Origin of the sequence: Rhodococcus sp. DK176, from assembly GCF_038447315.2 — a bacterium.
Lineage (GTDB): Bacteria > Actinomycetota > Actinomycetes > Mycobacteriales > Mycobacteriaceae > Rhodococcus_F > Rhodococcus_F jostii_A.
Genome location: NZ_CP118321.2, coordinates 2227198 through 2342540, shown reverse-complemented (window position 1 = coordinate 2342540; position 115343 = coordinate 2227198). Strand labels below are relative to the sequence as shown.

Annotated in this window: 109 protein-coding genes, 1 pseudogene and 2 riboswitches (2 of these 112 only partly in view); of the genes and pseudogenes, 53 read left to right on the top strand and 57 right to left on the bottom strand. The window is 67.7% G+C overall.

Annotated features, from left to right (window positions below; all coding sequences use genetic code 11):
- Positions 1-4306 carry the final stretch of an amino acid adenylation domain-containing protein gene (locus PSR88_RS11135; RefSeq protein WP_342338134.1) on the top strand. It extends 7232 nt beyond the left edge of the window, so 4306 of the gene's 11538 nt are visible here — the last part of the coding sequence; its start codon lies off the left edge, out of view; it ends in the stop codon at positions 4304-4306.
- Here the strand turns inward: PSR88_RS11135 and PSR88_RS11130 are convergent.
- Positions 4262-5221 carry an alpha/beta hydrolase gene (locus tag PSR88_RS11130; protein WP_009474870.1) on the bottom strand — a complete coding sequence of 320 codons (960 nt, stop codon included), beginning with the start codon at positions 5219-5221 and terminating at the stop codon, positions 4262-4264. The genes PSR88_RS11135 and PSR88_RS11130 overlap by 45 nt on opposite strands.
- A 92-nt stretch (positions 5222-5313) precedes the next feature.
- Between PSR88_RS11130 and PSR88_RS11125 the strand changes: the two genes are divergently transcribed.
- Both PSR88_RS11125 and fgd read left to right on the top strand, forming a co-directional pair.
- Positions 5314-5655 (top strand): YidH family protein, encoded by a 342-nt coding sequence (locus tag PSR88_RS11125; RefSeq protein WP_005264833.1) that lies wholly within the window; start codon positions 5314-5316, stop codon positions 5653-5655.
- A gap of 55 nt (positions 5656-5710) precedes the next feature.
- Positions 5711-6718, top strand: a complete 1008-nt coding sequence (gene fgd, locus PSR88_RS11120) for a glucose-6-phosphate dehydrogenase (coenzyme-F420) (protein WP_011595003.1) — start codon at positions 5711-5713, stop codon at positions 6716-6718.
- A gap of 69 nt (positions 6719-6787) precedes the next feature.
- Here fgd and PSR88_RS11115 read toward each other — a convergent pair whose 3' ends face one another.
- Positions 6788-7702 carry an AurF N-oxygenase family protein gene (locus PSR88_RS11115; protein WP_011595002.1) on the bottom strand — a complete coding sequence of 305 codons (915 nt, stop codon included), beginning with the start codon at positions 7700-7702 and terminating at the stop codon, positions 6788-6790.
- 253 nt (positions 7703-7955) lie between these two features.
- Here PSR88_RS11115 and PSR88_RS11110 point away from each other — a divergent pair, with 253 nt between their 5' ends.
- The gene (locus PSR88_RS11110) at positions 7956-8222 is read left to right on the top strand and encodes a hypothetical protein (protein WP_011595001.1); all 267 of its coding nucleotides are present in this window, start codon (positions 7956-7958) and stop codon (positions 8220-8222) included.
- A 1-nt stretch (position 8223) separates the two neighbouring features.
- On the opposite strand, the gene PSR88_RS11105 is transcribed toward PSR88_RS11110, so the two are convergent.
- Positions 8224-8844 carry a CatB-related O-acetyltransferase gene (locus tag PSR88_RS11105; protein ID WP_411755676.1) on the bottom strand — a complete coding sequence of 207 codons (621 nt, stop codon included), beginning with the start codon at positions 8842-8844 and terminating at the stop codon, positions 8224-8226.
- A gap of 184 nt (positions 8845-9028) precedes the next feature.
- Between PSR88_RS11105 and PSR88_RS11100 the strand changes: the two are divergent.
- The 3 genes and pseudogenes from PSR88_RS11100 (at position 9029) to PSR88_RS11090 (ending at position 13562) form a co-directional block, all read left to right on the top strand.
- Positions 9029-10180: pseudogene (locus PSR88_RS11100) on the top strand (HNH endonuclease).
- Between the two features lie 71 nt (positions 10181-10251).
- The gene (gene pta, locus PSR88_RS11095; protein WP_016882703.1) at positions 10252-12372 is read left to right on the top strand and encodes a phosphate acetyltransferase; all 2121 of its coding nucleotides are present in this window, start codon (positions 10252-10254) and stop codon (positions 12370-12372) included.
- Positions 12369-13562: an acetate kinase gene (locus PSR88_RS11090; protein WP_011594995.1), complete on the top strand. Its 1194-nt coding sequence runs from the start codon at positions 12369-12371 to the stop codon at positions 13560-13562. The genes pta and PSR88_RS11090 overlap by 4 nt, the downstream gene beginning before the upstream one ends.
- 3 nt (positions 13563-13565) lie before the next feature.
- Here the strand turns inward: PSR88_RS11090 and PSR88_RS11085 are convergent, their stop codons facing one another.
- Genes PSR88_RS11085 through PSR88_RS11075 form a run of 3 tightly spaced genes read right to left on the bottom strand, consistent with a single transcriptional unit; the run spans position 13566 to position 18255 of the window.
- Complete coding sequence (locus tag PSR88_RS11085) at positions 13566-15887, bottom strand: serine/threonine-protein kinase (protein WP_011594994.1); 2322 nt, start codon at positions 15885-15887, stop codon at positions 13566-13568.
- An 8-nt stretch (positions 15888-15895) separates the two neighbouring features.
- Complete coding sequence (locus PSR88_RS11080; protein WP_011594993.1) at positions 15896-16876, bottom strand: glutamate ABC transporter substrate-binding protein; 981 nt, start codon at positions 16874-16876, stop codon at positions 15896-15898.
- Positions 16873-18255, bottom strand: coding sequence for a hypothetical protein (locus PSR88_RS11075; RefSeq protein ID WP_011594992.1), 1383 nt, complete (start codon positions 18253-18255; stop codon positions 16873-16875). The genes PSR88_RS11080 and PSR88_RS11075 overlap by 4 nt, the downstream gene beginning before the upstream one ends.
- Positions 18256-18379: 124 nt before the next feature.
- Between PSR88_RS11075 and PSR88_RS11070 the strand changes: the two genes are divergently transcribed.
- The gene (locus tag PSR88_RS11070; protein WP_011594991.1) at positions 18380-19138 is read left to right on the top strand and encodes an NUDIX hydrolase; all 759 of its coding nucleotides are present in this window, start codon (positions 18380-18382) and stop codon (positions 19136-19138) included.
- Here the strand turns inward: PSR88_RS11070 and thiE are convergent, their stop codons facing one another.
- A complete protein-coding gene (gene thiE, locus PSR88_RS11065) occupies positions 19139-19837 on the bottom strand; it encodes a thiamine phosphate synthase (protein ID WP_005264846.1) in 699 nt (232 codons plus the stop codon). It abuts the gene before it with no gap.
- A gap of 24 nt (positions 19838-19861) precedes the next feature.
- Positions 19862-19976: riboswitch (TPP riboswitch) on the top strand.
- Here thiE and thiO point away from each other — a divergent pair.
- The 7 genes from thiO (at position 19973) to PSR88_RS11030 (ending at position 26383) form a co-directional block, all read left to right on the top strand.
- Positions 19973-21040: a glycine oxidase ThiO gene (gene thiO / locus PSR88_RS11060; RefSeq protein WP_029539287.1), complete on the top strand. Its 1068-nt coding sequence runs from the start codon at positions 19973-19975 to the stop codon at positions 21038-21040. It overlaps the preceding riboswitch by 4 nt.
- Before the next feature lie 2 nt (positions 21041-21042).
- Positions 21043-21267: a sulfur carrier protein ThiS gene (thiS, locus tag PSR88_RS11055; RefSeq protein WP_005251712.1), complete on the top strand. Its 225-nt coding sequence runs from the start codon at positions 21043-21045 to the stop codon at positions 21265-21267.
- On the top strand, positions 21260-22027 hold the full coding sequence (locus PSR88_RS11050) for a thiazole synthase (protein WP_011594988.1): 768 nt from the start codon (positions 21260-21262) through the stop codon (positions 22025-22027). The genes thiS and PSR88_RS11050 overlap by 8 nt, the downstream gene beginning before the upstream one ends.
- A 113-nt stretch (positions 22028-22140) precedes the next feature.
- Positions 22141-23082 (top strand): ABC transporter ATP-binding protein, encoded by a 942-nt coding sequence (locus PSR88_RS11045; RefSeq protein WP_011594987.1) that lies wholly within the window; start codon positions 22141-22143, stop codon positions 23080-23082.
- Positions 23082-23876 (top strand): ABC transporter permease, encoded by a 795-nt coding sequence (locus PSR88_RS11040; protein ID WP_009474852.1) that lies wholly within the window; start codon positions 23082-23084, stop codon positions 23874-23876. Before PSR88_RS11045 ends, PSR88_RS11040 begins: the two co-directional genes overlap by 1 nt.
- Before the next feature lie 145 nt (positions 23877-24021).
- Positions 24022-25476: a M20/M25/M40 family metallo-hydrolase gene (locus PSR88_RS11035; protein WP_037197055.1), complete on the top strand. Its 1455-nt coding sequence runs from the start codon at positions 24022-24024 to the stop codon at positions 25474-25476.
- Between the two features lie 52 nt (positions 25477-25528).
- Positions 25529-26383 (top strand): adenylate/guanylate cyclase domain-containing protein, encoded by an 855-nt coding sequence (locus PSR88_RS11030; protein ID WP_011594985.1) that lies wholly within the window; start codon positions 25529-25531, stop codon positions 26381-26383.
- Between the two features lie 34 nt (positions 26384-26417).
- Here PSR88_RS11030 and thiD read toward each other — a convergent pair whose 3' ends face one another.
- Together thiD and thiC are read right to left on the bottom strand one after the other, a co-directional pair.
- Positions 26418-27263, bottom strand: coding sequence for a bifunctional hydroxymethylpyrimidine kinase/phosphomethylpyrimidine kinase (gene thiD / locus PSR88_RS11025; RefSeq protein WP_009474849.1), 846 nt, complete (start codon positions 27261-27263; stop codon positions 26418-26420).
- Between the two features lie 10 nt (positions 27264-27273).
- Entirely contained in the window at positions 27274-28920 is a 1647-nt protein-coding gene (gene thiC, locus PSR88_RS11020) for a phosphomethylpyrimidine synthase ThiC (protein ID WP_009474848.1), read from the bottom strand.
- Positions 28913-29020, bottom strand: a riboswitch (TPP riboswitch). (Overlaps the previous gene by 8 nt.)
- A 131-nt stretch (positions 29021-29151) precedes the next feature.
- Between thiC and PSR88_RS11015 the strand changes: the two genes are divergently transcribed.
- The 3 genes from PSR88_RS11015 (at position 29152) to PSR88_RS11005 (ending at position 30772) form a co-directional block, all read left to right on the top strand.
- Positions 29152-29538: a GNAT family N-acetyltransferase gene (locus PSR88_RS11015; protein WP_011594983.1), complete on the top strand. Its 387-nt coding sequence runs from the start codon at positions 29152-29154 to the stop codon at positions 29536-29538.
- A 101-nt stretch (positions 29539-29639) separates the two neighbouring features.
- Positions 29640-30002, top strand: a complete 363-nt coding sequence (locus PSR88_RS11010; protein WP_009474846.1) for a GNAT family N-acetyltransferase — start codon at positions 29640-29642, stop codon at positions 30000-30002.
- A gap of 92 nt (positions 30003-30094) precedes the next feature.
- Entirely contained in the window at positions 30095-30772 is a 678-nt protein-coding gene (locus PSR88_RS11005) for a hypothetical protein (protein WP_016882706.1), read from the top strand.
- On the opposite strand, the gene PSR88_RS11000 is transcribed toward PSR88_RS11005, so the two are convergent.
- From PSR88_RS11000 to PSR88_RS10990, 3 genes are read right to left on the bottom strand one after another with little or no spacing between them, the layout of a single operon-like run.
- Complete coding sequence (locus tag PSR88_RS11000) at positions 30739-31542, bottom strand: exodeoxyribonuclease III (RefSeq protein ID WP_009474844.1); 804 nt, start codon at positions 31540-31542, stop codon at positions 30739-30741. The two genes, PSR88_RS11005 and PSR88_RS11000, sit on opposite strands and share 34 nt — an antisense overlap.
- Positions 31543-31576: 34 nt before the next feature.
- The gene (locus PSR88_RS10995; protein WP_016882707.1) at positions 31577-32542 is read right to left on the bottom strand and encodes a GNAT family N-acetyltransferase; all 966 of its coding nucleotides are present in this window, start codon (positions 32540-32542) and stop codon (positions 31577-31579) included.
- Positions 32532-33122 (bottom strand): peptide deformylase, encoded by a 591-nt coding sequence (locus PSR88_RS10990; RefSeq protein WP_016882708.1) that lies wholly within the window; start codon positions 33120-33122, stop codon positions 32532-32534. The genes PSR88_RS10995 and PSR88_RS10990 overlap by 11 nt, the downstream gene beginning before the upstream one ends.
- Before the next feature lie 178 nt (positions 33123-33300).
- On the opposite strand from PSR88_RS10990, the gene PSR88_RS10985 reads away from it, so the two are divergent.
- The 5 genes from PSR88_RS10985 (at position 33301) to PSR88_RS10965 (ending at position 37592) form a co-directional block, all read left to right on the top strand.
- Positions 33301-33639, top strand: coding sequence for a DUF3263 domain-containing protein (locus PSR88_RS10985; protein ID WP_011594977.1), 339 nt, complete (start codon positions 33301-33303; stop codon positions 33637-33639).
- Positions 33640-33663: 24 nt separating this feature from the next.
- The gene (locus PSR88_RS10980) at positions 33664-34215 is read left to right on the top strand and encodes a LytR C-terminal domain-containing protein (protein WP_016882709.1); all 552 of its coding nucleotides are present in this window, start codon (positions 33664-33666) and stop codon (positions 34213-34215) included.
- Between the two features lie 73 nt (positions 34216-34288).
- Positions 34289-34990: a superoxide dismutase[Cu-Zn] gene (gene sodC, locus PSR88_RS10975; RefSeq protein ID WP_011594975.1), complete on the top strand. Its 702-nt coding sequence runs from the start codon at positions 34289-34291 to the stop codon at positions 34988-34990.
- Between the two features lie 75 nt (positions 34991-35065).
- Positions 35066-36190, top strand: a complete 1125-nt coding sequence (locus PSR88_RS10970) for a glutamate--cysteine ligase (RefSeq protein ID WP_007301315.1) — start codon at positions 35066-35068, stop codon at positions 36188-36190.
- Between the two features lie 118 nt (positions 36191-36308).
- Positions 36309-37592: a phosphatase PAP2 family protein gene (locus PSR88_RS10965; protein ID WP_016882710.1), complete on the top strand. Its 1284-nt coding sequence runs from the start codon at positions 36309-36311 to the stop codon at positions 37590-37592.
- Here PSR88_RS10965 and mnhG read toward each other — a convergent pair.
- From mnhG to PSR88_RS10935, 6 genes are read right to left on the bottom strand one after another with little or no spacing between them, the layout of a single operon-like run.
- Entirely contained in the window at positions 37561-37899 is a 339-nt protein-coding gene (mnhG, locus tag PSR88_RS10960; RefSeq protein ID WP_005251747.1) for a monovalent cation/H(+) antiporter subunit G, read from the bottom strand. The genes PSR88_RS10965 and mnhG overlap by 32 nt on opposite strands.
- Positions 37896-38156 carry a monovalent cation/H+ antiporter complex subunit F gene (locus PSR88_RS10955; protein WP_005264390.1) on the bottom strand — a complete coding sequence of 87 codons (261 nt, stop codon included), beginning with the start codon at positions 38154-38156 and terminating at the stop codon, positions 37896-37898. The genes mnhG and PSR88_RS10955 overlap by 4 nt, the downstream gene beginning before the upstream one ends.
- Positions 38153-38725: a Na+/H+ antiporter subunit E gene (locus PSR88_RS10950; RefSeq protein WP_009474837.1), complete on the bottom strand. Its 573-nt coding sequence runs from the start codon at positions 38723-38725 to the stop codon at positions 38153-38155. The genes PSR88_RS10955 and PSR88_RS10950 overlap by 4 nt, the downstream gene beginning before the upstream one ends.
- Positions 38722-40344, bottom strand: a complete 1623-nt coding sequence (locus PSR88_RS10945) for a Na+/H+ antiporter subunit D (RefSeq protein WP_009474836.1) — start codon at positions 40342-40344, stop codon at positions 38722-38724. The genes PSR88_RS10950 and PSR88_RS10945 overlap by 4 nt, the downstream gene beginning before the upstream one ends.
- Positions 40341-40910, bottom strand: a complete 570-nt coding sequence (locus tag PSR88_RS10940) for a Na(+)/H(+) antiporter subunit C (RefSeq protein ID WP_007301319.1) — start codon at positions 40908-40910, stop codon at positions 40341-40343. The genes PSR88_RS10945 and PSR88_RS10940 overlap by 4 nt, the downstream gene beginning before the upstream one ends.
- Positions 40907-43741, bottom strand: a complete 2835-nt coding sequence (locus PSR88_RS10935; RefSeq protein WP_016882711.1) for a Na+/H+ antiporter subunit A — start codon at positions 43739-43741, stop codon at positions 40907-40909. Before PSR88_RS10935 ends, PSR88_RS10940 begins: the two co-directional genes overlap by 4 nt.
- A gap of 196 nt (positions 43742-43937) precedes the next feature.
- Between PSR88_RS10935 and PSR88_RS10930 the strand changes: the two genes are divergently transcribed.
- Complete coding sequence (locus tag PSR88_RS10930; RefSeq protein ID WP_009474834.1) at positions 43938-44354, top strand: NUDIX hydrolase; 417 nt, start codon at positions 43938-43940, stop codon at positions 44352-44354.
- On the opposite strand, the gene PSR88_RS10925 is transcribed toward PSR88_RS10930, so the two are convergent.
- Positions 44351-45691: a hypothetical protein gene (locus PSR88_RS10925; protein WP_009474833.1), complete on the bottom strand. Its 1341-nt coding sequence runs from the start codon at positions 45689-45691 to the stop codon at positions 44351-44353. The genes PSR88_RS10930 and PSR88_RS10925 overlap by 4 nt on opposite strands.
- A gap of 112 nt (positions 45692-45803) precedes the next feature.
- Here PSR88_RS10925 and PSR88_RS10920 point away from each other — a divergent pair, with 112 nt between their 5' ends.
- Entirely contained in the window at positions 45804-46556 is a 753-nt protein-coding gene (locus PSR88_RS10920; RefSeq protein WP_016882712.1) for an isocitrate lyase/phosphoenolpyruvate mutase family protein, read from the top strand.
- Between the two features lie 39 nt (positions 46557-46595).
- Here the strand turns inward: PSR88_RS10920 and PSR88_RS10915 are convergent, their stop codons facing one another.
- The 6 genes from PSR88_RS10915 to PSR88_RS10890 all read right to left on the bottom strand — a co-directional run bounded on the left by PSR88_RS10915 (position 46596) and on the right by PSR88_RS10890 (position 52469).
- Positions 46596-48779 carry an AAA family ATPase gene (locus tag PSR88_RS10915; RefSeq protein ID WP_009474831.1) on the bottom strand — a complete coding sequence of 728 codons (2184 nt, stop codon included), beginning with the start codon at positions 48777-48779 and terminating at the stop codon, positions 46596-46598.
- Between the two features lie 27 nt (positions 48780-48806).
- The gene (pssA, locus tag PSR88_RS10910) at positions 48807-49670 is read right to left on the bottom strand and encodes a CDP-diacylglycerol--serine O-phosphatidyltransferase (protein ID WP_005251763.1); all 864 of its coding nucleotides are present in this window, start codon (positions 49668-49670) and stop codon (positions 48807-48809) included.
- Positions 49667-50380, bottom strand: a complete 714-nt coding sequence (locus PSR88_RS10905) for a phosphatidylserine decarboxylase (RefSeq protein WP_009474830.1) — start codon at positions 50378-50380, stop codon at positions 49667-49669. Before PSR88_RS10905 ends, pssA begins: the two co-directional genes overlap by 4 nt.
- A gap of 62 nt (positions 50381-50442) precedes the next feature.
- Complete coding sequence (locus PSR88_RS10900) at positions 50443-51480, bottom strand: MerR family DNA-binding transcriptional regulator (RefSeq protein ID WP_016882713.1); 1038 nt, start codon at positions 51478-51480, stop codon at positions 50443-50445.
- The gene (locus tag PSR88_RS10895) at positions 51455-51979 is read right to left on the bottom strand and encodes a tetratricopeptide repeat protein (RefSeq protein ID WP_011594969.1); all 525 of its coding nucleotides are present in this window, start codon (positions 51977-51979) and stop codon (positions 51455-51457) included. The genes PSR88_RS10900 and PSR88_RS10895 overlap by 26 nt, the downstream gene beginning before the upstream one ends.
- A gap of 34 nt (positions 51980-52013) precedes the next feature.
- Entirely contained in the window at positions 52014-52469 is a 456-nt protein-coding gene (locus PSR88_RS10890) for an SRPBCC family protein (protein WP_009474827.1), read from the bottom strand.
- Positions 52470-52944: 475 nt separating this feature from the next.
- Between PSR88_RS10890 and hutH the strand changes: the two genes are divergently transcribed.
- Together hutH and PSR88_RS10880 are read left to right on the top strand one after the other, a co-directional pair.
- Positions 52945-54492 carry a histidine ammonia-lyase gene (gene hutH, locus PSR88_RS10885; protein WP_011594967.1) on the top strand — a complete coding sequence of 516 codons (1548 nt, stop codon included), beginning with the start codon at positions 52945-52947 and terminating at the stop codon, positions 54490-54492.
- A gap of 71 nt (positions 54493-54563) precedes the next feature.
- Entirely contained in the window at positions 54564-55427 is an 864-nt protein-coding gene (locus PSR88_RS10880) for an alpha/beta fold hydrolase (protein WP_029539297.1), read from the top strand.
- A 7-nt stretch (positions 55428-55434) separates the two neighbouring features.
- Here the strand turns inward: PSR88_RS10880 and PSR88_RS10875 are convergent, their stop codons facing one another.
- Positions 55435-56691, bottom strand: a complete 1257-nt coding sequence (locus tag PSR88_RS10875; protein WP_016882715.1) for an NAD(P)/FAD-dependent oxidoreductase — start codon at positions 56689-56691, stop codon at positions 55435-55437.
- An 85-nt stretch (positions 56692-56776) separates the two neighbouring features.
- A complete protein-coding gene (locus PSR88_RS10870) occupies positions 56777-57940 on the bottom strand; it encodes a helix-turn-helix domain-containing protein (protein ID WP_029539299.1) in 1164 nt (387 codons plus the stop codon).
- Between the two features lie 147 nt (positions 57941-58087).
- Between PSR88_RS10870 and PSR88_RS10865 the strand changes: the two genes are divergently transcribed.
- The 5 genes from PSR88_RS10865 (at position 58088) to groL (ending at position 63351) form a co-directional block, all read left to right on the top strand.
- Complete coding sequence (locus PSR88_RS10865) at positions 58088-59089, top strand: zinc-binding alcohol dehydrogenase family protein (protein WP_192815073.1); 1002 nt, start codon at positions 58088-58090, stop codon at positions 59087-59089.
- Positions 59090-59101: 12 nt separating this feature from the next.
- A complete protein-coding gene (locus tag PSR88_RS10860) occupies positions 59102-59995 on the top strand; it encodes a universal stress protein (protein ID WP_016882718.1) in 894 nt (297 codons plus the stop codon).
- Between the two features lie 86 nt (positions 59996-60081).
- Positions 60082-60861: an HAD-IIA family hydrolase gene (locus PSR88_RS10855; protein ID WP_016882719.1), complete on the top strand. Its 780-nt coding sequence runs from the start codon at positions 60082-60084 to the stop codon at positions 60859-60861.
- Positions 60862-60941: 80 nt separating this feature from the next.
- Positions 60942-61496: a DUF6764 family protein gene (locus PSR88_RS10850; protein WP_016882720.1), complete on the top strand. Its 555-nt coding sequence runs from the start codon at positions 60942-60944 to the stop codon at positions 61494-61496.
- A gap of 229 nt (positions 61497-61725) precedes the next feature.
- Positions 61726-63351: a chaperonin GroEL gene (gene groL / locus PSR88_RS10845; protein ID WP_005263938.1), complete on the top strand. Its 1626-nt coding sequence runs from the start codon at positions 61726-61728 to the stop codon at positions 63349-63351.
- 178 nt (positions 63352-63529) lie between these two features.
- On the opposite strand, the gene PSR88_RS10840 is transcribed toward groL, so the two are convergent.
- Positions 63530-63736, bottom strand: coding sequence for a PspC domain-containing protein (locus PSR88_RS10840; protein WP_005251806.1), 207 nt, complete (start codon positions 63734-63736; stop codon positions 63530-63532).
- Between the two features lie 783 nt (positions 63737-64519).
- Here PSR88_RS10840 and PSR88_RS10835 point away from each other — a divergent pair.
- Both PSR88_RS10835 and PSR88_RS10830 read left to right on the top strand, forming a co-directional pair.
- Positions 64520-65563 (top strand): alpha/beta hydrolase, encoded by a 1044-nt coding sequence (locus PSR88_RS10835; RefSeq protein ID WP_009474815.1) that lies wholly within the window; start codon positions 64520-64522, stop codon positions 65561-65563.
- 73 nt (positions 65564-65636) lie between these two features.
- The gene (locus PSR88_RS10830) at positions 65637-66470 is read left to right on the top strand and encodes an alpha/beta fold hydrolase (protein WP_029539301.1); all 834 of its coding nucleotides are present in this window, start codon (positions 65637-65639) and stop codon (positions 66468-66470) included.
- An 8-nt stretch (positions 66471-66478) separates the two neighbouring features.
- Here the strand turns inward: PSR88_RS10830 and PSR88_RS10825 are convergent, their stop codons facing one another.
- Positions 66479-68569, bottom strand: a complete 2091-nt coding sequence (locus tag PSR88_RS10825; protein WP_011594957.1) for a prolyl oligopeptidase family serine peptidase — start codon at positions 68567-68569, stop codon at positions 66479-66481.
- A gap of 55 nt (positions 68570-68624) precedes the next feature.
- Between PSR88_RS10825 and lpdA the strand changes: the two genes are divergently transcribed.
- Entirely contained in the window at positions 68625-70025 is a 1401-nt protein-coding gene (gene lpdA, locus PSR88_RS10820; protein ID WP_011594956.1) for a dihydrolipoyl dehydrogenase, read from the top strand.
- A gap of 112 nt (positions 70026-70137) precedes the next feature.
- Positions 70138-70587 carry a DUF5709 domain-containing protein gene (locus tag PSR88_RS10815; RefSeq protein WP_016882725.1) on the top strand — a complete coding sequence of 150 codons (450 nt, stop codon included), beginning with the start codon at positions 70138-70140 and terminating at the stop codon, positions 70585-70587.
- Here the strand turns inward: PSR88_RS10815 and PSR88_RS10810 are convergent.
- A complete protein-coding gene (locus tag PSR88_RS10810) occupies positions 70580-70990 on the bottom strand; it encodes a winged helix-turn-helix transcriptional regulator (protein WP_011594954.1) in 411 nt (136 codons plus the stop codon). The genes PSR88_RS10815 and PSR88_RS10810 overlap by 8 nt on opposite strands.
- A 123-nt stretch (positions 70991-71113) precedes the next feature.
- Here PSR88_RS10810 and PSR88_RS10805 point away from each other — a divergent pair, with 123 nt between their 5' ends.
- Entirely contained in the window at positions 71114-71971 is an 858-nt protein-coding gene (locus PSR88_RS10805) for an SDR family oxidoreductase (protein WP_016882726.1), read from the top strand.
- Here PSR88_RS10805 and atzF read toward each other — a convergent pair.
- The 14 genes from atzF to PSR88_RS10735 form a co-directional block, all read right to left on the bottom strand.
- The gene (gene atzF, locus PSR88_RS10800; protein WP_016882727.1) at positions 71968-73713 is read right to left on the bottom strand and encodes an allophanate hydrolase; all 1746 of its coding nucleotides are present in this window, start codon (positions 73711-73713) and stop codon (positions 71968-71970) included. The two genes, PSR88_RS10805 and atzF, sit on opposite strands and share 4 nt — an antisense overlap.
- Complete coding sequence (uca, locus tag PSR88_RS10795) at positions 73713-77363, bottom strand: urea carboxylase (RefSeq protein WP_016882728.1); 3651 nt, start codon at positions 77361-77363, stop codon at positions 73713-73715. The genes atzF and uca overlap by 1 nt, the downstream gene beginning before the upstream one ends.
- 91 nt (positions 77364-77454) lie before the next feature.
- A complete protein-coding gene (locus tag PSR88_RS10790) occupies positions 77455-78894 on the bottom strand; it encodes a short-chain fatty acid transporter (RefSeq protein WP_009474806.1) in 1440 nt (479 codons plus the stop codon).
- 33 nt (positions 78895-78927) lie between these two features.
- Positions 78928-79461 carry a carboxymuconolactone decarboxylase family protein gene (locus PSR88_RS10785; RefSeq protein WP_016882729.1) on the bottom strand — a complete coding sequence of 178 codons (534 nt, stop codon included), beginning with the start codon at positions 79459-79461 and terminating at the stop codon, positions 78928-78930.
- A complete protein-coding gene (locus tag PSR88_RS10780) occupies positions 79458-80294 on the bottom strand; it encodes an SDR family NAD(P)-dependent oxidoreductase (RefSeq protein ID WP_011594950.1) in 837 nt (278 codons plus the stop codon). The genes PSR88_RS10785 and PSR88_RS10780 overlap by 4 nt, the downstream gene beginning before the upstream one ends.
- 99 nt (positions 80295-80393) lie before the next feature.
- Positions 80394-81092, bottom strand: coding sequence for a GntR family transcriptional regulator (locus tag PSR88_RS10775; RefSeq protein ID WP_011594949.1), 699 nt, complete (start codon positions 81090-81092; stop codon positions 80394-80396).
- A complete protein-coding gene (gene urtE / locus PSR88_RS10770) occupies positions 81092-81805 on the bottom strand; it encodes an urea ABC transporter ATP-binding subunit UrtE (protein WP_011594948.1) in 714 nt (237 codons plus the stop codon). Before urtE ends, PSR88_RS10775 begins: the two co-directional genes overlap by 1 nt.
- A complete protein-coding gene (gene urtD, locus PSR88_RS10765) occupies positions 81792-82637 on the bottom strand; it encodes an urea ABC transporter ATP-binding protein UrtD (RefSeq protein WP_016882730.1) in 846 nt (281 codons plus the stop codon). Before urtD ends, urtE begins: the two co-directional genes overlap by 14 nt.
- The gene (gene urtC, locus PSR88_RS10760; protein ID WP_005261082.1) at positions 82634-83752 is read right to left on the bottom strand and encodes an urea ABC transporter permease subunit UrtC; all 1119 of its coding nucleotides are present in this window, start codon (positions 83750-83752) and stop codon (positions 82634-82636) included. Before urtC ends, urtD begins: the two co-directional genes overlap by 4 nt.
- On the bottom strand, positions 83749-84633 hold the full coding sequence (gene urtB, locus PSR88_RS10755) for an urea ABC transporter permease subunit UrtB (protein ID WP_005251836.1): 885 nt from the start codon (positions 84631-84633) through the stop codon (positions 83749-83751). The genes urtC and urtB overlap by 4 nt, the downstream gene beginning before the upstream one ends.
- 44 nt (positions 84634-84677) lie before the next feature.
- Complete coding sequence (urtA, locus tag PSR88_RS10750; RefSeq protein ID WP_005563339.1) at positions 84678-85931, bottom strand: urea ABC transporter substrate-binding protein; 1254 nt, start codon at positions 85929-85931, stop codon at positions 84678-84680.
- 271 nt (positions 85932-86202) lie between these two features.
- Complete coding sequence (ramB, locus tag PSR88_RS10745) at positions 86203-87615, bottom strand: acetate metabolism transcriptional regulator RamB (protein WP_007301354.1); 1413 nt, start codon at positions 87613-87615, stop codon at positions 86203-86205.
- A 139-nt stretch (positions 87616-87754) separates the two neighbouring features.
- Positions 87755-89014: a formamidase gene (fmdA, locus tag PSR88_RS10740; RefSeq protein ID WP_009474799.1), complete on the bottom strand. Its 1260-nt coding sequence runs from the start codon at positions 89012-89014 to the stop codon at positions 87755-87757.
- Between the two features lie 21 nt (positions 89015-89035).
- Entirely contained in the window at positions 89036-89395 is a 360-nt protein-coding gene (locus tag PSR88_RS10735) for a zinc ribbon domain-containing protein (protein ID WP_016882731.1), read from the bottom strand.
- A gap of 332 nt (positions 89396-89727) precedes the next feature.
- On the opposite strand from PSR88_RS10735, the gene aceA reads away from it, so the two are divergent.
- The 4 genes from aceA (at position 89728) to PSR88_RS10715 (ending at position 95574) form a co-directional block, all read left to right on the top strand.
- Positions 89728-91017, top strand: a complete 1290-nt coding sequence (gene aceA / locus PSR88_RS10730; protein WP_009474796.1) for an isocitrate lyase — start codon at positions 89728-89730, stop codon at positions 91015-91017.
- Between the two features lie 119 nt (positions 91018-91136).
- Complete coding sequence (locus tag PSR88_RS10725) at positions 91137-92033, top strand: 3-hydroxybutyryl-CoA dehydrogenase (protein ID WP_005261077.1); 897 nt, start codon at positions 91137-91139, stop codon at positions 92031-92033.
- Positions 92034-92156: 123 nt separating this feature from the next.
- Positions 92157-94451: a 5-methyltetrahydropteroyltriglutamate--homocysteine S-methyltransferase gene (metE, locus tag PSR88_RS10720; protein ID WP_011594944.1), complete on the top strand. Its 2295-nt coding sequence runs from the start codon at positions 92157-92159 to the stop codon at positions 94449-94451.
- Positions 94452-94533: 82 nt separating this feature from the next.
- Complete coding sequence (locus tag PSR88_RS10715) at positions 94534-95574, top strand: NAD(P)-dependent alcohol dehydrogenase (RefSeq protein WP_029539309.1); 1041 nt, start codon at positions 94534-94536, stop codon at positions 95572-95574.
- A gap of 1 nt (position 95575) precedes the next feature.
- Here PSR88_RS10715 and PSR88_RS10710 read toward each other — a convergent pair whose 3' ends face one another.
- Positions 95576-96373, bottom strand: coding sequence for an RNA polymerase sigma factor SigF (locus PSR88_RS10710; RefSeq protein ID WP_005251853.1), 798 nt, complete (start codon positions 96371-96373; stop codon positions 95576-95578).
- Complete coding sequence (locus tag PSR88_RS10705; RefSeq protein ID WP_009474792.1) at positions 96370-96804, bottom strand: ATP-binding protein; 435 nt, start codon at positions 96802-96804, stop codon at positions 96370-96372. The genes PSR88_RS10710 and PSR88_RS10705 overlap by 4 nt, the downstream gene beginning before the upstream one ends.
- A gap of 221 nt (positions 96805-97025) precedes the next feature.
- Here PSR88_RS10705 and PSR88_RS10700 point away from each other — a divergent pair, with 221 nt between their 5' ends.
- Positions 97026-97790 carry a GAF and ANTAR domain-containing protein gene (locus tag PSR88_RS10700; RefSeq protein WP_009474790.1) on the top strand — a complete coding sequence of 255 codons (765 nt, stop codon included), beginning with the start codon at positions 97026-97028 and terminating at the stop codon, positions 97788-97790.
- 358 nt (positions 97791-98148) lie between these two features.
- Positions 98149-98457, top strand: coding sequence for an STAS domain-containing protein (locus PSR88_RS10695; RefSeq protein WP_005251861.1), 309 nt, complete (start codon positions 98149-98151; stop codon positions 98455-98457).
- A gap of 22 nt (positions 98458-98479) precedes the next feature.
- On the opposite strand, the gene PSR88_RS10690 is transcribed toward PSR88_RS10695, so the two are convergent.
- From PSR88_RS10690 to PSR88_RS10680, 3 genes are all read right to left on the bottom strand, one after another.
- The gene (locus PSR88_RS10690) at positions 98480-99694 is read right to left on the bottom strand and encodes a glycosyltransferase family 4 protein (RefSeq protein ID WP_029539311.1); all 1215 of its coding nucleotides are present in this window, start codon (positions 99692-99694) and stop codon (positions 98480-98482) included.
- 174 nt (positions 99695-99868) lie between these two features.
- Complete coding sequence (locus tag PSR88_RS10685; RefSeq protein ID WP_005251863.1) at positions 99869-100024, bottom strand: DUF6131 family protein; 156 nt, start codon at positions 100022-100024, stop codon at positions 99869-99871.
- Between the two features lie 16 nt (positions 100025-100040).
- Complete coding sequence (locus PSR88_RS10680; protein ID WP_009474787.1) at positions 100041-100598, bottom strand: DUF2231 domain-containing protein; 558 nt, start codon at positions 100596-100598, stop codon at positions 100041-100043.
- A 96-nt stretch (positions 100599-100694) separates the two neighbouring features.
- Here PSR88_RS10680 and PSR88_RS10675 point away from each other — a divergent pair, with 96 nt between their 5' ends.
- Positions 100695-100925, top strand: coding sequence for a hypothetical protein (locus PSR88_RS10675; protein ID WP_016882734.1), 231 nt, complete (start codon positions 100695-100697; stop codon positions 100923-100925).
- 20 nt (positions 100926-100945) lie between these two features.
- Here PSR88_RS10675 and PSR88_RS10670 read toward each other — a convergent pair whose 3' ends face one another.
- Positions 100946-101806, bottom strand: a complete 861-nt coding sequence (locus tag PSR88_RS10670) for a polyphosphate kinase 2 family protein (RefSeq protein ID WP_016882735.1) — start codon at positions 101804-101806, stop codon at positions 100946-100948.
- Positions 101807-101841: 35 nt separating this feature from the next.
- Here PSR88_RS10670 and PSR88_RS10665 point away from each other — a divergent pair, with 35 nt between their 5' ends.
- Positions 101842-103317: a flavin-containing monooxygenase gene (locus PSR88_RS10665; protein ID WP_016882736.1), complete on the top strand. Its 1476-nt coding sequence runs from the start codon at positions 101842-101844 to the stop codon at positions 103315-103317.
- Here the strand turns inward: PSR88_RS10665 and PSR88_RS10660 are convergent.
- Together PSR88_RS10660 and PSR88_RS10655 are read right to left on the bottom strand one after the other, a co-directional pair.
- Entirely contained in the window at positions 103304-103609 is a 306-nt protein-coding gene (locus PSR88_RS10660) for a DUF4873 domain-containing protein (RefSeq protein ID WP_009474783.1), read from the bottom strand. The genes PSR88_RS10665 and PSR88_RS10660 overlap by 14 nt on opposite strands.
- A 48-nt stretch (positions 103610-103657) precedes the next feature.
- Positions 103658-104353 (bottom strand): TetR/AcrR family transcriptional regulator, encoded by a 696-nt coding sequence (locus tag PSR88_RS10655; RefSeq protein WP_011594936.1) that lies wholly within the window; start codon positions 104351-104353, stop codon positions 103658-103660.
- A gap of 190 nt (positions 104354-104543) precedes the next feature.
- On the opposite strand from PSR88_RS10655, the gene PSR88_RS10650 reads away from it, so the two are divergent.
- The 6 genes from PSR88_RS10650 to PSR88_RS10625 all read left to right on the top strand — a co-directional run bounded on the left by PSR88_RS10650 (position 104544) and on the right by PSR88_RS10625 (position 109646).
- Positions 104544-105815 (top strand): DUF445 domain-containing protein, encoded by a 1272-nt coding sequence (locus tag PSR88_RS10650; RefSeq protein WP_009474781.1) that lies wholly within the window; start codon positions 104544-104546, stop codon positions 105813-105815.
- Positions 105816-105918: 103 nt separating this feature from the next.
- Positions 105919-106425, top strand: a complete 507-nt coding sequence (locus tag PSR88_RS10645) for a helix-turn-helix domain-containing protein (RefSeq protein WP_005261063.1) — start codon at positions 105919-105921, stop codon at positions 106423-106425.
- A complete protein-coding gene (gene tadA, locus PSR88_RS10640) occupies positions 106418-107248 on the top strand; it encodes a major lipid droplet protein TadA (protein ID WP_005261062.1) in 831 nt (276 codons plus the stop codon). Before PSR88_RS10645 ends, tadA begins: the two co-directional genes overlap by 8 nt.
- A 72-nt stretch (positions 107249-107320) precedes the next feature.
- Complete coding sequence (locus PSR88_RS10635) at positions 107321-107614, top strand: DUF2516 family protein (RefSeq protein WP_005251878.1); 294 nt, start codon at positions 107321-107323, stop codon at positions 107612-107614.
- A 212-nt stretch (positions 107615-107826) separates the two neighbouring features.
- Positions 107827-108597 carry a MerR family transcriptional regulator gene (locus PSR88_RS10630; protein ID WP_016882738.1) on the top strand — a complete coding sequence of 257 codons (771 nt, stop codon included), beginning with the start codon at positions 107827-107829 and terminating at the stop codon, positions 108595-108597.
- A 17-nt stretch (positions 108598-108614) separates the two neighbouring features.
- Entirely contained in the window at positions 108615-109646 is a 1032-nt protein-coding gene (locus PSR88_RS10625; RefSeq protein WP_016882739.1) for an alpha/beta fold hydrolase, read from the top strand.
- Between the two features lie 70 nt (positions 109647-109716).
- On the opposite strand, the gene PSR88_RS10620 is transcribed toward PSR88_RS10625, so the two are convergent.
- The 3 genes from PSR88_RS10620 to PSR88_RS10610 are packed head-to-tail and all read right to left on the bottom strand — an operon-like array spanning position 109717 to position 112620.
- A complete protein-coding gene (locus PSR88_RS10620) occupies positions 109717-110517 on the bottom strand; it encodes a carbon-nitrogen hydrolase family protein (protein ID WP_016882740.1) in 801 nt (266 codons plus the stop codon).
- 1 nt (position 110518) lies between these two features.
- Complete coding sequence (locus tag PSR88_RS10615; protein ID WP_009474777.1) at positions 110519-111871, bottom strand: MFS transporter; 1353 nt, start codon at positions 111869-111871, stop codon at positions 110519-110521.
- On the bottom strand, positions 111868-112620 hold the full coding sequence (locus PSR88_RS10610; protein ID WP_016882741.1) for an HpcH/HpaI aldolase family protein: 753 nt from the start codon (positions 112618-112620) through the stop codon (positions 111868-111870). The genes PSR88_RS10615 and PSR88_RS10610 overlap by 4 nt, the downstream gene beginning before the upstream one ends.
- A gap of 193 nt (positions 112621-112813) precedes the next feature.
- Between PSR88_RS10610 and PSR88_RS10605 the strand changes: the two genes are divergently transcribed.
- A complete protein-coding gene (locus PSR88_RS10605; RefSeq protein WP_016882742.1) occupies positions 112814-113485 on the top strand; it encodes a GntR family transcriptional regulator in 672 nt (223 codons plus the stop codon).
- A gap of 13 nt (positions 113486-113498) precedes the next feature.
- On the opposite strand, the gene purU is transcribed toward PSR88_RS10605, so the two are convergent.
- Complete coding sequence (purU, locus tag PSR88_RS10600) at positions 113499-114383, bottom strand: formyltetrahydrofolate deformylase (RefSeq protein ID WP_007301369.1); 885 nt, start codon at positions 114381-114383, stop codon at positions 113499-113501.
- A 13-nt stretch (positions 114384-114396) separates the two neighbouring features.
- Positions 114397-115230, bottom strand: a complete 834-nt coding sequence (locus PSR88_RS10595) for a class I SAM-dependent methyltransferase (protein WP_009474773.1) — start codon at positions 115228-115230, stop codon at positions 114397-114399.
- A gap of 57 nt (positions 115231-115287) precedes the next feature.
- Here PSR88_RS10595 and deoC point away from each other — a divergent pair, with 57 nt between their 5' ends.
- A protein-coding gene (gene deoC / locus PSR88_RS10590) for a deoxyribose-phosphate aldolase (protein WP_009474772.1) crosses the window boundary here: on the top strand, positions 115288-115343 show its start. Its footprint extends 610 nt past the window's final position; 56 of the gene's 666 nt are visible here — the first part of the coding sequence; its start codon is at positions 115288-115290; its stop codon lies off the right edge, out of view.

The following is a 115343-nucleotide window of genomic DNA, read 5'->3' as shown; positions in this document are numbered from 1 at the left end:
GCCGGTGACGGCGAGTGGGAAGTTGGATCGTGCCGCACTCCCCGCACCGGACGCTCCGGTGCGTCGATTCCGGGCTCCGGCAACCCCGTTCGAGGCCGTCGTCGCCGAGGTGTACGGCGACGTCCTCGGTGTCGACCGCGTCGGTGCCGACGACGACTTCTTCCGGTTGGGCGGAGATTCGCTGTCGGCCACCCGGGTCGTTGCACGGGTCGATGCCGCTCTCGGCGTCGACGTCGGCGTGCACGCTCTGTTCGAGGCGCCCACCGTGACAGGGTTCGCGGAGCGCGCGGCGAAAGCAGGAGTGCTGACGCACCGGCCGGAGTTGCGGGCGGCGCCGCGCCCCGAGCGTATTCCCCTGTCCCTGGCCCAGACCCGCATGTGGTTCCTCAACCAGTTCGACACCTCTTCGCCCGCCTACAACATCGCCATGGCGTTCCGGCTCACCGGCGCACTCGACCTCGACGCACTGCGGTCCGCGATGACCGATGTGGTGGAGCGTCACGAATCGCTCCGCACCCGGTTTCCGATGGCCGGCGACGAACCGGTGCAGGTGATCCTCGCGGCTGCGGATTCGGTGCCGGACCTGCCCGTCGCGACCGTGTCGAGCGACGCGGAGTTGCAGGAAGGGCTGTCGGCGGCCGTCTCGGAAGGGTTCGACGTCACCGGGCAGATCCCCTTGCGGGCAGCCGTGTTCGAGACCTCCGACACCGACAGGGTGCTGCTGGTCGTGGTCCACCACATCGTCGCGGACGGCGTGTCGATGGTCCCGCTCGCACGCGACATGATGGTGGCGTACACCGCGCGGGCGGCCGGGCACGCCCCGGAGTGGCATCCGCCGACGGTCCAGTACGCCGACTTCACGCTCTGGCAGCGCCAACTCCTCGGGGCGGAAGACGATCCGCAGTCGATGGTGTCGCAGCAACTGGACTACTGGCGCACCACGCTGGCCGGTCTCCCCGCCGCCCTGGACCTGCCCTCCGACCGCCCGCGGTCGATGCAACGCACGCCCGACGGGAGCAGGGTCGGATTCGAGATCGACGCCGGTCTGCACCGCCGGCTGCTGGCGACGGCGTCCACGCACCAGTCGACCGTGTTCATGGTCGCGCACGCCGCGCTGGCCGCCTTCCTCGCGAGGATGTCCGGCACCGAGGACATCGCCGTCGGCACCCCGGTGGCCGGGCGCGGCGAGGCCGCACTCGACGACGTCGTCGGAATGTTCGTCAACACCGTGGTGCTGCGGACCCTCGTCTCCGACGCGAGCCGGTTCTCCGAACTGCTCGAGCAGGTGCGTGACGTCGATCTCGGTGCGTACGCCCACGCCGAGGTGCCGTTCGAGAAGGTCGTCGAAGCGCTCGATCCGCCCCGCTCGACGGCACATTCACCGCTGTTCCAGGTGCTGCTCGAGTTCCAGAACGTCGAACGCCCCGACCTTTCGCTGCCCGGCGTCGAGGTCGAGGGCATCGACCTCGGTGCCACGATCGCCAGGTTCGACCTGCAACTGACGTTGTCCGAGGAGTACACGGACGACGGAACGCCGGCAGGCATCACCGCCGGTTTCACCTACGCCACCGACCTTTTCGACGCCGAAACCGTCGCCGGCCTGGCCGACCGGTTCGTCCGGATGCTCGATGCGGCCGTCACCGACCCGTCGATCCGGGTCGGCGACCTCGAGATCCTCGATGCCCTCGAACGGGACGAACTCGTGCCCGTGCGCGGCTTCCCCGCGGTCGCGGAACGCACCCTCCCGGACGTCCTCACCGCCGGCGCCGCGCCCGCCCCGGGGGCCACCGCAGTGTCGTGCGACGGCGTCATCGTGACGTACCGGGAACTCGACGAGCGGTCGAACCGGCTGGCCAGGGCCCTGATCCGCCGAGGTGCCGGTCCGGACGCGTTCGTCGCGATCGGCGTGCCGCGATCGATCGAGTGGGTGCTGTCGGTGTGGGCGGTCGCGAAATCGGGGGCGGCGTACGTGCCGGTCGATCCCACCCTGCCGCCCGCGCGCACCGGCGGCATGCTCGAGGATTCGGGTGCGGTGCTCGGGCTGACGGTGACGGCGTACCGTGACCGGTTGCCCGGGGTGGTGCCGTGGCTGCTGCTCGACGATCCCGAGGTGGCGAACGGATACTCCGGCGACCCGGTGATCGACGCCGATCGTCTCCGCCCGCTGAGGGTCGAACACGCGGCTTTCCTGCTCTACACGTCGGGGTCGACGGGAACACCGAAGGGGGTCGTGCTCACGCACGGCGGACTCGCGAATCTCGCAGTCGAGGAACGGGAACGGTTCGCGTCCATGCACGGTGCGCGGGTGTCGCATCTCGCGTCGCCGAGCTTCGACGCGTCATTGTTCGAACTGCTGATGGCGTTCGCCGTCGGCGCGACACTGGTCATCGTGCCACCGACCGTCCTCGGGGGACGGGAACTGGCCGAACTCCTCGCGAGCGAACACGTCTCGCACGCATTCTTCACCCCCACGATCCTGGACACCCTCCGTCCCGAGGACCTCCCGTCCCTGCGGATTCTCGCCGTGGCGGGCGAGCGGTTCCCACCCGAACTGGCCGACCGCTGGACCCAGGGACGATTCGTCTTCAACGGATACGGACCCACCGAGGCGACGGTGCAGACCACGGTCAGCGAGGTGCTGTCCCCCGACGAACCGGTGAACGTCGGAGGTCCCGGGCGGGGCGTCGAGGTGATCGTGGTGAACACCTGGTTGCAGCCCGTTCCGGTGGGCGTGATCGGGGAACTGTACGTCGCGGGGCCGGGGCTCGCGCGCGGCTACCACCGGCGGTCGGCGCTGACGGCCGGATCCTTCGTGGCGAACCCGTTCGGCGAACCCGGCTCCCGCATGTACCGGACCGGCGACCTCGTGCGGTGGAGCGAGATCGGCAGGCTGGAGTATGTGGGACGCAACGACTTCCAGGTGAAGATCCGTGGCCAGCGGGTGGAACTCGGCGAGATCGAATCGGTGCTGGCCCGCTGCGACGGTGTCGGCCGCGCGGCGGTCACCGTGCACAGCGGCACCGGCGACCGGCTGGTGGGATACGTGACGGCCGAAGCCGGTGCAAGTATCGACACCGCCGAGGTACTCCGGTACGCCGGATCCCACCTCGCGCCGTACATGGTGCCGGCCCAGCTGGTGGTGCTCGACCGGCTGCCCGTCGGCCGCACCGGCAAGCTCGACCGGCGAGCGCTACCCGCACCGGTGCTCGCGCCCCGAGAGTTCCGGGCACCCGCCACCCCGGTCGAGGAGGCGGTGGCGGAGGTCTTCGCCGACGTCCTCGGCATCGACCGCGTCGGGGCCGACGACGACTTCTTCGAATTGGGCGGGAACTCGCTCGTCGCGACCCGGGTGGCGTCCGCGCTCCGCGACCGGCTCGGCACCGACGTCGTCCTGCAGTGGATCTTCCGCAACCCCACCCCGGAGGGCCTGGCTCGCCGCATCGTCGACCCGTCAGCCCTCGGAAGCGTGCCCGCGGACGACGTGCTGAACGTCGTCGTTCCGTTCCGGGCGTCCGGTGCGCAACCCGCGCTGTTCTGCGTGCACCCGGCAGGCGGGCTTGCGCTGGGATACGCCGGACTGATGAAGTACGTCTCGCCCGACCGTCCGGTGTACGGGCTGCAGCTGCCGATCCTCAGCGGCGGAACGACGTTCGAGTCGATGGCGCAGCTCGCCCACCGGTACGTCGTCGAGATGCGCGCGGTGCAGCCCCACGGCCCCTACCACCTACTGGGCTGGTCCCTCGGCGGCGTCATCGCCCAGGCCGTCGCCGTCGAACTCCGTGAGTCCGGCGCCGAGGTCGGCACACTCGCGATGATGGACAGCTACGTCGCGGAGGGCGACAACTTCGGTGACCTCGAGGTGAACGCCGAGGAGTGGCTGCACGGGCTGGGTGTCGAGTTCGAGGGCGAGGGCGGCGACACCGGCACGTCGTACCGCGAGCAGTTGGTCGAGATGCTCGGACGATCCTTCGGCCGCGACCCCGCGTTCGCGTCGACCCTCCTCGGTCGCATCAGCACCGGCCTGGAGAACTCGAAGGAGATCTCCACCGGATACCGGCCGCGGGTGTTCGACGGCGACCTGGTGTTCTTCAGCGCCGCGCATTCCGCCGACGGGGAAGAAGGCGAACGGCCGTCGCCGAGCGTGTGGCAGCCCGCGATCACCGGCGTGATCGTCGAGCACAAGGTGGAATGCGACCACCTGCGGATGACCACGCCGGAAGCGCTCGCGGTCATCGGGCCGATCCTGGAGCGCTCCCTGGGGTCACGCCCCGATCGCACCGCCGATGACGGGCCAGGACTCCCGTAACTCGGTCTCGAACAGCCCCCACGAATGCGTGCCCTGCGAGACGTAGGCGAACGTGGCGGGAATCCCCAGCGAATTCAGCCGCGACTGGAACGCGGCCGCACACACGTTGGTCACCATCTCGACGACGCTGCCGCCGATCGTCTGAGGCACCACCAGCACCGGGTCGTGGTTGTCGATGCTGCCGGGAAGTCCGTTGCCGCTCGAGACGAACAACTCTGTGCCCCGCAGACGTTCGGCGTTCAGCATCGGGTCGTGCACCCGCCACCGCGGGTCCACGACGGAGCCCCACATGTTGGCCGCATTGCCGCCGCCCCGCAATTCCACCATCGACCGCACCATCGCCTGGCCCAGCAGTCCGCTCGTCGCGGCACACCCGCTGTACGAGCCGACGGCCCGGTAGAACCCCGGAACCTGGACGGCGAGGTCGAGTACCGCGCCGCCCGCCATCGACACCCCGCCGATGGCGTTCGACCCGGTGGTCGCGAACCGGCTGTCGACGGCCGCGGGGAGTTCGCTCGTCAGGTACGTCTGCCACTTGTTCCGGCCGAGGACCGGATCGTCGGCATCCCAATCGGTGTACATGCTGTACTGGCCGCCGATCGGCATTACCACGGTGACATGCTTGTCGGCGAAGAAGTCCCGCACACCGGTGTTGTTGAACCAGGAGATCCCGTCCGACCCGCCGCCGATGCCGGTGAGTAGGTAGAAGGTCGGCGCCGGACCGTCAGATGCGGGAGAGATGACGTCGTTGGCCACCCACCGGCCCATCGACTCCGAATACACGTCCACCCTGGTGATGCGGGGCTCCGCCGAAACCGACGGCGGGCCGAGCGCCGCCCACCCGGAAACGACCAGCAGCATCACCGCCAGTACACGCAGAGAGAACGCGGATCGCAGAGCTTCGAACGGTCGCATGGACGCCCCCTGGCTGTGGCCTGCCCTTCCAATCTAGGACTGCGGGGCACCTGCTTGGTGCGGTTCCCGTGAACCGGTGTAAAGATGATTCGGTGACCGACAACGACCGGCCCGACGAGCGTTTCACCCTCGCAAGCGAGCGGACGTTCCTCGCCTGGATGCGGAGTTCGCTCGCGCTCCTGGCCGGTGGCATCGCGATGATCCACCTGGTCCCCGAATTCAGCACCGGGTGGGTGCGGACGACCCTCGGCCTGATCCTGATCGGTCTCGCCGCGGCAGCCGCCCTCGTCGGAATGCGGCGGTGGTCGCAGGTCGAGAAGGCCCTGCGTGACGGCGCACCGATGCCGCCGCCCCACGAGTTGTGGCTGTTCGCGGTGACACTGACGGTGGTGGCACTGGGAGCGGCGCTCGCCAGCCTGGTGGCCGCGCTCTAACCTGCAGAAGAGGTTTGCATCTCGCGAACCGGACGTGAAGACGAAGGAGTACACGGTGGCCCACGAACTCAAGCTCGGTTACAAGGCGTCCGCGGAGCAGTTCGGTCCGCGGGAGTTGGTGGAGCTGGGTGTTCTGGCAGAGGCGCACGGTATGGATTCGGCGACGGTGTCGGATCATTTCCAGCCGTGGCGGCACGAGGGCGGTCATGCGCCGTTCTCGTTGGCGTGGATGACGGCGGTCGGGGAGCGCACGTCACGGTTGCAGTTGGGGACGTCGGTGATGACGCCGACGTTCCGGTACAACCCGGCGGTGGTGGCGCAGGCGTTCGCGACGATGGGGTGTCTGTATCCGGGGCGGATCATGCTCGGGGTGGGTACCGGTGAGGCGCTCAACGAGATCGCGACGGGTTTTGCGGGGGAGTGGCCGGAGTTCAAGGAGCGGTTCGCGCGGCTGCGGGAGGCGGTCCGGTTGATGCGTGAGCTGTGGCTCGGTGATCGGGTCGATTTCGAGGGTGAGTACTTCACCACGAGGGGGGCGTCGATCTACGACGTGCCCGAGGGTGGGATTCCGGTGTACATCGCGGCCGGTGGTCCGGTGGTGGCCCGGTACGCCGGTCGGAGCGGCGACGGGTTCATCTGCACGTCCGGTAAGGGCATGGAGTTGTACACGGAGAAGTTGATGCCTGCGGTCGCGGAGGGGGCGGAGAAGGCCGACCGTGATGTGGCGGAGATCGACAAGATGATCGAGATCAAGATTTCGTACGACACGGATCCGGAGTTGGCGCTGGAGAACACGCGGTTCTGGGCGCCGTTGTCGTTGACACCGGAGCAGAAGCATTCGATCGACGATCCGATCGAGATGGAGAGGGCGGCGGATGCGTTGCCGATCGAGCAGGTGGCGAAGCGGTGGATCGTGGCGTCGGATCCGGATGAGGCGGTGGCGCAGATCCGCCCGTATCTCGATGCCGGGTTGAACCACCTGGTGTTCCACGCTCCCGGGCACGATCAGAAGCGGTTCCTGGAACTCTTCGAGCGGGACCTCGCGCCGCGGCTGCGGGGGTAGGCGGCTTCGCCGCCCGTGCGTGGTTGACGAGTACAGGGACTCTTCAACCACGCACGGGCCCGAAGGGCCTCAGAGCATGTTCACGCGCTTGAAGAGGTGCCGGGAAGGACCGCCCAGCAGATCAGCGTCGTCCAGGAACCGCATGAGCGGCTGCGAACTCTCACGGATCTTGTCCGCCCGGAACCGGTTGTTCTTCGCCTCACGCAGCGCGCGTTCGGTGTCCAGTCCGGCCGCCGCGTAGACGGCGGGATTTATCATGCTGGAGACGATCAGATTCGACGCGATCGCGATGCAGGCGCGACTCGCCGCACGGTGCGCCTTGCTCATACCCTGGGCTCGTCGCAGTGTCTCCTCCCGGGCGAAGCGCATGTGCCGGGCTTCTTCGACCACGTGAATCTTGCTGGTGACGCGGACGATCGGCTGGACGCGTGTGTCCTTCATCCAGTCGCGCTGCATGACGTCGAGGATCTCCTCGGCGACGAGAATGCCGGCGTATGCGACCTCCCCCGAGGCGAGCGCCTTGAACCCGCGACCCAGCGTCACTACCGACTTGCGGGGAACGTAGGAGGGGCAACCGAACTTCTCGGCGGTGCGAGCGAACATCACCGAGTGCCTGCACTCGTCGGCTACCTCGGTCAGTGCGAACTGGAAATGGGCCTGCGACGCGTCCTTGGCGTACATGTCCCGGATGACCATCTGCTGGAGGATCATCTCGAACCAGATTCCGGTGCCCATGATCGAGGACACCTCGTGCTTCGTCAGCGTGATCTGCTGCTCGAACGTCATCTCGTCCCACATCGGCGTGCCGTACAGCGAGGACCACTCGGGCGTGAGGCCGTACAGGTCGTCGGGGACGGGCGCGTCCCAGTCGACCTCGACCGTCGGGTCGTACGACATGCGGGCGGAGGACTGGAGGAGCCGGTCGCCGGTGTCCTGGCGATCCGTGATCTTCGGATTGCGGATAGCGAGCGTCGAGCGTGCCATGAAATCCTCCATGTCAGTGTGTCTAGCAGTTACACCTAATCATGTCGAAGAAAGCTCTTTACGTCAATGCCTCTGGTGTATAAAGAGTAGACAAATCACGGTAGTTCTTCGGGCGTCAAGATCTCGGTGATGATCCCCACAACTCCGACACAAGGCTTGCTCAAAATTTGCCGATCGTCTGTAGTGAGTTCTCGGCAGCGGGCCCGGATGATCCCTTGCCCTGGCATCACCCTGCAGAAAGCGGAATGAACCCATGTCTGATCAGAAGAGTGCCGCCCAGCCCCACAGCCCCGACGTCGTCGTCGGCGCTCGCGTTCGGGTCCGCCGCGACTCCGACGCTCCCGCGCCCGGTGTCGTGATCGAAGATTTCGCGGACCTGTCCCAGTCGGAGGGACTCCTCGGACGTGATTGGGCGCCCGTGCACCGCTGGGCCGTCGCTCTCGACGACGGACGCCTCGTGTTCGCCGACGACGGCGAACTCGACCTCGACGCCGACGCACCGCAGGCGGCGCGCGGCTGATTCAGCCGAGTCCGTCGCCGACATCCTGAAGTTGCTCGACGGTGCCTGCGGCGATGGTTCGCACATGATCGGTGACGACGGAAATCGGCCAGTCCCACCACGCGATCCGCACCAGCGCGGCGATCTCGGATTCCGAGTAGCGGTCTTTGATGTGGACGGCCGGATTCCCGCCCACGACCGCATGGTCCGGCACGTCCCGCGTCACCACCGAACCGGTCGACACAATCGCGCCGTGCCCGATACGCACCCCGGGCATGATCGTCGCATTGCCTCCGATCCACACGTCGCTACCGACGACGGTGTCGCCGCGCGACGGTAGATCGGCGAGCAGATCGGAATGCTGGGCCCACGACCCTCCCATGATCGGAGACGGGAAGGTCGAGACTCCGCTCATGCGATGATTCGCGCCGTTAATGATGAACGTCGTCCCGGTCGCGAATGCGCAGAACTTGCCGATGATCAGCCGCTCCGGCCCGTGGTGCAGGACATTGCGTGTTTCGAACTCCTCCGCGAACTCGGGGTCGTCGTAGTAGCTGTACTCCCCGACCTCGATCAGCGGGTTCTCGATCAGCGGTTTGAGCAGGACCACCCGAGGCTGACCCGAAACTGGGTGCAGGGTCATCGGATCCGGTGCGGTATTCGTGGGCAACTACTTCTCCATTCCTCGGCGCGGGGCGCGCGATCTCTTGTATAGCGCCGTACGGCGCTGGGCTGCACGCACTATTGCGGCGTGCGGCTATTGCCATTGTTCACGAGCTGTTGCTAGAGTCGAACAAAGTTTCGAATGTCCTTGGGGGAGGTTGGTTGTGGGGGAATTGGTGGCGCAGGATCTGGAGGAGTTGCGTGTATTCACGGCGCGGCTGCGGAGGGTTTCCGTCGACGGTGACGCGGGGTTGGGGATCGAGTGGCTCGACGCGATCGAGGCGTTGAAATCGGTCGGGTGCGCGGCGCAGGCGGTGATCACCGACGGCGTCGTCACGTCTATCCGTGCAGATCGCAGGGCTGCGGGGGTGCCACGGGTGGAGTGGGACCGCGGCATCGCCTCGCAGATTGTGTTGGCGCGCAGAGAGTCCCCGTACCGCGGGGGCCGGCATGTGGGGTTCGCGTAGGCGCTGGTGCACGAGATGCCGCACACCCTGGCGATGTTGCGGTCGGGCCGGTTGAACGAATGGCGAGCCACCCTGCTGGTGCGGGAGACTGCATGTCGGTCGGCGACGGATCGGGCGATCGTGGACCGCCGGTTGTGCTCGGACCCGGCCACTCTCGACGGTGTCGGAGCGTCGGGTGACGACACGGCCGGCGCCGGACTCGATGGCGTATCTGAGCGTGCTGATGCCGGTGGAGCAGGCGGTGTGTCTACAGGCGACGTTGGGACGGAATGCGGACAGCTTGATTGCCCCGGGAACAGCGGCGGCCGTACCCGCAATCAGCTAATGGTGGACTTGTTGTTCGACCGTGGCACCGGGCGGGCGGTGGCGTCGGGTGTTCCGGTGGCGGTGAATCTGGTGCTCTCGGACGAGACCCTGCTGGCGGGCGGTCACGAGGCCGCGCACTTGCAGGGGTTCGGGCCGGTGCCGGCCGGGATCGCGCGGCAGCTGGTGGCCGACGCCGTCGACCGTGACACCGAGACAGCATTGCGGCGGGTGTACGCGTGCCCGCAGTTGGGTTCGTTGACGGCGATGGAATCGCAATCCCGCACGTTCCCGAAGAGCCTGCGACAGCTGATCGACCTCCGGGATCAGACGTGCCGCACCCCGTGGTGCGACGCGCCGATCCGGCATCACGACCACATCCGCTCACACCGAGAATCCGGTGCCACGACGGCGGACAACGGGTCCGGGCTCTGCGAGGCCAGCAACTATGCGAAGGAAGGCGACGGATGGTCCGCCCGCCCCGTACACAACCCCGCTCGCGGAGGACACTGTTCGCGCTGCCCCACCGGACGTCGGGAAGGGTGATTCGGCCATAGGCCATCTGACCGCCCGGCGGGTGCGGTGTCAATCGACGGGCGGCGGTGGCCGGATACGCTATGGCCATGGCTGCGCCAGCGACACCCTCACCCGTGAATCCGCCCGCCCGATCCCAGCCCTCGAGCGTTTACATCGCCTCACCGGAGGGGGACACCGGCAAGTCCACCATCGCGCTGGGTGTCCTGCAGATGCTCTGTGCGTCGGCGGCGAGGGTGGGCGTCTTCCGTCCCATCGCCCGATCGACGCAGGAAACCGACTACATCCTCGAGTTGCTGCTCGAACACACGACGGCCGACGTCGGCTACGAGGAGGCCCTCGGGGTCACGTACGAGCATGTCCACGCCGATCCCGACGGGGCGCTCAGCGAGATCGTCTCCCGGTATCACCAGGTGGCGGCGCAGTGCGACGCCGTCGTGGTGATCGGCAGCGATTACACCGACGTGGCGAGCCCGAGCGAACTCGGTTACAACGCGAGGATCGCCGCCAACCTGGGCGCACCGGTGCTGCTCGCAGTGAAGGGAGCGCGGCGCACCCCCGAGGAGGTCGCGCAACTCGCCCAGCTCGCGATCGGTGAACTGACTTCTCACCACGCCCATCCGCTCGCTGTGGTCGCGAACCGCTGCGACCCGGATGAGCTCGATGCGGTCACCGCCGCGTTGGCGTCCACCGGTGTGCCCGCGTGGAGCCTGCCCGAGATCCCGCTGCTGGTCGCGCCGACCATGGCCGAACTCCTCGAGTCGATCGACGGCAGCCTGTTCAGCGGCGACCCCGAGCTTCTCCACCGCGAGGCGCTGCGGGTGATGGTGGGCGGAATGACGGCGGAGCACATTCTCGAACGGTTGACCGAGGGCACGGTGGTGATCGCCCCTGCCGACCGTTCCGACGTGCTGCTGGCGATGGTGAATGCGCATGAAGCCGAAGGTTTCCCGTCGCTGGCGGGCATCATCATGAACGGCGGCCTGATGCCGCACCCGGCGATCGCGAAGCTGATGGCCGGCCTGAAGCCGCGGTTGCCGATCCTCACCACCGGACTGGGCACGTTCGACACGGCCAGTGCGGCCGCGCAGACCCGTGGCCGGGTGGCGGTCGGTTCGCAGCGCAAGATCGACACCGCCCTGAGCGTCATGGAACTGCGGGTGGACGCACCCACACTGCTGGAGCGCTTGAAGTTGCCGATCCCCTCGGTGGTGACTCCGCAGATGTTCGAATACCAGCTGATCGACCGTGCCCGCCGCGACCGCAAGCACATCGTGCTGCCGGAAGGCGACGACGACCGCATCCTCCGCGCGGCGGGGAGACTGTTGCAGCGGCAGGTGGCGGCGCTGACCATTCTCGGCGACGAGGTGCAGGTGCGGCGCCGCGCGGCGGAACTCGGCGTCGACCTCGGTGACGCACAGGTTCTCGACCCCCGGACGTCCGACCACGCCGGGCCGTTCGCCGAGGAGTACGCACGGCTCCGCGCCCACAAGGGCATGACCGTGGAGCGGGCCCGCGAGGTGATGGCCGACATCTCGTACTTCGGAACCATGATGGTGCACTTGGGAATCGCGGACGGCATGGTCTCCGGTGCCGCGCACACCACGGCGCACACCATCCGGCCGTCGTTCGAGATCATCAAGACGCAACCGGGGGTGTCCACGGTGTCGAGCGTGTTCCTGATGTGCCTGTCCGATCGGGTACTCGCGTACGGGGACTGCGCGGTGGTGCCCGACCCCACCGCCGAACAGTTGGCCGACATCGCGATCTCGTCGGCGCAGACGGCGGCTCAGTTCGGCATCGATCCGCGGATCGCGATGCTGTCGTACTCGACCGGCGACTCCGGGAGCGGCGCGGACGTCGACAAGGTGCGCTCCGCGACGAAACTCGTCCGCGAGCGTCGCCCGGACCTGTTGGTGGAGGGCCCCATTCAGTACGACGCCGCCATCGAGCAGAGTGTGGCCGACAAGAAGATGCCCGATTCGGCGGTGGCCGGGAAGGCGACGGTCTTCATCTTCCCCGACCTCAACACCGGGAACAACACGTACAAGGCCGTGCAGCGCAGTGCCGGCGCCATCGCCGTCGGTCCGGTTTTGCAGGGCCTCAACAAGCCCGTCAACGACCTGTCGCGAGGGGCGCTGGTCGAGGACATCGTGAACACCGTGGCCATCACCGCGATCCAGGCGCAGGGAGCAGAGAAGTGACCGAGGGGTCCGTACTGGTAGTCAATTCCGGTTCGTCGTCGATCAAGTTCCAGCTGATCCACCCGGACACCGGTAAGGCCTCGGCGTCCGGTCTCGTCGAGAGGATCGGGGAGCCCGAGGGGCGCATCGTCTATCACCACCGCACCGGATTGGCGGAGCGTCACGTTCACATCGCCGACCACCGGGCCGGGCTGAAGATGGTGTCGGACATCGTCGCCGAGGTGGGCCGACCGCTGAGGGAGGCGGGGATCGTCGCGGTCGGTCATCGCATCGTCCACGGCGGCGACGTGTTCTTCGAACCCACGATCATCGACGACGCGGTGGTGCAGTCCATTTCGGAACTCTCGAACCTTGCCCCACTGCACAATCCGGCGAATGTGATCGGGATCGAGGTGGCGCGGGAGGAGCTGCCGGACATCCCGCACGTCGCGGTGTTCGACACCGCGTTCTTCCACACCCTGCCCGCGGAGGCGTCGACGTATGCGATCGACCGGCAGGTCGCGAAGGAGCACTCCATCCGGCGGTACGGCTTCCACGGCACGTCGCACCAGTACGTGTCGGCCCAGGCGGCCGAGTTACTCGGCAGGGACCTGTCCGAGCTGAACCAGATCGTGTTGCACCTGGGGAACGGTGCCTCGGCGTCCGCGATCCGCGGGGGACGGGCCGTCGACACGAGCATGGGGCTGACCCCGCTCGAGGGGCTCGTCATGGGCACGCGGTCCGGGGACGTCGATCCCGGTGTCATCCTGCACCTGCACCGCAGCGGGATGGGTGTCGATCAGATCGACGACCTCCTGAACCGGCACTCCGGACTCAAAGGCCTGTCGGGGGTCAACGACTTCCGGGCGCTCCTGACGCTCGTCGGCGAGGGCGACGAGGCCGCGGCGTTGGCGTACGACGTGTACGTGCACCGACTCCGCAAGTACATCGGCGCCTACCTGGTGGAACTGGGCGGCGTCGACGTCATCACGTTCACCGGAGGAGTCGGCGAGAACAATGTCGACGTCCGCCGCGACAGCCTGGCCGGGCTGGGGCGCCTCGGCATCGTCGTCGACGACGACCGCAACCGCGCGGATTCCCGGGACGCACGACGTATCTCGGCGGACGAGTCCGACGTGGAGGTGCTGGTCGTGCCCACCAACGAGGAGTTCGCGATCGCCCGTGCTGCGGCGGACCTGATCGGGGCCTGAGCGTTACAGCAGGCTCTTGGGCCGGATGGCGTTGGCGAGATCCACCAGCGTGTACCGGTGAGTGCGCTCGGGGGCGTTGCGGGCCAGCGCCCGCAGGCCTGCCTCGGCGCCCTTGCGGAGGCCCCGTTCGGTGAACGGCACACCGAGGATCTGTTCGCGTTCCGTCGCCGACGTGTGACCGGCACGCATCCAGTCCAGTGCGGTGCCCAAGACGAGCGTGCGCATCTGCAGTGCCCGGCTCTCCTCGGGTGCGAGCGCGGCGACACGGAGTGCGGCCTCCCGGAGGGCTGCTTCGTCGATCTCCTCGATCGGCTTGCCGGACAACAGCATCAGCACACTCGTCATCCGGGCCATGGTGAAGTGCCGGGAGGTCGCGGGAACCTGATCGAGGGCGGCGATGGCGCCGGGTAGGTCGCCGCGTTGGGTGAGTTGCCGCGCCAGCCCGAATGCCGCACTCACCATGCTGTGGTCGGTCCGCCACACCGTCCGGTAGTACTTCTCGGCGAACGTCCGCCACTGATGGGGATCGGAACTCTCCCAGTGCTGCAGAATCAGTTCGGCGGTGGCGGCCAGAGCAAGCTTGGGAGCCGTCTCCCCGGGCATCGCCTTCAGCACGGATTCGAAGCGGGAGAACGCCGTCTCGTATTCGCCGTCGATGAGCGTCGCGAGTCCGGCGTACCAGTCGACGCGCCAGTTCCCGCCCATGTCGCCCTCCACGGCGCGGAGGAGTTCGGTGGCGGTGGCGGCGTCACCGAGATCGAGGTGCGCCTTGATCTCGGCGAGTGTGAGTTCCCGGGAGAACGACACGTCGAGGTCGCCGACGACTCGTTCGATACCGTTCTCGCGCGCGTGCCGAATGGACTCCAGTGTCTGCTGCGGTTCGCTGTGCACCGCGGCGGCCAGGAGTGGGGCGTTGGGATCGGTCGGGTCGATCAGGGGCACCGCCAACGCCTGCGCCACGGAGTGCGGATCGAGATTCTCGTCCCGTTCGACGCCGTCGACGTACACGTCGGTCTGCTCGACGGCCTCGTTCGTGCCGAACGTCGTTCTCTGCTTGCTGAACACGGTCGACAGTCCGGGATGCTCCTCACCGGTCTGCTGCGCGAGCACCTCCCGCAGTACCGCTGTGAGCTGACCCGCCATCTCCTCGGCGGACGCGAAACGCCGGCTCGGATCGGGGTCGGTTGCGCGCAACAGGAGTCGGTGGAAGAACTCGTATTCCGCGAGGAGCGGCGCCTGCTCGGGGGACGGGATCCCGTCGAGGTACCGGCCCTTGTCGGACGGCATGTCGAGCGTCAGGACGGCGAGTGTGCGCCCCACCGTGTAGATGTCGGACGCCACGGTCGGGCCGGTCTTGACGATCTCCGGCGCCTGAAACCCGGGTGTGCCGTACAGGTAGCCGTAGTCCTCGATGCCCGCGACGGCCCCGAGGTCGATCAATTTGAGGGCGTCCTCGGTGACCATCACGTTGTCCGGTTTGAGGTCGTTGTACACCAGGCCGGTGGAGTGCAGATATGCCAGTGCGGGAAGGATTTCGAGCACGTAGGCGATGGCCTGCTCGACCGGCATGCGCTCGGGCTTCTCGTGCGTCGACAGGACGTCCCGCAGCGAGTGACCGCCCACGTACTCCATGACGATGTACCCCATCGGGGTCCCGTCCGATCGGGGATGCTCCACGAAGTTGAAGATCTTCACGATGCTCGGGTGGGCCACCTCGGCGAGGAACTGGCGTTCGGCGACGGCCACGGCCTGAGCCTCGGCGTCGCCGAAGTGCAACAGGCCCTTGAGAACCACCCACCGGTCGCTGACGTTGCGATCGATGGCCAGGTAGATCCAGCCGAGGCCGCCGTGCGCGATGCAGCCCTGCACCTCGTACTGGCCGCCGATAAACTCGTTCGGGCCGAGAAGCGGCCGGAAGTCGTACGTGGCTCCGCACGAGGGGCACAGACCGAACTCGGAGCCCTCGGACGTGGCACTGGTGCGGCCGACCGGTTTGTTGCATTTCCAGCAGAAGCGCTTGCTCTCGGGGACTTTCGGGTCGGTCATCACGGCGGACGCCGGGTCGAGCGTCTTCACGACGGGAACCTCGACGAGACCGCCGCCGAGTCGCAGGCGCTGCCCGGACCGGGTGCGCGGTGAGCGCGTCGAGCGGCCGGTGCCGGACGCGCCGGACGGCCGGGACGTCGGCGTCGCCTGGGTGGCCGGACCCTCGTCCGGTTCTTCCCGGACCGCGGCCTGCGTGGCCTCCTCCTCCGGCTCCCGGACGGCGGCCTGGGTGGCGATGTCCGGGTCGGTGGACTCCGGGTTCTTCGAATGTTGCGGCATGCGTCCCCTCAGTCCTGGTACACGGCGGACGGCGGGGCGGGGGACGGCCCCAGCATCGACAGCCAGTGGTCGTACATCCTGGTCCAGGTACCGTCGCGGCGGATCCGTTCGAGCGTGCCGTTGACGAACCGCACCAGGTCCTCGTTCGCCTTGGTGATGCCGACGCCGTACGGCTCGGCGCCCATGCTGTCTCCGACGATCTCGAGATACGGGTCCTGGGATGCCAGGCCGGCGAGGATGGTGTCGTCGGTGCTCACCGCATCGACCTGCCGTTGTTGCAGGACCACCAGGCAATCCGACCACATGGGGACCGTCAGGATGTCCGCGGTGGGCGCCACCTGCTGCAGCCGTGTCAGCGACGTCGTGCCGCGGACGACGCAGACCCGCTTCCCGTCCAGGTCGGCGGCGCTGCGGATCGGGGAGCCCTTCACGACGAGAACCCGCTGCTGTGCCTCGAAGTACTCGGAGGAGAACGCCACCCGTTCCTTCCGGTCGCAGGTGATGGTCATCGTCTTGGCCACGATGTCGACCATCGACTCCTGAAGTGCCTTCTCGCGATTCGCCGACGTGAGGATGCGGTACTCCAGCCGGTCGGGATCGCCGAACAGGTCCCGTGCGATCTCCCGGGCGATGTCGACGTCGAAGCCCTGGACGGCCCCGGTCGCCGGATCGCGGAAACTCATCAGATTGCTGCCCGTGTCGAGGCCGACGACCAGACGCCCCCGCGCGCGGATGGCGTCGACCGTCGGCATCGGCGGTGCGGCGTCGGTGTCGGGGAACGGGCGCAGGCTCGCGGTGGGATCGCCGCAGTCCTTCTCCGGGGTCGGCGGCGCAGCGCTCGTCTCGGGCGCCGGCGTCGCGGCCGCGGGTAGCGGGGGCTCGGTGTACGACACGCTCGGCGATCCGACGTGCGCCGGACTCGACTCGGCGCACCCGCCGATCAGCAACGTGGCCGCCACCAGCACCAGCGCGATCCGGCGCCCCCTCACTGGTATTCCCGCAACCGAGGCCACAACCCGATGATAATTCCGCCGAACGCGATGAGCGTCAGGACGAGGGCACCGGAACCGAGCGCGGTCAGCACGCGGGCCGCGGATTCGACATGCGACCGCAGACGGTCGCGGGCGGTGCCGATTCCGTCGGTGAGCGCGTCGTCGACGGCGGTGAACTGCGCCGCGGAATCCGACGGTCCCGGTCCGATGGCGACCGTTGCCGCCGAGGCGAAGTCGCCCTTGGCGAGGATCTCGTTCATGCGGTCGTGCGCCGAGGACCAGAGCGTCCACGCCTCCTGCGCCCGCGCCACCTCGTCGTGGCCGACCGCGCGGTCGCCGTCGTGGGGGTAGCTCGACAGCAGGGTGTCGAGCTGACCGGACTTGTCCTCGAAGACGGCGTCGTAGTCGCCGTTCGAGTCGCGGCGGACCAGTTTGAGGGTCTCCTCGGTGCGGGCCTGCTGGGCGAGGATGCGGGCGGCGGTCAACTCGTGCATCGGGCGGGCACCCTCGGTCAGTGCCCGCTTGGTGTCGACTGAGGAGACCAGACCGGCGACCAGCATCCACACCAGGAGGATCGCCGTGCACGACGACGCCACGATCAGCCCGAGATTGAACGTGCGCCGACTGAGTCTCGCGATGACTATCTGGGCGACGAGCAGCGCGACGAGTGCGACGAGGATCAGGATCAGCGCCAGCCAGGGTGGGCGAGAGTAGTCCCGTTGCGTGTCCGCGACGGCGGCTTCCTGCTGGGCGTGCAACTGCTGCGCCATCGGCAGCATGCTCGTCTGCATCAGCGTGGACGCCTCGCTGAGGTAGGCCGCGCCGACGGGATGGCCGGTGCGATTGTTGGCCCGTGCAGTCTCGACGAGACCGGCGTAGACGCTGAGGTCGCTGGAGATGGAGGCGAGCAGTCGGCGGCTGTCCACGTCGCTCGCCGCGAGACCGCCCGACGCGTACACGAGGTCGGCGGAGGCGGTGCCGATCGCCTGCGCGTAGGTGTCGCGGAGTTCGGGAGGTTCGAGACCGCCGGAGATGAACGCCGTCGTGGCCGCGGCGTCCGCCACGGACAGGGCGCTGTAGAGGTTCTGCGCCGAGAACGACAGCGGTTCGGTCTCCGCGAGGACACTGTCGAGGGTGGCTTCCCTGCTGTTCGCCGTCGAGGCGGCCACCAACCCGGCTGTGAGTGTGAGCAGAATCAGGAGGGCGCCGAGGGCGGTGAGCTTGGCGGGAGTCGATGCCAGGAACGCGCGCAGTTCCTTGCGGCGCGCCACCGCGGGGTCGACGTCGTCGTCCGCGGCGGCAGACAATGCGCGGCTGCCGTGGGGTTCGATCGACGGTGCCTCACGCAGAACCACCTCGCACCCCTCCCGTGTCATGGCCGCACCTTGTGGGGAGCATATAAGCAGCGGTCGGTTCACGACTGCCGACGGGCAGTTCCGGAAGAAACCGTTAGTGTGAGGGAACTGCAGGGAGACCCATCAGGTCGGACAGGGGTAGTCGATGCGTGGTGACGGTGACGGCTGGGCAACCGGGCCGGACGGCAGTCGTCATTGGGGCAAGCACGGTGCGGCCGGGTTGTTGCTGCGTGCGCCGCTCCCGGACGAGACGCCGGCCGTGCTGCTACAGCACCGTGCGGCCTGGAGTCACCAGGGTGGCACGTGGGCGTTGCCCGGCGGTGCCCGGGACAGCCACGAGACCACCACCCACGCCGCGGTACGCGAAGCGCACGAGGAAGCCGGCATCGAGAGCGCGGCCATCCGCGTCCGCACCGAGGTCGTCACGATGAAGGCCGCGAGCGGCTGGAGTTACACCACGGTGATCGCCGACGCGGAGCGCCCGCTGCCCACCGTCGCGAACGGCGAGAGCACCGAACTGCGCTGGGTGCGGGAAACCGACGTGGCCGGGCTGCCGCTGCACCCGGGATTCGAAGCGGGGTGGCCGCAACTGCGCACCACGGAGGTGCGTTTGCTGCTCGACCGGCACGACGTGCTGGGCGAACGCGGCGCGCTGGCGCAGTTGTCGAAGGCCCTGCCCCGCACGGTGCACCTGCCCGACGGCACCTACGGGTGGTTGCCGCGCGTCGAGGTGCTCGAAGCCCTGGACGCGGTCGGCCGCAGCGCCGAACCGGCCGGCCACGGCACCACGCTGGGAACGGTGACGGCCGTCGTCACCACCGACCCCGACCTGATCGAACAGTTGCCGGCCACCGTCGTCGTCCTGCCGCCCGCCACGGTGCTGGACTGGCTGGACCAGCCGTAACTACGCGTTCTGCTGCAACAGGGCGGACAGCGAGCGCGCGGCGGCCTGCGGGTCGCGGGCCTCGGTGATGGCCCGCACGACGACGATGCGGGAGGCCCCCGCGGCGAGGATCTCCGGAACGCGGGACTCGTCGATGCCGCCGATCGCGAACCACGGGCGGTTCGGCTCCGAGTCGGCGGTCGATCGCACCAGATCGATGCCCGACGCGGTCCGCCCCGGCTTGGTGGGGGTGGCCCACACCGGTCCGGTGCAGAAGTAGTCGACGCCGTCCTCGATCGCCGCGAGACTGGCCTGCGCGCGACTGTGGGTGGAGCGGCCGATCAGGACATCGGAACCCACCACGGTCCGTGCGTACGGGACGGGCAGGTCGCCCTGGCCGAGGTGCAGCACGTCGGCCCCGGCCGCCAGCGCCATGTCGGCGCGGTCGTTGACCGCGAGCAGCGCTCCGTGCCGCCTGGCCGCGGCCGCGAGCACCGACAGTGCCGCCAGTTCGTCCCGGGCGTCCATCGTGCCGAACTTCTTCTCTCCGGCCGAGCCCTTGTCGCGGAGCTGGATGATGTCGACGCCGCCGGACAGCGCGGCCTCGGCGAACTGCGCCAGGTCGCCCTTCTCGCGCCGAGCATCGGTGCACAGGTACAAACGTGCTGTTCCGAGGCGGCGCCGACGGTCCGTGAGGTTGCTGTGATGCGAGGTGGTCACGGCATGACGGTAGCCTCTACGGTGAAAGTGCAACACGGGAGTCCCGGGGAACGTGGGGCTGAGAGGGGCTCACGCCGAGCCCGACCGTCATACCTGACCCGGATCATGCCGGCGCAGGAAGTGAGGTGGAGTTCAATGGCGAGATCGGTATCCGTCGTCGGAGGCGGAGTGATCGGCCTGTCCATTGCGTGGCGAGCAGCCCGCAACGGCTGGTCGGTACGGCTGTACGACCCGTCGATCGGTTCGGGGGCGTCCTGGGTGGCGGGCGGCATGCTCGCCCCGTTGTCCGAGGGCTGGCCCGGCGAGGAGAGCGTCCTCGAACTGGGAAGCGCGTCGCTCGACCGGTGGCCCGAATTCGGGAAGGAACTCGAGGCCGGGGCCGGCGTCGAGCTGTTCACGTCGCAGAGTTCGCTCACCGTCGCGCTGGACGGCGCCGACGCGGAGGACCTGCGGACCATCGCCGAATGGGTGGGTGCCCAGGGGCGGGAACTGCAGATCCTGAGCCGTGTGGAAGTCCGCGCGCTCGAGCCGATGCTGGGGCGCGGAGTCAGGTTGGGACTCTTGGCCGTCGACGAACTGGCCGTGGACAACAGGCTGCTGTTGCAGGCGTTGCAACGGTGCGCGGTCGACGCCGGAGTGGAGCTGATCGGGGAGGCCGTGCACAGCCTCGACCGGCTGGGCACCGACCAGATCGTCGTCACCGCGGGCATCGCGTCGCCGGCCCTGTGGCCCGGGCTTCCGGTTCGCCCGGTGAAGGGCGAGATCCTGCGGTTGCGCTCGCGTCCCGGGGTGACCCCCGCGCCGGGCCGCACCATCCGCGGCAGTGTGCACGGCAGGCCCGCCTACCTGGTGCCGCGGGCCGACGGCATCGTCGTCGGTGCCACCCAGTACGAGTCGGGCAACGACACGCAGGTCACGGTGGCCGGCGTGCGCGACCTGATCGCCGATGCCGAAGCGCTGATGCCCGCCATCGGCGAGTACGAACTGCGCGAGACCTCGGCGGGTCTGCGTCCGATGACTCCGGACAACCTGCCGCTGATCGGCCGGGTGTCCGATCGGGTCGTGGTGGCGACGGGACACGGCCGTAACGGCATCCTGCTCACGCCGGTGACCGCCGACGCGACGGTGGCATTGTTGGAGGGCTCGGCACTGGTCGAGGCGAAAGCCGCCGACCCCGAACGTTTCGAGAAAGTAGCGAGGTAGATATGAGTGAGCAGCAAGTAGTGGTGCCGATCGGCATCAGCGTCAACGGCGAGGACCACGAGTTCACGGAACCGTTGACCGTCACCGGGCTGCTGGAGGTGCTGAACCTGCCCACCAAGGGCATCGCGGTGGCAGTCAACGGCGCCGTGTTCCCGCGCGCCCGGTGGGACGAGCTCGTGGTCCGGGGCTGGGAGATCGAGATCCTCACGGCGGTGCAGGGTGGCTGACGCGACGCCCGGCGTGCAGAAGGGCCTCACGATCGCGGGCCGCACGTTCGGTTCACGGTTGATCATGGGCACCGGCGGCGCAGCCAACCTCACGGTGCTCGAAGAGGCGCTCGTCGCGTCCGGCACCGAGCTGACCACGGTCGCGATGCGCCGCGTCGACGCCGCAGGCGGCACCGGTGTGCTGGACCTGCTGCGCCGGCTCGACATCGCGCCGCTGCCCAACACCGCCGGGTGTCGCGGTGCGGCCGAGGCGGTGCTGACGGCGCAACTCGCCCGTGAGGCACTCGAGACCGACTGGGTGAAGCTCGAGGTCATCGCCGACGAACGCACCCTGATGCCCGACGCCATCGAGTTGGTCAGCGCTGCAGAGCAACTGGTCGACGACGGTTTCGTCGTCCTGCCGTACACCACCGACGACCCGGTGCTGGCCCGCAGGCTCGAGGACGCCGGCTGCGTGGCCGTGATGCCGCTGGGTTCGCCGATCGGCACCGGGCTCGGTATCGCGAACCCGCACAACATCGAGATGATCGTGGACGGTGCAGGGGTCCCCGTCATCCTCGACGCCGGCATCGGGACCGCCAGCGACGCGACCCTCGCGATGGAACTCGGCTGCGACGCCGTACTGCTGGCCACGGCTGTGACCAGGGCGAAGGACCCGGCACTCATGGCGTCGGCGATGCGCGGGGCCGTGGTGGCGGGTTACGAGGCACGTCACGCAGGCCGCATTCCCAAGCGGTTCTGGGCTCAGGCGTCGTCGTAGTTCTCGGGGTCGCGTCGGGGTCTCGCTCAGGGTCCGACCGGTACCAGGGGACGAGTCAGGTGTAGACCTGCGGCCGATGCGCGACGGCCGCAGGTTCGGGCATCCTTCTCACCATGATTGAAGTGAGGGGACTTTCGAAGACCTTCGGTGCGACGAAGGCGGTGGACAACCTGACGTTCAACGTGAAGCCGGGTATGGTCACCGGCTTCCTCGGCCCGAACGGTGCAGGCAAATCGACGACCATGCGCATGATCCTCGGGCTGGACCGCCCCACGGCGGGCAGCGCGTTGATCGACGGCAAACCGTACAGCGACCTGGTGCAGCCGCTGCGGACGGTGGGGGCGCTGCTCGACGCGAAATGGGTGCACCCCAACCGCTCGGCCCGCGCCCACCTGCAGTGGATGGCGGCGTCCAACTCGCTGCCGAAGAGCCGGGTCGACGAGGTGCTGCACCTCGTCGGGCTCACCGAGGTGGCCGGGAAGAAGGCTGGCGGGTTCTCGCTGGGCATGTCCCAGCGTCTGGGCCTGGCCGCCACGCTCCTCGGCGACCCGAAGGTGCTGCTGTTCGACGAGCCGGTGAACGGGCTCGACCCGGAGGGCATCGTCTGGATCCGGAAGTTCATGCAGCGCCTCGCGGCGGAGGGACGCACCGTGCTGGTGTCGAGTCACCTGCTGTCCGAGATGGCGCTCACCGCCGAACATCTGGTGGTCATCGGCCGGGGGCGGCTGATTGCCGACACCACCGTGTCCGAGTTCGTCAGCAAGTCGTCGGAATCGACGGTGCGCGTGCGGAGCCCACAGCTGGACGCGCTGCGTAGCGCGCTCACGTCCAACGGGCTCACTGTGCGTGAGGACGGATCCGACGGGCAGCAGGCGCTCGTCGTGGTGGATTCGTCGACGGACGTCGTCGGCGGGATCGCCGGTTCGCAGGGCATCGTCCTGCACGAGTTGGCATCTCAGCGCGGATCGCTGGAGGACGCCTTCATGAAGTTGACCGGAGACGACGTGCAGTACCACGCAGAGGGCGTCGAAGATGTGATGAGGGGTGCACTGTAATGGCTGTTCTCAATGCCGAACGGATCAAGATCACGTCGACGAGGTCGCCGTGGTGGTGCACGGTCGTCATCATCGTGCTGGGCCTCGGCCTCGCCGCGGTCATCGGGCTGAGCGCGAAGGCGAGCATCAACTCCTTCAACAACCAGATCGCCGACGGTAAGCAACCGGATTTCGATCCGTTCCTGCCGCAGATGTCGGACGCGGTCGGCGGGGTCTCCGGATTCGGCGTGCTGGTCCTGATGATCCTCGCGGCGCTCGCCGTGACCAGCGAATACCGGTTCGGCGTCATCCGCACCACGTTCCAGGCCATCCCGAACCGGGCGTCCGTCCTCATTGCGAAGGCAGGTCTGATCGGTGCGTTCGGCGCCGTGCTGACGTTCGTGCTCACGTTCGGCGCGTATGCCATCGCGAAGGCGACCGCGGGTGACGAGGCCGGAGCGGCGCTCACCTTGTCGGGTGACGACGCGTGGCGGTCGATCTACGGCGTCCCGATCTACGCGTTCCTGTGTGTGGTTCTCGCCGTCGGTGTCGGCACGCTGCTGCGTCAGTCGGCCGGTGCGATCGCCCTGCTCCTGCTGTGGCCGCTGCTGATCGAGAGCCTGTTCAACCTGTTCGGCTCGTTCGGCGAGAAGATCATGCCCTTCCTGCCGTTCCTCAACGCCAACAACTTTCTGGGGGCGCCGCAGGGGGTCGAATTCCACTGGGGCCCGTGGGGCAGCCTGGTGTACTTCGCGGTGTTCGTCTTCGTGATCTTCGGGGCCGGCCTGGTGGTCGTCAACAAGCGCGACGCCTGACACCCGATACAGTACTTTCGCCCCGCTCCTCCGCCAGGTGATCGTCGGGAGACCTGGCTGAGGGTGACGGTGGGGCGGGAGCCTGTGGGCCGGTGCGAAATCCATTCGCGCCGGCCCACCGGTGCTTCTGCGTTAGGCTCCCGACATGCGACTACGGGGAGCCTTCACAGTCGGAGTGGCCGGTGCGATGATCGTGGCCGGATGCTCGTCGACGAGCGAACCCGATTCGCCGCCGGTCGACGCGAGCGCTCTCGCGGCCTCGGTCACCGAGGGCGGTGTGGTGGGGCACCTGGAGCAACTGCAGACGATCGCCGAGAACAACAACGGCAACCGCGCGGCCGGAACCTCCGGCTACGCCGCCAGCGTCGATTACGTCGCACAGGTGCTGGAAGACAAGGGCTTCGACGTCGAGACCCCCGAATTCGAGTTCCACAACTTCGACGTCCGGACGGAGGCGCTCAGGTCCGGCGACCGCGACGTCGAGGTGCGTGCGCTGGCGTATTCACCGTCCACCGGTCCGGAGGGGGTCACCGCCCGCCTGGTACCCGCCCCCAAGGACGAGAGTCCGGGATGCGAGGTCACCGATTACGACGGCCTCGACGTCACCGGGGCGATCGTCCTCGTCAACCGAGGGGTGTGCCCGTTCGCGGCCAAGCAGCAGTTCGCGTCCGAGCGCGGCGCCGCGGGCGTGATCGTCGTCAACAACGAGGACGGACCGATGAGCGGCGGAACCCTCGGCGACCCGGACATGGGCAAGGTGCCCACCGGCGGAGTGAGCAAGGCGGACGGTGCGGCACTCGAGCAGGCCGGGGGTGACGTCACCCTCACCCTCGACACCACCACCGAGTCGAGTACCGCTCGCAACGTCATCGCCCAGACGAAGACCGGCTCGGTGGAGAACGTCGTGATGGTCGGCGCCCACCTGGACAGCGTCCCGGACGGTCCCGGCATCAACGACAACGGCACCGGCGTCGCCGCGACCCTCGAAACGGCGGTGCAGCTCGGCGGTTCGCCCGACGTCGACAACGCGGTGCGCTTCGCGTTCTGGGGGGCCGAGGAATTGGGTCTGCTCGGTTCGGAGGCCTACGTGAACAGCCTCAGCGAGGACCAGCGGAACGACATCGCGCTGTACCTGAACTTCGACATGCTCGGTTCCGAGAACGCCGGCTATCTGGCGTACGACGGCGACAACTCCGACAACGTCGGTGAGGGGCCCGGACCGGAGGGTTCCGCGGGCATCGAGCGCACGTTCACCGAATTCCTTCAGGGTAACGGGGTCGCCGCGGACGGCACGGACTTCGACGGCCGATCCGACTACGGTCCGTTCATCGAGCACGGCATCCCCTCGGGCGGCGTGTTCAGCGGCGCCGACGAGACGAAGACCCCCGAGCAGGCACAGAAGTGGGGCGGCACCCCGGATGTGGTGTACGACGAGAACTACCACAGCGCGACCGACACCCTCGAGAACGTGAACCGGGCCGCGCTCGCCAAGAATGCCGCCGCGGTCGCGTATGCCGTCGGGGTGTACGCGGAGTCCCTCGCCGGACCGAACGGTGTCCCCATCGGCGCGGACCGGGAGAAGGCGCGGGCCGCGGAGTGATGTCCGATTCGTCACGAGTTTGTGCATGTGACGCTGGGTTACCCTTACTCCCGTGAGCGACGACCCGGCCGAAGAGAACAGTGCCGAACTCGACGCTGCGCAGACACCGAAACGAGGCGACAAGGTTCTGGGCTGGGTGGGATCGATCAACCGGCAGCCGCAGCTGATCGAGGGGCTGCGCAGGTTTCGTCGCGCGCTGCCCGGTGATCCCGCGTTCGGCGACCCGCTGTCCACGGCGGGACCCGGGAGCGCACGGGCCATCGCCCGCGTCGCGGATCGCTTCCTCGACCACCAGCCCGGCGCGTCCCGCGAGATGAGCCTCGGCGCGCTGCAAGTGTGGCAAGCGCTGCTCGAGCGCACCGGACGCGGTCGGGGAACGCAGGAAGTGACCATCGTGTTCACCGACCTGGTCGGCTTCTCCAGTTGGTCGCTGCCCGCCGGTGACAGCGCCACCCTCGCCTTGCTGCGCGACGTCGCCCGAGCCGTCGAGACCCCCATCGTCGACCGCGGAGGACACGTGGTGAAACGCCTGGGGGACGGCGTGATGGCCGTCTTCCCCAGCCCGGACCGCGCGATCGACGCCGTCTTCGCCGCACAGGAAGCGCTCGCGGAGGTGGAGGTGGACGGCTACCGCCCCCGCATGCGCGTCGGCATCCACACCGGTGTGCCTCGGCAGATCGGCAGCGACTGGCTCGGCGTGGACGTGACGATCGCGGCACGCATGATGGGACTGGGCGGCGACGGCAACGTGATGGCGTCGTCCGCCACGCTGTCGAGTCTGCAGCCGGGCACCCTCGACGAACTGGGTGTCGGCGTCAAGCCGTGGCGACGCGCCTTCTTCGCCCCCGCGCCCAGCGGGGTGCCCTCCGACCTCGGTATCTGGCGGTTGCGGCTCCGCCGCCCGTGAGTACTTCTCAACCACCCCGGACGTCAAGAAGTACTCACGAGTGACGAAGTCGCCACAGGGGAGAGACGGGGCCGTGACCGGCGCCCAGGTCGTACGACGCCTCCAGGCACTTGGTGACCCATTCCTTACCGAACGCCACCGCGTCGGGCACGGACCACCCGTGGGCGAGAGCGCTCGCGATGGCGGCAGCGAGGGTGTCGCCGCCGCCGTGGTCGTTGCCGGTGTCGATGCGGGGACTGCTGAACTCGAGGAACCTGTCACCGTCGAACAGCAGATCGGTGCTCGACGCCGATGTCCGGAGATGCCCGCCCTTCACGATCGACCACTGCGCCCCGAGCGCGTGCAACGCTTCGGCTGCCCGGCGCGCGGTCACGTCGTCCACCACCTCGATGCCGGTGATCAACCGGATCTCGTCGAGGTTCGGGGTGACCACTGTGGCGATCGGGATCAGCGTGTTCCGCACGGCGTCCAGTGCCTCGGCATGCAGGAGTGGATCTCCGTGCATCGACGCGCACACCGGGTCCACGACCAGCGGGACCGGTTGGTCGCGGCCGATCCCGACCTCCGTGCACACGGCGGCGACGGCCTCGATGATGGCCGTCGACGCCAGCATGCCCGTCTTCGCTGCCCCGACCCCGATGTCGTCGACGACGCACCGCACCTGCGCGGCCACCGTCTCCGGCGGAATCTCGTGGAAACCACTGACGCCCACCGAGTTCTGCACCGTCACCGCGGCGACCGCGACACATGCGTGGACGCCGCACAGGGCCATCGTCCGCGAGTCGGCCTGGATCCCGGCGCCACCGCCGGAATCGGTGCCGGCGATGGTGAGGACTCGGACGGGGGTCTGGCCGTCGGGGGTCAGGGGCAGCAGCTTCACGAAGGGGACCTTACCGATTCTCTGAGGTGACGGATTCGACGGGCAGATACACGCGACCACCTGCGTCGACGAACTCGCTCGACTTCTCGGCCATGCCCGCCTCGATGGCTTCGACCGAATCGAGTCCATGTTGCTGTGCGTACTCGCGCACGTCGGCGGAGATCCGCATCGAACAGAACTTCGGGCCGCACATCGAGCAGAAGTGGGCCGTCTTCGCCGGCTCGGCGGGCAGCGTCTCGTCGTGGAACTCCCGCGCGGTATCCGGGTCGAGGGACAGCGCGAACTGGTCGTGCCAGCGGAATTCGAACCGCGCCTTCGACAGCGCGTCGTCCCGCTCCTGCGCCCGCGGATGCTGCTTCGCGAGGTCCGCGGCGTGCGCCGCGATCTTGTACGTGATGACCCCGGTCTTGACGTCGTCCCGATTCGGCAGTCCCAGGTGTTCCTTGGGGGTCACGTAGCAGAGCATCGCGGTGCCGGCCTGCGCGATCATCGCCGCGCCGATCGCGGACGTGATGTGGTCGTACGCCGGCGCGATGTCGGTGGCGAGCGGCCCGAGCGTGTAGAACGGCGCCTCCTCGCACAACTCCTCCTCGAGGCGCACGTTCTCCACGATCTTGTGCATCGGGACGTGCCCGGGACCTTCGATCATCACCTGCACCCCATGGGATTTCGCGATCCGCGTGAGCTCGCCGAGGGTGCGCAGTTCCGCGAACTGGGCTTCGTCGTTGGCGTCCGCGATGGAGCCGGGGCGCAGGCCGTCACCGAGCGAGAACGTGACGTCGTAGCGGTGGAGGATCTCACACAGTTCGTCGAAGTGGTTGTACAGGAACGATTCCCGGTGATGGGCCAGACACCAGGCGGCCATGATCGACCCACCGCGGGAGACGATGCCGGTGACCCGGCGTGCGGTCAGCGGGATGTAACGAAGCAGTACACCGGCGTGGACCGTCATGTAGTCGACGCCCTGCTCGCACTGTTCGATCACGGTGTCGCGGTAGATCTCCCAGGTGAGCGCGGTCGGGTCGCCGCCGACCTTCTCGAGCGCCTGGTAGATCGGCACCGTTCCCACGGGCACGGGCGAATTGCGCAGGATCCATTCCCGGGTCTCGTGGATGTTCTTTCCGGTGGACAGGTCCATGATGGTGTCTGCGCCCCACCGCGTCGCCCACACCATCTTCTCGACCTCTTCCGCGATCGACGACGTGACCGCGCTGTTGCCGATGTTCGCGTTGATCTTCACCGCGAACGCCTTGCCGATGATCATCGGCTCGAGTTCGGGATGGCAGCGGTTGGCCGGGATCACGGCGCGCCCCGCCGCGACCTCGGTGCGCACCGTCTCGGGTGAAACACCCTCGCGTGCAGCGCAATACTGCATCTCGGGGGTGACGACGCCGGCGCGGGCGGCGTCGAGCTGGGTGCCCTCCCGGTCGGCGATCCACGGTGCGCGCAGATGCGGCAGTCCCGCTTCCAGGTCGATCGTGGCGTCCGCGTCGGTGTACGGACCCGACGTGTCGTACACGTCGAGGTGCTCACCGTTGGTGAGGTGGACGCGCCGGACCGGCACCCGGACGTCGTCGGCCGACAGCAGGTACTGCTTGGTGCTGCCCTCGATCGGTCCCGTGGTGACGGACGTGGCTGTAGATACGTTTGTGCTCATCGATGATGCTCCCTACGCCGGCATTACCCGGACAGGTTCGACGGTCGACGGCCCTAGCCGTCCTCTCAGCCCGCTGGTGCGAGCCCCCGTGGATGTGTAGTTGTCACACAAACTGTAACCGAGATCTCTGTGAGCAATCATTCGGGTGAAACTTGGACAGCGGTTCCCGGCATCGGTATAAAGGGTGATGAACATCACATTTCGATTACGACACACCCCCAGGAGATAGCCATGCTGACGGACGCGCAGGTTGTGGACGTGATCGACAACGCCGATCAGAACCGATTCGAGCTACGCCTGAGTGGTGACCTGGTCGGCATCCTCGGGTATTTCGACCTCGCGGACACCCCGCCCGGCGCCGGTGCCGGCGTGGGCGTGGTGGCCGCCCGACCGCCGGGCCCGAAGAGTCGGGGGCGGCAGGTGCCGGTGGTCTCGTTCATGCACACCGTGATCGTGGAGGACTTCGGCCACCGCGGACTCGCCGCCCTCATGGTGGGTCGCTCCCTCGACCTCGCCCGCGGGTACGGCTGGAAGGTCCGGCCCGTGTGCACGTACGTGCAGCGCTTCGTTTCGGCGCACCCCGAGTACCGCGACCTCGTCGTCCCGGTGGAGGGCTGACGACGGTCGGGGCACGAATCGAGCACCCGTCGGCAACGAAACGGTTCCGGGAGCGGCGATTCCGCTCGCGAGGATGCCGCCTTACTGATTCCATGAGTGGCATGGATCACATTTCGAACAGTTCCGAGTCGTCGGGGAACATCACGGCCGCTGATGCTCGCGTGCTCGACAACCCTGCCCATGAACGATTCGATCTGTGGCTGGGGGACGAGTTGATCGGCATCCTCGGCTACCGGGACGAGGACGACATTCCCGGATTCACCGCGAAGCCGGGCGAGGTGGTCGCGTTCATGCACACGGTCGTCAAGGAAGAGTTCGGTGGACGCGGGCTGGCTGCGGTCCTCGTGGGCGAGGCGCTCGGCTCGGCGCGTCGGCGTGGCTGGAAAGTGCGTCCCATCTGCACGTATGTCCAGCGCTACCTGGCGCTGAATCCAGAGCATCTCGACGTTCTGGTGGCCGAGTAGCCCTACTTTCGAGAGCACTGCTCTTGCCATCTGCGACTCTGCTGTGAATACTGCTCTGTATAGAGAGCGGTGCTCACAATGAAGGAGTCGTCATGACCGTGTCGGATCGGATCGAGAGTCGTACCGGGGTCGCACGGATCTGCGCCGCGGCGCTGTTCACCCTCGCCGGTGGCCTGTTCGTCGTCTACCCCGTGGTGCGTCCCTACGCGGCGGGCGGGTCGCCGGACGGACGGGCCGAGTTCGCCTCACCGTGGTGGCTCGTCGCACACCTCGCCGCCGTCGGCGGGTTCATCGCGTTCGGGCTTGCGCTCGTCGCGCTCAGCGGCGTGCTGAAACGGACGGGTGGCGAACGGGCGGCGGTGGTCGCAGTGGCGGCGTCGTGGATCGGGACAGGGCTGACGCTGCCGTACTACGGGGCCGAAACATTCGCGCTGCACGCCCTGGGCGGCAGCGGCCTGGACGAGGGGACCGTCACGACCCTCGCCGAGAGCGTGCGGATGGGCGCGGCGCAGGCGACGCTGTTCGCCGCAGGACTGCTACTCATCGCAGTCGGCGCAGCCGCGGCCGCCGTCGCGATCGCCCGATCCCGGCTGATCGCCGGCTGGGCGGGGATCCCGATGGCAGTGGGATTCGCTCTGTTCATCCCGCAGTTCTACGTCGACGCCCCACTGCGCATCGGGCACGGAGTGCTGATCGGGTTCGGGTGCGCGGTCGTAGCGCTCGGTGTGCTGCGTTCTCAGTCGCCGAGGTCGACGATGACCGGCGCATGATCGCTGGCGCCCTTGCCCTTGCGTTCGTTGCGGTCGATCTCGGCCTTGTCGACGCGGCCGGCGAGGGCAGGCGATCCCAGCACGAAGTCGATGCGCATTCCCTGCTTCTTCGGGAACCGCAACTGGGTGTAATCCCAGTAGGTGTAGACACCGGGACCCGGGGTGTGTGGCCGGACGACGTCGGCGAATCCGGATTCGACGAACGCCTGGAACGCCTCACGCTCGGGGGCGGACGTGTGCGTCTTGCCCTCGAACAGCGCCGGATCCCAGACGTCCTCGTCGGTGGGGGCCACGTTCCAGTCGCCGACCAGCGCGATCTGCGCGTCCGGGTTCTGCCCCAGCCACCCGACCGCGTCGGTGTGCAACTTCGCCAGCCAGTCGAGCTTGTACGTGTAGTGCGGATCGGCCAGCTCACGGCCGTTGGGGACGTACAGGCTCCAGATGCGGACGCCGTTGCACGTGGCGCCGATGGCGCGGGCTTCCTGTGCGGGCGCGACCTCCGGGTCCTTGTGGAAACCGGGCTGATCCTCGAACCCGATCTGCACGTCCTCGAGACCGACGCGGGACGCGATCGCGACGCCGTTCCACTGGCTGAGGCCCACGTGTGCGACCTCGTAGCCCAGTTCACGGAAACGCTCGTACGGGAACTGCTCGTCCTTGCACTTGGTTTCCTGCATCGCGAGCACGTCGACGTCGGACCGCTGGAGCCAGTCCAGGATCCGGTCGGTACGGGCACGAACAGAGTTCACGTTCCAGGTTGCGATGCGCACGGCAGCCACCCTAGCGGCACTCTCCGACAGGTCGTCAGCCGACAGGTTCGGTGGCGTAGCGGTACCGGTGGTGCGCCATGAAGCCGAGGTTGCGGTACATCGCCTGCGCGCCCTCGTTCTCGACGGCGACCTGCAGACACGCGTGGGTCGCGCCGTGTTCGCGTCCCCAGTTGATCATGTCGCCGCAGATGAGGCTGCCGATTCCGTGGCGGCGGTGAGCCTCCGCGACCTCGACCGCGGTGAGCCCGACCCACCGGCGGTCGTCGGGCGCGGACGTGACGGATCCGCGGGCGACGGCGAGGAGCGTCGAGTCGGCGGCGCCGATCCGACCGAACCCGAGGGTGCCGCCGCGGACCGAATCCAGCACGTCGACCGCGAAGTCGGGGAGCGCGGACCCGCGGTAGCGATAGAGGGCGAGCCAGTCCGGATCGGGGTGATCGGTGACGGTGGTGGTTCGGGGGCCCTCGGGCAGAGCCAGGTTGTCGATGTCGGCCGCCATCACGACCACTTCGTCGCTGACGTTCCAGCCGAGCGGTACCTCGCCCAGCCGGTCGGGGATCAGCAACCGCAGCGGGCGGTCGCGCTCGGCGTACCACTCGCGCAGACGGTCGAGCGTGCCGCCGGGGGAGGCGTCGTCCAGGCTGCCGACCGACCCGCGGTCGCCGAGCGGGGCCGCCGAGTTGGCGCGTCCGGTGAAGCCGTGACCGTAGCGGGCGAGCCACCCGTCGATCCATGCGTGCTCGACACCCGGCCAGCCGTCGGCGGAGGCCAGTTCGAGGGACCGGATCTCGCTCGCGCGCACCGGTCGCGCGGGGACGGCCTTCAGCGCGACCACCCGCTCCGGATCCACCTCGACGACCGAGCCGTCCGCGGCGCGGACGACCACCACCGGTTCGACGCTCTCCAGCACCCCGATGACGTCGGTCATCGGATGGCTGTGGCCGGGTGGAAGCTGATATCGCAGCACCACCCGACTTCCGAGCGGAATGTCAGTCGTCATGCCCGAACGGGTCTTCGACCGTTCCCGGCACCCAGCTGAGACCGGGAACGCCCCAGCCGGCGCGCTTGATGGTTTTCTTGGCGGCGCGCGCGTTGCGGCCGACCAGCATGTCGACGTAGAGGAAGCCGTCGAGGTGACCGACCTCGTGCTGCAGCATGCGTGCGAAGAAGCCGTGGCCCTCGATCTCGACGGCGTTGCCGTCGGCGTCGGTGCCGGTGACCTTCGCCCACTCGGCCCGCCCGGTGGGGAACTGTTCGCCCGGCACCGACAGGCAGCCCTCGACGTCGTCGTCCGGATCCGGCATGGTCTCGGGTCGTTCCGACGTTTCGAGGACCGGGTTGACGACGCACCCCCGGCGGCGCAGCGCCCTGCCGTCTCCGTCGACGTCCGGGCAGTCGTAGACGAACAACCGTAGCGGCAGGCCGACCTGGTTGGCGGCGAGCCCGACGCCGTTGGCGGCGTCCATCGTGTCGTACATGTCGGCGATGATCTCAGCGAGTTCCGCAGGTGACTGGGACACTGCCTCGGTCGGTTCGTGCAGTACCGGGTCGCCCACGATCCGGATGGGGAGGATGGCCATGGTCGTCAAGGATAGTGCGGCGCGCCCGAGCCGTTCGCACTGCCCGCGGCGTTCGTCATGGTTGAATAGTCGCTGAAGAACAGCGGTGTAATTCGTTGCTCGGTCGGCCACGCGATCGAGGAGCCGGGGGAACGTGGTTTCGCTGAGGTCGAGCGAGAGCTAGTAGTCGAGGAGTGAGATGGACGGCGCAACAGCGCGTAGTCGGAACCAGTCCGAGCGCATCGACGGCGACAACTCGGCGGGGGTCAAGGACGTCGGCGACGACGGCCTCTCGCGTCGCGAGCACGACATCCTGTCCTTCGAGCGCCAATGGTGGAAGTACGCCGGTGCGAAGGAAGAAGCGATCAAAGAGCTGTTCGACATGTCCGCCACCCGGTACTACCAGGTTCTCAACGCGCTGGTGGACCGGCCGGAGGCACTGGCAGCCGACCCGATGCTCGTGAAGCGGCTGCGACGGCTGCGCGCGAGCAGGCAGAAGGCCCGCGCCGCCCGTCGCCTCGGGTTCGACGTCACGTAGCACCCGGTCGCTAAGGTCGACATCGTGAGTACTCCGAAACCCGAATCGTCCGGCCCGCCGTTACGCGCCCTCGCGATGGTGCTGATCGCCCTCGCGATTCTGTTCGCGGGTCTCGGGTTCGCCTCCCTCGGAGGCTCCGACTCGGAGGAGACCGCCGCCACCGTCACGACCACGGCGGCCGCCACGACCACTCCCGCCGCGCGCTCGACGACGGCCGCCGGAGCGGCGGGTGCCACCTCGGCGTCCGCGGCGAGCACCGCGTCCGGCGCCCCGAGCACCTCGAAGTCCGCCGACGCGGCGTCGGTCCCGGTACGGGTGCTCAACAACAGCAATGTCACCGGTCTCGCAAGCCAGACGGCCACCGAACTGATGTCCTCGGGGTGGACGGTGTCGGAAACCGGCAACTACAGCGACGGCACCATCTCCGAAACCACGGTGTACTACGGGACTTCCGCCGCCGAGAAGGAAGCGGCCACGGAGATCGCCGCGCAGCTCGGGGTGTCGGCCCAGCCGCGGTTCCCGGGTATCGCGAATTCGTCTGCCGGTGTGATCGTCATCGTCACCTCCGCGCAGTAGACCGGACGGTCGGTGCACCGTCGCCGCGGTTATGATCAGATGCACTTCTTCGCCACCTCAAAGGAGCGGTTTGATGGCCTCGAGTTCTACCCGTCGGATGTCCTGGCGCATTGTCACCCCGGTGGTGGCCATTGCGGCACTCGGACTGACCGCCTGCAGTAACAACGAGGAGCCGACCGACGTTCCCGGAACCACTCCTCCCGTCTGGACCGGCGCCGCCGATCCCAGCGCCGCAGGCGTTCCCGGCGACGCCGAGAGCGGTTCCGGTGAATCCGCGGAGAGCGGCGCGGTCAGCGCGACGCTGAAGAACGCCGAGGGTGACGACGTCGGCACCGCCACGTTCAAGCAGGCAGGTAGCCACGTCGAGGTCACCGTTTCCGTCAAGGATCAGACGCCCGGATTCCACGGTTTCCACGTGCACTCCGTCGGCAAGTGTGAGACGAACTCGGTGGCACCGACCGGGGGTGCGCCCGGAAACTTCCTGTCGGCTGGCGGGCACTTCCAGGCCGAGGGCCACTCGGGGCACCCCGCGAGCGGCGACCTCACGTCGCTGCAGGTGCTGGCCGACGGCACGGCCGAATTGGTCACCACCACCGACGCCTTCACGGTCGAGGACCTGAAGAACGGCGACAGCGGCACCGCGGTCATGATCCACTCTGGTCCCGACAATTTCGCCAACATACCCACCCGTTACGCACCCGCCCCCGATCAGGAAACCCTGAACACCGGGGACGCAGGCTCCCGGGTGGCCTGCGGTGTCATCGGCGCCAGCTGAGTCGCGTGACATCCCGGCTTCGGCCGGGATGTCGGTGCGCTGCCGCGCACTGCGGCCTGTGGTTGGATCGAAACCGTGGTAGTTCCTTTTCCCGGTTCGCCGCGGCCGACACTGGGCGTCGAGTGGGAGATCGCGCTGGTCGACAGGGTCACGCGGGATCTCTCCAACACGGCCGCGGAGGTATTCGACGCGGTGGCGAATCTCGCCGGTCCCGAGGATCCGCGGATCACCAAGGAGTTGCTGCGCAACACCGTCGAACTCGTCACCGGTATCCACTCCACCGTCGGTGAGGCGATGGATGACCTCGACGAGTCGCTCGACCTGTTGCGGCGGGCGGCGAACCCGCTCGGCGTGGATCTGATCTGCGCGGGAACGCACCCGTTTGCTCAGTGGTCGACCCAATTGGTCACGCGCACACCGGATTACGACGAGCTGATCGAACGTACCCAGTGGTGGGGCCGTCAGATGCTCATCTGGGGTGTGCACGTCCACGTCGGTGTGTCCTCGCCGCAGAAGGTGTTCCCGATCCTCAACGCGCTGCTGCAGCGGTACCCGCATCTGCTCGCGCTGTCGGCGTCCTCACCGATGTGGGCCGGCGTCAACACGGGGTACGCGAGTAACCGTGCGCTGATGTTCCAGCAACTCCCCACCGCGGGACTGCCGTACCAGTTCGCGAACTGGGGGCAGTACGAGGATTTCATCAGCGACCAGATGAAGACCGGGGTGATCACCAAGATCGGCGGGATGCACTGGGACATCCGGCCGGCGCCGCGGTGGGGCACCATCGAGGTCCGCGTCTTCGACGGCATCTCCACCCGCGCCGAACTCAGTTCCCTCGTCGCGCTCGTGCACTGCCTGATCGTCGACCTGGACCGGCGTTTCGAGGCGGGTGAGAACCTGCCCAACCTGCAGCCGTGGCACGTGAAGGAGAACAAGTGGCGGGCCGCGCGGTACGGGCTCGACGCCGAGATCATTCTCGACGAGGACAGCAACGAGCGGCTCGTCACCGACGACCTGAACGACCTGCTCGAGAAGCTGGCCCCGACCGCCGTGCGTCTCGGCTGCGCGGACGAATTGGCCGCCGTCGCCGAGATTCCCCGTCGCGGAGCGTCCTACCAGCGGCAACGTCAGGTCGCGGAGGCGACCGGCGGTGACCTGGTGGCCGTGGTCGATGCGTTGGTGAAGGAGCTCGGGACCTGAAAGACGGTCTCGGGCAGGACACTCGTCCACTTCCCGTTCACGTGTTGTTTACACTTGGCGGGTGTCGATCGACGATGTTGCCGTTGTACGGCCGGGTGGGCCCGTCGATCGTTCCCGCATGTTCGTGGCGGGCGGGGCGCTCGGTGTGGCGATCCTGCTGGTGGTGGTCCAATCGGTGGCGTCCATACAGGGTTTCCAGGGTCCCCTCGAAAGCCTGTTCCACGACTACGTCCTGACCCCCAAGTCGGCGTCGGTCCCGTGGGCCGGCCTCGCGCTCGCGATGGTCGGGCTCACCAATCGCCAGCGCGTCGTCACACTCTCCGCCGCAGCCGGCATCGACGTCGTGGTCGCCGCGGTGCGCTACCTGTCCGGTGGACCGCTGACCGTCGGAAACGGCGCGACCTGGGTACTCACCGCGGTGGGCGTGTACGCGGCAGTCCGCTGGACCGGCGACCACCGGCGCAGCGCCCTCAAGGGTGTCGGCCTCGGTGCGCTGCTGATTCTCGCGACCAAATTCGGCGACGCCTGGCTACAGGTCACGATCATGGCCGGGCCGATGGTCCTGGACGAATACGCCCAGCTGGCCGATCACGCGCTGGGCAGCCCGTCGTGGCACCTGGGGCAGTTCGTCGACGCCCTCGGACCCGTCGGCTACGGCATCCTCCACTGGGTCTACATCGAACTGCCGGTCGCGGCCATCGCGGTGGCCGTCTACCAACTGCGGAACGGCTGGCCGTCGCACTACCTGGTGCGCACGTTCCTACTGATCGGTCTCATCGGGCCCGTGTTCTACGTGTTGTTCCCGGTGGTCGGACCGATCTTCGCGTTCGGCACCGAAGGTCAGGGGTTCCAGGTCAGCGACTACTGGCCCAACATCGTCCCGACACCCGACTTCGCGCCCGAACCGATGTCGTTCGATTCGGTGACCCCCCGCAACTGCATGCCGAGCCTGCACACGGCGTGGGCCCTCGCCCTGTTCATCCACTCCCGGCAGGGCGCCTGGTGGCTGCGCCTCGGCGGCACGTTCTGGCTGGTGTGCACGCTGACGGCGACCCTCGGCTTCGGCTACCACTACGGCGTCGACCTGGTCGCCGGCGCCGTCCTGTGCCTGACCATCGAATCCGCGTTGCGCGACCCCGAACGGGGGTGGGGCTGGTTCCGGGTCCGTCTCGTCGGGGGCGGCGCGCTGGTGCTGGCCGGACTGCTCCTCAGCTACCGCTACCTCGCGGTGCCGATGGGCCGATTCCCCGAGGTGTCCGGACCGCTCGTCCTCGGTGCCCTCGCCGCAATGAGCCTCGGGTTCTACGCGACGTTCTTCGCCCGGCCCGACACCGCACTCGCGCGGTGGGGCAGCGGCGCGAAGGCAGCGGTCACTGATGTTCTGGCGGCTCCAACTCGTTGATCATCAACAGCCCGTCCTGATCTCGCTGCTCCCGGTACGCGACCCGGCCGACGCTGTGCGCGATGACCGGCGCGGTGAAGAGGGTGAAGATGCCGACGAGGATCAGCATCCAGATGTCGACGTTGCCACGCAGTTCGAGGACGGCGCCCGCGAGAACCATGATGAGACCGACCACCTGCGGTTTGGTGGCGGCGTGCATGCGGCGCAGAGTGTCCGGGAATCGGACGATGGCGATGGCGGCCGTCAGTGCGAGCAGGGAGCCGCACAGCATGAGCGTGGCCCCGATGACGTTCAGCACGGTGGTCACGACTTGTCACTCACCCGGAACCGGGCCACCGACACCGAACCGATGAACCCCACCAACGACAACGCGACGATGGCGGGCACGATCGTCGTGTCTCCGGTGTACGCGGCCCACACGGCGAGCCCGCACATGGCGAGCGCGATCAGGGTGTCGAGGGCGACGAGGCGGTCCAGCGAGTTGGGCCCGTCGAGCAGCCGGAATGTCGTCAGGACCCCGGCGACGACCAGGACGATTCCGGATATGACCGAGACGACTGTCATGAGCTGCCCTCCTGAGTGGGGTCGTCGTATTGCAAGTCGCGGTTGTGCCAGGGGCTCGGTTTCCAGTCGGAGTCGCGTTCGAACGCCTCGATGAACAACCGCTCCAATTGCGCGACCGTGCGGTAGAACTGGCTGACCGCCTTCTGCGATCCCATGTCCAGGACGTGCACGTAGACGATCCGCCGCACCTGGTCGATCTCGAGGACCATGGTGCCCGGAATCAGGTTCAGTACGTCGATGCACAGCGTCAGGACGAGGTCCGACTTGATTCCCAGCTGGTAGCGCAGGACCCCGGTGACGGGCGGCGGCCCGGGCCGGAGTGCGAGCCACGCGATCTGGAGGCTCGACTGGAGCGAGTAGTACACGAATATCACCGCCAGCCGGAGCAGCGGCAGGACGTGCACCCGGCCTTCCACGGGCACCCGCGGCAGCGGCATGAGCACCATGATGAGCGCGCCGACGGCGAGCCCGCCGAGGATGTTGCCCCAGCTGACGTTGCCCCACAACAGGATCCACACTGCCATCAGCCACAGCAGCGCGCCGAACTGGAGAAGTCTCTCGCGTTTCATCGCGGTGCCTCCTGCGCTTCGCCGCCGGGGTGCCCGCCGAGGACGGCGTCGATGTAGATGGACCGGTTCTGCAGATCGCTCGCCGCGCGATCACTGATCTGGATGATCTGGCCGGCGAACACCGTCATCGCCAGCCCTACGGCGACGAGGGCGACGGTGGGGATGAGCATCATCGCGGGGATACGGCCCACGTCGGCGCGGTCGTCGAACGAGATGTCGGCCTCGGACTCGTCGAGCAGCGCCGACGGGCTGACGTCCGCGAGGTCACCCTCGGGGGCGTCGGCGCGGGCCCGCCAGAACGCCTTGGTCCACACACGGGCGACGACGTACAGCGTGAGAAGGCTGGTGAGGGTGCCGCCCCCGACGAGGATCCACGCCAGCACGCTCGCATCCGCCGAGCCGGCCTGCAGCAGCGCGACCTTGCCGATGAACCCGGAGAACGGGGGAATGCCACCGAGGTTGAGGGCCGGAACCAGGAACACGATGGCCAGGACGGGGCTCGCCGCGGCGAGCCCGCCGAGACGTCGCAACGACGACGACCCGGCCTGGCGTTCGATCAGACCGACCACCAGGAACAGTGTGGTCTGCACCAGAATGTGGTGTGCCACGTAGTAGATGGCCCCCGACAGCCCCGACTGGGTGGACAGCGCGATACCGAACACCATGTACCCGATGTGGCTGACCAGGGTGAAGGACAGTAGTCGTTTGATGTCGCTCTGCGCGATCGCGCCGAGGATGCCGACGAGCATCGTCAGGAGGCCGCACACCATCAGCACGTTGTCGAGTTCGCCCTCCGGGAAGAGCAGCGTGTGCGCGCGGATGATCGCGTACACACCCACCTTGGTGAGCAGGCCGGCGAACACGGCGGTGACGGGGGCGGGCGCGGTGGGGTAGGAGTCGGGCAGCCATGTCGACAGCGGGAACACCGCCGCCTTGATGCCGAATGCCACGAGCAGCACACCGAAGATGGCGGTGCGCGTGCCGGACGGGATGCCGTCGAGGCGGGTGGCCATGTCGGCGAGGTTGAGGGTTCCGGTGGCCGCGTAGGCGAACGCGATACCAGCCAGGAAGATCAGCGACGACACCATCGACACCATCACGTACGACACACCCGCACGGACGCGGTCGGCGCTCGCACCGAGCGTCAGCAGCACGAAGCTGGCGGCGAGGAGCACCTCGAAGCCGACGTACAGATTGAACAGATCGCCCGCCAGGAACGCGTTGGAGATGCCCGCCGTCAGCGCCAGATACGTCGGCAGGAAGATCGAGACGGGCTGGTCCTCACCGCCGTCGCGGATGCCCTGACCCACGGCGTACGCCATGACGGCGAGCAGCACGATCGACGAGACCACCAGCATCATCGCGGACAGCCGGTCGACCACCAGCGTGATGCCGATCGGCGAATCCCAGCCACCCACCTGGATGGCCGTCGTCCCGTCGCGGTCGGCGAGGAACAGCAGCAGTCCGGACACGACGAGGACACCGATCAACGCGACGAGCGTGATGATCCGCTGGGCCCGCGGACGCCGGCCGAGCACCAGCGTGGCCGCCGCGGCGAGCATCGGGACGAGAACGGGCAGCGGCGCGAGGGCCGTGATGATGTGCGGGGAAATGGTCACGACTTCTCCCCGATCCCGGCCTTGTCGGAGTCCTCTTCGTCGTCGAAGTCACCCTCGTGCAGGTCTTCGTAGCATTCGAGGTCTTCGAGGTTCTTCAGCTCTTCCAGGGGAATGGGGTTTCCGTCCTTGTCGAATGCGTCGCCGCTGAAACTCGGCTCGCCGGTGACCGGGTCGTCGGAGCGGTCGCGGTCGGGAGCCTCGGCGGGCGACCGGCGCCGCAGGACCTTGGTGTCCTCGGGGTCGTTCTCGACGGCGTCCTGCGTGGTGATCTTGAACGACCGGTACGCGAGCGCGAGCACGAAGCCGGCGATGCCCATCGTGATGACGATCGCCGTCAGGATCATCGCCTGAGCCAGCGGGTCGGCCATCGACTCGTGAATGGACTCGCGGCCGACGATGGGCGGATTGCCGTCCGTACCCCCGGACGTGAGGATCAGGAGATTGATGCCGTTGCCGAACAGCAGCAGTCCCAGCAGCATGCGGGTGATGCTGCGTTCGATGAGCAGGTAGACGCCGGCCGACACCAGGACGCCGATGATGACGAGAAATCCGATGTTCGCGCTCATCGCTGGTTCACCTCGATCTGTGCGTCGAGACGTGCGCCGAGACTGCGGAGCACGTCGAGTACGAGCCCGACCACGATGAGATACACACCCAGGTCGAAGAACAGGGCGGTGACCATCTTGACGTGGCCGACCAGTGGCAGCGTCACCTCGAACACCGCGGAGGAGAGTGCCGGGGCGCCGAGGAACAGCGACGCCAGCGCGGTGCCCGCGGCAAGGGTGAGCCCGAGGCCCAGGATCTTGCCCGCGTCGATCGGGACGGTTTCGCCGAGTTCGTACCGTCCGCCCGCGAGGTATCGCAGGACCAGCGCGAGACCGGCCGTGAGGCCGCCGGCGAACCCGCCGCCGGGTGCGTTGTGGCCGGCGAAGAAGAAGTAGACCGACAACACCATGATGGTCGGGAAGATCAGCCGGGTCGTCACCTCGAGGACCAGGGACCGGTGTTTCGGATCGATGAGATCGCCGCCGAGCAGCCACGTGGTCTCGGAATGCGACGCCGACGAATCGGCGGTGACCGCGGGGGCGTCGGACACTCGGGGGGCGCTGCCGAAGCGGCGGTTGCGGAACACCAGGCTCGCGACACCCGTGGCCGCCACCAGCAGCACCGAGATCTCGCCGAGCGTGTCCCAGGCACGGATGTCGACGAGCAGGACGTTGACGACGTTCTTGCCGTTGCCGAGGTAGTACGCGGCGTCGGGGAGTCGCTCGTAGATCGGCACCGAGTTCCGCGCGTTGATGGCGTACGCGCCGATCGTGGTGATGGTGGCACCGACCGCGACCGCCAGCAGCGCCCGAGGAATCTTGAATCCGATGGCCCGTCGCTCGTCGACCTCGGCGGGAAGTTTCCGGAACACGAGCACGAAGATGACGAGGGTCAGCGTCTCCACCAGGAACTGGGTGAGTGCGAGGTCGGGGGCGCCGTGGAGGGCGAACAGCACACCGCAGCCGTAGCCGCTGAGACCGACAAGGATCACGCCCGCCAGACGGTTGCGCATCACCGTGGCGGCGAGCGCGGCCGCGACCATCATCAGCCCGATCACGAACTGCACCGGCGAATCCCACAACCGGACGTCGGCGCCGGTATTCGTGCCGACGACGAGCAGTACCAGCGGCACCACCACGAGGGTGCCGAGGATGGTCGCCTGGGTCAGCGGCAGCGAACCGCGCTGGGTGGCGCCGGTCAGCCGCATCGACAGCGCGTCCATCCCGCGTAGCGTCGCGTCGTAGATGCGGTCGGCGTTGCCGAGCGGCGGATGCTCGAACCGCAACCGGTTGACCCAGCGCTGCGCCACGAAGAGCGCGGTGCCGACGGCGAACACCAGCAGGGTGAGCGCCAGCGCGGTGTTCATGCCGTGCCACAGGGCGAGGTGGTAGTCGGAGACGCCCTCGGCGGGCAGGGTCTGCGAGTACGGCGTCAGCAGCTTCTCGAGCTGCGGCGCCGCGAGTCCCGCCGCCAGGCTCAGCACCGAGAGAACGGCGGGCGCTGCGAGGAACAACGGTCCGGGTGCGTGCATGCCCAGCACGGCCGGGCTCGGCCGCGCGAGCCGCTTGCGACCGAAGGCGCCCCACATGAACCGCACGCTGTAGGCGAGCGTCAGGATCGAACCGAACACCACGACGCCGACGGTGACGATCCGCGCCGGGTCGGCGAGGACGGTCGTGCTCAGCAGGGAGTCGAATGCGGCTTCCTTGCCGACGAACCCGAGGAACGGGGGAAGCCCGGCCATGCTCGCCGCGGCCAGTGCGGCGACGACCGCGAGCGCGGGCGCACGGTCACCGAGGTGCGCGAGTTTGCGGAGGTCGCGGGTGCCTGTCGTGTGGTCGATGATCCCGACCACCATGAACAACGCGGCCTTGAACATCGCGTGGGCGACCACCATCGTCATGCCGGCGAGCGCGGCGTCGCGGGTGCCGAGGCCGACGAGCACCATCATGAAACCGAGCTGGCTGACGGTGCCGAACGCGAGCACCAGTTTGAGGTCGAAGGCGCGCATCGCCCGCCACCCGGCGAGGACCATCGTCAGCAGGCCGAGCGTGATGATCGTGAATCGCCAGGGCGCCGAGTCGGCGAAACCGGGCGACAGTCTGGCCACGAGATAGATGCCGGCCTTCACCATGGCCGCGGCGTGCAGGTAGCCGCTGACCGGGGTGGGGGCGGCCATCGCTCCGGGCAGCCAGAAGTGCAGCGGCACGATCGCGGACTTCGACAGGGCGCCGATGAGGACCAGCACGACGCCGACACCGGCGAGCCAGCCGCGAGGTGCGACCTCGATCAGTTCGGACAGGTTGTACGTGCCACTCACCTGGCCGAGGATGATGATGCCGACCAGCATGGCCAGACCACCCGCGGTGGTGACGAGCAGCGCTTGCGTCGCCGCCCGGCGACTCGACGCGCGTTCGGCGTAATGCCCGACCAGCAGGAACGACAGGACCGTCGTCAGTTCCCAGAACGTGTACAGCAGCAACATGTTGTCGCTGGCGACGAGGCCGAACATGGCGCCGGCGAAGGCCACCATCTCGGCGGCGAAGATGCCGAGCCGGGGTTCGTCGTCGGTGAAGTAGCGCGCGCAGTAGACCAGGATCAGCGTGCCGATGCCCAGCACCAGCACCGACATGATCGCGGCCAGCGGATCGAACCAGAAGTCGAGGTCCATCGACAGGCCCGGAGCCCACACGATGGACACGGTCTGCTCCGTGCCCCAGTTCGCGATCACCCATCCGAGTGACGCCAGCGGGACGAGGGAGAGAGGGTAGAAACCGTTGCGGCCGAACTTGCGCACCACAAGCGGAGCCAGAACGGCGGCAACGGCATGGGCGAGCAGAACAGCAAGCAAAAGGCACTCCGTCGGGGGTCAGCGGGCGGCGGGGTGTCGGAACGAAACGAACCGAGTCGTGTAGACCGTTCGCTTAGCTAGCGAATTGGGCTACGGGGTACATCCTACTGGGTCGATTATTCGGACTCACAATCGCGGCAAATCGGACTAATGGGGCGCATTGTGTTATGGGCGGCCTGCCGGATTGTTCTATCTTGTGACGGTGCCTGCCGAGATCCGAACCGCCGCGCTCGCCCACATCCGCGACCGGAAACTCCTCCAGACCCGATCGGTGGGGAAGACCGCGTTCTACATGGCAGGCGGAAAGATCGATCCGGGCGAGAATGCCGAACAGGCTCTGCACCGCGAGATCCGGGAGGAACTCGACGCCGGAATCGTCGACGGGACGCTCGAACATCTGGGGGTCTTCGAGGCGCCCGCGTACGGACATCCCGAGGGCACCGACCTGCACATGACCTGCTTCCTCGCCGAACTGAGCGCCGAGCCGCGGCCGACGAGCGAGATCGCCGAACTCCGGTACTTCACCGTCGACGAATACGCGGCCATGCCCGACGTCGCGCCCGGCTCGATGCTCGTGTTCCGCCGGCTGCAGGCGCTCGGCCTCCTCGACTAGCTGCCGTCCGGCGTACTGCGCCGCTCGTGCACCGAGTAGACGCAGAACGCGACGACGAGCAGCATCACGAAGCCGACGAGATGGTCGGACGCGGCGGTCGAGGCAGGCGACGATGGCAGACGGTGTTCGCTGCTCGCACCCGAGTAAACCACCCGGCTGCGGGGAACAGTGGTCGCCGCCACGAACACCAGCGACGCGAACGGCAACGCGAAACCGAGTACCGCGACCGGTGCCGACCCCGGCAGCGCGGCGGCGAGCGCGAAACCCGCACCGCAACCCAGCACGGCCAGCCGGATCAGCAGAGCGACTCCGTCGTCGCCGAAGTCGGGCCACACGGCGGCGAGCAGCGGAACGACGGCGGCAAGGCAGAGTCCCCACTGCGGGCGCCGCCACTTCGGCGGGACCCGGACCGCCACCGCGATACCCGCGGCGAGAGCGACGACGCCGACCGCCAGCAACGCAGGCGCGGGCGTCGTCACCCGCGGAGTCCGCAGGTCGTCGAGGACGAGCACGGCCGCGGCGGTGACACCGGTCGCGGCGAGAAGGAAGCGTCCGTCGATCCCCGGGAACCGGCGTGCGATTAGCACCGTGGCCGTCAGAATCACGGCGAGCGAGAACGCGACGATCAGCCAGACCGTCAGGGGTTCGCCGAATTCCTGATCGTCGATCCACGCCCCGAACAATCGGTTGAGCAGGGCGAGAGCCAGGGCCCCGACCAACGCGGTCAGCAGAGTCTTCCGGTCCGGACGCTGCACCCGGAACTGCGACCGCGCCACCACGGCCGATGCGAGCGCGAGCACGAGAACTCCGAGCAGCAGCCACTGCGGGGGTTCGCCGATCGCGGAGGTGCTCATACTCGCGGGCTCGACATACGCGGTGTCACTGCGCGGCAGTCGCTGCACACTCGCGAGAAGGAACGCGCTCGTGACACCGAGAGTCAGCGCCAGCTGCGACACCCAGCGACCCCACACCGCGGCGACCGCCGCGCCGAGCAGGAACCCGGCGGTCGCGGTCTTCGCGAAGTGCAGGGCGATCAGCGTGTCGACCCCGCCGGCATTCGGCACCGCCCAGCGCGCGCCGATCAGGGCGAGCGCGCACGCCGCCGCCAGGATCCACGACACTCGCCGGGAGCCGGACCGTTGCAGACCGGCCACCGCGACGACGGCGAGAACGAGAGCCACCACCACACCCGTCGGCTGGCTGCTGAGCCACCGCTCGATCTCCCGGTCGGACGCGTTGATCGTCCAGGCCCGGTTGCGGGGATTGGTGAGGACGAAACCGGCCAGTGCGCCGGACGCGAGAGCAGCTGCGGCCGACAGAGGTTCCCGGAAGTCCATTCGCTCACGGTACTCGAGCGGGTAGGAATGGAAATGGCGAACCCGGCGTTGGCACCGAAGGCGTGCCCGAGAACGACTCCGATCGAATACAACCGAGGCGAGGAGCCCACCTATGACGTCGATCAACGAGAAGGCCACCACCCTGCTGGGGCTGCACCAGCCCGGCAACCCCGTCATCCTGCCCACCGTGTGGGATGCCTGGTCCGCGAATCTGGCTGTGTCCGCTGGGTTTCAGGCGCTGACAGTCGGAAGCCACCCGGTATCCGACTCGATCGGCAAGCCCGACAACGAGGGGATCACGTTCGACGAGCTGCTGCACCGCATCTCGCAGATCACCGCAGCGGTGGAGTTGCCGCTGTCGGTCGACATCGAATCGGGATACGGGCTCGAGCCCGCCCGGCTGATCGAAGGTCTGATCGGCGCGGGAGCCGTGGGCCTGAACATCGAGGACACGGTCCACAGCGAGGGCGGGCGTCTCCGCGAACCGCAGGAGCACGCCGACTTCGTCGGAGGGCTGCGGCAGGCGGCCGACGCCGCCGGGGTCCACGTGGTCGTGAATGCGCGCACCGACCTGTTCGTGAAGCAGGTGGGCGACGAGTCCGACCGTGTCGACCGCGCGATCGCTCGGCTGAAGCTCGCCGCCGAGGCCGGGGCCGACGTGCTGTACCCCGTGGGCCGTCACGACGACGCCACCCAGAAGCGGCTCACGTCGGAGCTGCCGCTGCCCGTCAACGCCATCGGTCTGCCCGATCAGGACGATCCGGCGACCTTCGGGCCGCTCGGCGTCGCGCGGGTGAGCTTCGGGCCGTTCTTCCAGGCCGCCCTCGCCGCACACGCGGCCACGCTGCTCGGCCGCTGGTCCTGACCCGTGAGTACTTGTTAACCGCCCGCGGTTAACAAGTACTCACGGGCGCGACAGCGCATAGGACTCGAGGTGCGCCACTTGCTCGGGATCGAGTGAGGGGCGCACCTTTTCGCGTGCCTCGGCCACGTCGGCCGCGGTGACGTCGGCCGCGTCGATGTTCCGGCGCATGGCGGCCAGCGCGGCTTCCCGCAGCAGCGCCGAGCAGTCGGCGGCCGAGTAGCCGTCGAGGTCGTCGGCGAGGGCGTCGAGGTCGACGTCGTCGGCGAGGGGCACCGACTTCCCGGATGTGCGCAGGATCGCGCGGCGGGCCTCGCCGTCCGGCGGCGGCACGAACACCAGCCGCTCCAGGCGGCCGGGGCGCAGCAACGCGGGATCGATGAGGTCGGGACGGTTGGTGGCACCGACGACCACCACGTCGCGCAGCGGTTCGACGCCGTCGAGTTCGGTGAGCAGGGCGGCCACCACCCGGTCGGACACCCCGGAGTCGGAGCTCTGGCCGCGCCGCGGCGCGAGGGCGTCCACCTCGTCGAGGAAGATCAGCGACGGGGCCGAATCCCGTGCCCGCTGGAACAGTTCGCGGACCGCCTTCTCGGACGCGCCCACCCACTTGTCCATCAGCTCGGCGCCCTTGACGGCGTGCACACTCAGATGTCCCGAACTTGCCAGCGCCCGAACGAGATAGGTCTTGCCGCAACCGGGCGGACCGTACAGCAGCACTCCGCGCGGGGGATCGACGCCGAGGCGGGCGAACGAATCCGGATGCTGCAACGGCCACAGGACCGCCTCGGTCAGCGCCTGCTTGGTCTCCACCATGTCCCCGACGTCGTCGAGGGTGAGGGTGCCGATCGCGAGTTCCTCGCTGCCCGACCGCGACAGCGGGCGGATGACGTCGAGTGCGCCGAGCAGGTCGTCCTGTGTGAGTGCCGGGTCGACGGGTTTCCTGGCCGCGCGTGAAGCGGCGCGCAGGGCCGCTTCCCGGCACAGCGCGGCGAGGTCAGCGACGACGAATCCCGGTGTGCGGGCCGCGATCGCCTCGAGGGCGATGCCGTCGGTGGGGACCTTCCGCAGAAGCAGTTCCAGCAGCGCCCGGCGGGTGGAGCCGTCGGGCAGGGTCAGGGTGAGTTCACGGTCGCACAGGTCCTGCCCGCGCAACCTGGCGTCGACCGACTCCGGGTGCGCCGACGTCGCCACGAACGCGACCCCGACGGTGTCGACTGCGCGGCGGAGTTGTTCGACGATCAGCGCGGACACCGGCTCCGGGGTGGCAGGCAGCAGGGCATCGATGTCGGTGATCAGCAGGACGCCGCCGCTGCGGATCGCGTCGACCGCCGCCGTGACCCGCTGCAACCGTGAGTCGGCTTCCAACGCGCCGGCACTGGGCCCGTCGAGTTCGACCAGTCGCCGGGATGCGAGTACCGCTCGGGCGAGCGTCGCCTTCCCGACACCGGCGGGCCCGGTCACCAGGACACCCAGATGGGGTGAGGCCCCGAGCTTGCGGAGCAGTTCGGGTTCGTCGAGTGCCAGTCCGAGCCACTCGGTGAGTTTGGCTGCCTGCGTGTGGGCACCCACCAGGTCCTCGACCGGAACCGGGGGCACCTCCTCGGCGGGCCGGACGGGCGGCGCGGGCAACCGGGTCGGGGCCGCGGACACCGTTGCGCGCACACCCTCGCCCCACCCGACCGCGGTGTTGGGCTGCACGCTCACCGGACCGCCGGCCGGGTCGACCCCGGTGACGGTGAGCAACTCCGATGTCCACGCGACACCGAACGTCCGGGACAGTGCCTGCGTCGCGGGGGCGGTGCTGGTGCCGGGGCCCAGATCGCGGGGGAGCAGCGACACCGTGTCGCCGACCGTGAGGACCTTGCCGAGCAGGGCGTGACGCAGGGTGACGTCGGAGACGGAGTTGACGGCCAGATTCGACCCGCTGACCGTCACCGTCTTCCCGCCGTACACCGTCACCGGTGTCACGACGACCGTGCTGTTCTCCGTCAGCCCGGCGTTGGACAGCGTCACGTCGTCGAGGAGCGCAGTCCCGGTGGGGGTTCCGGCGGGCGCGCGACCCGCCACCGCGGCGGTGCGGCGCGCGCCGACGAGGGCGATCGCGTCCCACTCGCGGAGGCCGAGCGCGGCCAGGGCTTCCGGATGCAGCCGGACCACGCCGCGCCGGGTGTCGGCGGCCGAGGTGTTCAGTCGGACTGTGAGCGCGAGTTCCGGTGAGGTCACGCCGTCGAGCCTACGTGCGGGAGCGAACTATCGGGCCCGGGGACGGCGCAGTCCGAGCCGTGCGGCGGATCGCCTGCCGCGGGCGTCGGGCTGACGCCGGATGGCCCGCCGCTCTGACGGCTTGATGTCCCACGTCTCGGGTCGCGCGGCCACCCACCGCTTGGAGTGGACCGCGAACGGAATGTGCCCGAGGTACACCGCGACGAGCGCGATCAGCAGGATGTACGGGTAGGTGACCAGAGCCGCCGCCGCGAGCGCCACGAGGACGAGCAGACCGGCCGCCATGTGCGGGGGCACCGACACCGTCTTCAGCGCGAGCGTGGGGATCCGGCTGACGATCAGCGCCGCGGAGATCACGGTCCACGCCACGACGACGGGATACGACGACCACCAGCCGTCACCCCACTGCGCCGCGGCAGCCAGCGGGGTCAGCGCGACCAGCGCACCCGCGGGCGCCGGGACACCCGTGAAGTACTCGTTGGCGTAACCCGGCATGTCGTCCTCGTCGAGGAGCGTGTTGAACCGGGCCAGCCGCAGCACGATGCTCACCGCGTAGATCAGGGCGATGATCCAGCCGAAACTCTGACCGTCCAGCAGCGTGACGTAGAGGACCAGGGCCGGGGCGACGCCGAACGAGATGGAATCGGCGAGCGAATCCAGTTCGGCACCCATCTTGCTGGTGGCGTCGAGCATGCGCGCGATCCGGCCGTCGAGCGAGTCGAGGACCGCGGCCGCACCGATCATGGCCAACGCTGTTCCCAGGTCGCCGTCGAGCGCGAACTTGACGGCGGACAGCCCCGCGCACAGCGCGAGGATCGTGACCACGCTCGGCAGGAGCCGGACCGCCTGCTGGGGTCGACCTCTCCGCTGTTGCTTCGCGTTGGCGATCACGGCAGTTGAGCGATGACGGTCTCGGCACCGATCGTCCGTTGCCCTCGCTCGGCGAGCAACGTGGTGCCCGCCGGGAAGTACGTGTCGACGCGGGAACCGAACCGGATCAGGCCGTATGTGTCACCGATCGGGAGGGTGTCGCCGACCTTGGCGTCGCAGACGATCCGGCGGGCGAGCAGACCGGCGATCTGCACGACGGCGACGTCGTGGCCCTCCGGGGTGTGCAGCAGCATGCTGTTGCGTTCGTTGACCTCGCTGGCGTCGGCGAGATCGGCGGAGAGGAACTGGCCCGGCCGGTGGACGACCTTCGTGACCTCACCGCCGACAGGACTGCGCTGGACGTGCACGTCGAGCACGGACAGGAAGATGCTGACCCGGGGGAGCGGCTCGGTGCCCATGTCGAGTTCGGACGGCGGGACCGCGGAGTCGACGAGCGCGACCTCGCCGTCGGCGGGTGCGACTACGACGCCGACGCGGTTCGGCGGAACGCGGTGCGGATGCCGGAAGAACGCGGCGCACGCTGCGGCGGAGGTCAGCGCTCCGCGCCGGACCCACTTGCGCTTGCGGCCGAGGACGGCCACACCGAGGGGTGCGAGGACGAAGGGCAGCCCGGCCGGATGCAGGGGCGGAACTGCTCCGCGGACGAGGTCGACGATGTGCCCGACGCTCGTGGGTTGCTGGGTTCCGGGGGGTGTGGGCTTGCGTGCCACGGGCTCCTCTAACTGTGTCGGACGGACGTGCTGCCTGCGCGCCATCGCGCCGCACCCACAGATTACGTGAGCGCTACCGGCTGCAACGGCATCAGGAGAGAGTACGCACTCGCGCGGTCCGATGTGTGAATCGATCGTGGCCGGATGGCGAGGGGCGTGATGGGTCCACCCACCTGGAACGTCAACTGCTCACCCGGCAGCGCGTCGACGGCTTCGAGGAGAAAACCGGCATTCACCTGCACCTGGAAGAGTACGGGCTGCTCCGTTCCCTGCCTGCCGACGACGATCTCGCCCGACTCGAGAACGCCGAGATCCACCCGGTGGCCGGCGTCGGCGAGGAGTGCGCGCAGGTCCGCCGAGGAGAAGGTGTACTCGATTCCGCGGTCGAGGGGCGACAGACTGCGATGGTCGGGAAACGCACCGTCGACGAGACGGGTGCCGAGCTGTTCGGCGCCGCAGCGGAGGGTGATGCTGTCGGCGCCGACGACGACGGTCGCCGTGTCGTGGCGACGCAGCAGCCCGGCCGCGTCGTCCAGGAACGTGCACGGGACGACGGCGGAGATCGGTTCGTCCAGCGGTTCGAGGAGGGTCGCCGTTCCCACCGCCAGCCGGTAGCGGTCGGTGGTGACGAGCCGCAGCACGTCGTGGTCCGTTTCGAGGAGGCAGCCGCGCAACACCGGGAAGTCCGAGTCCGGGTCGGCGGCGAACCGCACCGAGCCGAACGCGGTGAGGAGGTCGGCGGTGCGGAGGACGACCGTGCACTCCCGGGTCGCTCGCGCCTCGAGCAGGCGGTGAATTTTCGTCAGTTCGCGCCGGGCGTCGTCGAGCCCCTTCTCGAGCCGGCCGAGATGCCGGTCGAGGAGTCCGTGGGCGTCCGTCCCGCTCAGCACGGCCGCCATGTCCTTCACCGGCACACCCACCCGGCGCATGGCGGCGACGAGGACCGCGGCGTCCACGTGCCGGTCGGCGTACCAGCGGTAGCCCGTCCGCGGGTCGACCGCGTGCGGGGTGAGCACGCCCGCCTTGTCGTAGAACCGCAGCGCGCTGACCGACAGACCGGACGCCCGGGCGAGTTCACCGATGCTGAGCACGGTGCTCACTCTGCCCCTGCGGTCCGACAGCCTCCGCGTCGAGTTCTGCGCGGAGTCGCTCGACGGCCCCGCGGATCATCCGGCCGTATCCGTTGTCGGTGAGGTGTTCGCAGCTCTGTGTGGCCCGATCGAGATGCTGGCGTGCCTCGGACGTCTGGCCGAGCGCGTGATGAGCGGCCGCGACGTTGAGGTGCAGCGACGGGTAGAACCCCGCGACCCGCAGCGAGGAGTGGTGCTGCCGAGCTCGGTCGTCGGTCAGCGAGTCGGCGGCGTGGAGGGCTCGCAGATCCCAGCGCAGCTCCTCGACGGGGTCGGTCTGGACGTCCGCCATGTAGTGGGCCAGCGTGACGACGTGCAACGGGTCCGGTGTGTCGGCGCCGGGACCGGCGAGGGCGTCCCACACCTCCTCGAAGATGCGCCGGGCGCCCTCCCGGTCACCCGCTACTGCCAGTTCCTGCCCCTGTGCGATCCTCGCCATGACGGCGTCCGGTGTGTCCATGCGGACCACGCTGGGGCCTCGACCAGGTCGAGGGTCAACCGGACTACGTGCGCTCGGCTGCCGACTTGATGCGGGCGAGGGTGGTGTTCATGCCGTTCACGAGGTCGACCTCGAAGTCCTCGTTGCCGCCGAGGACGGTCTTGACCAGGAACTGCGACACCTTCGACGTCCCGGTCGGGGCTTCGCGGCGCTCGGTGACCTTGGTTCCGCCCGCTGTCGGCTCGAGTTCGTACGACCAGATGGTGCGGTTCTCGAGGATCCGGAACGCGATGGCCTTGTTCGGCTGGAACTTCACGACCTTCGACGTGGTCGGCCACACGAGGAAGCCTTTGCGGTTGATGTTGACGGTTTTGGTGCCCTCTTCGACGACGCCACCGAGGACGCGCATCGTGCGGCACTGGGGGCTCCATTCGCCCATCCGCTTCAGATCCGACACGACGGCCCACACGTCTTGCGGGGTCGCGTCGATGTCGATGCTTGCTTCGAGGGTGTTTGCCATCGGCTGTCTCCAGTCAGGGAAGGTGGTACGTGAGGTAACAATTACTTTGGCGCCATACTAGGCGCTCGGGCCCGGGCCGTGTGCGGTAGGTCACTGAATTCTCCTCCGACCGCAGTTTTTCCAGCACTTCCGCGCGCCTCATCGAAACCGTGTAACCAAAGGGGCACGATGGGCGATGAGTCAAGAGCGCGACGAAATGTCGCCGGTGCAATGGCGCAAATGGAAAGTTGTCGAGTCGGTGTTCGGAAGTGATCGGTAGTGAATGTTCATTCGATCCTGCGGTGGGACCGCAGCCCTCTCCCTCTACTCGAATCAGCCCGATTGCAAGGACGTCCGTCCTCGTGGCCGAGTGAAAAACTCGAACGTCTGATGACGCCACGCGAAATCGAGGAAGCTCTCCGCGGCCGGTTGTAGACGCCGTCGTCGCTCCCGCAATCTCGTCACGCTCCTTCCGGCCCCGGGGGAGACTGGGGTTGTGGGAGCCGAAGAGTCTGTCGTGGTCGGGACCGGAGCGGTCTCCGCCGAAGAAGTGATCCGAGTGGCGCGTCGAGGCGCCCCGGTGCGGATCTCACGGGACGCGATGTCGGCCATGGCGGAAACCCGGAAGCGCATCGAGGCGCAGGCCGAGGACCCGAAGCCCGTGTACGGGATCTCGACGGGTTTCGGGGCCCTCGCCACCCGGCACATACCTTTTGCGCTCCGGACGCAGCTGCAGCGCAGCCTGGTCCGCTCGCATGCCGCCGGAAACGGCCCCGAGGTGGAACGCGAGGTGGTGCGGGCGCTGATGCTGCTGCGGCTGTCGACCCTGGCCACCGGCAGGACCGGCGCGCGGCCGGAAGTCGCGCAGGTGTACGCGTCGCTCCTGTCGGCCGGCATCACACCCGTGGTCCACGAATACGGGAGCCTCGGATGCTCGGGCGATCTGGCGCCGCTGGCCCATGTCGCGCTCGCGGTGATCGGTGAGGGCACGGTGCGGGATGCGGACGGAGCACTCGTGCCCGCGGCGACGGCACTGTCCGCTGCCGGCATCGAACCCGTCGTGCTCGAGGAGAAGGAGGGTCTCGCCCTGATCAACGGCACCGACGGCATGCTCGGCATGCTGCTGCTGGCGTGCGAGGACCTGCACGGGCTCCTCCGACTGGCCGACGTCACGGCGGCGATGAGCGTGGAGGCGCTGCTGGGCACCGACCGGGTGTTCGCCCCGGACCTGCAGGCGCTCCGGCCGCACCCCGGACAGGCCCACGCCGCCGCGAACATGGTCCGGTTGCTCGCCGGCTCGGAGATCGTCGAGAGTCACGCCAATCCGTCCTGCACCGTGGTGCAGGACGCCTACTCGTTGCGGTGCGCCCCGCAGGTCGCCGGGGCGGCGCGGGACACGCTCGCGCACGCCGAGCGGGTGGCGTCGTGGGAACTGGCGAGCGCGATCGACAACCCGGTGGTGACGCTGGACGGGCGGGTGGAGTCGAACGGCAATTTCCACGGGGCGCCGGTCGGGTACGTGCTGGACTTCCTGGCGATCGTCGTCGCGGATGTGGCGAGCATGAGCGAGCGCCGCACCGACCGCTTCCTCGACGTGGCCCGCAATCACGGGCTGCCCCCGTTCCTGGCCGACGACCCCGGGGTGGACAGCGGCCACATGATCGCGCAGTACACCCAGGCGGCGATCGTCTCGGAGCTGAAGCGGCTGGCGGCGCCGGCGAGTGTGGACTCGATTCCGTCGTCGGCGATGCAGGAGGACCACGTGTCGATGGGGTGGTCGGCGGCCCGGAAGCTGCGCCGGGCCATCGACGGACTGACCCGGGTGCTCGCCATCGAGGCGTTGACAGCGGCTCGCGCGCTCGACCTGCGTGCCCCGCTCGCACCGTCACCGGCGACGGGTGCGGTGCGGGACACGATCCGTGAGCACGTCGCCGGACCGGGGACCGACCGTCACCTCGCGCCGGAGATCGAGGCCGCAGTCACCCTCGCCTCGTCCGGCGCGCTGGTCGCGAGCGCGGAGTCGGTGGTGGGAAAGCTGGACTGACCGGGGCGCTCGACGGCTCCGTTGATGTCGCGAGTCTTGCGAACTACCGTGGAATGCAGGAGATGGTCCTCATGACTCTCGCGGAGTTCGACACACGCAGGAAGACCGTCGGCACGGACCGTGGTCCGGTCAGCTACTTCGATTCCGGCACCGGCCGTGTGGCGTTCTTCATCCACGGCGTCGGGACCTCCGGCTACCTCTGGCGCAACGTGATCAGTCAGCTCGAGGGAGAAAGACGGTGCGTCGCCCTCGACCTTCCGCTGCACGGTCACACCCCCGCCGCGCCCGATCAGGACTTCACGCTGGGCGCACTCGCCGACGTCGTCGCGGCCACGTGCGACGCCCTGGGGCTGCTCGAGGTCGACGTGGTTGCCAACGATACCGGCGGAGCGGTCGCGCAGATCTTCGCGGCCCGGCACCCCGACAGGTTGTCGTCGCTGACGTTGACGAACTGCGAAACCCATGACAACGTGCCGCCGAAGGCGTTCCTTCCCGCCGTGCTGCTCGCGCGGGCGGGACTGCTCGCCCGGATTGCGCCACCACTGGCGAGGAACGTGTCGAGGGCTCGTAAACTGTTGTACGGCAGTGGGTATCAGAACGTGCGATCACTGCCGGAGGAAGTCGTGGCCTCGTACGTCGAGCCGCTCCTCGGCACCCACGGCCGAGCGTTGCTCTTCCAGCGCTGGATCGCGTCCCTCCATCCACGCGACCTACTCGCGGTCGAGCCGGACCTCGCGGCACTCGAGGTCCCCACACTCGTCGTGTGGGGCACCGGAGACAGGTTCTTCCGGACGAAGTGGGCCTACTGGCTGCGCGACCTCATCCCGGGAGCACGGGAAGTCGTGGAGATCCGGGGTGGCAAGTTGTTCTTCCCCGACGAACGTTCGCGCGAACTGGTCGTCGAGTTGCGCAGATTCTGGGCAGCTCGTTCCTGAGCCGCGCTCAGCGCAGCGGGTCGAAATGCCGCATGACGCCGGGAACCTCGCCGCCGGTCATGGAGTCGGCCATCATGCGCCCGGTGAGCGGGCCCAGGGCGATGCCCCACATTCCGTGACCGCCCGCCACGTGCACGCGGGGGGAGCGGGTGGCGCCGACGAGCGGAAGTCCGTCGGTGGTGCAGGGCCGGGATCCGACCCACTCCTCCTGACGCGACTCCCAGTCGATGCCGGTGAACATGGGCGTCGCGGCCTCGATGATCGCCCGGACCCGACGCGGGTCGAGAGGTGCGTCGGGACTGCGGAATTCCATCATTCCGGCGACACGGAAACGGTCGTGCAGCGGCGTGCACGCCACTCGCTGGGTGGGGAAGTAGATCGGGTTCTTCGGCATCTGCTCGGGCTGGACGCTGAAGCTGTAGCCGCGGCCGGCCTGTACCAGGGCGCGGACACCGAACGGGCGGGCGAGAGCATTGAGGCGTGCGCCGCTGGCGATGACGACGGCATCGGCGGCGACCGCGTCGCCGGTGGCCGAGACCAGGCTGACCCCCGACCGTCCTCGATCCTGCACAGCGGCCACGTCGAAACCGGACCTGATGTCGCCGCCCCGGGCCCGGACGGCGTCGGCGAGTGAGTGCACGAAGCGCGGCGGGTCGATGAAGCGCTGGTTGCGCAGCCTCAGACCGGAGTGCACGCCGTCGCCGAGACTCGGCTCGAGAGAGTGGATCTCGTCCCTGTCGACGCGGTCGTACTCGACCTCGCCGCCTGCGGCCTCGACGTGACGGAACTCGTCGACGAGCGCTTCGCGGTCCTCGTCCGACTTGAACGCGGTGAGGAACGGGTCGGCGAGATGCGTGTGCTCCCGCACGCCGCCGTCCGCGAGTTCGTCGTAGGCGCCCAGGGAGATCCGGTTGACCTCGGCGTACACCTTCATCGCGTCCTCCCACCGGGAGGGCGTGCAGTGCCGGGCGAAGCCGACGAGGAAACGCACCAGGCGCAGATCGGTCGTGAAGGGAACGTAGACCGGCGACGACGGATTCAGCATTGCGCGCAGCCCGTACTTCAACACGGCGGGCTCGGGCAGCGGCAGCGTCAATGCCGGTGCGAGCCAACCCGCGTTGCCCCAGGACGCGTCCGACGCGACACTCTCACGGTCGACGACCGTGACGCGCACGCCGCGCTCCTGGAGGAACCACGCCGTGGACAATCCGACGACGCCTGCTCCGACGATCGCGACGTGGTCAGGGCGCTGCACTGTGCTCATGACTCCATCATGGGTCGGCGACGGCGCCGGGGGAGTAGCCGTTCGGCCAGTCCCCGACAGTGCCCCCTGTGCAATCGGCCAGGGGTCACATGGCCCGCAGTCCCGTCAGCTTCAGATGCAACATCAGGATGAGCCGGGTGTCCGCGTCGGAGAGGTCCACGTCGCACGAATCGACGCAGCGTCGCAGCCGGTTCCTCAGGGTGTTGGGGTGCACGTGCAGCGCGGCCGCCGCATCCGCGACGTCGCCGCCGTGGGTAAGGAAGGCGCGGGCCGTGGCCACGAGATCGGTCCCGTGCTGCTCGTCGTGCCGGGTGAGCGCGGCGAGCGGGGTGAGCTCGCCCAGGCCGTCGAAGATGTCCGCGACACGCAACGCCAGCACGGACGCGAGACTGTCCCGCATCGTCCCGACGACACCGCCGGACCGGGCGTGCTGCAGGACGGTGAGGACCCGGTCGGCGTCCCCTCGCGACAGGTGAGCCTGGCTGGCCGTCGTCACTTCGCGTCCGACGGCGACCACGAACGCCGCCCCGCTGCGGGCGCGACCGAGGAAGTTCTCGGCGAGGCGCCGGACGTCCTTCTCCGACGCGGCGATGACCACGTAGATGACGTCGTCGAGCTGGGCGGCGACCGAATCGACCGCCAACGTGTCGAGGTACAGGCCGAGGGAGGCGAGCAAACCGGACGGCAGCGAGCGCCCGATCGTGACCGGGGCGGCCGCCGCGACGGTCAACCTTCCCTCCAACCGGAGGTCGTCGGCGGCGCGGAAGGCGGGCTCGCCGCCGTTGATCAGCGCACGCACCCGATCCACCTGCATCCGGCGCGTCACGTCCACCCGTTCGCGCTCCGCCGCGATGTGCTCTGCGACGACAGGCACCGCGGACCGCAGGATCGATTCCTGTTCCGGGGTGGGGGCGGACGTCATCGCCGCCCAGATGGACCCGACCGACCGTCCCGCGTCCCGCACCGCGATCACCGCGCGGGGAGTCATGTTCGGCATCCGCATGTCCACGTAGAAGACGTCGGTGTCGCGGTGCAGGCGCTCGAAGACGCCGGCGTCCGCGAGGAGCTGCCGATACTTCCCGGGCACCTGCCGTCCCAGAATGGTCTCGATGCGGGCTTGGTCCACGGCCTGCTCGCCGCTCGAATAGGCCAGAACCGTCGAGTTCTCGTCCTCGATCGTGATCGGCGCGCCGATCAGCTCGGCCAGCGACCCCGCCACCGTGAACAGGTCTTCACCGCGCAGGTCCATGCCTGGGAGCCTAGTTGCCGGGGACGGTCCGGCCCGGTCTTCGCGGCGACACCGTGTCCTCGAGACACGGGCCTCCTGGTTCTGGCGGTGGCCACCCCACACGGGCATTGTGGGGGTATGGCGGCGGCGCAGGGCGGAACCGGAACGATGGCCGCGTGGCGCGTGGTCGCGCCGGGCCCCGTCGCGGGCCACCCGGTGGAACTCGGACGCGAGACGGTTCCCGAGCCGGGAACGGGCGAACTTCTCGTGAAGGTGCTGGCGTGCGGAGTGTGCCGCACCGACCTGCACGTGACCGAAGGGGACCTGCCCGTGCACCGGCCCCGGGTGATTCCCGGCCACGAGGTGGTGGGGGAGGTTGCCGCACTGGGCGATTCGGTGTCGGGGTCCTTCGCTGTCGGCGACCGGGTGGGAATCGCCTGGCTGCGTCACACCTGCGGACACTGCGCGGCCTGCTTGCGCGGCGCGGAGAACCTGTGCAGGCAGTCGCAGTACACGGGATGGGATGCGGACGGCGGATACGCCGAATTCGCGACGGTCCCGGCCGACTACGCGCTGCACCTGCCGGAGGGCTACTCGGACGCCGAACTCGCACCCCTGCTGTGCGCCGGGATCATCGGCTACCGGGCACTCGAACGTGCCACGGTCCCCGACGGCGGCGCACTGGGCATCTACGGGTTCGGCGGCAGCGCGCACCTCACCGCCCAGGTCGCGTCGATCCGCGGCGCCCGCGTGCACGTCATGACGCGTGGGGCGGAGGCCCGTGCGCTGGCGCAGCGACTCGGGGCGACGTCCGTGCAGGGTGTGCGCGACGTGCCGCCGGAACCCCTCGACTCCGCGATTCTGTTCGCGCCGGTAGGCGATCTGGTGCCCGTGGCGATGGAGGCGCTCGCCGACGGCGGCACCCTCGCGGTCGCGGGGATCCACCTCACCGACATTCCCGCGCTCGAGTATCAGAAGCATCTGTTCCGGGAACGGCAGATCCGCAGCGTCACCGCCAATACCCGTTCGGATTCCGTCGAATTCCTGCGCATCGCAGCGGAACACCGGCTGAGTATCGACATCCACCCGTACCCACTCGACCGCGCCGACCGGGCCCTGCGCGACCTGGCCGGCGGAAAGTTCAGCGGTGCAGCAGTTCTCGAGCCGTAGAGGGAGAGAGATATGAGCGAACATGCAGGGGCGCCCGTGGTCGTCGGTATCGATGGTTCACGCGCCGCGCTCGACGCGGCGCGCTGGGCCGCGGGCACGGCGGTCCGGCTCGACGCCCCACTCCTGCTCGCCCACACCTACCCGGACGAGGCCACGTTCTACAACGGCACCGCGATGATGATCGACGCCCAGTTCATCCAGGAACTGCGCGAGGACGGCAACTCGATGCTCGACGCCACCACCGCTGCCGTCCTGCAGGACCACCCCGGACTCGCCGTCGAGCGCGACGTCCGATCCGGGTCGGCGGCGTCCCACCTGATCGAGTTGTCGAGGGCGGCGCGGATCGTGGCGCTCGGCGCGCAGGGTGCCGGCGCGGTCACCGACTACCTCCTCGGGTCCACGGTGCTCCGGACGGTCAATCACGCGCACAGTCCCGTCGCGGTCGTCCGGGGAGCGCCCGCGACGGCCTCACCGGACACCCGACCGATCGTCGTCGGCGTGGACGGCAGCCAGGTCAGCGAGAAGGCCGTCGAGGAGGCGTTCGCACTCGCGTCCGCGTTCGGCGTGGGTCTGGACGTGGTGCACGCGTGGAGCGGTGAGAAGCAGCACGGCCTCGCCCATGCGTCGAAGTACGTGGACTGGACCGCCTACGAGGAAGGGGAGAAGGCCGTCGTGTCCGAATGCCTCGCCGGCATCCGGGACGAGTACCCGGACGTGCCGGTGAACGAGGTGACGACACAGGGGGTGTCCGCCGACGTCCTCCTGCGGCACGCGACGACGGCGCAACTGCTGGTGGTCGGAAGCCACGGCCGGGGCAAGGTGATGGGTGCCCTGCTCGGATCCGTCAGCCAGAATCTGGTGCACCGCGCTCCCTGCCCCGTCCTCGTCTGCCGGGCTGGGCAGTGACACCGTCCGAGCCGGGCTCGGCAGTGACACCGTCCGAGCCGGGCTCGGCAGTGACACCGTCCGAGCCGCGCGGATAGGCTCCTGTCATGGCTGGGGTCGAGGGTGTCCTGCTCGATATAGACGGGGTTCTGGTTACTTCGTGGCATCCGATCGACGGGGCCGCGGCGGCGGTGCGGGAGGTGCGCGAGCGCGGACTCGCGTGCGCCTACCTCACCAACACGACGTCCCGGACGTGCGACGAGATCGCCGACGCCCTCCGTTCGGCGGGCATCGAGGCCGACTCCGGCGAGATCGTCACGGCGGCCCGGCTCACCGCGGAGTACGTCCGGTCGACCTACCCCGGGGCGCGGGCCTGGGTCCTCAACAGCGGCGACATCATGGCCGATCTGTCCGGGATCGAACTGGACGACGAGGACCCCGAGGTGGTGATCCTCGGTGGCGCCGGGCCGGAATTCACGCATGACGCTCTGAGCCGCGTGGTGGAGCTGATGCTCGACGGCGTCCCCGTCGTCGCGATGCACCGGGCCACCACATGGGCCACCCACGACGGGCTGCGCATCGACACGGGCACGTATCTGCCCGGTATGGAAGAGGTCGCGGGAACCAACGTCGTGTCGGTGGGCAAGCCGTCGCTCGCGGCGTTCCTCACCGCCACCGATCTGATGGGCACGGAACCGGACGTGACAGTGATGGTCGGTGACGATCTGACGAATGACGTCCTCGCCGCGCAGCGGGTGGGACTGACCGGCGTTCTGGTGCGGACGGGCAAGTTCCGCCAGTCGGTTCTGGACCTCGCCCCGCAGCGACCGGACCACGTGGTCGACTCCGTCGCGCAGCTGCCGAAGCTCCTCGACGAACTCGCCTGACCGCGGTCCGGGACTAACCGGCCGCGAGCGGGTACTCTCGCGGCGAATCCTCCAATTCGTCGTTCCCAGAAGGAGCTTCCATGCTCGCTGTCTCCACGCCCGTCACCTCGACCGCCTCGGTATCTCGTACTCGTATCTCGACTCTGTTCGGCCGACGGCTGGCACGCGTGGGAGCGGCGATGGCCGTGGGTCTGGGCGTCGCGGCGGGAATCTCGGTGGCCGGTGCGGGCATCGCCGGTGCCGCCCCCGTCAACTGTGTCTCCCCGCCGTCGGCCAACGACGTCCAGGTGTCGGACACCGCGAGTTGCGGCGCCAAGGCGTCCGAGGCCGGCGTTGCCCACGCGATGGCCGCGGACAGCGGCACCGCGGTGAGTGTCGCCAACGGACACAGCGGCGCCACGACGTACGCCAACGGATACGGAACGTCGCTCGGTGCGTCGACCGGCTCGGGTCAGGCCTACGCGCTCGCGCTCGGCGGTGGCATCGCTCGCTCCGGTGCGGCCGACGGCACCACCACCGTCGCGATCGCCGGCTGGGGTTCGGGCGCGACTGCCGACGCGAACGGCGTCGACTGCGTCGGTGCCCTGTCCCTCGCGTTCAACGTGAACACCGGCCAGGTCTGCGCGATGCGCTGATCGCCCGGGCGCACCGGTTCCGTCCCGACCTTGCACTCACCCTGTCCGAGTGCTAAAAATGCACTTGGCACTCACGACGCGTGAGTGCCAGGTCGGGACGGTGAGACCGGGAACCAAAGACACCCCTGGTCGTCCGTCGCGGGCACCGAACTCGGCCGAAGGCGTAAATGAGGCGACCCGACTAGCGGTCGCCTTGTGTGTCACCCCCAATCCGGAGGATCACTTCGCAATGGCCAAGATCATCGCGTTCGACGAAGAGGCCCGTCGCGGCCTCGAGCGGGGACTCAACGCCCTCGCCGACGCAGTCAAGGTGACGTTGGGCCCCAAGGGTCGCAACGTCGTGCTCGAGAAGAAGTGGGGCGCCCCCACGATCACCAACGATGGTGTTTCCATCGCCAAGGAGATCGAGCTCGAGGACCCCTACGAGAAGATCGGTGCCGAGCTGGTCAAGGAGGTCGCCAAGAAGACTGACGACGTCGCCGGCGACGGAACCACCACCGCTACCGTTCTCGCCCAGGCTCTCGTCCGTGAGGGTCTCCGCAACGTCGCTGCCGGCGCCAACCCGCTGGGTCTGAAGCGCGGCATCGAGAAGGCCGTCGAGGCCGTCACCGTGCGTCTGCTCGAGACCGCCAAGGAGATCGACACCAAGGAGCAGATCGCTGCTACCGCTGGTATCTCCGCAGGCGACCCGTCCATCGGCGAGCTCATCGCCGAGGCCATGGACAAGGTCGGCAAGGAAGGCGTCATCACGGTCGAGGAGTCCAACACCTTCGGCCTGCAGCTCGAGCTCACCGAGGGCATGCGCTTCGACAAGGGCTACATCTCGGCGTACTTCGCCACCGACCCGGAGCGTCAGGAAGCCGTCCTCGAGGACGCGTACATCCTGCTCGTGAGCTCCAAGATCTCCACGGTCAAGGACCTGCTGCCGCTGCTGGAGAAGGTCATCCAGTCCGGCAAGCCGTTGGTCATCATCGCCGAGGACGTCGAGGGCGAAGCCCTGTCCACCCTGGTGGTCAACAAGATCCGTGGCACCTTCAAGTCCGTGGCCGTCAAGGCCCCCGGCTTCGGTGACCGTCGCAAGGCTCAGCTCGCCGACATCGCCATCCTCACCGGTGGCGAGGTCATCAGCGAAGAGGTCGGCCTCTCCCTGGAGACCGCCGGACTCGAGCTGCTCGGCCAGGCACGCAAGGTCGTCATCACCAAGGACGAGACCACCATCGTCGAAGGCGCGGGAGACCCCGAGGCCATCGCCGGTCGCGTGGCGCAGATCCGCGCCGAGATCGAGAACAGCGACTCCGACTACGACCGCGAGAAGCTGCAGGAGCGCCTGGCCAAGCTGGCCGGTGGCGTTGCAGTCATCAAGGCCGGCGCTGCCACCGAGGTGGAGCTCAAGGAGCGCAAGCACCGCATCGAAGATGCCGTGCGTAACGCCAAGGCTGCCGTCGAAGAGGGCATCGTCGCCGGTGGTGGCGTGGCTCTGCTGCAGTCGGCTCCCGCGCTCGACGACCTGAAGCTCGAAGGTGACGAGGCCACCGGTGCGAACATCGTTCGCGTCGCCCTCGAAGCACCGCTGAAGCAGATCGCCTTCAACGCGGGCCTCGAGCCCGGCGTCGTTGCCGAGAAGGTTCGCAACCTGCCCGCAGGTCACGGCCTCAACGCCTCGACCAACGAGTACGGCGACCTGCTCGAAGCCGGCATCAACGACCCGGTCAAGGTCACCCGCTCCGCGCTGCAGAACGCAGCGTCCATCGCGGCTCTGTTCCTGACGACCGAGGCCGTCGTCGCCGACAAGCCGGAGAAGGCCGGAGCGCCCGTGGGCGACCCGACCGGCGGCATGGGCGGTATGGACTTCTAAAGGCGGCTACGCCTCCCGTGAGTGGTTGAGGAGTCCCCGGACTCGCCCACCACGCACGGGCACGAAGTGCTCCGAAAGAGCCCGGGACACCATCTGGTGTCCCGGGCTCTTTCTTGTCTGTGGCCGTGGATTCTTTCCACGGCCACAGTGCTTTTCGGTGCTGCCGCCTGGGTCGGTATCAGTGTCCGGCAGGCATCAGCATCCAGGCGGCGAGGTAGACGAGAGCTGCGGTGCCGCCGGTGACCAGCGTGGCGACCACGGTGAGCAGTCGGACGAGGTTGACGTCCACCGAGAAGTATTCGGCGATGCCGCCGCAGACGCCTGCGAGCATCTTCTGGTTGTCGGAACGGGTGAACTGGCGGGGAGTGTTGCTGTCGAATGTCATGCGTCCATTCTGTTTCGGCGGTACCTGCCGGCACATCGGGATGTACCCCGATCTCGACCCTGGTCTTTCACCCTGAGCGCCCGCTCCATGCCGCCGGATGCTCGTGCCTCGAGTCGATCGCCCTCCGTGTCCGCGCCGCGCCGAAAAACTCGATATCCCACACTTGGGGTCAAATAGATGCCAAGATTGAAACTTTTGCCATCTAATTATGAATTGCGAGACAAAGAGGATGCGTTCACCGGGCAAAAGGAGAGATGCTCGAATTCGTCCACGCCTCGTTACTCCGCAGGAGAATTCAAGGGCAGTGGCAAGAAAAAGTCCGGAAACAATGCAGCGAGGTATGTTCTGTCGCTCTTCGATTACGAGAACGTGGATCCGGAGATCGTAGTCACCGCATATCCGCAGGTAAATGAGCATGCCCTGAAGATAATTGAGAAGTAGCCAGTGCTGATTTGCGGGTTCGTCGTTAAGTCAACGATTGCAAATGTTTACCACTTTGTGCTTATTCGACGTAAAAACTCGGGTACAAATGACGGAGCCCCTGAAGGTGGGGGATTTCGAATCCGCTGAATCGCCAAAAGGAGTAAGAAATATGTCGACCATCATTACGTCCTTGCTCGACGCACTCACCACCCTCATCGGCTTCCTCGGGTCCGTCGAAGGATAGGGGCACTCCGTTTCGGCCCCACTTCTCGACGAGAGCTGGAGTCCACATGACATCATGTGGGCTCCAGCTCTCGCCTCTTCGGAGTCGGGCAGGTGACGTCGCAGCGAAGGAGAACGATGGTCAACCGCACTGCAGCGGGTAGGTACGGGGTGCGGCTTGCGCTCGCGGTCGCCCTGACGGCGGCGATTCCGTGCCTCGGAGTCCAGGCGTCCGCTTCCGCCGATCCCACCGGAGATGCCACTGTCGCGGACGGTGGTTCCCACCTGGTGAGCACCGACGAGATCGACGACCGGCAGTTGACCATGCAGGTGTACTCGGCCTCCATGGACCGGGAGATCCCGCTGCGGGTCATCACCCCCGCGGACACGAGCGAACCGAGGCCCACGCTGTACCTGCTCAACGGGGCGGGCGGCGGCGAGGACTCCGCCACGTGGCAGGCCAGGACCGATGTCGTCGGCTTCTTCGCCGACAAGAACGTCAACGTGGTCACTCCGATGGAGGGCGCGTTCAGTTACTACACGGACTGGGAGCAGACCGACCCGGAACTGGGCAACAACAAGTGGACGACGTTCCTCACGCAGGAACTTCCGCCGATCGTCGATTCCGCGCTCGGCACCAACGGCGTCAACTCGATCGCTGGTATCTCGATGGCGGGCAGTTCGGTGCTGAGCCTGGCACAGTCGGCTCCCGGCCTGTACGAGAGCGTCGGCGCCTACAGCGGCTGCGCGATGACCAGCACGGACCCCGGCCGCACGTACGTGCGGCTGGTCGTCGAGGGCCGCGGCGGCGGCGACACCTCCAACATGTGGGGGCCGGAAGACGGCCCCGGCTGGACGGCGAACGACCCGTACGTCAACGCGGAGAAGCTGCGCGGACTCGACATCTACGTCAGCAACGGATCTGGACTGCCCGGGCCCGGCGACCAGCTGAACGGACCGGGGATCAACGGCGACGTCGGCACGCTCGCCAACCAGATCCTCCTCGGCGGCGCCATCGAGGCGGCCACCAACCAGTGCACCCACGCGCTCGCGGACAAGCTGAATGAACTGCAGATTCCCGCCACCTTCGACTTCCGGCCCGTCGGGACGCATTCGTGGTCGTACTGGGAAGAAGACCTGCACAAGTCGTGGCCGATGCTCGCTGCGTCGATCGGCCTGTAGTCACCGGTCTCGGATGAGACTCGACCCCCGCAGATCCCGGATCTGCGGGGGTCGAGCCGTCTAGTCTGACGAAGTGGAGACAGTACCGATCCAGATGCCCGACGGAACCACCACTCCGGTTCGCCTGTTTCCCGGTCCGGACGAGGCCCCCGTCATCGTGGTGTTTCCCGGCCTGGGAATTCCCGCCGGCTACTACGAACCCTTCGCCGACGAGCTCGTGTCCCGGGGGTTCAACGCGGCGATCGGCGAACTCCGTGGCCAGGGCGACAGCCGTCCCCGTCCGAGCAGCACCAGCACGTACGGCTACCACGAACTGGTGGCTCTGGACTTCCCCGCGATCTTCGAAGTGGTGCGGGAGCGTTTTCCCGCCGCGACGCCCTTCCTGCTGGGACACAGCATGGGTGGTCAGCTCGGCGTGATGTACGCGGCCCGGATCCGCGGCCGGCTCGGCGGGATCGTGCTCGTCGCGTCCGGGTCGCCGTATCACCGGGGATTCCCAGGGATACACGCCCCGCGGATGCTGGTGGGCGCCGCGGCGATGTCGATGACCGCCAACCTGGCGGGGTTCTGGCCCGGCGACAAACTCGACATCGGCGGGTTCGGGCGGCAGTCGAAGGCGCTGATCACCGACTGGTCGCGATTCGCCCGCACCGGCAGGATCGAACCCGACGGCGCCGACATCGACTACGAGGAACGCATCGCCCGGCTGAAACTTCCGGTGCTGTCCGTGACCGTCGAAGGAGACGATCTGGCTCCGGAATCCTCGGCGAAGAACCTCCTCGCGAAACTCCCCAACGCCGACGTCACGCAGTGGCACCAGCCGGAGCCGCTGGGCCACAACGGCTGGATCCGCGACCCGGCCGGCACCGTCGACCGGATCGTCGAGTGGGTCCGCGACCACACCTGACCGGTGCGTCACGGGCGGGTGAGCTGCTCCCACAGGAACGTGAACGTGAGCGCCGATTTGAACGCGGCCTGGGCGTTGTCCGCGGCCCCGCCGTGCCCGCCCTCGATGTTCTCGTAGTACCAGACCTCGTGGCCCTGCTCCTCGAGCAGCGCCGTCATCTTGCGGGCGTGGCCGGGGTGGACGCGATCGTCGCGGGTGGACGTGGTGACGAGGATCGGCGGGTAGTCCGCGGTCGCGTCGGTGTTCTGATACGGCGAGTACTCGCTGATGAACTTCCAGTCGTCGGGGTTGTCCGGATCGCCGTACTCGGCCATCCACGACGCCCCGGCGAGCAGCAGGTGGTACCTCTTCATGTCGAGGAGCGGAACCTGGCACACGATCGCCCCGAACAGTTCCGGGTAGCGGGTGAGCATGACGCCCATGAGGAGTCCGCCGTTGCTGCCGCCCTGGATCCCGAGCTGCTTCGACGTCGTGACGCCCCGGGCCACGAGGTCGCGAGCGACCGCGGCGAAGTCCTCGAACGCCTTGTGGCGACCTTCCCGCACCGCCTGGGTGTGCCATGACGGGCCGTACTCGCCGCCGCCGCGGATGTTCGCCACCACGTATGCGCCGCCGCGTTCGAGCCACGCGAACCCGACCGAACCGCTGTACCCCGGGACCATCGAGTTCTCGAAGCCGCCGTATCCGTACAGCATGGTGGGGCAGGGCCCGGTGACGTCGTCACGGCGCACTACGAAGTAGGGGATCTCGGTTCCGTCGTCGGACACCGCGAAGTGCTGCGACACCGACATGCCGTCCGCGTCGAAGAACGACGGCGCCTGCTTGACGGGTTCGAGCGGTCCGCCGACCGTGCCGTACAGCAGCGTCGCCGGCGTCGTGAATCCGCTGGAGTTGACGAAGAAGCTGTCGCTGTTGCGGGGGTCGGTGCTGATGATCCCGCTCGCCGTGAGTTCCGGTACGCCGTCGAGAGGCTTCTCCTCCCACCCGGTGTCGTTCGGTGTGAGCACCGACAGCTTGGTCTGCACGTCCGACAATCGCACGAGGAGGAGGTGGTTCCGGGTCCACGTTCCCTGCTCCAGTGATGTGTGCTCGTCCGGGGTGAACAGTGGCGTCAGCTCGCGTGACCCGGCGAGGAAGTCGGCGTAGTTCGCGGCGAGCAGCGACCCGGCCGGGTAGACGGTGCCGTCCACGTCCCAGTCGGTGCGCGGACGGATGGTCAACCAGTCGCGGTACACGGACGAGCCCGCGTCGTCGGGGGTCTCGATCCGGACCTTCGAGCCGTCCGGGAGCAGCTGGTAGCGCTCGGAATTGTAGAAGTCCATGGACCGGCCGACGAAGTGCCGCTCGTATCCGGGAGTGTCGTCGTACGAGGCGCCGACGGACACGTCGGTGGTCTCGCCCTCGAAGACGGTGACCGCCTCGGTGATCGGGGTGCCGCGATGCCAGCGCTTCGCGATTCTCGGGTAGCCGGAATCGGTCATCGAGCCTTCACCGAAGTCGGTCCCGACGTACACGGTGTCCTTGTCGATCCAGCTGATGCTGGTCTTCGCCTCGGGGACGTCGAATGCGTGGTCACCGCCGACGAATTCGCGCTTCTCGATGTCGAATTCGCGCACCACGGACGCGTCGGCGCCACCGCGCGAGAACGACAAAAGGGCGCGCGACTGCTCGGGTCGCAGCACGCTGGCCCCGGCCCACACCCAGTTCTCACCCTCCCGTTCGGCGAGGGCGTCGACGTCGAGCAGGACGTCCCACTCGGGGTTCTCGGTGCGGTACTGCTCGAGCGTGGTGCGCCGCCAGATGCCGCGCTTGTGGTCGCCGTCGCGCCAGAAGTTGTACAGGTACTCGCCGCGCATGCCGGCGTAGGGGATCCGGTCGTCCGTGTCGAGTACGTCCAGGATCCGGCTCTCGAGCCCGGAGAACTCGGCGGTCTCGGTGTACTCGGCGAGAGTGCGGGCGTTGCGCTCCCGCACCCAGTCGAGCGACCGTTCCGCGGTGACATCTTCGAGCCAGAGGAAGGGATCCGTCATGGCGCCATTCTTGCAGGCGGTGTCATGCCTGGTCGCGGCGGCAAAGGTGTGACGGGTGAGGCTACTCATGGGTAATACGACCGCGTGGCGACAGCGATTCCGGACGGGACTACCCTGAACAACCGTGACCTCACACTATGACGTCGTTGTCCTCGGAGCCGGTCCCGGTGGGTACGTCGCTGCTATCCGCGCGGCACAGCTGGGATTGAGCACCGCCATCATCGAGCAGAAGTACTGGGGCGGTGTGTGCCTGAACGTCGGCTGCATCCCCTCCAAGGCACTTCTCCGCAATGCCGAACTTGCGCATCTCTTCACGAAAGAGGCCAAGACGTTCGGCATCTCGGGAGAGGCGTCCTTCGATTTCGGCGCAGCCTATGACCGCAGCCGCAAGGTCGCGGACGGGCGTGTCAAGGGCGTTCACTTCTTGATGAAGAAGAACAAGATCACCGAGTACGACGGCAAGGGGTCGTTCACCGACGCCAACACCCTCTCGGTCGAGCTGTCCAAGGGCGGGACGGAGACGGTGACGTTCGACAACGCCATCATCGCCACCGGTTCCACCACCAAGCTGCTGCCGGGCACCTCGCTCAGCGAGAACGTGGTCACCTACGAGGAGCAGATCCTCACCCGCGATCTCCCGGAGTCGATCCTCATCGTCGGTGCCGGCGCGATCGGCATGGAGTTCGGGTACGTCCTGAAGAACTACGGAGTGGACGTCACGATCGTCGAGTTCCTCGACCGTGCGCTGCCCAACGAGGACGCGGACGTCTCCAAGGAGATCGAGAAGCAGTACAAGAAGCTCGGCGTCACGATCAAGACCGGTGCCGCCGTCCAGAGCATCGACGACGACGGCAGCAAGGTCACCGTCTCGATCAAGAACAACAAGTCCGGCGACATCGAGACCGTCGTGGTCGACAAGGTGATGCAGTCGGTCGGATTCGCGCCCCGCGTCGAGGGCTACGGCCTCGAGAAGACCGGTGTGCAGCTCGATCGTGGTGCGATCGGCATCACCGACACGATGCAGACGTCGGTGCCGCACATCTACGCCATCGGTGACGTCACGATGAAGCTGCAGCTGGCGCACGTCGCCGAGGCGCAGGGCGTCGTGGCCGCCGAGACGATCGCCGGCGTCGAGACGCTGCCGATCGAGGACTACCGGATGATGCCGCGGGCCACGTTCTGCCAGCCGCAGGTCGCGAGCTTCGGTCTGACCGAGCAGCAGGCCAAGGACGAGGGTTACGACGTGAAGGTCGCGACGTTCCCGTTCACCGCCAACGGCAAGGCGCACGGCCTCGGTGACCCGACCGGTTTCGTCAAGCTGATCGCAGACAAGAAGTACGGCGAACTGCTCGGCGGACACCTGATCGGACCCGACGTCTCCGAGCTGCTGCCCGAGCTGACCCTCGCGCAGAAGTGGGACCTCACGGTCAACGAGCTGGCCCGCAACGTGCACACGCACCCGACGCTCAGCGAAGCCCTGCAGGAGGCCATCCACGGTCTCGCCGGGCACATGATCAACTTCTGACCCGAACACCGAGAGGGCCCGCACAGTCTCTGTGCGGGCTCTTTTCGTTTCTCACCGAGTTGCTTCCGCGATCCGATGGCGAACTGTCCGCTGCGATGGCATCGTGGGAAAGATGACCATGCCGGACAGCACGCCAGAAGGATCCGAGGGCGAGTACAGCCTGGACGAAGAGGACCAGTTGCAGCCGGAAGACACGTTGGTCGACCGAGGTGTGGACGACGTTCTCGACGAGGGCTATTCGCCTCCGGAGAGGCCGCTCGGGCTGGACGCGTACGGGACGACGGCCGCCGAGCAGCGCGAGGGGGAGACCCTCGATCAGCGGCTCGCGGAGGAGGAGCCGGACCCGGCTCTGGAAGACGACGACAACGCGGAGATCCTCGACGACAACGAGGTCGGGCGGCTGCGGTCGGGCCGGCTCGTCGCGGAGGACGAGGGTGTGGGCGAGGACGAGGAGAAGGACCTCGTGGCGTCCGACATCGGCATCGACGGGGGAGCGGCGTCGGCCGAGGAGGCCGCGGTCCACATCGTCGACGAGGAAACCGAACTCGACGAACTCAGCTGACGCCGCGTCCGGCGTCGTATTTCTCCTGTGCTGCCTGAACGTCGGGCACGCGCGATTCGACCAGTTCGATCAGGCCGATGAGGCGTGAACCGACCTCGGCGCCGAGCGGTGTCAGGCTGTATTCGACCTTGGGTGGAATGGCCTCGAGCACCTCGCGAACGACGAGGCCGTCTCGTTCGAGGGCCTGCAGCGTCTGCGACAGCATGCGCTCGCTGACGCCGTCGACGCGTCGGCGGAGTGCACTGAATCGGTAGTTCCCCTCGGTCAGCGCCGCGAGTGCGAGCACCCCCCAGCGACCGGTGATCGTCTGCAGGGTCTCGCGCGACGCGCAGTTGCGTGCAAAGACGTCCGCCTCGAGGGTGACGTCCTCGGCTTCCTGTGCTGGCTGTGCGAGCTCGGACATACGTCCAGTCTACCCCACACGAAGGAAGTGCTTACTCTAACATTTGCACTTACGAAAAATTAGTGCATGATGATAAGTGAGCTTGAACAGTCAACTCGCCCACTCACGCGCTAGGAGTTCGTCATGACCATCGCCGTCACAGGAGCAACCGGACACCTCGGTCGACTCGTCGTCGAGGCACTACTCGACAAGGGCACCCCCGCGGGCGACATCGTCGCCGTCGTCCGCACCCCGGCCAAGGCCGCAGACCTCGCCGACAAGGGCGTCGAGATCAGGCAGGCGGACTACAGTGATCGCGCCGCACTCGAGTCCGCCTTCGCCGGCGTCGACAAGCTGCTGCTCGTCTCCGGCAGCGAGGTCGGTCAGCGGGTTGCCCAGCACGCCAACGTGATCGACGCCGCGAACACCGCCGGAGTCGGCTTCGTCGCCTACACCAGCATCCTCGACGCGCAGAACAGCCCGATCGGATTGGCCGTCGAACACCGTGCCACGGAGGACCGGCTGACGCAGTCCGGAATCGACTTCGCGCTGCTCCGCAACGGCTGGTACTGGGAGAACTACCTCGGCAGCATTCCCGCCGCGGCCGAGACCGGTACGCTGTTCGGCAGTGCCGGAACGGGTGTCGTCGCCGCTGCCGCCCGCAAGGACTACGCCGAGGCCGCCGCCGCGGTCCTGCTCGCCGACGGGCAGGCAGGCAAGGTGTACGAGCTGGGTGGCGACGAGCGCCTGACGTACAGCGAACTGGCGGAGGCCATCTCCTCCGTCCTCGGAAAGCCTGTGTCGTACAAGGACCTTCCGCAGGCTGAGTACGCCGCGGCGCTCGAGGGCGCCGGACTGCCCGCACCGATCGCGAGCATGCTCGCCGACTCCGATGCGGGAGTCGCCGTCGGCGCTCTCGACACCGAGAGCGGCGACCTGCAGAAGCTGATCGGCCGCAACTCGACTCGCGCCGCCACCGTCCTTGCCGTGAGTACTTCTTAACCGCGGGCGGTTGACAAGTACTCACGGGCGTAAGCAACCCAACTGCCGAACTCGGTGATGTCCGTGGCCCCGTCGACCGCGTCGTGGGTGCAGCTGAAGCCGACCACGGCGCGGCCGTCGGACAATTCGACGCTCGTGAGCGCCATCGGGGCAGGTAGCGCGGCGAGGAAGGTGCCCAGCCCGGCGGGTGACACCCGGAACAGTTCCCCGACGATCGCCGCTCCGGCGCCGGGGCCGCGACGGACGAGGCCGGGCTTGGGCGGCGTGGTGGCGAGCGCGGTGAGCCGGTACGCGTCCGTGGTGGTGACGGTGTCCACGAACCGTGCACCGATGTCCTCGAGCTGGAAATGCAGTGGCTGTCCGCGCAGGTGGGCTCCGAACACAGCCAGTTCCACACCGTCCTCGACGAGGGTGGGCGCCGGTGCACCGACGAGACGGGCCGCGAGGTCCACGGCCACCTGATCGGCGAACGCCGGCACCACGAACATGACACCGAACGGGTCGCCGGTGGCGGTCGGGGCGCCCGGGACCGCGACGGCGGCCATGTCGAGCAGGTTGCAGAAGTTCGTGTACGTGCCCATCCGTCGGTTGATGTCGATCGGATCGGCTTGCACGGCAGCGATGGTCGGGTGTTCGGTGGTGGTGGGCAGCAGGAGGCCGTCGAAACCGGCCAGCAGTTCCCGCGTCTGCGCCTTGACGCGGGTGAGCGTGTCGAGGTCGGCGGCGAACTCGTGGCCCGCCGGCTTCCTCGCCGACTCGACGATGGCGGTGACCACCGGATCGGCGCCCGCCGGTGCGGTGTCGAGGAACTTCCCGACAGCGGTGTACCGCTCGGCGACGACGGCGCCGTCGTACAGCAGGCGGGCGGCGTCGAGGAGCGGGGAGATGTCGACCGCCTCGACGGAGAAACCTCCGTCCGTCAACGACGCCACCGTGGCGACGAACGCCGCGCGGTACTCCGGTGTCAGCAGCGCGAGGTTCTCTTCCGCGGGAATCGCGACCCTCGGCTGTGCGGGCGCCGCCAGGCGGACGTCGGACGGCCACGCGCGACTCCGCGGGTCCGCGCTGCCCGGGCCCGACATGATGCGGGCGGCGGTCACGGCCGTGTCGAGTTCGGCGGCGAAGACGGTGACGCAGTCGTAGTCGACGCAGGCGGGCACCACGCCGTCGGCGGGGATGACGCCGAGTGTCGCCTTGATTCCGACGAGACCGTTGAACGCGGCCGGGACCCGGCCCGATCCCGCTGTGTCGGTGCCGATTCCGATGTCGGCGATGCCGAGGGCGACGGCGACGGCGGAACCGGAGCTGGATCCGCCCGACACCCGTTCGGGATCCCACGAGCACCGGACGGCGCCGTACGGACTGCGTGTCCCGACCAGCCCGGTCGCGAACTGGTCGAGGTTCGTCTTCCCCAGCACCACAGCGCCCTGCTCGACCAGGCGGCGCACAGCGCTCGCGGTGACGTCGGGGAGGTAGGCGAACTCGGGGCACGCGGCCGACGTCGGCAGTCCCGCGACGTCGACGTTGTCCTTGACCGCCACGACCTTCCCGGCCAGGGGGAGGTGTTCGCCGGCGTCGAGACGGGCCTGCACGGCAACGGCATCCGCGTGCACGTCCTCGGCGGGCCGGAGGGTGATCCACACCTCCGGACGGTCCACCTCGGCGATCCGCCGGAAGGCGTCCTCGACACGGGCGGTGGGGGAGAGGGTGGTCTGTCCGCGGTTCACGGCACCGACAGTCATCAGTTTTCTGCTCCAATCACGACGAGGGGGGTGCCCGGTTCGACGATCGCGCCCGGTGACACGAGGACTTCGAGGACTGTTCCGGACGTGGCGAACGCAACCGGCATCTCGAGTTTCATCGCCTCGAGTACCACGGCGTTCTGGCCCGGTTCGATTCGTTGCCCGGCTTCGACTTCGACGCGCCACACGGTGCCGACCATGGGAGCCTCGACGACGGCAGCCCCGGGCGGAAGGTCGACCCGTGCCGACGGCTCGGGTGCGGGCGCCTGCTCGACGCGGTCGAATTCGCCCGACGCGCGCCACGCGGACTTCTCCGCCTCGAACGCCGCGGACTGCCGGGAGTCGAACTCGGCGATGGATTGAGCGTTGTCCCGCAGGAACTTCAGGTGGTCGGCGAACGCGAACGTGCCGTCGGAGATCTCCGCGTCGAACCGCCCCGCGACGGCCTGCTCGCGGTATTCGCGCAGCTGTTCCGGGGTGACGGGTTCCCACACGATGCGGTCGAAGAACCGGAACATCCACGGTGTGCCCTCGTCGAAGGGGCGGTGCTGCCGGTAACCGGACCAGATCGGGACGGTGCGCCCGATCAGCTGGTAGCCGCCCGGCGACTCCATGCCGTAGACGCACAGGTACTTGCCGCCGATCCCGACCGCGTCGGACGGCGTCCACGTGCGCGCCGGGTTGTATTTGGTGGTGACCAGGCGGTGCCGGGGGTCGAGGGGCACGGCCAGTGGTGCGCCGAGGTAGACGTCGCCGAGCCCCAGCACCAGGTATTCGGCGTCGAACACGGCGTCGCGGACGTCGTCGACGCTGTCCAAACCGTTGATGCGCCGGATGAACTCGGTGTTCGACGGTAGCCACGGCGCCTCGTGGCGGACACCGCTGCGGTACCGGTCGATGGCCTCGGCGATGGACGGGTCGTCGAACGACAGCGGCAACCGGACCGTGCGACTCGGCACCACCAGATCGTGTGTCGCGGGCAGCAGTTCCTCGATGTCCTGGAGGATGTCCAGCAACCGGTCGGCGGGAAGTTCGTCGGCGTCGAAATGCAGGTGCAGGGAGCGCACACCCGGAGTGATGTCGATGATGCCCGGGACACGACGCCGGACCAGCGCTTCCGACAGTGCGTGGACGCGCATGCGGAGTCCGAGGTCGAGTTCCCGGTCGCCGTACTCGACGAGGATGTTGTCGTCCCCGCCGCGTCGGTACGCGACCTCGGGACGGTCCAGTACGGGCGGGAGGCGGCGCAGGACCCCGCCGTCGCTGTTCGACGAGCGGGTTGCGGTGGGCGGAAGATCCAGTTTGCGCGACGAATCCGAAGCCCGCAGCTCGTGCGCACCGTCGTCGGAGACGGCGACGAACCGCACTTCGTCGCCGGGCCTGATCTGTCCGAGTTTCCACCGGTGCGCCTTCACCACGGTGAGGGGGCACGCGAAGCCGCCGAGGCTCGGTCCGTCGGGGCCGAGCAGGATCGGGGTGTCGCCGGAGACGTTGAGCGCTCCGATGCTGTACGGGTTGTCGTGCAGGTTCGACGGGTGCAGCCCGGCGTCGCCGCCGTCGGTCCTGGACCAGACCGGCTTGGGGCCGTCGAGTCGGAGGCCGGTCCGGTTCGCGTGGGTCTGGACCTTCCAGGTGGTGTCGTAGAACTGCGCCATGTCGGAGTCGGTGAAGTAGGCGGGCGCCGGCTGCGGTCCCTCGGTGACGGCGAGATGCCACACGTGCGTGAACTCGGGACGCGAGTCCTCCGGGACGGGATGCGGTGCGCCGAGACCCGCGGTGTTCTCGAACAGCGAGTCGTCGAAGAGTCCCAGCACGTCACCGGTGGTGACGGCCTTGCCGGTGATGCCGCCGAACCCGCCGAGCGTGAACGTGGACGCGCTGCCGTGGTACAGCGGCGCGTCGATGCCGCCCCGGAACGCGACGTACGTGCGCAGGCCGGTGTCCGCCGGAGTACCGACGTCGAGAACCGATCCGGCCGGCGCTTCCACCGGTTCCCACAGGGCGACCGGTTCGCCGTCGAGAGTGACCGGGGTGTCCGCGCCACCCACACAGATCACGGTGGCATCCGAGAACACGAGGCGCGGCCCCTGCAGAGTGCATTCGAGCCCCGGTGCGCCGACCGGATTGCCGACCGCGGTGTTGACCAACTGGAACGACAGGTCGTCCATCGGTCCCGACGGAGGAATTCCGACCTCCCACAGTCCGATTCGGCCGGGATGGTCCTGCACGGTGGTCATCGTCCCGGCGCGGAGCACGTCGACACGGCGGCCGGTGGGCCGCAGATCGGCCAGCGACTGCGTGGTGTGCTCGGCGCCCAGAACCGTGTCGGCGACGCAGATCCGCCGCAGCTGGGGCAGGTTCGTCTGGACCCCGTAGATGTGCGTGTCGGCGAGTGCCTCCGCGAGGGCGGCGAACGCCGCCCTGCGCCGGTGTCCGCGGGTGATCACCTTCGCCAGCATCGGGTCGTAGTAGGCACTCACCTCGGTGCCCGTGTCGACCCACGTCTCGACCCGCGTGTGAGCCGGGAACTCGACCCCCGTGAGTCGTCCGGCGCTGGGACGGTAGTCGTGGCCGGGGTCCTCGGCGTAGATACGGGCCTCGACGGCGGTGCCCCTGATCTCGGGTCCGGAGTCGGGGAGCCCGTCGAGCATGGAACCGTCCCCGCGGGCGAGCCTGAGCATCCACTCGACGAGGTCCACCCCGGTGACCTCCTCGGTCACCGGGTGCTCGACCTGCAGTCGTGTGTTCATCTCGAGGAACGACGCCTCACCGCGGTCCACGTCGTAGACGAACTCGACCGTTCCCGCGGACCGGTAGTGCACCGACGACGCGAGGCTGCGGGATGAGCTGAGCAGTTGTTCCACCACGTCGTCGGAGAGCCCGGGCGCCGGGGCCTCCTCGACCACCTTCTGGTTGCGGCGCTGCAGTGAGCAGTCGCGGGTGCCGAGGCTCAGCGTGCGGCCGAGCCCGTCGCCGAACACCTGTACCTCGATGTGCCGGGCGCGGGCGACGAAGCGCTCCAGGAACACCCCGGACGAGGAGAAGTTGGCTTGGGCGAGGCGCTGGACGCGATCGTAGGCTTCGCGGAGTTCGGCGGCGTCGAAGCACGCCTGCATCCCGATGCCCCCGCCGCCACCGACCGCCTTGATCATCACCGGATAGCCGACGTCGGAGGCCGCGGACAGGGCGGCGTCGACGGAGTCGAGGAGTCCGCTGCCCGCGACGAGCGGGACACCGACGGCGCGGGCGGCCTCGCGCGCCGTGTGCTTGTTCCCGAACGTGCGGAGCTGTGCGGGGGTGGGGCCGACGAACGCGATCCCGGCGGATTCGGTCGCCGCTGCGAACGTGTCGTTCTCCGAGAGGAAGCCGTATCCGGGATGAATCGCCCCCGCGCCCGTCGCCAGGGCGGCTTCCACGACGGCGTCGGCCCGCAGATACGACTCGTGGGCGGGAGCCGGGCCAAGCCGGACGGCGACGTCGGCCATCTCGACGTGCGCGGCCGCCGAATCGGCGTCGGAGTACACCGCGACCGTCTTCAGCCCGAGGATGTGCGCGGATCGCATGATCCGGCAGGCGATTTCGCCCCGGTTCGCGACGAGCAGAGTGTCGAAGGAGTACTCGATCGGCGGTGTATTCATCCCTGTGGACATGGTTGTATACGCTAAGGACGGGGTGTTTCACCGAGATTTCTCGAGGTAAAGCGTGGGTTAGTAAGACCTCTCACGGGCCGCGCGAACCGGGTCACGGTGAGGAGGGCTGCACCGGGGGCACGAACTCGAACGTCGTCCCGAGCAACCACACCAGGAGCAGGACCACCGGCAGGTGGAACATGAACTGCAGGAACGTGAATCCCACCAGGTCGCGCGCCTTGAGCCCCAGCACCGCGAGGAGGGGCAACATGAAGAACGGGTTGATCAGGTTCGGCAGCGCCTCGGCGACGTTGTACACCTGGACCGTCCAGCCCAGGTTCATCCCGACGTCGGTGGCCGACTGCATGACGTAGGGCGCCTCGACCAGCCATTTTCCGCCTCCGGACGGCACGAAGAGACCCAGCACCACCGTGTAGAGGGCGATGACGACGGTGAAGCCTCCGCCGCTGCCGATGTTCGTGAAGAACTCGGCCAGGTGCTCGGAGATGGTGAGGCCGTTTCTGCCCTCGGCCTTCGTGAGGATCGCGGCCATCGCGGCGTACAGCGGGAACTGGACCAGGATGCCCGCAGTGGCGGGGACGGCCAGCGCGACGGCTTGCAGGAACTTGCGCGGCGTCCCGTGCAGCACCAATCCCAGCATGAGGAAGACCAGCAGATAGGCGTTCAGGCTACTGACGACGGTGAGCACGGGTTTGGTCACCAGCTGGGAGATCAGCCACCCCAACGTCATCAGACCGGCCAGCGCCGGCAGGATCCGGCTGTACTCGAGCCACTCTCCCGGTCGCGTTCGGGGTGCCACCTCCTTCGGCCGGTCGTCGAGGTCGACGTCCAGATCCTGTGCGGTGGTGACGGCCGCACCCCTCGGCGCGGAGAAGTGGGCGATGACCACGGTCAGGGCGATGATGATCACGCACATCAGCAGCGACTGCCAGGTGAAGATCGTGGTCCCGAAGTCGAGGACGCCGGTGATCTCCAGCAGCGCCGGCGGCAGGGACGCGGCGGTGGCCTGCAGTTGCGCGGCGGACGAGGACATGCCGAGCGCCCACACGGCGCCCAGACCCATGAAGGCCGCCGCGCCGAGCGCACGGTAATCCACTCGCAGGTCGGACCGGCGGGCGATCGCCCGGGCGAGCAGCCCGCCGAACACCAGACTGAGCCCCCAGTTCAGGAAGGAGACCGACATGGACAGGAACGCGACGAAACTGACTGCGGTGCGCGCCGACTGAGGCACCAGTGCCAGGCGATCGATCAGCCGGGCGACCGGCGGGGACGTGGCGACGACGTATCCGGTCAGCACCACCATCGCCATCTGCAGGGTGAACGCCGTCAGATCCCAGAAACCGTCACCGAACGCGTCCACGACCGTCTGCGGAGACGAACCGTTGGCCAGTGCGGCCACCGAGACGACGAAGACGCCGACGAGCGCGAAGACGTAGGCGTCCGGGAACCACTTCTCCGTCCAGCCGGCCAGCGACTGCGCGACCCGCGCCAGTCCCTTCTCGGAACGGACTTCTTCGGTAGCGGATGTCATGCGGCCGTTCCTCTTCTCTACGCGATGCGGAACCTACGAATAGTCGCGTTCGATCCTCAGAGTCCCGATGGTGGTGGCCAGGGCGTCGTACTGGGTCACCAGAAAGCAGAATTCGATCATCCGGCGGTCGTCGAAGTGGGTGCTCAGCGCCGACCACGCGGCATCGTCCAGGTTGTCGGTGGTGACGAGTTGGTCGACGGCGGTGAGGATGGCGCGGCGGCGCGCGTCCCAGCCCTCCGCACCCGGACCTTCCAGCACCTGTTCGAGGAGCGCCGGGGTGACGCCTGCCCGGCGTCCGAGGCGCACATGGTGATCCATCTCGTAGCCGCACTTCCGCAGGTGTGCCACGCGAAGGATGATCAGTTCGGTCTCGTACCGGGAGATCTGCCCGCCCGGCATCAGCTTGCCGGAGTACTGCAGCCACGCACGGAAGAGGCCCCTCGTGCGGCCCACCGTGCTGAACAGATGTGCGTCCGGCACACCGGCGACACGGGAGATGATTCGCCACAACACCCAGTTGACGGGGCCGAGTTCCTTCAGACGTCCGGGTGGAATGCGTGCGGTCACGCCGCCCCCTCTCCTTCTACTCGTCCCCTCGTGGGAACGGCTGCGTGCGCGCGTAGTTCGATCGAACGGGTCATCTCCGTGGCCCGAAGTGCGAGCATACGCACAGAATCCGTCCCGGGTACCCGGGACGGCGCGTATATCCGATTCTTCCGTCCCGCGATTGCCCGCTCGAGTGCGTCGACCGCCACCGTGATCGAGGAGGTCCGGGTCAGTGCGCTGCCGCGGGGTGGAGGAACCGCGACGCCGTCGAAATCGATCAGGGTCCGGTCCGTGTCGATCTCGCCGAGGCGGGCGATGCCGACCCGGGTCCCCAGCGATTTCATCTCGTCCCGCAGGGCCTCGCCGAGTTCCTCGGCACCGCCTCTCGTGGCGCCGTGGACACCGCGCAGCGGGCTGAACGTCGTCGACGACGCCACGACGAGCGCGTACCCGTTGCGGTGCCCGATGTACGGTCCCGCGGCCCGCAACGTGTGGTACGTCCCCAACACGTTCACCTCGATGGCATACCGCATCACCTCCGGATCACCCTCGACGATGTGCGCCGGGGGCGTCACGCCCGCGTTGGCGACGACGACGTCGAGGCCGCCGAGCCGGTCGGTGAGGTAGTCGAACGAGTCCTCGACGGCTCGCCGGTCGCGGGTGTCGCAGCGACGCCACGGCGCCCGGCCGCACGTGGTGGCGGTCTGTTCGAGGAGTTCGGGTTCGAGGCCGAGCAGCCCGACACGGGCGCCCCGCTCGTGAAGTCTTCTGGCGAGTCCGGCGCCGATACCCCGGGCTGCGCCGGTGATCAGGACGCGGCGTCCGACCAGATTCTCTTCGAGAGTGCGTGACATGAAGCGAGTTCCCAACCTGTGTTACCGAGCGGTAGCAAGACGCTAGCACCCGCTCGGTTCATTGGTGGGAAAAATGTCCAACAGAGTTGGACAACTGTCTCAATCCCGGATCGCCCACGCCATCCGTGCGAGGGAAAGTGCCTGCTCAGCACGCTCGATGACCACCTCACGCGACTCGCTGATGTGCGCGAGCAGCGTGTCGTACGCGGAATCCAGCTTGCCGTCGAGGGCGAGCTCGGCCACCGAGATGTGCTCGTCGACGGTCGCGCTCATGCGGTCGGGGGTGAGGTAGTCGAACATCCGGACCGGCCGCACCTTCGCGTTCACGTTGACGAGCGCATCCGACAGCGCCCGGTTCCCTGCCGACCGCAGCAGAACGGTGTGGAACTGCTCGTCGAGCGCCACGAACCCGGCGTCCGGCTCGGGGTTCTCCTTCCGCAACGCGTACCACCGGTCGAGCTCGGGTCCCAGAACGTCCGGGTCGTGCGACAGCGACTCGTCGGCGCGGACCCGGGCGATTCCCTGGAGCTCGAGCGTGATGCGCAGTTCGTACAGTCCGGCCAGCTCGTCGATGCGGGGGCGGTACGGAAACAACCCGCCCACGTCGCGCTGGACGAGTCCGTCGGCGAGGAGCCGGGCCAGGGCCTCCCGCACCGGCGTCCGCGACACCCCGTAGGTGTCGGCGAGACGCTCCTCGCCGAGACGCTGTCCCGGTGGGATCCGGCCGCTCATCAGGTCGGTGCGCAGCGACAGATACACGTGATCGCTGAGGGAGCCGGCCGGTTCTCGGCGTGCCATCAGATGGCCATCGCCGCGCGGACGTCGGAGACCGCGGTACGGACGTCGGAGCCGGGTGCGGCGCCACCGGCGCCGGAGGAGGTGACCCGCCCCGACTCGAGGACGTGGTAGCTCTCGGCGGATTCGAGAGCGAACCCGATGTGCTGTTCCACCAACAGGACTCCGAGTCCGCCGCGGCGGGTGAGTTCCATGATGGTGCGCTCGATCTCGGCCACGACGGACGGCTGAATGCCTTCCGTGGGTTCGTCGAGGATCAGCATCTTCGGTTCCGTGATCAGGGCCCGCGCGATGGCGAGTTGCTGACGCTGCCCGCCGGAGAGGAGACCGGCACGCCGGTCGAGCAGGCCGCGCAGAGCCGGGAACAGATCCAGCACCTCGCCGACGAGTTCCTTTCCGCGCTTGCGGCCGTCGGCCACCACCTGAAGATTCTCGGCGGTGGTCAGCTGACCGAACGACTGCTGGCCCTGCGGCACGTAGGCGAGGCCGCGCGCCACCCGGGCGCTCGGCCGCAGCGCCGTGACGTCCTCGCCGTCGAACAGCACCCGCCCGGAGTCGACCTTGATCAGTCCGACCGCGGCCCGCAGAAGCGTCGTCTTGCCCGCGCCGTTGTGTCCCATCACCGCGGCCACACCGTCCGACGGGACCGTCAGCGAGACTCCGTGGATCACTTCGGTTCGGCCGTACCCGGCCCGGATGTTCTCAAGCTCGAGCATCGCTGTCCTCCTTCGAAACCTCGGGCTGCAGTTCGGGGGCGGCACCGGCCGCGGCGGTCCCGAGGTACACCTCCTGCACCCGTGGATCGGCCTGCACCTGCTCCACGGTTCCCTCGCTCAGCACCTTCCCGGCGTGCAGCACGGTCACCGACGTCGCGAACGCGCGCATGAAGTCCATGTCGTGCTCGACCACCACGACGGTCCGCTCACCGCCGATGCGGCGCAGCAGGTTTCCCGTCTCGTCGCGTTCCTCGTGGCTCATGCCGGCCACCGGCTCGTCGAGCAGGAGGACGGAGCAGTTCTGCACCAGCAGCATTCCGATCTCCAGCCACTGCTTCTGTCCGTGCGCGAGGATTCCCGCCGGGGTGTCGCGCAGCGTGCCGAGACCCGTGACGTCGAGCGCCTCCTCGATGGCGGGGAGCACCGTCTTGCGTCGGCGCAGCAGTGTGAGTGCGGACCGGCACGCGCCCGCCGCGATGTCGAGGTTCTGGAGAACCGTCAGCTCCTCGAACACGCTCGCGGTCTGGAACGTGCGGCCCACACCGAGCCGGGCGATGCGGTGCACCTTCTTGCCGATCAACTCGACACCGGATTTCGTGACCGATCCCGTCGCGGGGACGAGCCCGGTGACGGCATCGACGAGAGTGGTCTTGCCGGCGCCGTTGGGACCGATGAGGAACCGCAGATCGCCTTGCATCAGGGTGAGGTCGACGCCGTCGACCGCCTTGAAGCCGTCGAAGCTGACCCGAAGGTCCCGGACCTCGAGATACTCGCTGGACATTCCGGCGTTGCCGCCGAGCACCGGCACCTTGGCCGTGGCGGGAATCGTCATCGGGCCATCTCCATTCGTTCCGTCGGCTCGGTCTCGTCTTCCGGTCCGGGCGGGGCAGGTTCGTCGGAGGAGGCCTTCTTCTTCCGCTTCAGCAGCGCGAACAGTCCCGCGACACCGGCCGGGAAGAACCCGACGACCACGATGAACAGCAGGCCCTGCGCGTACGTCCAGCCGGACGGGAACGACTCCGAGAACGCGCTCTGCGCCCACGCCACCCCGATGGCGCCGAGCACCGGGCCGAGGAGCGTGGAACGTCCGCCGATGGCCACCCCGATCAGGAACGCGATCGACGGGACGATCCCGACGTCGGCGGGGGAGATGATGCCGACGATCGGCACGAACAGCGCGCCGGCGAGGCCCGCGAAGAACGCGGCCGTCACGTAGGCGACGAGTTTGATGTTCGCCGGGTCGTACCCGAGGAAGCGGACGCGCTCCTCCTGATCCCGGACGGCGACGAGCAGTTCGCCGTAGCGGCTGTTCATCAACTGCCGGGTGATCGCGACCACGGCCAGCAGCACGCCGGCGGCGATGAAGAACAGCATCTGCTTGTTGGCCGGATCGTTCAGGTTGAAACCGAAGAACGTGCGGAACCGGTTGAGGCCGTTGCTTCCTCCGGTGCTCTGCTGACCGACCAGCAGGATCGCGAACGCGGCTGCGAGCGCCTGGCTGAGGATCGCGAAGTACGCGCCCTTGACGCGGCGCTTGAACACCCCGAGCCCGAGGACGAACGCCACCAGCGCCGGGATCAGCAGGATTCCCAGGATCGTCACGATCGGCGACGTGAACGGCACCCAGTAGCCCGGCAGCTCCCGGATGCCCGCGATCTGCATGAAGTCGGGCACCGTGTCGCCGCGGAGTTCGGCGTCGGCGATCTTCAGATGCATCGCCATCATGTAGGCGCCCAGCCCGAAGAAGACACCCTGGCCGAGGGTGAGCATGCCGCCGCGGCCCCATGCCAGGCCGATACCGACCGCGACGATCGCGAAGCACAGGAACTTGCCGAGCAGACTCAGCCGGAAGTCGCTGAGAACCGCGGGGGCGACGACGAACAGAAGCAGTGCGGCCAGTGCGAATCCCGCCCACGCGCGGTAGCGGCCACTCGTCAGGATGCTCATACGAGACTCCTCGTCTTGACGGCGAACAGGCCCTGCGGCCGAACCTGGAGGAACACCACGATGACCACGAACACGATGACCTTGGCGATCGACGCCGTGGTCGAGTACTCGACGAACGAATTGAGGATGCCGAGTGCGAACGCGGCGATCACCGCGCCCTTCATCTGCCCCAGGCCGCCGACCACGACCACCAGGAACGCGTCGATGAGGTAGCTCTGCCCGATGGTCGGGCTCGTCGAGCCGATCAGGGTGAGCGCCACACCCGCGACACCCGCCAGACCGGAACCGATGAAGAACGTCGTCACATCGGTTCGGCGACTGGAGATCCCGCTCGTCTCCGCGAGGTCACGGTTCTGCACGACGGCGCGGATACGGCGTCCCATCGGGGACTTCTGCATCGCCAGCGACAGCGCGACGACGGCAACGACGGCCAGAACCAGGATGAACAGGCGCGTCTTCGGCACCACCGCGCCCAGGATCTCCACACCACCGGAGAGCCACTCCGGTGCGGCGACGTTGACGGCGGGCGCACCGAAGACGTCCCGCGCCAGCTGCTGCAGGATCAACCCCACACCGAACGTCACCAGCAGCGTGTCCAGCGGCCGGTGGTACATCCGCTTGACGAGGGTGACCTCGAGGAGGACACCCATCGCGCCACCGACCACGAAGCCGACGAGCAGAGAGATGAACAGAGAACCGGTGGCGCTCGACACCACCTGCTGCACCACGTAGGCCGTGTACGAGCCGGCCATGATGAATTCGCCGTGGGCCATGTTGATGACGCCCATCTGGCCGAACGTCAACGACAGCCCCAGCGCCGCGAGCAACAGGATCGATCCGATACTCAACCCGGTGAACAGCTGTCCGATCACTACATCCATCGATGTATGTCCTCTCTCTTCCCTCGTGCTCGTCGGACCGTGTTCTAGCTACCCAGCGACTCGGCCCACGGGTAGGACTTCAGGTACGGGTCGGGCTGGATCGGGGTGCCCGAATCCCAGACCGTGTAGATCAGGCCGTCGTTCCGGATCTCACCGATGCGCGCGGTCTTGGTGATGTGATGGTTGGACCCGTCGATGGTGACCAGACCCTCCGGCGCGGCGAACGTGACGCCGTCCGCGTTGTCCTGGATGTCCTTGGTGGCGAAGGAGTTCGCCTTCTCGACGGTGTTCTTCCACAGGTACACGGACGTGTAGGCGGCTTCCATCGGGTCGGACGTCGGCTTGTTCGCGCCGTACCGGGCCTTGTACGCGTCGACGAACTTCTTGTTCTCCGGCGTGTCGATTGTCTGGTAGTAGTTCCAGGCGGTCAGCTGGCCCTCGATGTTCTGGACGCCGATACCGCCGACCTCTTCCTCGGCGATCGATACGGACACGACGGGCATGTCGGCGGGCTTCAGGCCGACGTTCGCGTACTCGCGGAAGAACGCGACGTTGGAGTCGCCGTTGAGGGTGTTGAAGACGGCGTCCGCATCGGCGGACCGGACCTTGTTGACGATGGTCGAGAAGTCGGTGGAGCCGAGCGGGGTGTAGTCCTCACCCTTGATCTCGATGCCGTTGGCCTCCGCGTACGCCTTGATGATGCGGTTGGCGGTCTGCGGGAACACGTAGTCGCTGCCCACCAGGTACAGCGACTTGACGCCCTTCTCCTTCAGGTAGTCGAGGGCGGGCACGATCTGCTGGTTGGTGGTCGCCCCGGTGTAGAAGATGTTCTTCGAATCCTCGAGGCCCTCGTACTGCACGGGGTAGTAGAGCAGCGAGTTGTTGTCCTCGAACACGGGCAGCATCGCCTTGCGGCTCGACGACGTCCAACCGCCGAACACGGCTGCGACGCAGTCACTGCTGATCAGCTTCTCCGCCTTCTCGGCGAACACGGTGGGCTCCGAGGCCCCGTCCTCCGCGACGATCTGGATCTTCTTGCCGAGCACGCCGCCCGAGTTGTTGATCTCGTCGACCGCGAGCGCGATCGAATCCCGGACGGTCACCTCGCTGATGGCCATCGTGCCCGACAGCGAGTTCAGCGACCCGACCTTGATCGTGTCCCCGGAGGTGTCCACACAGGACGCCGCGGTGGACTCGCCTGCCGTGTCGGACGCCTTGCTGCCACAACCGGTCAGCACGAGCCCGATGGCGGCGAGCGCGGTCGGTGCAGCGAGGGCGCGCTTGGAGAAGGTGCGCATGTACGGGCCTTTCCGTCGGAGGACTTGGGACCTCCGCAACCCGGGACATGTATCCGCCCCACGTATACAGAGGTGTATTCGTGGGGCGAACATTAAGCGGCCGTTGTTGCGCCTGAATGTCTGTCGGTGACGTGTTCGTGACGCGAATTACGGTTACGTGAACAAGCGCTCACAGCGCTCCCGGCGGGGCCGGATGCTGTTGCCGCTGCGGCCAACGTCACACCGGTTCAGTCGGATTGAAGCGATATGACATCGGACGAACCATGAGGAGTCAGCGGATCAGGTACGGGGAGACCGAACTCTGGTGCTCACTGATATCGAGTTGCTTGCCGAGCGGCGGGAATGCGCGCTGCGGGCAGTTGACACGCTCGCACACCCGGCAACCGGCGCCGATCGGAGTGCCCGGGTTGGAATCGTCGAGGTCGAGACCGTCGCCGTAGACGAGGCGGTGGGCGTGCCGGATCTCGCAGCCGAGCCCGATCGCGAAGATCTTGGCCGGCTGGCCGTAGCGCTGGGCGCGACGTTCGACGGTCCGGGCGATCCACAGGTACCGGCGGCCGTCCGGCATCTGTGCGATCTGGTTCATGATCTTGCCGGGGTATGCGAACGTCTCGTACACGTTCCACAGTGGGCACGTGCCGCCGCTGGTGGAGAAGTGGAACCCCGTGGCGGACTGCCGCTTCGACATGTTCCCGGCCCGGTCGACACGGACGAACATGAATGGCACACCGCGCAGCTTCGGACGCTGCAGCGTCGAGAGACGGTGACAGATCGTCTCGTAGCTCACCGAGTAGAACGCGGACAGCCGCTCGATGTCGTACCGGAAATCCTCGGCCACGTCGTGGAACTGGCCGTACGGCAGCACCGTGGCCGCAGCGAAGTAGTTGGCCAGCCCGAGCCGGGCGAGCGCGACGGACTCGTCGCTCGTGAAGCCACCCTCCGCGACCAGCTTGTCGAGCAGGTCGCCGTATTCGAGGAACGCCAGCTCGGTCGCGAACTTGAACACCTGCTGGCCGCCCGACAGGTGCGGCGAAATCTCCAGCAGCCGGGATTCGGGGTCGTACCGGTGCAGGACGTTCTCGCCCAGGTCGATGCGCTTGACGATCTGCACGTCGTGCACGGTCTGCAACCTGCGGGCGATCTCACCGCCGACGTCGCCGCGGTGGAATCGCATGCGCGCGGTCAGTTCCTCCGCCGCCGTGTCCAGTTCGTGCAGATAGTTCTGCCGCTGATAGAAGTAGTCGCGGACCTCTTCGTGCGGCATCGTGATCGAGCCGCTACCGCTGCCGTCGCTGTAGCGGTCCTCCGTGGCGAGCGCCAGCTGCGCGGTGGTGTTGCGGAAGCGGCGGTGCATGTTGACCATCGCCTTCGCCAGGCCCGGATGCGACGCCACCATCTCGGCGATCTCCTGGGCGTCCGCGTCGATGCCCATCTCCTGATCCAGCGCCACCTCGCGCATCTCCGCGATCAGGCGCGTGTCGTCCTGGGACGAGAAGAACGTGGTGTCGACGCCGAACACCTCGCTGATCCGCAGCAGCACCGGCACCGTCAGTGGCCGCACGTCGTGCTCGATCTGATTGAGGTAGCTGGCGGAGATCTCCAGCGTCTTCGCCAGCGCCGCCTGGCTCAGTCCACGCTCGGTTCGGAGCTGACGCAACCGGGTGCCGACGAAGGTCTTGGACATACGGCAATGGTACCGGCGCAGGTCAGATGTGCGAACGGAACCTTCGCAAGATTTACTCGCGCGGGTCGGGACGCGGTGACGCGGGGCGAATGTACCTCTGGGCGCACTGGAGGCGCTGAAAGGTACATTCGCCCGCAGCTCAGGCCTTGTTCTCCGAGCGCGGCGCGCCGACGCCCGGGTCGATCCGGAACGGACCCGACGCGGACGGTGCGACGGGGAAGTCGAACATCGCCGTCGGCAGGTACACCGTCGAGCAGGAGTTCGGAATGTCCACCACCCCCGACAACCTGCCCTCGATCGGGGCGGCGCCGAGCAGGAGGTAGGCCTGCTCGGGGCTGTACCCGAACTTGGTGAGGTAGTCGATCGCGTGGAGACACGCCCGCTGATACGACAGGTGCGAGTCGAGGTACTTCTGTTCCCCGTCGAGGGTGACGGACGTTCCGGAGAACGCGAGCCACTCCGAATACTGCGGATCGGTGTTGCCGGGCATGAAGATCGCGTTCTCGGACACGCCGTACGTGTCCATGCCGCCCTTGATGATGTCGACGCGCAGGTCGATGAAGCCACCCATCTCGATGGCGCCGCAGAACGTGATCTCACCGTCGCCCTGGGAGAAGTGCAGATCGCCGACGGACAGGTTCGCGCCGTCGACGAACACGGGGTAGAAGACGCGGCTGCCCTTGGTGAGGTTCTTGATGTCCTGGTTGCCGCCGTTCTCGCGTGGGGGCGCGGTGCGGGCGGCCTCGCCGGCGACGCGGTCGAAGTCGGCGCCCGACAGAGACCCGAGGACGGCGTCCTGCGGTTCGGGCGGCAGGGCGAGTGGGGGAACCCGGCCCGGGTCGGTGGCGATGAGCGCGCCCTCCCTCGCGTTCCACTTCGACAGGAGGGCGGCCGACGGCGCGGTGCCCATCAGTCCGGGGTGGACGATGCCGGTGAACGAGACGTGCGGGACGTGCCGCGACGTGGCGGTCTGACCGGAGAAGTCCCAGACGGCCTTGTAGGCGTCGGGGAACTGCTCGGTGAGGAATCCGCCGCCGTTGTGGCGGGAGAAGATCCCCGTGTATCCCCATCCCTGGCCGGCCAGCGGGCCGGAATCCTCCTGGGGGATGGGTCCGACGTCCAGGATGTCGACGATCAGCAGGTCGCCGGGCTTCGCGCCCTCCACGGCGAACGGCCCGGACAACGTGTGGACCGTGGTGAGGGGCGCGTTCAGGATGTCGTCGGCGGAATCGTCGTTGTGGATGGCGCCGTCGAACCATTCGCGGCAGTGGACGCGGAAGGAGTCGCCCGGTTTCACCGTGATCGCGGCCGGGATGTCGGGGTGCCAGCGGTTGTGGCCGACGATCGCCTGATCGGTGAACTTCTTCGAGGAATCGAGCGGAAACAGCAGTTCGGGCATGTGCGCTCCTTCGGTGGCCGGTCAGGGACGAGGAAGTCGGCGGTGCAGCGGATTGCTCGTGACGGATGAACGTCCGGCCGTGGCCGGGGGCGGCGGACCGGTCACGACGTCCGGTTCGTGAGCCGACCTCTTCGTGCGGTCGAGGAGGTTCATCGCGGACGACGACCCGTGCCCGAGCCGCGGCGGGGACACACGCCGGACGGCGTCGCGATCGCACCGGGGGCAGCGGGTGGTGCCGGGTACGTCGACCATCGGGAACGACCGCTCGAACGGGCCGCAGTCGGCGGCGCATCGGAATTCGTACAGCGGCAACGTGGTGCCCTTCGCCGGAGGAGACCATTCGAGGTCACGGTAACCGACCTGATTGGTGATTGCAGTCACAACGGGCGCGTCGCGGGGTGTGCCGCGGCGGGAAGGCGAGGGTCGCTGGGGCGGAAATATCTGTGTACGGCGAGTTGCGTGCATTTGGTTCACGACCTGCGACTTTTTGCTACTGGCGAGTATTTTTCCTCTCCGATCGGGCAGGTATGGCATCGAACTTTCTTAACAGTCTTTGCAAGGCGCTGTGAAAAGCTAGCCAAGATTGGCATTAGCAACAGGTAGACGGCACTTTTTGCGTGTGTCATTCTCGGTAAGTACATACGAAGGGCCTGGCAAGGATGTGAAGCAGTACATCTGTACCGGACCAGCAGATCGAAGAGAGTGGAGTCTTGATGTCGACCACCGGCACCCCGAAGACCGCAGCTGAAATCCAGCAGGATTGGGACACCAACCCGCGCTGGAAGGGAGTAACCCGCAACTACACGGCGGAGCAGGTCACCAAGCTCCAGGGCACCGTTGTCGAAGAGCAGACCCTCGCACGCCGTGGTTCCGAGATCCTCTGGGACCTCGTGAACAACGAGGACTACATCAACTCGCTGGGCGCGCTGACCGGCAACCAGGCCGTGCAGCAGGTCCGTGCAGGCCTCAAGGCCATCTACCTGTCCGGTTGGCAGGTCGCCGGTGACGCGAACCTGTCCGGACATACCTACCCCGACCAGAGCCTCTACCCGGCCAACTCGGTCCCGCAGGTCGTGCGCCGCATCAACAACGCGCTGCTGCGCGCCGACGAGATCGCCAAGGTCGAGGGCGACACCTCCGTCGACAACTGGCTCGCCCCGATCGTCGCCGACGGAGAAGCAGGCTTCGGTGGCGCGCTCAACGTCTACGAGCTGCAGAAGGCCATGATCGCGGCCGGCGTCGCCGGTTCGCACTGGGAAGACCAGCTCGCGTCGGAGAAGAAGTGTGGCCACCTCGGTGGCAAGGTCCTCGTCCCCACGCAGCAGCACATCCGCACCCTGACCTCGGCTCGCCTCGCCGCCGACGTCGCGGACGTTCCCACCGTGGTCATCGCCCGCACCGATGCCGAGGCCGCGACCCTCATCACGTCCGACGTCGACGAGCGCGACCAGCAGTTCCTGGACGGAACCCGCACCGCCGAGGGCTTCTTCGGTATCAAGAACGGCATCGAGCCCTGCATCGCGCGCGCCAAGGCCTACGCCCCGTACGCCGACCTCATCTGGATGGAGACCGGCGTGCCGGACCTCGAGGTCGCCAAGAAGTTCGCCGAGTCGGTTCGCAGCGAGTTCCCGGACCAGCTGCTCGCGTACAACTGCTCGCCGTCCTTCAACTGGAAGGCGCACCTGGACGACGCCACCATCGCGAAGTTCCAGAAGGAGCTCGGCGCGATGGGCTTCAAGTTCCAGTTCATCACCCTGGCCGGCTTCCACTCGCTCAACTACGGCATGTTCGACCTGGCGCACGGCTACGCCCGCGAGGGCATGACCGCCTTCGTCGACCTGCAGGAGCGCGAGTTCAAGGCCGCCGAGGAGCGTGGCTTCACCGCCATCAAGCATCAGCGTGAGGTCGGTGCCGGCTACTTCGACAGCATCGCCACCACGGTCGACCCCAACACCTCGACGGCTGCCCTGAAGGGCTCCACCGAAGAGGGTCAGTTCCACTGAGCCTTGGCCTCCAAGGTTTCGACCGATCAAGGTTTCACCTGATCAACCCGACCCCGGGGAGGGGCCTGTAACCGGGCCCCTCCCCGGGCGACGACTCCACTAGACGATAAGGAGCTGACGTGACCAGCGAAAAGATTCAGCGCGTCGGCGTGATCGGCGCCGGGATCATGGGTGCCGGAATCGCAGAGGTGTGTGCTCGCGCGCACGTCGACGTTCTGGTGTTCGAGCAGACCCGCGAGCTTGCGGCGGCGGGGCGTTCGCGCATCCTGCGGTCGCTCGACCGCGGAGTGAGCAGCGGCAAGATCACCGAGCGGGAACGTGAGCAGGCCGCCTGGCGGCTGCGGTTCACCTCCGATCTCGGTGATTTCGCGGATCGGCAGCTCGTCGTGGAGGCCGTCGTCGAGGACGAGAAGGTGAAGAGCGAGATCTTCACCGAACTCGACCAGGTCGTGACGGATCCGAACGCCGTGCTGGCGTCCAACACGTCGTCGATCCCGATCATGAAGCTGGGTATCGCCACGAAGTCCCCGGAACGGGTCATCGGGATGCACTTCTTCAACCCCGTTCCGGTGCTTCCCCTCGTCGAGTTGGTGACCACGCTCAAGACGAGCAAGTCGGTGTCCGAGCGGGCCGAGGCCTTCGCGAGTGATGTGCTGGGCAAGCAGGTCGTCCGTTCCGCGGACCGTTCCGGATTCGTCGTCAACGCCCTCCTGGTGCCGTACCTGCTCTCCGCGATCCGCATGGTGGAGTCCGGGTTCGCCACCAAGGAAGACATCGACAAGGCAACGGTTCTCGGCCTCGCACACCCGATGGGTCCGCTCGCGCTGACCGACCTGGTGGGCCTGGACACGGTCAAGTCGATCGCCGACTCCATGTACGAAGAGTTCAAGGAGCCCCTGTACTCGGCGCCGCCGCTGCTGCTCCGCATGGTCGAGGCCGGGTTGGTCGGCAAGAAGTCCGGCGCGGGCTTCTACGAGTACGGCGACAACGGCCGTGCCAGCAAGAAGGCCAGCTAGTAGGTAGGTAGGCGACTACACCTGTGCGCCTTTCACGACCACTGGCGGTTGTGAGAGGCGCACAGGTGCATCGAGCCCAGAGGCATTCTCAGCCACTGGACTGAGCCCAGAAAGGTCGACCGCATGTCCAGCACCGCAGCATACGGATCCAGCATCCTGGGGTATCCCCGCATCGGACCTCGCCGCGAACTCAAGCGTGCCCTCGAGTCCTACTGGCACGGCACGAGCACGAAGGAAGAACTCGTGACCGTCGCCCGGGATCTGCAGGAGGAGACGTGGAGTGAGCTCGCCGCGACCGGTCTGACCCAGGTCCCGGGCAACACGTTCTCCTACTACGACCACGTACTCGACAACGCGCTGCTGTTCGGTGCCGTGCCCGAGCGGTTCAAGCCGCTCGAGAGTCAGCTCGATCCGCTGGACTTCTACTTCACGCTGGCGCGTGGCCGGCCGGACTTCCCGCCGCTCGAGCTGGTGCGGTTCTTCGGTACCAACTACCACTACCGTCAGCCCGAACTGGACGAGAACACCGAGTTCGCGCTGCGGTCCGAGACCGTGATGGACGAGTTCGAGCGGGCGAAGGCGCGCGGGATCGAACTGCGTCCCGTCGTGTTGGGGCCCGTGTCGCTGCTGCTGCTGTCGAAGGTCGGTCCGACGTCGAAGCGGCACGGCTTCTCCACCCTCGACCTGCTGGACAAGGTGCTGCCGGAGTACGAGCGGCTGTTCGAGCAGCTCGCGAAGGCGGGCGCCACGTGCGTCCAGCTGGACGAGCCGTCGTTCACCGAGGACCGCACACCCGAAGAACTGGCCGCGCTGGCAAAGGCGTACGAGAAGCTGTCGCACGCACCGCTGCGGCCCCGCATCCTCGTCACCGGTCCGTACGGGCATCTCGGGGAGGCGCTCGCCATCCTTGCCTCCACCAAGGTGGAGGCTCTGGGCCTCGACCTCGTCAGTCACCGGCTGAGCGCCGACGAGCTGGCGAAGATCCCGGGCATGAAGCGCAAGCGCATCTACGCCGGTGTGGTCGACGGCCGCAACGTGTGGCGCGTCGACCGGTACAACACGCTGACGTACCTGAACACGCTGAAGGACGTCGTGCCCGATCTCGTGGTCTCGACGTCGACGTCGTTGCTGCACGTGCCGTACGACGTGTTGTCCGAGTACGACATCCCGGGTGATGTCGCGGATCGGCTCGCGTTCGCGAAGCAGAAGGTCGGCGAGGTGGTTTCGCTGGCCAAGGCGCTCACCGAGGGTCCGTCCGACAAGTGGCGCAAGCGTCCCACGTCGGTGCACTTCAAGCTCAAGCACGCGGTGCGGGCACGGGTCAATGCGATCAAGCCGGGCGACCGCCTCCGGGTTCCGTACGAGGAGCGGCGGCTCGCCCAGCAGGAGCGACTGAATCTGCCGCTGGTTCCGGCGACGACGCTGGGCTCGTTCCCGCAGACGGACGCGATCCGGCAGGCGCGGTACGAGCTGGGTGAGGGACGCCTCGAGTGGGAGGAGTACTACAAGCGGATCCAGGCCGAGATCGAAAGCACGATCCGGTTGCAGGAAGACATCGGGCTCGACGTCTTCGTGCACGGTGAGCACGAGCGCAACGACATGGTGCAGTACTTCGCGGAGCTTCTCGAGGGGTATGCCTTCACCCACAACGGGTGGGTGCAGGCTTACGGCTCGCGGTGTACACGTCCGCCGATCCTCTACGGGGACGTGTCGCGGCCGAAGCCGATGACCGTCGAGTGGATCTCGTACGCGCAGTCGCTGACGGACAAGCCGGTCAAGGGCATGCTCACGGGTCCGGTGACGATGATCGCGCGGTCGTTCGTCCGCCAGGATCAGCCGCTGTACGAGACGGCTGACCAGTTGGCGCTGGTGATCCGTGACGAGATCGCCGACCTCGAGGCGGCGGGTATCGCGATCATCCAGGTCGACGAGCCGGCGATCCGGGAATTGCTGCCGTTGCGCGAGAACGGCCGCGAGGCGTATCTCGAGTGGGCGGTCGACGCCTTCCGTCTCGCGACGGGCGGGGCGAAGCCGGAGACGCAGATCCACACGCATATCACGTACACGAGCCGGGCGTCGGTGGTCGACGCCATCGAACGGCTCGATGCGGACGTGACGGCGATCGTGGCGACGCGCTCCATCACGTGGGTCCTCGATGCCATCAAGGAGCGGGCGCTGACCCACGGTGTCGGTCCGGGTGTGTACGAGAGCCGGTCGGCCCGGATTCCGGACATCGACGAGTTGGACGAACTGCTCACGGAGGCGAGCGAGTCGATCTCACTCGAGCGGTTGTGGGCCAACCCGGACGGCGGACTGAAGACGCGTCACTACTGGCAGCTCGAGCCTTCGCTGCGCAATATGGTGGCGGCGGCGAAGCGTCTCCGCAGGCGGGCCGAGAAGGAAGAATCCGAGGCCTGATTTCTGAGGCGTGTTCGGGGTCACCGCGTCAGCGGTGGCCCCGAACGTGCGTTCGGTCGCGCAAACATGTAGGCATGTAAGCATGGTTACCGCAGCCGCATACGCAGTCACGTCCAGCGCAGGACCCTTCGAGAAGACCACCATCGAACGCCGCGAGCTCGGACCGCTCGACGTGCTCATCGAGATCAAGTTCGCCGGCATCTGCCACTCCGACATTCATACCGCCCGCAACGAGTGGGGCAGCACGCACTATCCCGTCGTCCCCGGTCACGAGATCGCGGGCGTCGTGAGCGCGGTCGGTTCCGGCGTCACGAAGCACCGGGTCGGCGACCGGGTCGGTGTCGGCTGCTTCGTCGACTCCTGCGGCGAATGCGACGCCTGCCGGGCCGACGAGGAGCAGTACTGCGTCAACCGGGTGACCGGCACGTACAACGCCAAGGGGCGCGACGGCGAGTGGACGCAGGGCGGCTACTCGACGCACATCGTCGTGACGGAACGATTCGTCCTGTCCATACCCGACGGCCTGGCACTGGACGTCGCGGCGCCGCTGCTCTGCGCCGGGATCACGCTGTACTCACCGCTCGCACACTGGGGAGCCGGACCGGGCAAGAAGGTCGCCGTCGTCGGGATGGGCGGTCTCGGACACGTCGGTGTGAAGATCGCGCATGCGATGGGTGCCGAGGTCACCGTGCTCAGCCAGTCCCTCGGCAAGAAGGACGACGGCCTGAAGTTCGGTGCCGACCACTACTACGCCACCGCGGATCCGATCACGTTCACGCTGTTGCGCGGACAATTCGACCTCATCGTCAACACCGTCTCGGTGAATCTCGACATCGACGCCTACATGTCGATGCTCGCGATCAACGGAACCCTGGTCGAACTGGGGCTGCCGGAGAAGCCGATCGAGGTGCGCGCGTTCAGTCTCGCAGCCAACCGTCGCAGTCTCGCCGGTTCGATGGTGGGCGGGATCGCGCAGACGCAGGAGATGCTGGACTTCTGCGCCCAGCACGGTATCGGCGCCGAGATCGAGGTGATCTCGGCGGACGAGATCGACGGCGCCTACGACCGCGTGGTCGGCAGCGACGTGCGGTACCGATTCGTGATCGACACGGCAACGATCTGACCTACGCGTCACCGAGTTGATCTCGCAGTGATGCCAGTGTCTTCGCCAGCAACCGGGACACGTGCATCTGCGAGATACCGACCCGGTCGGCGATCTGGGTCTGTGTCATGTTGCCGAAGAATCGCAGCATGAGGACGGTCCGCTCCCGTTCGGGCAGCGATTGGAGCAGGGGGCGCAGGGTTTCGTGGTTCTCGACGTCGTCCATCGCGGCGTCGTAGTCGCCGAGTGTCTCCACCATGGACAGCTCGCCTGTCCGGTCCGACGACGTGTTGTCGACGGAGACCGTCTGGTACGCGTTGCCGGCGAGGAGCCCCTGCGCCACCTCCTCCTGTTCGAGGTCCAGGTGTTCGGCGAGTTCGCTGACGGTGGGCGCGTGGCCGAGACTCTGGGACAGTTCGGCGACGGCCTGGCTCAGCGCGAGGTGCAGTTCCTTCATCCGGCGGGGCACCCGCACGGCCCACCCGGTGTCGCGGAAGTGCCGTCGTACCTCGCCCATGATGGTGGGGACCGCGAACGACACGAAGTCGGATCCCCGCTCCACGTCGAACCGGTCGACCGAGTTGACCAGGCCGAGGCGCGCGACCTGAACCAGATCGTCGTGCGCCTCGCCGCGGCCGTCGAAACGGCGAGCGATGTGCTCGGCGAGCGGGAGGCAGCGCGTCACGACGGCGTCACGCAGTCTGCTGCGCCGGGGATCGTCCTCGTCGAGGGCTGCCATCTGTTCGAAGAGTGCTGTGACGTCCTGATACTCGTCCGGCCAACGGGCCGTGTGCCCCCCACTGTGAGTATGGGACGTCACAGACTCAGGCCGTTCTTCACCTTGGTGAATTCCATGGTGGTCACGAAACCCGCGGTGGCTGAGTCGGGCTCCTGTTTCAGATCGACCGAATCGGTGAGGGCGTTGAGTACGTGCCAGGCGAACGAACGCTCGCCGAGGGAGTCGACCGAGGTGGTGGTGCTCGATACGTCGACTCGCAGGGTGTTGTCGAGATACTGCAGCCGGCACACCAGGACCGCATCCGGTGTCGCGCGGACGATCAGCTGGGTACAGATCTCGTCCATGGCCAGTTTGATGTCGGCGATGGAGTCGAGGTCGAAATCTTCGTGAATGGCAACGGTTGCTGCAAGGGCGCGCAGTACGGAGAGCTGATCGGGCGTTGCTCGCACGCGCAGTTCGACGACGGGATGTGTGTGATCCTGGTCGGGTTCGATTGTCTTGGCGATGGCCATGAGACCTCCGGGTCGGGCGTACCGTGCTGTCGGCGGGCGGTGGGTCGGCTCGCGCTGCTGAGAAGTCAGGGTAGCGATCCGGCGACACCGCAGGTGGAATACCGCAGAACAGGACCGATCAAACCAGTCCGATCAGTACGTTTGCCCGAGTAATGTTGGCGGCACGATCAGCGTTCCTGAGGCCCTCGGCAGGGTCATGGTGGTCACGGGAGACGAGTGGGATGCCTGACGAGATTCATCTGCACACGTTGACGAGTGACGTCGAGACCGCAGACGCCGACGCGGTCACCGTGTCGCTCGACGCTGTGCTCGAGTTGCTCGAGCCCGAGGACGAGACCGACGTCGTGCTGCACACGCTGTGCCGTCGGATGGTCGAGGTGTTCCCGGGTGCGGCGATGGCCGGGATCACCGTTCTCGGGCCGACGGGTCCCGTCACGGTGGCCGCGACGTCGGACGAGCTCGCGGCGCTCGAGGAGTTGCAGTACCGCTTCGGTGAGGGGCCTGCGCTCGACGTCGTGCGCTCCCGCGAGACCGTGCGAGCCGACCGCGCCGCCGCGTACGAGAGGTGGCCGGCGTACGCCGCGAGTTCCGAACCGGCAGGCGTCCACAGCTATCTGTCCGTGCCCCTTCCCGTCGCGGAGCAGTCTGCCGCCCTGAATCTGTACGGACTGTTGCCGCACGCCTTCCACCGCATGGACGAGTCGGTGCTCGAGCTCTACGTCGAGGCGGCAGCGGTCGCGGTGCGCAATGCGCGGCGGTACGGCGAGGCGAGAAATCTGATCGAGCAACTTCGTATCGCCCTCCGTTCCCGCGCCGTCATCGACCAGGCGAAGGGAATCGTGATGGCGTTGCGGGGTCTCGACGCCGAGACCGCATTCGAGGTCCTCGTCACGCGTTCGCAGCGGGAGAACGTCAAACTGCGCGTGGTCGCTGAACGTGTCGTCGCGGCTGTTTCGGCGCGTACAACCATGCGTAACGGTTTGTAATCGCTCACCAGGGCAAATGAGAGCTCGAGTATCTGTTATTTCCTTGTGACACATCACAGGCGGGAGTAGTCTCGAACCGAGGTTGAACACACAGCCGATGTCGGGAAGCGCTGCCGTAGCAGACGGTGTCATGTGTCCGAGGTCGGGTCTGTCTGCAGGTGCTCCGCTTCCCCTCTCAATGTTCGAGATGGGGTGAGCCATGTCTGTTGGTCCAGGGGTCCCAGAACCTGAAATGGCGTGTTCGGGCACGGAGTTCGGTACCACGTACAGGCCGAGGGTAACGCTCTCGGCTGTCGGTTCCGCTCCGACACGCTGTGCGAGCGCGGAATTCACTTCCGAGCGAGTCGGGTCCGGGGTGATGTTGGTAGGGGTGCGAGGCGAGATCGACCTGTTCAGTGCGCCGGGGTTCCGCGACTACGTGTGCACGCGGATCTCGCCCGAGGGTCAGTTCATCCTCGACATGTCGAAGGTGGATTTCATCGGAACCGCGGGTCTGTCGGTGCTCGACACCGTCCACGCGACGAACGTCCGGGACGGCCGGACGTGGGCGATGATCTGCGGCCGGCCGGTGTATCGACTGCTCAGAGCCGCGGGCCAGGAGTCGAGCTACCCGTGCTTCGCTTCCGTGGACAGTGCCCTCGGGGCCTGGCACGGCCGAACGGCCTGAGCGTCCGAACCGGCGCCCGACGTCAGGGGGCGCCGGTTCGACTCGTGCGCGGAGGGGCCGACACGCAGCGGCCGTAGGCGCGGAGGGTGTCGGTGGCGACCCGGTCCCACGAGTAGCGGGCGCGGGCGCGATCGCAGCCCGCCATGCCGTATCCCGTGCGCAGGGCGTCGTCGTCGAAGATCTGTCGCAGGGCCTCGGCCAGGCGGACCGGGTTGCGCGGTGAGATGAGGCGTCCGGTGATGCCGTCGACCACCGTGTCCCGCATACCACCGACGGCGGACGCCACAACCGGTGTGCCACAGGCCATCGCCTCGAGCGGAACCATGCCGAACGGCTCGTACCAGGGGGTGCACACCACGGCGTCCGCCGACCGCAGCAGCGAGGGCATGGCGTTTCTCGGCACGCGCCCGACGATCCGTACCCGGTTACGCACCTTCGTCTCCCGGGCCAGGGTCAGCAGTCGCGATGCTTCGGGGTCGTCGGCGACCTCGTCGGCGGCCGGCCCACCCGCGATGACGAGTTCGGTGTCGGGGAAGTGGGAGAGCGCCTCGATCGCGGTGTCGAACCCCTTGCTCGGCGCCAGCCGGCCCACCATGACGAGGCGATGGCGTTTGCCCTTCTCGTCGGCGCGGCCGTCGGGCGTGAACTCGGCGACGTCGACGCCGGACGGAACCACGGACGTGCGCGAGCGCGGCAGGCCGAGGTGGGAGAGTTCGAAGACCTCGTCCGTGCACGTCGCCACCACCCGGGTGGCTCCGCGGGCGATCAACTGTTCCAAGTGAATTCGGTTGTGGGTGCTCGACGAATCCGCACGCTCGAACCGCTGCTCGACCACCCCCAGCGCATGGAACGTCTGGACCACCGGAATGCCGAGAGTGCGGGCGGCGAGTTGCGTCGCGATCCCGGACATCCAGTAGTGGGCGTGGACGATGTCGGGCCGTTCGGCTTCCCATTCGGCCTTCAGGACGCTGCCGAACGCCCCCATCAGCGGCAGGATCTCGGCCTCGGACATCCGCCGCGCGGGCCCGACAGGCACGTGCACCACGGTGTACCCGCCCGGCGTCGTGACCCGCTCCGGGGCGTCCTCGCTCTCCGCCCTGGTGTAGACGGTGACGTCGTGACCTTCCCGCGTGAGGGCTGCCGACAGTTCGGCGAGGTGAATGCTCTGCCCCCCGACATCGGCGCCGTCCGAGACCTCGAGGGGACTGGCGTTGGCCGAGACCATCGAAATCCTCAATCGTCTCGAGGTGCCGACGGCTGCCGTTCTCATCGGTTGCCCGCCGCACACGGGAGGTCTGGGTTCGCGATGAATGGCCGTCATGCCACGGGGATTCCCGAACTTCGGGTTTGTAAACCGACCGGCTAGCACTCTGTCACAGGACAGGTTGCACAGGCCTGCCGGTGTTGCGTTCTAATACCAGCGCCGCCTGCCGCCGACCGCACGCCCGGTGGCGCCGAGAATCCACAGGATCGCGCCGATCACCAGGAGGATGATGCCGATGGTCCACAGCCAGGTGAGGCCGGTGAGCCATCCGATCAGGAGCAAGATCAGTCCGAGCACGATCATGACGTTCCTCGATTCTTCATCCCACCGGGGCGAGGGGAGCGTCCGATCCCGGACCCTCCCGCACCCCGTCGACTCCTGCGCCCATTGCGTAGGTCAGATGCCCGCCGAGCGCGCCGCCGACGCCGATCGCGAGTAGTCCCGCGGTGCTCGTGACGACAGCGCGTGCGTCCGTTCCGTGCCTGCGGCGAAGGTAGGACGCGAGCATGGCCGTGATGCCGATGGCGTTGGCCTCGGCGTGGATCAGGCCGACGCGGCGCTGACGCGTATCGCGTTCGGACCAGTCCGCCCAGCCGGTCACCAACGTCGGGGGAGTGGCGAGCAGTCCCAGGCCGATCAGCCTGCGTGCGCCGACGTGATCGCGGAACGCCAGATCGAAGACGGTCGCGCCGACCCACGCACCGATGGGGAGGCTGACGAGAACGGGATGCACGGGGTGCCCGAGCCAGGATCCGCGCAACACCGCACCCGCGCCGGACGAACCGAGCGCCCCCTGGATCCGCTGTTGCAGGAACCGGCTGCCGCCGTCGAGGAACCCGGCGGATTCCGCCTTCCGGAACAGGCTCTCGAGGTTCATGACTCCCGGTTACCCAGGGCGGCGCGAAGAAAACCGGCCTGCCTTGTCGTCGATGCAGGTCGGGCGTAGCGTCGGGACCACGTTCTCGAAGGTGAGGTGAGTGCCGTGAAACTCAATCTCTTCGCTGCTTGGGTCAGCTTCGCTCTCGTGTTGTTGTCGGTGGTCTGTCTCGGCGGGTTCCTCGTCGCCGCAGGCTCGGGGCAGGGCGGCTGGGCGGTGATCTCCGGATCTCTGTGCGTCGTCGCGCTGGCCGGAGCGATGGCGCTGTACGGAGGAGCCGTGCGTCACGATCACAGGCTGCACCACGAAACGCCGCACCTCTTCTGACGGCGGCATTTCCGGAGGGCTCAGGAGTCCGCGAGCCTCCGCTTCTCCGCGTCGATGTCGAAAGTGGCGGGCGGCCAGTCGAGGTCCAGCTTCTCCAGGGCATCGATCAGCAGCTCGGTGACCGCGATGCGGCTGTACCACTTGCGGTCGCAGGGAACCACGTACCACGGCGCGTAATCGGTCGACGTCTCGTCGAGCATCGCCTGATACGCGTCCTGGTACGCGGGCCAGAGCTTGCGCTCGTCGACGTCCGAGGGGTTGTACTTCCAGTACTTGTCCCGGCGTTCCAACCGTTCGCGCAGCCGCGACTTCTGTTCGTCGAGTGAGACGAACATCGCGACCTTCACCAGCGTCGTGCCGCTGGCGACGAGTTCCTTTTCGAATTGGTTGATCTCGTCGTAGCGGCCGCTCCAGATTTCCGCGGGCACGAGATCGTGAACCCGGACCACCAGCACGTCCTCGTAGTGCGACCGGTCGAACACGCCGAGTTGCCCGCCGCGGGGCAGGGCGTTGTCGATCCGCCACAGGAAGTGGTGGCGCTTCTCCTCGGGTGTGGGCACGCCGAACGACGCGTGATCCACGCCCTGCGGATCCACGTGCCCGATGACGTGACGGACCATCCCGCCTTTGCCCGCGGTGTCCATGCCCTGGAGCACGAGGAGCACCGACCGGCCGTCGCCGGATCGTCCGTTGGCGTAGAGCTTCTCCTGGAGGGACGACAGCACCGCACCGCGTTCCTCGAGCAGCGCGACCCCGTCCGACTTGTCGCCGACGAACCCGGGTGTGCTCCCACAATCGAGTTCGGCGATCCGCTGGCCCGGACGCGATCGCAGGGCCTCGATCGCCGGCGTCTTCCACACTCCGCGTGCCTTGTCTGCCATGTACAAACAGTGCCACAGGAGCGTTACATGGAGTCGTGGGCGGCGAGGTGCACCGGTGTCGTGTCCTGGTGATCGGGACGGGATTTTCCGGTCTGGGCACGGCCATCCAACTCCGCAAGCGGGGACGCGACGACTTCATCCTGCTGGAGAAGGCGCGGGAGGTCGGCGGCACCTGGCGGGAGAACACGTACCCGGGTTGTGCGTGTGACGTGCCCTCGCACCTGTACTCGTTCTCGTTCGAGCCGAACCCGGACTGGACGCGGATGTGGTCGGGACAGGAGGAGATCTTCGACTATCTGCGCGGCCTGGCCGACAAGTACGATCTGCGGCGCAACATTCATTTCGGCCGCACGATGACGGGCGGGCACTGGGACGCCGAACGGCGACGGTGGCACGTCCACACCGAGTCGGGCGACGAGTACGTCGCCCAGTTCGTCGTGTCCGGGATCGGCGCCCTCCACATCCCGAACGTCCCGGATCTGCCCGGCGCCGACACCTTCGAGGGAACGGAGTTCCACTCGGCGCGGTGGAACCACGGCTACGACCTGCGGGGCAAGAAAGTCGCGGTGATCGGTACGGGCGCCAGCGCCGTCCAGTTCGTTCCCGAGATCGTGGGCGACGTCGCCGAGCTGCACCTGTATCAGCGGACGCCGCCCTGGGTGATACCCGGCCTGAACTTCGGCATTCCGCCGGAGGCGCGGCGCCTCTTCGGCCGGGTCCCGCTGGCCCGTCGAATGGTGCGTGCCGCGGTCTACTGGACCTACGAATCGCTCGCGCTCGGGTTCAACGGGCACTCCCGCCTGATGCGGCCGATCGAGAGCGTGGCGCGCAAGAACCTGAACAGGACCGTCGCCGACCCCGAACTCCGCAGGAAGCTGACCCCGTCCTATCGCATCGGTTGCAAGCGGATCCTGGGGTCGGACGTGTACTACCCGGCGCTGATCTCACCGAAGACGGTCGTGATCACCGAGGGCATCGCGGAGGTGCGCCCGCACAGCATCGTCGCGGGCGACGGGGCGGAGCGGGTGGTGGACGCGATCATCTACGCCACCGGATTCCACGTCACCGACGGTTTCGACAATGTCGAGCTCACCGGGGTCGGGGGCCGGCGCCTCGCCGACGAATGGGAGGAACACGGGATCCGCACCCACCTCGGTATCACCGTCGCGGGTTTCCCCAACGCGTTCTTCCTCTTCGGCCCCAACACCGGGCTCGGTCACAATTCGGTGGTCTTCATGATCGAGTCGCAGATTCGTTATGCACTGGAACTGATGGATCTCGTCGACCGGCGCGGCGCCGATTCCGCGGCCGTCCGGCCCGCGGTGCAGAGCGGCTTCAACGCCGACATCCAACGGAAACTGGCAAGGGGCGTGTGGTCCACCGGCGGGTGCGTGAGCTGGTACTTGGACTCGCACGGCGTCAACCGCACTATCTGGCCGGGTTCGACCGTGCGCTACTGGCAACGGACGCGGTCGGTCGAACCGGCGGACTTCGAGTTCACACCCGGCTGAACGGCGGGGGCGTCACTCCGTCGACGAGATGGCTTCCCCAGAGGTCCACCCCGGTGATCCGGGCGGTGGCCGTGCCATCCGGGCCCGTGATCTGCAGCTCGGTGCCCGCGGACAGGTCGGCATCGGCGCCGAGGACGTCGGTCAGGGTGCGGACGCGGCCGTGCCAGACGTACCGACCGCTGATGGGTTCGAAGTTTCCCGCCAACTGGACCTGCACGGTCACGGCGGGACGGTCGCCGACGACGACGTCGGCGGGGCCGCGGTAGCCCTCTTCTTCCTCGTGTTCGTTCACACAGGCAAGTTTACCTGTAACTGCTAGTTACACAAGAAACGTTCGGCGCTAGTCGGCCTCGGCCGCAGGCGGGCGCAGCGGGTGCGGGATCGCGTTGAATCGCGCGGGCGAGCCGTTGACGGCGGCGATACCGGTGACGCCACCCCAAGTCATCATCGTCAGGTAGTTGATCAGATCCTCGACCGACATGGACCGGTTGGAGATCCACCAGTGCGTCGCCAACTGCACACCGCCGACGATTCCGTACGCCCAGGGGACGGCGCCGCCGGAGTCCATCTCCATCTGCCGCAGCCGCTCGCCGAGAACGGTGGAGAGCACCTCCGCGATCATCCGTTCCGAGTCCGCGACCGTTTCGCGGCCCGGGCCGGAGCCGTTGGCCATGATGTACAGGTAGACGTCGGGATCCGATGCCACCGTCTCGACGTACGCCGTGATGGTGGCGCGGGTGAGCTCGAAGTCGTCGAGGTCTCCGCCGATCGCCTCGTAGATCCGCGGGGCGAGCGTGGTTTCCACGTAGCGCGCCATGGTCGCGTTCGTCAGATCGCTCTTGTCCGCGAAATATCGGTACAGCACCGTCTTGGAGACACCGATCTCGGAGGCGATCTCGTCCATGCCGATGTCCCGTCCACGCAGGCGGATGGCGGCGATCGTTCCGTCGACGAGTTCTTCTCGGCGTGCGATCTTGTGCTCACGCCAGCGGCGCTTGCGCCCATCGGGCTTTGCTGCCTTGTCCAGCTTCGTCATCGACTCGGTCACCTGCTCAGGATCCTTCACGCCGTCGTTCGCCACTGACTCTCTTCACATCCGTTTCGTGTCACGATCTCCTGTCAGCTTAGTGCTCGGGTCTTGTCGCCCGGCACAACGCCGCCTGTGCGGGCGCGGCTCCGGCGGCTGGGCTGCCGCCTCCGTGCCGACCTTGGGCACAATGGCGTCTGTGGACCAATTGAGCCTTTCCGCCTTCGACGACGACGCGAAGCGCCGCGATCTCCGCAAGATGAAGGCTGTCGCGACGGGCTTCCTCGTGTTCGCCACCGTGGTCTACCTCGTGTGCAGGTGGCAGGAATCGCGGGGCGCGGGGGCGTGGGTCGGCTACGTGCGGGCCGCGTCGGAGGCAGGCATGGTCGGTGCGCTGGCCGACTGGTTCGCGGTGACGGCCCTGTTCCGGCATCCGCTGGGGTTGCCGATCCCGCACACCGCGATCATCAAGCGCAAGAAGGACCAGCTGGGGGCGAGCCTCGGCAACTTCGTCGGCCAGAACTTCCTCGCCCCCGAGGTGGTGTCCGCCAAGGTCGAGGCCGCGGAGATCCCGCTGCGGCTGGGCAGGTGGATGGCGCAGCCCAAGCACGCCGCGCGCGTCGCTGCCGAGACGGCCACCATCCTGCGCGGCTTCGTCGAGATCCTGCGCGACGAGGACGTGCAGCAGATCATCGACAGCACGCTGGTGCGCAGGCTGGCCGAGCCCCAGTGGGGGCCGCCGATCGGGCGTGTGCTCGGCGAACTCCTGCGCGAGAACCGGCAGCTGCCGATCCTGGATCTGCTCGCCGAGCGGGCGCACCAGTGGGCGCTCGGGAGTCAGGAGACCATCGACCGGATCGTGAGCCGCGATTCGCCCGCCTGGTCGCCCAAGTTCGTCGACGCCATGCTCGGCGAGAAGATCCACCGCGAGCTCGTCGAATTCACCTGGAAGGTGCGATCCAACCCGGAGCACGAGGTGCGGCAGGCGGCCAACCGCTTCCTCGTCGACTTCGCCGACGACCTGCAGAACGACCCCGCGACCATGGAGAAGGCCGAGAAGATCAAGGCCGAGATCATGGGGCGCGAGGAGGTGACCGGTCTCGCCGCGGCGACGTGGACGGTCGCCAAGCGCCTGATCATGGAATCCGTCGACGACCCGAACAGCACGCTGCGCACGAAGGTCGCGGAGAACGTCGTGCGCTTCGGCGAGCGGCTGCGCGACGACCACGAGCTGAGGGTCAAGGTCGACGGGTGGGTGCTCGCCGGCACGCGCTACGTCGTGGTCCATTACACCGACGAGATCACCGCGATCATCTCCGACACCGTCGAGCGCTGGGACGCCGAGGAGGCGTCCAAGAAGATCGAGCTGCAGGTGGGACGGGACCTCCAGTTCATCCGCATCAACGGCACCGTCGTCGGGTCGATCGCGGGTCTGCTGATCTACACGTTCTCGACGTTGCTGTTCGGCTGACAATCGCCTCGACGGAGGGTCCGCTAGCTGGGTGCTAACAGAGTGCTTGCAATTGCTAGCACCCTGCTTTAGGCTTGGTTCTGCCCAGCAACACGGAGGACTGATGGCAAGCGATGATCGCGACGCAGCCGGTGCAGGAGATCTGGCAGCTCGCGTAGTCAGCAACGCCGCTCACGACATCGGAGGTTTCATTCGTGCCCAGCGCGAAGCAGCTCAGGTGTCGATGCGGCAGCTGGCGCAGCTGGCCGGTGTCAGTAATCCGTATCTGAGTCAGATCGAGCGTGGGTTGCGCAAGCCCTCGGCCGAGGTGCTTGGGCAGATAGCCAAGGGTCTCCGGGTGTCTTCGGAGGTCCTGTACGTCCAGGCGGGTTACCTCGAGCAGCGGCCACACGGTCCCCTCCGTGACGCTCTGCTCGCGGATACGGCCATTACCGAGCGGCAGAAGCAAGTGCTGCTCGAGATCTACGAGTCGTTCTGTCGTGAGAACGAATCGGCGGAAGCGGCCGAATCCCGGACGTCCGAGCTTCGGACAGAAGAACACCAGCGTTCTGATTCCCAGACGCCGGAACCAGAACCCCCCACCGTTGAACAGGAGAAAGCCGATGACTGACCAGAAGACCATCGACAGCGTCAAGACCTCGCTGTACGCGGCCGTAGGCGCCGGAGACGTCGTCGTGCAGGCCGTGGCCGACGTCGTCGCCCAGGTCCGCTCGCGCGCCGAGTCCACCCAGGGTGACGTCGAAGAGCGTGTCGGCGGCGCCAAGGAGCGCATCGCCGGACTCCAGGAAGAGGTCACCGAGGGTGTCGAGAACCTTCGCGACCGCCTCGCCGGACTGCCGTCCGAGCTGCCCGAGGAGCTTGCCGAGCTGCGTGAGAAGTTCACCGCCGACGAGCTGCGCAAGGTTGCCGAGGCCTACCTGAAGGTCGCCTCCGACCTGTACACGTCGCTCGCCGAGCGCGGCGAGGACACCGTCGAGCGCATCCGCAAGCAGCCGGTCGTCGAGGAGGGCATCGGCCGCGCCGAGACCGCCTTCGGTGACGCCGTCGAGCTGACCGAGGAAGCTCTCGGCACCGTTGCACGCCAGACGCGCGCCGTCGGCGAGCAGGCCGCAAAGCTCGCGGGCCGCGCTTCGGGTCGCATCTCCGACACCGCCGAGGGACTCGGCGAGGCCATCGCCGACGCCGGCGACGAGGCTGCCCTGAAGGTTCTCGACCTGGGCGACCAGGCCGAGGAAGCGTCGAAGGACGCTGCCGATCGCGTCACCGCCACCGCGGCCGACGTCCAGGCTCGCGCCGACAAGGCTGCCCCGGCCAAGCACGCCGCTCCCGCGAAGAAGGCTGCTCCGGCCAAGGCTGCGGCAACCCCGGCCCCGGCCCCGGCCAAGAAGGCCGCCGCTCCGGCCAAGAAGGCTGCTCCGGCCAAGAAGGCTTGATCCTTCACGCTTTTCGGCCCCCGCACGTTCGGTGCGGGGGCCGTTTGCGTGTCGACCTCGTAGGATGGGGCTGTGATTCAAGTTGACGGCGTCGTCTCGGTGATCTTGTTGGTGATTCGTATCGTCGCCCTGGGCGGTGCTGCCTACGCACTGTTCCACGCGGCTCGCCAGCGCAAGGACGCGTTCACCGCCGTGGACAAGTTGAGCAAGCCGATCTGGCTGAGCATTCTCGCCGTCGCATTCCTCGTCCTCCTGCTGTTCCCTGCCGTCCAGTTGTTCGGCATCGTCGCGGTCGTCGCGGTGTGCGTTTATCTCGTGGACGTACGCCCGCGCGTCGACGACGTGCAGCGCGGGCCTCGCTGGTAGCCGCTCCCACCCCATGGGTATGTGAAGACGTGGACCTCTCGCGGCCAAACGATGACAATGGGCATTGTGACAATGCTATTGTGGTTACACGGCTACCGAGGAGCTGACATGTCCGTCGTCCACACACGTGACTCAGCGAGCGATGCCCACCCGGCCGCGGGACTCGTCGGCGGCCCGTCCCGGCTGCTGCTCCGACGGGCGCACATCGTCTGATGAAGGAATACCGGATCGACGACCTCGCACGCGAGGCGCGGGTGAGCGTGCGGAACGTGCGCGTCTACCAGGACCGCGGACTGCTCCCGCCGCCACGGAAGCAGGGGCGCACCGGGTGGTACAACGAATCGCACCTCGCCCGCCTGCACCTGATCGGGCGCATGCTCGATCGCGGCTACACGTTCGCCACCATCAGCGAACTCCTCACGGCTGCGCACTACGGACTCCAGGTCAAGGACGTTCTGGAGACCGACGACCCGGGCAGCCGGTGGAAGAAGCGCAGGCGAGCGGCCCGCCTCACGATCGCCGAGCTGAAACGCATGTTCGGTGCGCAGACCACCGAGGCCAACATCGCCAAGGGCACCGAACTCGGTGTGCTCGTTCCCGCCGGGGACGACTACTCGGTGAACGATCCGCGACTGGTCGAGGCGGCGCAGGTCCTCGTCGACGCCGGCATCCCGCTCGCGGCCGTCCTCGAACAGACCGCGGCGGTGCGACGAGACCTCTCGGACGTCGCCGCGCGGTTCGTCGCCGTCGTCGCGGACCGCTACCTCGCCGCCGAGGGCGAGCCGCTCGAACTCGACGAGGCGAAGGTCTCGGAGATCGCGCGGCTCGTCGACCAGATGCGTCCCCTCGCACACGACGCCGTCCAGTCGCTGTTCGAAGAGGCGATGGAGGAACAGATCTCCAAGGCACTCGAACGGGCGGCCCGGCAACTCGGTGAGACACCGGGCCCGGCGACGAGCACAGACACCAACAGAGCAAGTTAGACAGGACAGGGGCAGGAATGACCAGCAGTTCGCGCACCATCGCCTTCCGGGCACTCGCCGGCGCAGCCGGAGTGGGCGCCGTCGTCGCCGCGGCAACGGCGATCCGCCACAAGCGCGCCACCCGCGGGTTGACGTTGTCGACCGAGGTCGCGCCGAACGAGCTGCTGCGCACCCCGAACCTGCGCCCGGACGTGACGGAGATCCTCACCGACGACGGAGCGACGCTGTACGTCCGCGCCTACGGTCCGGTGGACGGCGATCCCATCGTGCTGAGCCATGGCTGGACCTGTTCCACCGAATACTGGTACCCGCAGGTGAACGCGCTGGCGGACGAGTACCGGGTCATCACCTACGACCAGCGTGGGCACGGCCGCAGCACGGTCGGCTCGCTCCCGCTCGGCCCGGACGTCCTCGCCGACGACCTGTCGGAGGTGTTGAAGGCGACGGTGCGTGACGACAAGAAGGCCGTGCTCGTCGGTCACAGCATGGGTGGCATGAGCATCATGGCGTGGGCAGGCCGGCACCCCGACGAGGTGAAGAAGTACGCGTCGGCAGTTCTGCTCGCCAGCACCGCCTGCGATCGGCTCATCGCCGAGACCACCGTCATCCCGCTGCCGAACCGTTTTCCGCGCGTGCCGGTTCCAGTCGGCCGTGCCGTCCTGAGCACCCCGGTTCCGTTGGTGTCGTCGCCGGTGATGACGCGCGCACTCCAGTACGTGTCGATGTCACCGAACGCCTCCCGCGCCGAAGTCCAGTTCTGCGAGAACATCGTCCGGGACTGCAAGCCGCGCATCCGCGGCGGCTGGGGCGCCGCGCTCAGCGGCCTCGACATCCACGAGGCTCTCGACAACCTCGACGTCCCGACCACGGTGCTCGTCGGCTCCATGGACCGACTGACCCCGCCGGTCCACGCCCGCAAGCTCGCTCGCGTCCTGGACGAGGCCGGTCACCTCGAGCGGCTCATCGTCCTGCCCGGCGTCGGCCACATGAGTTCCGTCGAGAGCATCGACGAGTTCGACAAGGAGATCGTCCGGCTCCGCAATCTCTGATCCGACAGTTTCATACGGATTGTTCAGGCTCACACGCAATAGCCTGTGAGCCTGAACAATTCGTCGCAATCTACTGGTTGGCGACCACACCGAAGCGGCGCAGCGACAGCGCCGGGTTCTTGGCGCGGACCTCTGCGATGCGCTCGGGGGAGACGGTGCCGATCGCGATCCCGACCCGTTCACCGAGGGACGCGATCACCACCCCCATGGGATCCACGATCATCGACGCACCCGAACCGGCCGGGGCGCTCTGATCGGCCGCGGCGACGTAGATGGTGTTCTCGATGGCCCGGGCGCGGACGAGCGTGGTCCAGTGGTCTTCCTTGAGCGGGCCGGGCACCCACTCGGCGGGCAGGACCAGGACGTCCGCGCCCGTGTCGACGATGCGCCGGGTGACCTCCGGGAACCGCAGGTCGTAACACGTCTGCATGCCGAAGGTGACACCGTCGACGGTGAACGTCTCGGGTTCGCCGATCGAGCCGGCCTGCACGAAGTCCGACTCCTTGTAACCGAATGCGTCGTACAGGTGCAGCTTCCGATACGCGGCGGCGATACTGCCGTCGGGGGCGACCGCGACGAGGGTGTTGAAGATGCGGCGCTCGCCCGGGATCGCTTCGTTGATCCCCGCGACGAGGGTCAGCCGGTGCCGGGCGGCGATCTCGCGGAGCCCGGTGACGAACTCGCCGTCGAGGGATTCCGCGGAGTCCACGAACCGCTCGTCCATCGTCGGGACCGTGAACATCGCGTATTCGGGTGCTGCAAGTACCCGGGCGCCGCCTGCCGCCGCCTCCTCGGCGAACTTCGCGATCCGGCCGAGGTTGTCCTGCTTGTCCGAACCCGGTGCGAATTGTGCGATTGCGATGTCGACCATGTCAGTGCCTTTCCGAAGTGACGGGTGCGGGCATCCGTTCGATCTTGCCGAGCACCACGGTGTAACAGAAGATTCCGCCGATCAAGACCGCTCCGGTCGCGAGGAAGGCCCCCGCGAACGAGCCCGTGGAGTCGACCACCATGCCGGTCACGATGGGCGCCGCGATCCCGAGGAGATTGGCGACGAAGTTGACTATTCCGCCGAGCGATCCGGTGTACCCCTGCGGGGCGATCAGGGCGACGATGCTGGAACCGGCGGGAACGGACACGGCCAGTCCGGCTGCGCCGATCGACAGGAAGATCAGCGCGACGGCGATCGATCCCGCGTACGCTGCGCCCGTCACCGCGAGGGACGCGAGCAGGCTGACCACCAGCACGGTTCGGCGTACCTTGGTGACGTCGCCGGTCCGAGCCAGCCATCGGTCCATCAGGATGCCCGCGATGAGGAACTGCGCGATGACGGCGACGAGCCACGGAATCATCGTGTAGATGCCGCCCTTGAGCAGGTTCACCCCGAACTGCTTCTCCAGATAGGCCGGCAGCCAGGTGAGCAGGACGTAATAGGCGTAGGTGTACGACGCGTAGCCGAGCGCCAGGCCCCATGTCTTGCGCCGGCGCAGCAGGTAACCCAGTCCGTTGAGCGACCCGGCCGTCTCGGCGTCTTCGTCCTCCGCGCCGCCGGCCCGGATGAAGTCGAACTCCGCCTGGCTGAGGCGGCCCTTGGCTAGGGCCTGTTTCGGGGTGAGGTAGAGCAGCCACCACACGGCCAGGTAACCGACGGACAGGATGCCGGTGAAGATGAACGCCGCGTGCCAGCTGAACGTGGTGACGAGGAATGCCATGATCGGGATGCCGATCACGTTGGAGATCTTCGCGCACCCGTCGAAGATGGCCGTGGCGGTGCCACGCTCCTGCCGGGGGAACCACTGACCGATGGCCTTCCAGCCCGCGGGCACGGTCGGCGCCTCGCCGACGCCGAGGACCAGACGGGCGACGAGCAGCATGCCGAGACCACCCGCGGCGGCGGACGCGAACGAGGCGACCGCCCACAGGAACGCCGCCGCCCGGTTGACCCACCGGACGCCGATCTTGTCGATGAACGATCCGATCGGCATCTGGAGCATCGCGTACGTCCAGAGGAATGCCGAGGACACCATGCCCATCTGCGACGCACTGATCTCGAAGTCGCGCATGATCTCCGGGGCGGCGATCGAGAGGTTGACGCGGTCGATGTAGTTGACGAACATTCCGACGCCGAGAACGCCGGCGATGGTCCACCGGGCACGGCCCACCTTGGGGTGGGCCGCCGCTTCTGCGCTGTCGGGGGATACCGGTCCCGACGTCTGGGTCGTCATCGTGACTCCCTGATCTGCTTGATCTGCTCGAACGGTGCCGCAAATCCTGCGGCGAGTGCGCCGTGCTGCATGATCAGCGCCATCTGGTCGGCCCCGTGCTGCACCGCGAACTCCTTCTCTTCGACGCTCCATGCCGGGAGCACCCAGGGCTTGCCCGCCTCGGCGGCGGCCGTGGCCACCGCGGCGAGGTCGGTGAAGTCACCCTCTTCGCGTGAGTATGCCCCGCGTTCGCGGCGGAGGGAGAGGTCGGACGGTCCGACGAACACGCCGTCGACGGTGTCGAGTGCCAGCATCTCGGCGATGTTCTCGATCGCTCCGGCGTCCTCGATCATCGGGTAGCACCGGGTGAACGTGTCCTGCTCCGTGACCCACTCGTCGGTGAAACCGCCGTAGTTGGTGGTGCGGCCGCCCGCGAAACTCCGGTCGCCGAGTGGCGGGAATTTCGCGAATGCCGTGACTTCCTTTGCGTGAGCGGCATTCTCGATGTGGGGGATGACGACAGCCGTCGCGCCGAAGTCCAGCGCCTGCTGGATGGGCCCGCGTTCGGGTCCGAGCACCTTGGCCAGGACCTCCATGCCGAGGCTGCGCAGGAACGGGATGAACCGTTCGAGATCTGCGAGGTCGAAGGATCCGTGCTCGATGTCGAGGACCACGGCGCCGTAGCCGATGCCGCGCGCGATCTCCGCTGCGGCGAAGCTCGGGTCGGACAGCCAGATCGCGTAACGCCGATCGGCGGGGGTGCTGTACATGCTGGTGGTCTCCTTTTTCGGGGGTCACTTGCCGGAAGCGGGTGGCTCTCGGCGGTCACCGCGCTGTGACCGCTCCCACATCCGCTCTGTATATGTCATGTATACACAGAGAATACTTGGTGTGTCCATAGCTTGTATGATCAATTTGTTACGAGTCCGTCAATCCGATGGACCGTTCGACGAAGGGATCGAGATGTCGGCATCGACGCTCGCCGGGCCCGCCGGTGAATCCGGACCGGCACGAGATCGGGTCTACGTCTGGCTGCGGGACGAGATCATCCGCGGGTCCATCGAAGGCGGCCGATTCCTCGACGAGCTCTGGGTCTCCGGGACGATGGGAGTCTCACGCACCCCGGTGCGAGAAGCGTTTCACCGGCTCGCCGCCGAACGGTTCATCACGCTGCTTCCGCGCAAAGGTGCACAGGTGCGCACGGTCACCGGTCGCGAACTCGAAGAGGTCTACCAGACCCGGCTGCTGATCGAAGGCCATGCGGTGTCCACCCTGTGCGCGCGGGGAGTCGGCGCACCCGCGCACATGGTCGATCTGATCGAGCCGATGGAAGCCGCGGGCCGCGAACAGGACTGGTTCGCGGTGTCCGGCCTCGACCGCGAATTCCACCTGGCCATGGTCAGCGCAGCGCAGAACTCGGTGCTCACCGAACTCTACGATTCGCTGCGGTCGCGGCAGCAACGCGTCGCCGTCCGCGCGCTGAACGTCGGACCCCAGCGGCTCGACACCATCAACGCGCAGCACCGGGCGCTCGTCGCCGCACTCGACGCCGTCGACGCCGACCAGGCGCTGGAGATTCTCACCGCCCACCTGCGGCCAGTCCCGGAGGTGCTGGCGTTGCTGCCGTCCCAGTAGCGGGACGACGAATCTAGCTGAACACCACCGTCTTACGGCCGTGGACGAGGACGCGGTCCTCGAGATGCCAGCGCAGACCGCGGGACAGCACGAGCTTTTCGATGTCGCGACCCTGCCGGACCATGTCCGCGACCTCGTCGGCGTGGTCGACGCGGATCACGTCCTGCTCGATGATGGGGCCCGCGTCGAGTTCGGCCGTCACATAGTGGCAGGTGGCGCCGATCAGCTTCACACCGCGGGCGAATGCCTGGTGGTACGGGCGGGCGCCGACGAAGGACGGCAGGAAGCTGTGGTGGATGTTGATCGCCCGGCCGGCCCAGTGCTCGCACAGTGCCGAGGGCAGCACCTGCATGAAACGCGCCAGCACGACGGCATCGGGGTCGTGGGCGTCGACCAGTTCACGCACCTGCTCGAACGCGGGTCCGCGTTCGGCGGGATCCTTCGGGAACGGGACGTGATGGAAGTCGATGCCGTGCTGCCTGGTGACGGTTTCCAGGTCGCGGTGGTTGCCGATCACTGCACAGATGTCGGCGGGCAACTCGCCTCCGGCCGCGCGCCCGAGCAGGTCGTGGAGGCAGTGCGCCTCCTTGCTCACCAACAGCACCACCCGCTTGCGCTCACCGGTGTCGGACACGGTCCATTCGGTCTCGGGGCCGAGTTCGGCGGCGACGGCCGCGAAGCGCTCCCGGAGTTCCTCGATCGACATGTCGACCGAGGATGCGCGCACAGCCTGCCGGGTGAAGAACCAGCCGGTGTCGGCGTCGGCGTGGTACGCCGCCTCGACGATCCAGCCGCCGACCTCGGCGAGGAACGTCGAGATCCGGGCGACGATGCCGGTGCGGTCGGGGCAGCCGAGAGAAAGAACGTACCGGTGGTCCTCGGTCGAAGCAGCGCTCATGGGCAACAGTCTTTCAGGTCGGGCTCCGGCCGTTCACCACGGCGGTGCCGACGAGGGTGCCGGCGTCGATGTCGTGAATCGCGCGTTCGGTGAGCAGCTGCAGGAGATCGAGACGAATCTGCTCGACCGTCCCGGCATCGAACGGGGCGAGCGCGCGACGGAAGTTCCCACCCAGGACGAGGTCCCAGGCGAACTCGGGGGTGGCGGGAATGATGTTGGACAGCTCCCGGACCTCGGTCGAGTGCGCGCCCAGCTCGCCCAGCCACTGGTGGAGCGCGTCCGGGGTGTCGATGCGTTCGAGTGGATCGAACGGCGACCCGGCCGGTTCGGGCTCGGGTTCCCGGTGCCGGGCCACGGCGTCCTGGAACGCGCTCGCGAAGTCGCGCAACGCGCCCCGCCGCCACACCGTGATCCCGACCTTGCCGCCCGGCCGGACGAGGCCGGCGAGCCGGGTGAACGCGGCATCCATGTGGGGCAGGAAGAACACGCCGTACGAGCAGGCGAGCGCGTCGTAACCCGCCTCCGGGACGGTGCTCGGCGGCTCCCAGGTGGTGGCGTCCGCGCAGACGAACTCGATGTTCTGCAATCCGCGCTCCGACGCCTTCACCCGCCCCTGCTCGAGCAGTTCGTCGGCCAGGTCGACGCCGTGGACGAGGCCCGACGGACCCACGGCGGTGGCTGCGGGGAGCGCCGAAGACCCTGCGCCGCAGCACACGTCGAGGACGGCGTCGCCGGGACGCAGCCCGAGCTGGAAGGCGAGTGACTGCCCGGCCGGCGTCCACACGGCCGTCGTCAGCCGGTCGAACTCCAGCCGCGCCTCGTCGAAGATCGATCCCGGATCACTCATACGGCGATGCTAGGCCGTGCCGCAAGCCCTGGAAGCCATTGTGCGAAGCTCACAGGTATGTCCGACGTTGCACTGACCCGCTCCCAGGTGGCCGACCTCGTCGACCACACGCT

Coding starts and splice junctions, on each gene's coding strand:
- PSR88_RS11040 (WP_009474852.1), top strand. CDS start 23,082: ATGGCTGTTCTCAATGCCGAACGGATCAAGATCACGTCGACGAGGTCG.
- PSR88_RS10595 (WP_009474773.1), bottom strand. CDS start 115,230: ATGAGTGATCCGGGATCGATCTTCGACGAGGCGCGGCTGGAGTTCGAC.
- PSR88_RS10925 (WP_009474833.1), bottom strand. CDS start 45,691: ATGGACTTCCGGGAACCTCTGTCGGCCGCAGCTGCTCTCGCGTCCGGC.
- PSR88_RS10705 (WP_009474792.1), bottom strand. CDS start 96,804: ATGGCCATCGCCAAGACAATCGAACCCGACCAGGATCACACACATCCC.
- urtD (WP_016882730.1), bottom strand. CDS start 82,637: ATGACGATTCCCGCCACGGCCAAGGTGCCGGTGCTCGGCGGCAACGCC.
- PSR88_RS10940 (WP_007301319.1), bottom strand. CDS start 40,910: ATGAGCGCGAACATCGGATTTCTCGTCATCATCGGCGTCCTGGTGTCG.
- PSR88_RS10965 (WP_016882710.1), top strand. CDS start 36,309: ATGTTCGTGGCGGGCGGGGCGCTCGGTGTGGCGATCCTGCTGGTGGTG.
- PSR88_RS10835 (WP_009474815.1), top strand. CDS start 64,520: ATGGTCAACCGCACTGCAGCGGGTAGGTACGGGGTGCGGCTTGCGCTC.
- PSR88_RS10870 (WP_029539299.1), bottom strand. CDS start 57,940: ATGGACCTGCGCGGTGAAGACCTGTTCACGGTGGCGGGGTCGCTGGCC.
- PSR88_RS10825 (WP_011594957.1), bottom strand. CDS start 68,569: ATGAGTAGCCTCACCCGTCACACCTTTGCCGCCGCGACCAGGCATGAC.
- PSR88_RS10985 (WP_011594977.1), top strand. CDS start 33,301: ATGGACGGCGCAACAGCGCGTAGTCGGAACCAGTCCGAGCGCATCGAC.
- PSR88_RS11035 (WP_037197055.1), top strand. CDS start 24,022: ATGCGACTACGGGGAGCCTTCACAGTCGGAGTGGCCGGTGCGATGATC.
- PSR88_RS10680 (WP_009474787.1), bottom strand. CDS start 100,598: ATGAACCTCGAGAGCCTGTTCCGGAAGGCGGAATCCGCCGGGTTCCTC.
- thiS (WP_005251712.1), top strand. CDS start 21,043: ATGAGTGAGCAGCAAGTAGTGGTGCCGATCGGCATCAGCGTCAACGGC.
- PSR88_RS11075 (WP_011594992.1), bottom strand. CDS start 18,255: ATGACACGGGAGGGGTGCGAGGTGGTTCTGCGTGAGGCACCGTCGATC.
- PSR88_RS10855 (WP_016882719.1), top strand. CDS start 60,082: ATGGCTGGGGTCGAGGGTGTCCTGCTCGATATAGACGGGGTTCTGGTT.
- PSR88_RS10920 (WP_016882712.1), top strand. CDS start 45,804: ATGACGTCGATCAACGAGAAGGCCACCACCCTGCTGGGGCTGCACCAG.
- PSR88_RS10865 (WP_192815073.1), top strand. CDS start 58,088: ATGGCCGCGTGGCGCGTGGTCGCGCCGGGCCCCGTCGCGGGCCACCCG.
- PSR88_RS10875 (WP_016882715.1), bottom strand. CDS start 56,691: ATGAGCACAGTGCAGCGCCCTGACCACGTCGCGATCGTCGGAGCAGGC.
- PSR88_RS10655 (WP_011594936.1), bottom strand. CDS start 104,353: ATGACGAAGCTGGACAAGGCAGCAAAGCCCGATGGGCGCAAGCGCCGC.
- tadA (WP_005261062.1), top strand. CDS start 106,418: ATGACTGACCAGAAGACCATCGACAGCGTCAAGACCTCGCTGTACGCG.
- PSR88_RS10645 (WP_005261063.1), top strand. CDS start 105,919: ATGGCAAGCGATGATCGCGACGCAGCCGGTGCAGGAGATCTGGCAGCT.
- sodC (WP_011594975.1), top strand. CDS start 34,289: ATGGCCTCGAGTTCTACCCGTCGGATGTCCTGGCGCATTGTCACCCCG.
- PSR88_RS11070 (WP_011594991.1), top strand. CDS start 18,380: ATGCGTGGTGACGGTGACGGCTGGGCAACCGGGCCGGACGGCAGTCGT.
- pta (WP_016882703.1), top strand. CDS start 10,252: ATGGCCATGGCTGCGCCAGCGACACCCTCACCCGTGAATCCGCCCGCC.
- PSR88_RS10850 (WP_016882720.1), top strand. CDS start 60,942: ATGCTCGCTGTCTCCACGCCCGTCACCTCGACCGCCTCGGTATCTCGT.
- PSR88_RS10810 (WP_011594954.1), bottom strand. CDS start 70,990: ATGTCCGAGCTCGCACAGCCAGCACAGGAAGCCGAGGACGTCACCCTC.
- urtB (WP_005251836.1), bottom strand. CDS start 84,633: ATGGATGTAGTGATCGGACAGCTGTTCACCGGGTTGAGTATCGGATCG.
- PSR88_RS11130 (WP_009474870.1), bottom strand. CDS start 5,221: ATGCGACCGTTCGAAGCTCTGCGATCCGCGTTCTCTCTGCGTGTACTG.
- uca (WP_016882728.1), bottom strand. CDS start 77,363: ATGTCCACAGGGATGAATACACCGCCGATCGAGTACTCCTTCGACACT.
- PSR88_RS10880 (WP_029539297.1), top strand. CDS start 54,564: ATGACTCTCGCGGAGTTCGACACACGCAGGAAGACCGTCGGCACGGAC.
- PSR88_RS10620 (WP_016882740.1), bottom strand. CDS start 110,517: ATGGTCGACATCGCAATCGCACAATTCGCACCGGGTTCGGACAAGCAG.
- atzF (WP_016882727.1), bottom strand. CDS start 73,713: ATGACTGTCGGTGCCGTGAACCGCGGACAGACCACCCTCTCCCCCACC.
- PSR88_RS10955 (WP_005264390.1), bottom strand. CDS start 38,156: ATGACAGTCGTCTCGGTCATATCCGGAATCGTCCTGGTCGTCGCCGGG.
- PSR88_RS10615 (WP_009474777.1), bottom strand. CDS start 111,871: ATGACGACCCAGACGTCGGGACCGGTATCCCCCGACAGCGCAGAAGCG.
- metE (WP_011594944.1), top strand. CDS start 92,157: ATGTCCAGCACCGCAGCATACGGATCCAGCATCCTGGGGTATCCCCGC.
- PSR88_RS10700 (WP_009474790.1), top strand. CDS start 97,026: ATGCCTGACGAGATTCATCTGCACACGTTGACGAGTGACGTCGAGACC.
- PSR88_RS11110 (WP_011595001.1), top strand. CDS start 7,956: ATGTCTGATCAGAAGAGTGCCGCCCAGCCCCACAGCCCCGACGTCGTC.
- PSR88_RS11085 (WP_011594994.1), bottom strand. CDS start 15,887: ATGCCGCAACATTCGAAGAACCCGGAGTCCACCGACCCGGACATCGCC.
- PSR88_RS10630 (WP_016882738.1), top strand. CDS start 107,827: ATGAAGGAATACCGGATCGACGACCTCGCACGCGAGGCGCGGGTGAGC.
- PSR88_RS10815 (WP_016882725.1), top strand. CDS start 70,138: ATGACCATGCCGGACAGCACGCCAGAAGGATCCGAGGGCGAGTACAGC.
- PSR88_RS10670 (WP_016882735.1), bottom strand. CDS start 101,806: ATGGCAGACAAGGCACGCGGAGTGTGGAAGACGCCGGCGATCGAGGCC.
- PSR88_RS10605 (WP_016882742.1), top strand. CDS start 112,814: ATGTCGGCATCGACGCTCGCCGGGCCCGCCGGTGAATCCGGACCGGCA.
- urtC (WP_005261082.1), bottom strand. CDS start 83,752: ATGAGCATCCTGACGAGTGGCCGCTACCGCGCGTGGGCGGGATTCGCA.
- thiC (WP_009474848.1), bottom strand. CDS start 28,920: ATGAGCACAAACGTATCTACAGCCACGTCCGTCACCACGGGACCGATC.
- purU (WP_007301369.1), bottom strand. CDS start 114,383: ATGAGCGCTGCTTCGACCGAGGACCACCGGTACGTTCTTTCTCTCGGC.
- PSR88_RS10625 (WP_016882739.1), top strand. CDS start 108,615: ATGACCAGCAGTTCGCGCACCATCGCCTTCCGGGCACTCGCCGGCGCA.
- PSR88_RS11105 (WP_411755676.1), bottom strand. CDS start 8,844: ATGACCCTGCACCCAGTTTCGGGTCAGCCTCGGGTGGTCCTGCTCAAA.
- PSR88_RS10780 (WP_011594950.1), bottom strand. CDS start 80,294: ATGTCACGCACTCTCGAAGAGAATCTGGTCGGACGCCGCGTCCTGATC.
- PSR88_RS11015 (WP_011594983.1), top strand. CDS start 29,152: ATGCTGACGGACGCGCAGGTTGTGGACGTGATCGACAACGCCGATCAG.
- PSR88_RS10715 (WP_029539309.1), top strand. CDS start 94,534: ATGGTTACCGCAGCCGCATACGCAGTCACGTCCAGCGCAGGACCCTTC.
- aceA (WP_009474796.1), top strand. CDS start 89,728: ATGTCGACCACCGGCACCCCGAAGACCGCAGCTGAAATCCAGCAGGAT.
- PSR88_RS10950 (WP_009474837.1), bottom strand. CDS start 38,725: ATGAAACGCGAGAGACTTCTCCAGTTCGGCGCGCTGCTGTGGCTGATG.
- groL (WP_005263938.1), top strand. CDS start 61,726: ATGGCCAAGATCATCGCGTTCGACGAAGAGGCCCGTCGCGGCCTCGAG.
- PSR88_RS10890 (WP_009474827.1), bottom strand. CDS start 52,469: ATGGCAAACACCCTCGAAGCAAGCATCGACATCGACGCGACCCCGCAA.
- PSR88_RS10695 (WP_005251861.1), top strand. CDS start 98,149: ATGTTGGTAGGGGTGCGAGGCGAGATCGACCTGTTCAGTGCGCCGGGG.
- PSR88_RS10610 (WP_016882741.1), bottom strand. CDS start 112,620: ATGTACAGCACCCCCGCCGATCGGCGTTACGCGATCTGGCTGTCCGAC.
- PSR88_RS10685 (WP_005251863.1), bottom strand. CDS start 100,024: ATGATCGTGCTCGGACTGATCTTGCTCCTGATCGGATGGCTCACCGGC.
- PSR88_RS11115 (WP_011595002.1), bottom strand. CDS start 7,702: ATGGCACGCTCGACGCTCGCTATCCGCAATCCGAAGATCACGGATCGC.
- PSR88_RS10995 (WP_016882707.1), bottom strand. CDS start 32,542: ATGACGACTGACATTCCGCTCGGAAGTCGGGTGGTGCTGCGATATCAG.
- PSR88_RS11045 (WP_011594987.1), top strand. CDS start 22,141: ATGATTGAAGTGAGGGGACTTTCGAAGACCTTCGGTGCGACGAAGGCG.
- thiO (WP_029539287.1), top strand. CDS start 19,973: ATGGCGAGATCGGTATCCGTCGTCGGAGGCGGAGTGATCGGCCTGTCC.
- PSR88_RS10990 (WP_016882708.1), bottom strand. CDS start 33,122: ATGGCCATCCTCCCCATCCGGATCGTGGGCGACCCGGTACTGCACGAA.
- urtE (WP_011594948.1), bottom strand. CDS start 81,805: ATGCTCGAGCTTGAGAACATCCGGGCCGGGTACGGCCGAACCGAAGTG.
- PSR88_RS10775 (WP_011594949.1), bottom strand. CDS start 81,092: ATGGCACGCCGAGAACCGGCCGGCTCCCTCAGCGATCACGTGTATCTG.
- PSR88_RS10840 (WP_005251806.1), bottom strand. CDS start 63,736: ATGACATTCGACAGCAACACTCCCCGCCAGTTCACCCGTTCCGACAAC.
- PSR88_RS11010 (WP_009474846.1), top strand. CDS start 29,640: ATGGATCACATTTCGAACAGTTCCGAGTCGTCGGGGAACATCACGGCC.
- PSR88_RS10790 (WP_009474806.1), bottom strand. CDS start 78,894: ATGACATCCGCTACCGAAGAAGTCCGTTCCGAGAAGGGACTGGCGCGG.
- fmdA (WP_009474799.1), bottom strand. CDS start 89,014: ATGCCCGAACTGCTGTTTCCGCTCGATTCCTCGAAGAAGTTCACCGAT.
- PSR88_RS10805 (WP_016882726.1), top strand. CDS start 71,114: ATGACCATCGCCGTCACAGGAGCAACCGGACACCTCGGTCGACTCGTC.
- ramB (WP_007301354.1), bottom strand. CDS start 87,615: ATGTCCAAGACCTTCGTCGGCACCCGGTTGCGTCAGCTCCGAACCGAG.
- urtA (WP_005563339.1), bottom strand. CDS start 85,931: ATGCGCACCTTCTCCAAGCGCGCCCTCGCTGCACCGACCGCGCTCGCC.
- PSR88_RS11005 (WP_016882706.1), top strand. CDS start 30,095: ATGACCGTGTCGGATCGGATCGAGAGTCGTACCGGGGTCGCACGGATC.
- PSR88_RS10860 (WP_016882718.1), top strand. CDS start 59,102: ATGAGCGAACATGCAGGGGCGCCCGTGGTCGTCGGTATCGATGGTTCA.